The 115,343-nt window shown below is 63.0% G+C and carries 66 protein-coding genes and 1 pseudogene (2 of these 67 only partly in view); 33 read left to right on the plus strand and 34 right to left on the minus strand.

Annotated features, from left to right (window positions below):
- The 3 genes from AC6H4Z_RS01250 to AC6H4Z_RS01260 all read left to right on the plus strand — a co-directional run.
- Positions 1–455, plus strand: partial view of a SusC/RagA family TonB-linked outer membrane protein gene (locus AC6H4Z_RS01250; protein ID WP_497544915.1) — the 3' portion only. Its footprint begins 2,659 nt before the window's first position; 455 of the gene's 3,114 nt are visible here — the last part of the coding sequence; the start codon falls outside the window, past its left edge; the stop codon is at positions 453–455.
- A 34-nt stretch (positions 456–489) separates the two neighbouring features.
- A complete protein-coding gene (locus AC6H4Z_RS01255; protein ID WP_497544916.1) occupies positions 490–1,893 on the plus strand; it encodes a RagB/SusD family nutrient uptake outer membrane protein in 1,404 nt (467 codons plus the stop codon).
- A gap of 202 nt (positions 1,894–2,095) precedes the next feature.
- Entirely contained in the window at positions 2,096–2,347 is a 252-nt protein-coding gene (locus AC6H4Z_RS01260) for a DUF4242 domain-containing protein (protein ID WP_497544917.1), read from the plus strand.
- On the opposite strand, the gene AC6H4Z_RS01265 is transcribed toward AC6H4Z_RS01260, so the two are convergent.
- From AC6H4Z_RS01265 to AC6H4Z_RS01275, 3 genes are all read right to left on the minus strand, one after another.
- On the minus strand, positions 2,344–4,272 hold the full coding sequence (locus AC6H4Z_RS01265; protein WP_497544918.1) for a CocE/NonD family hydrolase: 1,929 nt from the start codon (positions 4,270–4,272) through the stop codon (positions 2,344–2,346). The two genes, AC6H4Z_RS01260 and AC6H4Z_RS01265, sit on opposite strands and share 4 nt — an antisense overlap.
- Before the next feature lie 109 nt (positions 4,273–4,381).
- Positions 4,382–6,877 carry an ADOP family duplicated permease gene (locus AC6H4Z_RS01270; protein WP_497544919.1) on the minus strand — a complete coding sequence of 832 codons (2,496 nt, stop codon included), beginning with the start codon at positions 6,875–6,877 and terminating at the stop codon, positions 4,382–4,384.
- 20 nt (positions 6,878–6,897) lie between these two features.
- Positions 6,898–8,202, minus strand: coding sequence for an alpha/beta fold hydrolase (locus AC6H4Z_RS01275; RefSeq protein WP_497544920.1), 1,305 nt, complete (start codon positions 8,200–8,202; stop codon positions 6,898–6,900).
- 119 nt (positions 8,203–8,321) lie between these two features.
- On the opposite strand from AC6H4Z_RS01275, the gene AC6H4Z_RS01280 reads away from it, so the two are divergent.
- Positions 8,322–11,348 carry a glycoside hydrolase domain-containing protein gene (locus AC6H4Z_RS01280; RefSeq protein WP_497544921.1) on the plus strand — a complete coding sequence of 1,009 codons (3,027 nt, stop codon included), beginning with the start codon at positions 8,322–8,324 and terminating at the stop codon, positions 11,346–11,348.
- On the opposite strand, the gene AC6H4Z_RS01285 is transcribed toward AC6H4Z_RS01280, so the two are convergent.
- The 6 genes and pseudogenes from AC6H4Z_RS01285 to AC6H4Z_RS01310 all read right to left on the minus strand — a co-directional run bounded on the left by AC6H4Z_RS01285 (position 11,275) and on the right by AC6H4Z_RS01310 (position 19,285).
- Entirely contained in the window at positions 11,275–12,027 is a 753-nt protein-coding gene (locus tag AC6H4Z_RS01285; protein ID WP_497544922.1) for a hypothetical protein, read from the minus strand. The genes AC6H4Z_RS01280 and AC6H4Z_RS01285 overlap by 74 nt on opposite strands.
- A 116-nt stretch (positions 12,028–12,143) precedes the next feature.
- Complete coding sequence (locus tag AC6H4Z_RS01290) at positions 12,144–14,195, minus strand: family 43 glycosylhydrolase (RefSeq protein WP_497544923.1); 2,052 nt, start codon at positions 14,193–14,195, stop codon at positions 12,144–12,146.
- Positions 14,192–14,875 carry a GDSL-type esterase/lipase family protein gene (locus AC6H4Z_RS01295; protein ID WP_497546998.1) on the minus strand — a complete coding sequence of 228 codons (684 nt, stop codon included), beginning with the start codon at positions 14,873–14,875 and terminating at the stop codon, positions 14,192–14,194. The genes AC6H4Z_RS01290 and AC6H4Z_RS01295 overlap by 4 nt, the downstream gene beginning before the upstream one ends.
- 123 nt (positions 14,876–14,998) lie before the next feature.
- Positions 14,999–16,450: pseudogene (locus AC6H4Z_RS01300) on the minus strand (glucuronyl esterase domain-containing protein); the annotation flags it as partial.
- Positions 16,451–16,480: 30 nt separating this feature from the next.
- Positions 16,481–18,460, minus strand: a complete 1,980-nt coding sequence (locus AC6H4Z_RS01305; protein ID WP_497544924.1) for a sialate O-acetylesterase — start codon at positions 18,458–18,460, stop codon at positions 16,481–16,483.
- A 63-nt stretch (positions 18,461–18,523) separates the two neighbouring features.
- Positions 18,524–19,285, minus strand: a complete 762-nt coding sequence (locus tag AC6H4Z_RS01310) for a hypothetical protein (RefSeq protein WP_497544925.1) — start codon at positions 19,283–19,285, stop codon at positions 18,524–18,526.
- 236 nt (positions 19,286–19,521) lie between these two features.
- Between AC6H4Z_RS01310 and AC6H4Z_RS01315 the strand changes: the two genes are divergently transcribed.
- The gene (locus AC6H4Z_RS01315) at positions 19,522–22,722 is read left to right on the plus strand and encodes a protein kinase domain-containing protein (protein ID WP_497544926.1); all 3,201 of its coding nucleotides are present in this window, start codon (positions 19,522–19,524) and stop codon (positions 22,720–22,722) included.
- 9 nt (positions 22,723–22,731) lie between these two features.
- On the opposite strand, the gene AC6H4Z_RS01320 is transcribed toward AC6H4Z_RS01315, so the two are convergent.
- The 6 genes from AC6H4Z_RS01320 to AC6H4Z_RS01345 form a co-directional block, all read right to left on the minus strand.
- Complete coding sequence (locus tag AC6H4Z_RS01320; RefSeq protein WP_497544927.1) at positions 22,732–24,582, minus strand: TIGR03545 family protein; 1,851 nt, start codon at positions 24,580–24,582, stop codon at positions 22,732–22,734.
- On the minus strand, positions 24,557–25,072 hold the full coding sequence (locus AC6H4Z_RS01325) for a TIGR03546 family protein (RefSeq protein ID WP_497544928.1): 516 nt from the start codon (positions 25,070–25,072) through the stop codon (positions 24,557–24,559). Before AC6H4Z_RS01325 ends, AC6H4Z_RS01320 begins: the two co-directional genes overlap by 26 nt.
- Positions 25,073–25,088: 16 nt before the next feature.
- Positions 25,089–26,504, minus strand: coding sequence for an amidohydrolase family protein (locus tag AC6H4Z_RS01330; protein WP_497544929.1), 1,416 nt, complete (start codon positions 26,502–26,504; stop codon positions 25,089–25,091).
- Positions 26,505–26,514: 10 nt separating this feature from the next.
- Complete coding sequence (locus tag AC6H4Z_RS01335) at positions 26,515–27,351, minus strand: class I SAM-dependent methyltransferase (RefSeq protein ID WP_497544930.1); 837 nt, start codon at positions 27,349–27,351, stop codon at positions 26,515–26,517.
- Positions 27,352–27,392: 41 nt separating this feature from the next.
- A complete protein-coding gene (locus AC6H4Z_RS01340; protein ID WP_497544931.1) occupies positions 27,393–29,225 on the minus strand; it encodes a CocE/NonD family hydrolase in 1,833 nt (610 codons plus the stop codon).
- Positions 29,226–29,435: 210 nt separating this feature from the next.
- Positions 29,436–31,100, minus strand: coding sequence for a M20/M25/M40 family metallo-hydrolase (locus AC6H4Z_RS01345; protein WP_497544932.1), 1,665 nt, complete (start codon positions 31,098–31,100; stop codon positions 29,436–29,438).
- A 147-nt stretch (positions 31,101–31,247) separates the two neighbouring features.
- Between AC6H4Z_RS01345 and AC6H4Z_RS01350 the strand changes: the two genes are divergently transcribed.
- Together AC6H4Z_RS01350 and AC6H4Z_RS01355 are read left to right on the plus strand one after the other, a co-directional pair.
- Positions 31,248–31,601: a PadR family transcriptional regulator gene (locus AC6H4Z_RS01350; protein ID WP_497544933.1), complete on the plus strand. Its 354-nt coding sequence runs from the start codon at positions 31,248–31,250 to the stop codon at positions 31,599–31,601.
- A 50-nt stretch (positions 31,602–31,651) separates the two neighbouring features.
- Positions 31,652–34,288 (plus strand): ABC transporter permease, encoded by a 2,637-nt coding sequence (locus AC6H4Z_RS01355; RefSeq protein ID WP_497544934.1) that lies wholly within the window; start codon positions 31,652–31,654, stop codon positions 34,286–34,288.
- Here the strand turns inward: AC6H4Z_RS01355 and tet are convergent.
- Positions 34,285–35,466 (minus strand): Tet(A)/Tet(B)/Tet(C) family tetracycline efflux MFS transporter, encoded by a 1,182-nt coding sequence (gene tet, locus AC6H4Z_RS01360; protein WP_497544935.1) that lies wholly within the window; start codon positions 35,464–35,466, stop codon positions 34,285–34,287. The two genes, AC6H4Z_RS01355 and tet, sit on opposite strands and share 4 nt — an antisense overlap.
- Positions 35,467–35,565: 99 nt before the next feature.
- Between tet and AC6H4Z_RS01365 the strand changes: the two genes are divergently transcribed.
- Positions 35,566–37,530 (plus strand): amidohydrolase family protein, encoded by a 1,965-nt coding sequence (locus AC6H4Z_RS01365; RefSeq protein ID WP_497544936.1) that lies wholly within the window; start codon positions 35,566–35,568, stop codon positions 37,528–37,530.
- Positions 37,531–37,537: 7 nt separating this feature from the next.
- Here the strand turns inward: AC6H4Z_RS01365 and AC6H4Z_RS01370 are convergent, their stop codons facing one another.
- Together AC6H4Z_RS01370 and AC6H4Z_RS01375 are read right to left on the minus strand one after the other, a co-directional pair.
- Positions 37,538–38,449: an alpha/beta fold hydrolase gene (locus AC6H4Z_RS01370; RefSeq protein ID WP_497544937.1), complete on the minus strand. Its 912-nt coding sequence runs from the start codon at positions 38,447–38,449 to the stop codon at positions 37,538–37,540.
- Positions 38,437–39,174, minus strand: coding sequence for an alpha/beta fold hydrolase (locus AC6H4Z_RS01375; protein WP_497544938.1), 738 nt, complete (start codon positions 39,172–39,174; stop codon positions 38,437–38,439). Before AC6H4Z_RS01375 ends, AC6H4Z_RS01370 begins: the two co-directional genes overlap by 13 nt.
- 210 nt (positions 39,175–39,384) lie before the next feature.
- Here AC6H4Z_RS01375 and AC6H4Z_RS01380 point away from each other — a divergent pair, with 210 nt between their 5' ends.
- The gene (locus AC6H4Z_RS01380) at positions 39,385–39,981 is read left to right on the plus strand and encodes a 4'-phosphopantetheinyl transferase family protein (RefSeq protein WP_497546999.1); all 597 of its coding nucleotides are present in this window, start codon (positions 39,385–39,387) and stop codon (positions 39,979–39,981) included.
- A gap of 90 nt (positions 39,982–40,071) precedes the next feature.
- On the opposite strand, the gene AC6H4Z_RS01385 is transcribed toward AC6H4Z_RS01380, so the two are convergent.
- The 12 genes from AC6H4Z_RS01385 to AC6H4Z_RS01440 all read right to left on the minus strand — a co-directional run bounded on the left by AC6H4Z_RS01385 (position 40,072) and on the right by AC6H4Z_RS01440 (position 87,285).
- Positions 40,072–46,596, minus strand: a complete 6,525-nt coding sequence (locus AC6H4Z_RS01385; RefSeq protein ID WP_497544939.1) for an amino acid adenylation domain-containing protein — start codon at positions 46,594–46,596, stop codon at positions 40,072–40,074.
- Positions 46,597–46,654: 58 nt separating this feature from the next.
- Complete coding sequence (locus AC6H4Z_RS01390) at positions 46,655–50,098, minus strand: non-ribosomal peptide synthetase (protein WP_497544940.1); 3,444 nt, start codon at positions 50,096–50,098, stop codon at positions 46,655–46,657.
- Positions 50,095–55,623: a type I polyketide synthase gene (locus AC6H4Z_RS01395; RefSeq protein WP_497544941.1), complete on the minus strand. Its 5,529-nt coding sequence runs from the start codon at positions 55,621–55,623 to the stop codon at positions 50,095–50,097. The genes AC6H4Z_RS01390 and AC6H4Z_RS01395 overlap by 4 nt, the downstream gene beginning before the upstream one ends.
- A 5-nt stretch (positions 55,624–55,628) precedes the next feature.
- Positions 55,629–62,285 (minus strand): type I polyketide synthase, encoded by a 6,657-nt coding sequence (locus AC6H4Z_RS01400; RefSeq protein ID WP_497544942.1) that lies wholly within the window; start codon positions 62,283–62,285, stop codon positions 55,629–55,631.
- Entirely contained in the window at positions 62,282–63,166 is an 885-nt protein-coding gene (locus AC6H4Z_RS01405) for a DMT family transporter (protein ID WP_497544943.1), read from the minus strand. The genes AC6H4Z_RS01400 and AC6H4Z_RS01405 overlap by 4 nt, the downstream gene beginning before the upstream one ends.
- Positions 63,167–70,891 carry an SDR family NAD(P)-dependent oxidoreductase gene (locus AC6H4Z_RS01410; RefSeq protein ID WP_497544944.1) on the minus strand — a complete coding sequence of 2,575 codons (7,725 nt, stop codon included), beginning with the start codon at positions 70,889–70,891 and terminating at the stop codon, positions 63,167–63,169.
- Entirely contained in the window at positions 70,888–73,785 is a 2,898-nt protein-coding gene (locus tag AC6H4Z_RS01415; protein ID WP_497544945.1) for a type I polyketide synthase, read from the minus strand. Before AC6H4Z_RS01415 ends, AC6H4Z_RS01410 begins: the two co-directional genes overlap by 4 nt.
- Positions 73,782–80,228: an SDR family NAD(P)-dependent oxidoreductase gene (locus AC6H4Z_RS01420; protein ID WP_497544946.1), complete on the minus strand. Its 6,447-nt coding sequence runs from the start codon at positions 80,226–80,228 to the stop codon at positions 73,782–73,784. Before AC6H4Z_RS01420 ends, AC6H4Z_RS01415 begins: the two co-directional genes overlap by 4 nt.
- The gene (locus tag AC6H4Z_RS01425) at positions 80,225–84,295 is read right to left on the minus strand and encodes an SDR family NAD(P)-dependent oxidoreductase (RefSeq protein ID WP_497544947.1); all 4,071 of its coding nucleotides are present in this window, start codon (positions 84,293–84,295) and stop codon (positions 80,225–80,227) included. The genes AC6H4Z_RS01420 and AC6H4Z_RS01425 overlap by 4 nt, the downstream gene beginning before the upstream one ends.
- Positions 84,296–85,042 (minus strand): thioesterase II family protein, encoded by a 747-nt coding sequence (locus AC6H4Z_RS01430; protein WP_497544948.1) that lies wholly within the window; start codon positions 85,040–85,042, stop codon positions 84,296–84,298. It abuts the gene before it with no gap.
- 147 nt (positions 85,043–85,189) lie between these two features.
- Positions 85,190–86,377 carry an ABC transporter ATP-binding protein gene (locus AC6H4Z_RS01435; RefSeq protein WP_497544949.1) on the minus strand — a complete coding sequence of 396 codons (1,188 nt, stop codon included), beginning with the start codon at positions 86,375–86,377 and terminating at the stop codon, positions 85,190–85,192.
- Entirely contained in the window at positions 86,374–87,285 is a 912-nt protein-coding gene (locus tag AC6H4Z_RS01440; RefSeq protein WP_497544950.1) for an ABC transporter permease, read from the minus strand. Before AC6H4Z_RS01440 ends, AC6H4Z_RS01435 begins: the two co-directional genes overlap by 4 nt.
- A 218-nt stretch (positions 87,286–87,503) precedes the next feature.
- Here AC6H4Z_RS01440 and AC6H4Z_RS01445 point away from each other — a divergent pair, with 218 nt between their 5' ends.
- The 5 genes from AC6H4Z_RS01445 to AC6H4Z_RS01465 all read left to right on the plus strand — a co-directional run bounded on the left by AC6H4Z_RS01445 (position 87,504) and on the right by AC6H4Z_RS01465 (position 91,654).
- A complete protein-coding gene (locus AC6H4Z_RS01445; protein WP_497544951.1) occupies positions 87,504–89,303 on the plus strand; it encodes a glycoside hydrolase family 15 protein in 1,800 nt (599 codons plus the stop codon).
- 122 nt (positions 89,304–89,425) lie between these two features.
- Positions 89,426–89,590, plus strand: coding sequence for a hypothetical protein (locus AC6H4Z_RS01450; protein ID WP_497544952.1), 165 nt, complete (start codon positions 89,426–89,428; stop codon positions 89,588–89,590).
- A gap of 42 nt (positions 89,591–89,632) precedes the next feature.
- On the plus strand, positions 89,633–90,250 hold the full coding sequence (locus tag AC6H4Z_RS01455; protein WP_497544953.1) for an HD domain-containing protein: 618 nt from the start codon (positions 89,633–89,635) through the stop codon (positions 90,248–90,250).
- A 40-nt stretch (positions 90,251–90,290) separates the two neighbouring features.
- The gene (locus AC6H4Z_RS01460; protein WP_497544954.1) at positions 90,291–90,686 is read left to right on the plus strand and encodes a DUF3224 domain-containing protein; all 396 of its coding nucleotides are present in this window, start codon (positions 90,291–90,293) and stop codon (positions 90,684–90,686) included.
- On the plus strand, positions 90,683–91,654 hold the full coding sequence (locus AC6H4Z_RS01465; protein WP_497544955.1) for a D-2-hydroxyacid dehydrogenase: 972 nt from the start codon (positions 90,683–90,685) through the stop codon (positions 91,652–91,654). Before AC6H4Z_RS01460 ends, AC6H4Z_RS01465 begins: the two co-directional genes overlap by 4 nt.
- 7 nt (positions 91,655–91,661) lie before the next feature.
- Here the strand turns inward: AC6H4Z_RS01465 and AC6H4Z_RS01470 are convergent, their stop codons facing one another.
- The gene (locus AC6H4Z_RS01470; RefSeq protein ID WP_497544956.1) at positions 91,662–91,901 is read right to left on the minus strand and encodes a hypothetical protein; all 240 of its coding nucleotides are present in this window, start codon (positions 91,899–91,901) and stop codon (positions 91,662–91,664) included.
- A 222-nt stretch (positions 91,902–92,123) separates the two neighbouring features.
- Here AC6H4Z_RS01470 and AC6H4Z_RS01475 point away from each other — a divergent pair, with 222 nt between their 5' ends.
- The 12 genes from AC6H4Z_RS01475 to AC6H4Z_RS01530 all read left to right on the plus strand — a co-directional run bounded on the left by AC6H4Z_RS01475 (position 92,124) and on the right by AC6H4Z_RS01530 (position 103,241).
- Positions 92,124–92,729, plus strand: coding sequence for a hypothetical protein (locus AC6H4Z_RS01475; protein WP_497544957.1), 606 nt, complete (start codon positions 92,124–92,126; stop codon positions 92,727–92,729).
- Positions 92,730–93,085: 356 nt separating this feature from the next.
- The gene (gene gspG / locus AC6H4Z_RS01480) at positions 93,086–93,568 is read left to right on the plus strand and encodes a type II secretion system major pseudopilin GspG (RefSeq protein WP_497544958.1); all 483 of its coding nucleotides are present in this window, start codon (positions 93,086–93,088) and stop codon (positions 93,566–93,568) included.
- Positions 93,569–93,586: 18 nt separating this feature from the next.
- Positions 93,587–94,789 carry a type II secretion system F family protein gene (locus AC6H4Z_RS01485; protein ID WP_497544959.1) on the plus strand — a complete coding sequence of 401 codons (1,203 nt, stop codon included), beginning with the start codon at positions 93,587–93,589 and terminating at the stop codon, positions 94,787–94,789.
- Complete coding sequence (locus AC6H4Z_RS01490; protein ID WP_497544960.1) at positions 94,786–95,244, plus strand: pilus assembly FimT family protein; 459 nt, start codon at positions 94,786–94,788, stop codon at positions 95,242–95,244. The genes AC6H4Z_RS01485 and AC6H4Z_RS01490 overlap by 4 nt, the downstream gene beginning before the upstream one ends.
- On the plus strand, positions 95,228–95,638 hold the full coding sequence (locus tag AC6H4Z_RS01495; RefSeq protein WP_497544961.1) for a type II secretion system protein: 411 nt from the start codon (positions 95,228–95,230) through the stop codon (positions 95,636–95,638). The genes AC6H4Z_RS01490 and AC6H4Z_RS01495 overlap by 17 nt, the downstream gene beginning before the upstream one ends.
- Complete coding sequence (locus AC6H4Z_RS01500) at positions 95,635–96,321, plus strand: pilus assembly FimT family protein (protein WP_497544962.1); 687 nt, start codon at positions 95,635–95,637, stop codon at positions 96,319–96,321. The genes AC6H4Z_RS01495 and AC6H4Z_RS01500 overlap by 4 nt, the downstream gene beginning before the upstream one ends.
- Positions 96,318–97,286, plus strand: a complete 969-nt coding sequence (locus AC6H4Z_RS01505; protein ID WP_497544963.1) for a type II secretion system minor pseudopilin — start codon at positions 96,318–96,320, stop codon at positions 97,284–97,286. The genes AC6H4Z_RS01500 and AC6H4Z_RS01505 overlap by 4 nt, the downstream gene beginning before the upstream one ends.
- The gene (locus AC6H4Z_RS01510; protein ID WP_497544964.1) at positions 97,280–98,698 is read left to right on the plus strand and encodes a hypothetical protein; all 1,419 of its coding nucleotides are present in this window, start codon (positions 97,280–97,282) and stop codon (positions 98,696–98,698) included. Before AC6H4Z_RS01505 ends, AC6H4Z_RS01510 begins: the two co-directional genes overlap by 7 nt.
- A complete protein-coding gene (locus AC6H4Z_RS01515) occupies positions 98,695–99,336 on the plus strand; it encodes a GspMb/PilO family protein (RefSeq protein WP_497544965.1) in 642 nt (213 codons plus the stop codon). Before AC6H4Z_RS01510 ends, AC6H4Z_RS01515 begins: the two co-directional genes overlap by 4 nt.
- A complete protein-coding gene (locus AC6H4Z_RS01520) occupies positions 99,333–99,839 on the plus strand; it encodes a hypothetical protein (RefSeq protein ID WP_497544966.1) in 507 nt (168 codons plus the stop codon). Before AC6H4Z_RS01515 ends, AC6H4Z_RS01520 begins: the two co-directional genes overlap by 4 nt.
- A gap of 1 nt (position 99,840) precedes the next feature.
- Positions 99,841–101,721, plus strand: a complete 1,881-nt coding sequence (locus AC6H4Z_RS01525; protein ID WP_497544967.1) for a type II secretion system protein GspD — start codon at positions 99,841–99,843, stop codon at positions 101,719–101,721.
- Complete coding sequence (locus tag AC6H4Z_RS01530) at positions 101,712–103,241, plus strand: GspE/PulE family protein (protein ID WP_497544968.1); 1,530 nt, start codon at positions 101,712–101,714, stop codon at positions 103,239–103,241. Before AC6H4Z_RS01525 ends, AC6H4Z_RS01530 begins: the two co-directional genes overlap by 10 nt.
- Here AC6H4Z_RS01530 and AC6H4Z_RS01535 read toward each other — a convergent pair.
- Positions 103,201–104,700: an amino acid permease gene (locus tag AC6H4Z_RS01535; protein WP_497544969.1), complete on the minus strand. Its 1,500-nt coding sequence runs from the start codon at positions 104,698–104,700 to the stop codon at positions 103,201–103,203. The two genes, AC6H4Z_RS01530 and AC6H4Z_RS01535, sit on opposite strands and share 41 nt — an antisense overlap.
- Before the next feature lie 131 nt (positions 104,701–104,831).
- Between AC6H4Z_RS01535 and AC6H4Z_RS01540 the strand changes: the two genes are divergently transcribed.
- The 6 genes from AC6H4Z_RS01540 to AC6H4Z_RS01565 are packed head-to-tail and all read left to right on the plus strand — an operon-like array spanning position 104,832 to position 111,706.
- Positions 104,832–106,565 (plus strand): sensor histidine kinase, encoded by a 1,734-nt coding sequence (locus AC6H4Z_RS01540; RefSeq protein ID WP_497544970.1) that lies wholly within the window; start codon positions 104,832–104,834, stop codon positions 106,563–106,565.
- A complete protein-coding gene (locus AC6H4Z_RS01545; RefSeq protein ID WP_497544971.1) occupies positions 106,562–107,251 on the plus strand; it encodes a response regulator transcription factor in 690 nt (229 codons plus the stop codon). The genes AC6H4Z_RS01540 and AC6H4Z_RS01545 overlap by 4 nt, the downstream gene beginning before the upstream one ends.
- A 59-nt stretch (positions 107,252–107,310) precedes the next feature.
- Entirely contained in the window at positions 107,311–108,900 is a 1,590-nt protein-coding gene (locus tag AC6H4Z_RS01550) for an N-acyl-D-amino-acid deacylase family protein (RefSeq protein WP_497544972.1), read from the plus strand.
- Positions 108,900–109,787: an ABC transporter ATP-binding protein gene (locus tag AC6H4Z_RS01555; RefSeq protein WP_497544973.1), complete on the plus strand. Its 888-nt coding sequence runs from the start codon at positions 108,900–108,902 to the stop codon at positions 109,785–109,787. The genes AC6H4Z_RS01550 and AC6H4Z_RS01555 overlap by 1 nt, the downstream gene beginning before the upstream one ends.
- Positions 109,784–110,554, plus strand: a complete 771-nt coding sequence (locus AC6H4Z_RS01560; protein WP_497544974.1) for an ABC transporter permease — start codon at positions 109,784–109,786, stop codon at positions 110,552–110,554. The genes AC6H4Z_RS01555 and AC6H4Z_RS01560 overlap by 4 nt, the downstream gene beginning before the upstream one ends.
- A 27-nt stretch (positions 110,555–110,581) precedes the next feature.
- Entirely contained in the window at positions 110,582–111,706 is a 1,125-nt protein-coding gene (locus tag AC6H4Z_RS01565) for a pyridoxal-phosphate-dependent aminotransferase family protein (protein WP_497544975.1), read from the plus strand.
- 4 nt (positions 111,707–111,710) lie between these two features.
- On the opposite strand, the gene AC6H4Z_RS01570 is transcribed toward AC6H4Z_RS01565, so the two are convergent.
- Positions 111,711–112,337 (minus strand): hypothetical protein, encoded by a 627-nt coding sequence (locus AC6H4Z_RS01570; RefSeq protein WP_497544976.1) that lies wholly within the window; start codon positions 112,335–112,337, stop codon positions 111,711–111,713.
- A 236-nt stretch (positions 112,338–112,573) separates the two neighbouring features.
- Here AC6H4Z_RS01570 and AC6H4Z_RS01575 point away from each other — a divergent pair, with 236 nt between their 5' ends.
- Positions 112,574–114,937, plus strand: a complete 2,364-nt coding sequence (locus AC6H4Z_RS01575; RefSeq protein WP_497544977.1) for an Ig-like domain-containing protein — start codon at positions 112,574–112,576, stop codon at positions 114,935–114,937.
- Here AC6H4Z_RS01575 and AC6H4Z_RS01580 read toward each other — a convergent pair.
- Positions 114,934–115,343, minus strand: partial view of a zinc ribbon domain-containing protein gene (locus tag AC6H4Z_RS01580; RefSeq protein WP_497544978.1) — the 3' portion only. It continues 304 nt past the right edge of the window; the window shows 410 of its 714 coding nt (coding positions 305–714); its start codon lies off the right edge, out of view; it ends in the stop codon at positions 114,934–114,936. The two genes, AC6H4Z_RS01575 and AC6H4Z_RS01580, sit on opposite strands and share 4 nt — an antisense overlap.

Raw genomic sequence — 115,343 nt, forward strand, 5'->3', positions numbered from 1 at the left:
CGAACGGCTTCGAGTTGCTCGATCGCAAAATCCGTATCAACGCGCTGTTCGACTATAAGGGCGGCTACTCGATTGCCAACGGAACGTACTCGTTCCAGTGCGGCAACAACCCGGCGTGCCCCGGCTTGTCGAACCCGAACGCGTCGCTGCAGCAGCAGGCGGCCGCGGTTGCGTTCACGGCGAAGAATCCCACGACGGCGTTCGGCTATCTCGAGAACGGCCAGTTCTGGCGCTTCCGTGAGCTGTCGGCGACGGTCAACATCCCGAGCTCGTTCCTACGTCGTGTCCGAGCGAACAGCGCTTCACTGACGCTCGGCGCGCGCAACATCAAGGTGTGGACGAACTATCACGGCGCGGATCCGGAAGAAAACTTCTCGACCGGCGACGTGCAGAGCACCTTCGCTTCGTCAGCGCCGCGTCGGTACTACACGATGCGCCTCAATCTCCATTACTAGAAAACTCACCGATCATATCATCGAGATGATACAGATGAATAGACGACATGCCAGGTGGGTCGCTACGGGACTCACAGCTGCTGGGTTGATGCTGCTCTCCGCGTGTAATGCGCGCGATGAGCTGCTGTCGCCACAGCAACCGGGAACGATTCTCCCCGGAGACATCTCAGGAGCAGGAGCCGCCGGCGCCGAGGCGCTTCGTGTTGGCGCGCTCGGCCGGTTCCAGCAGTTGTCGCCAGGTGGCGGGAACGGCAACCAGACTGAAGCGACGCTGCTCGGCGATCTTCTCGCCGACGTGTGGAAGTCTGGCGACACCTTCTCGCAGCATAACGAGACGGATCAACGCGTTATCCAGACGAACAACTCCGTGTTGTCGACGGCGTACAGCGATCTGACGCGCTCGCGAACGTTCTATCGTGACGCGATTGCGGGGCTTCGTACGTACGTAGCTGACAAGCCGGCCGAAGTCGCCGAACAGTATTTCATCATGGGCTATTCTGAAATGCTGCTGGGCGAGCTGTTCTGCAACGGCACACCACTGGGTGAGACGGTCGGCACGACGTTCACCTACGGAAAGCCGTTGACGAACCAGCAGGTCTTTGCCGTTGCGCTCACGCACTTTGATTCTGCGCTGGCAACGATCAACGGCACGGATGCGTTGAGCATCTCGATCCGGAACGCGGCGTCGATCGCCAAGGGACGCACACTGGTCAACATGGCACAGTTCGCGGCTGCGGCAACGGCGGTTGCCTCTGTGCCGACCAACTACACGTACAACGTGACGTTCTCGCAGGCGACGAACGACAACAACATCTGGGGCCTTGCTGGCCAGGTGTCGACGCGTGCGCGTTTCGTCGTGAGCGACAGCTTCGACACACAAGGCACGACGAAGAACGCTCTGCCGTTCGCGTCATCGAACGATCCGCGCGTTCCTGCGACGGGTTCGCCTACGAGCAATGGCACGAAGTCGATCGATGGCATCACACCGCTCGTCTACCAGAACATCTGGCTGCTTCGCAGCGATCCGATTCCGGTCGCCACGGGCATTGACGCGCGAATGATCGAAGCCGAGGCGAAGCTCAACGCGAACGACATTCCGGGGATGATGACGATCCTCAATGCCGCGCGCGCGACGTCGCAGGTCCTTGGCCCGTTGACGGTGCCGGCAATGCCGGCTCTTGCGACGCCAGCGACGAAGGATGCGGCGACGAGCCTCTTCTTCCGCGAGAAGGCGTTCTGGCAGTTCGGACGCGGCATGCGGTTGGGCGACCTGCGCCGCCTCATCCGTCAGTACGGCCGCGCCGACGATGCAGTCTTCCCGGTGGGCAAGTTCCACAAAGCTGGCGGTGCGTCGTACGGCACGGACGTGAACCTGCCGGTGACGGACAACGAGAAGCAGAACCCGAACTTCACGGGCTGCATCGATCGCAAGGCGTAAGAACGACGGATGTACGAAAAGGGTGAAGGGTGAAGAACATCTCATCCTTCGCCCTCTTTCTTTGCCTCGCTGTTTCGGACGATCGAGCAAGCGATCCGGCCGCTCAGTCATCCTCATCATTCCTCTTGTTGCCTAGCCTTCGTCTCCAAGGCGCGGGGCAATGTGCTCAGCGCCTGTACCACCGAGAGAGGAGTTCGAGAGAATGCCGTTGTTCATGGACGTACACGAACATGTGCCGGGTCTGACCAAAGAGGCTGTTGCGGGTGCGCATCAGAAGGACCTCGAGACGCAGGGCAAGCACGACGTGAAGTATCTCCAATACTGGTTCAGCGAAGACACCGGCAAGGTGTTCTGCCTAGTCGAAGCCCCGACCAAGGAGGCCGCGATCTGCGTCCACCGCGAGGGACATGGACTCGTCGCCGACAGCATCACCGAGGTCAAAGAAGGCCACTAGGGGACGATGGTCGTTGGCAGGATCGGCAATGTCAGATGCGTGGCCAGGTCCTTCGATCGGTACACGCGCATTGTCGCCGCTTTGAAATCGGACTCGTTCGCGGTGTTGATGTTCGGCACGAAGGTCTGCGGGTTCCGATCGATGAGCGGGAACCAGGTGCTCTGCACCTGAATCATCAGGCGGTGGCCCTTTTTGAACGTGTGAAAGACATCCTGCAGCTGATAGTCGATGGCTGCAGGCTGTCCGGGCACGAGCGGCTTTGGCGTAACGTATCCGTTGCGCCATCGCGCTCGGAACACATCGCCCTTCACGAGTTGCTCGAATCCAGATAGTTGCTCACCTGTCAGCGTCGCGACTGCGGCCGGAACGTCCGGGTTCGCTGGCATTCCGTTCGGGTAGACGTCGATCACCTTCACGATGAAGTCGGCATCCGTGCCGGTCGAAGCGATCTTGAGCGACACACCGATCTGGCCGGCGAGCGTGATGTCGTTGTCGAGCGGCGGTGTCTGATAGACCAAGACGTCGGGGCGCGCAGCGGCGAAGCGCTGATCTTCTGCCGGATAGTTGCGGAAGTATCCGAACGACAGTGCGTTGGTGTACGGCACCGGCTTGGCCGGATCGCTCACGTAGCTGTCCATTGCCTTCGCTTCAGTGGGCGGGTCGAACGACAGCGCGCCGCCGGTATGGAGGTACAGCGACTTCGGCGTGACTTCCTTTGGCGGCCACTGACCGAACGTGTGCCACTTGTTGGCACCCGTCTCGTACATGATCGCCTTGCCCACCTGACGGTCGCAGCGATCTTCGAGCGCGCAAAGGAAGAACGGAAATTCTACAGAATCTCTAAAGAACGGCCCAGTCGCCTGGCCGAAGGGAACGAAGCCGAAGCTCGTTAGATCACCGTTCGCCCAGGCGCCGTGAGCCCACGGTCCGACGATGAGCGTCTTCTGCGTCTTTGGGCTGAGCGTGTCCATGGCTTTCGAAGCGCGCAGCGGTCCGTACGGATCTTCCCCGTCGAACCATCCACCGACGAAGAGCACGGCCGGCGCGATGTTCTTGAGGTGCGGCGCGAGCGAACGCTTCTGCCAGAACGAGTCATAGTTCGGGTGCGCCATCATCGAATCCCAAAACGCCAGCTTGTCGCCGAAGTACTTGGCGTCGGCATTCTTGTTCGGGCCCATCTCGAGGAAGAAGCGGTAGCCGTCGGCATTGTCGCGATTCATCGTCATCGGCGTGCCGTAGTTCGTCACGGTCGGCTCGGGCCGAGCCCGCGCGAAGCCCATGAGGAAATTGAAACTCTGGGCGAGCGTCAACGTGCCGTTGTGATGACGATCGTCGCCGAAATACCAATCGATCAGTGGCGCTTGCGGACTCGCAGCCTTGTGCGCCGGATGTGCGTCGATCATTCCGGCAGCCGTGAAGAACCCTGGAGCAGAGATGCCCCACGTGCCTACTCGGCCGTTGTTGTGCGGGATGTTCTTGATCAGCCAGTCGATCGTGTCGTAAGTGTCCGTGCTCTCGTCGACATCCTTGGCGCCGTGTTTTACGTCGATGTGCGGCGTCATGTACTGGAAGTACCCTTCCGACATGAACCGTCCGCGCGTGTCCTGATAGACGAAGATGAATCCATCATCGCTGAACCGCTGGCTGGGTCCGAGTCGCGCCGGGTACTGGTCGCCGCCGTACGGCGCAACACCGTATGGTGTGCGCGACATCATGATCGGGTACCGTCGACTCGTATCGCGCGGCGTGTAGATCGACGTGAAGAGCTGCACGCCGTCTCGCGCCCGAATGCGCACCTCCGTCTTTTTGTACCGGTCGCGAATTCGATTGATCGCCGCGGAATCGACGCCGCCACGGCCTTGGGCGGCAAGCGATGGCGCGAGAGCGAGTGCGATGGCGGCAGACGTGCGGAGCAGGGCGCGCATGAGAGTCTCGAGTTGTGCGGTCGAGAGAATCTCGCCTCCGGTAGGGCGGGCGTCCACTGCAACCGGCCGTAGAGCTACGGAGGGGATACGAAGCGCGAACGGTCCCCCGTCAGTCGGTCCTTAGCGCGATGTTTGGCTCAACGCGCGATGCACGACGGGCTGGGATCCAGCTGGCCACGAGCGTCACACCAAGCAGTACGACGGTGACCACGCCGAACACGAGCGGATCACGAGGCGATTGCTGGAACAGGAGCGGCTGAACCCACTTCCCGGCAACTAGAGCGGCGATGGCGCCGAGTGCGACACCGGCGACGCCAAGCCGCATGCCTTCGGAAAGCACCAGGCGCACGACGTCGTGCCCCTGCGCTCCGAGCGCGACGCGAACGCCCATCTCGTGCGTGCGCTGGGCAACGTTGTACGCGATGACGCTGTACAGTCCAATCGCCGCGATCACTAGCGCGAGAAAGCCGAATGCAACGAACGTCGTCGTGCCGAGCTGCCATGACTTCGTTTCGCCGCCGAAGATCGTCGCGAACGGAGTGACGGTGACGTACGATGCGCCGGGCATCTCTCGCTGCAGCTCGCGACGAATCGCCTCGAGATAGCTGGCCGCGTTTCCGTGCGTGCGAACGACCAGGCCACCGCGATGAGGGTTGAATTGTGCTGCCGGCAAATAGTAGAACAATCCCGGATCGTCGCTCAGCGCCCGTTCCTTGATGTTCTCGGCCACACCAACGACGTACGTACACGGCGTCGTGTCGGCGCCCACGCGAATGCACTGACCGATCGCATCACGCCCTGGCCAGAGAGTCTTCGCCATCGACTCACTCACGACGACTACGCGCTGCGAGTTCTCTACGTCCGCTGCCGAGATGAATCGGCCGCGAACCATGCGCGTGCCCATCGTCGCGAAGTAGTCGGGCGACACCGCGTTCAGATCGAACTGGCCGAGTTTTCCAACCGTATCGATACCGGCGACGGTGAGACGGGCGCTCCACATACCCCAGAATGGAGTCGTCACCTGCAGGCTCGCGCGCTCTACACCGGGGATGTGCGTGGCGCGTTCGAGAAGTTGATTGCGCAGCGCAACCATCTTGGTGCTATCCAGTGATACGCCGCGCATGTTCAGTTCGACGGTCGCGATTGGATCGACGTCGAAGCCCAGGCGCATCGACTGGACGTTTCGTAAACTCTGAACGAAGAGACCAGCGCCAACGAGCAACACGACCGACAACGCGCCCTGAAGGAGCAACAGGCCAGCGCGGACTGGTGAACGATGGAACGTTCCTTCGCGCGCCCCTGACTTGAGGTCATCGACGAGATTTGCCCGCCGCGTCTGCAACACAGGCGCGAGTCCAGTCAGCACGCCGACAACGAGAGCCGCTGCGACCGTGAAGACGATCGTTCGTCCGTCGCGGAACACCATCGGCGGCGTACTATCGGGCATCAATCGCGCTCTGAGTGCCGCTCCACCCCACTGGGCCACCAGCAGCGCCGCGGCCCCACCGAAGAGCGCGAGCAGCAAACTCTCAGTGAGCAATTGGGCGACCAGGCGTCCGCGACTGACGCCGAGTGCAAGTCGTACGGCGATCTCGCGGCGTCGGCGGATTGCGCGGGCGAGCAGCAAGTTCGCGACGTTGGCGCACGCGACGATGAGAACGATGATCGCCACACCAGCGACCCACGTCGCCACTTTCGCGAACGAAGACGCATTGGGTCCGCGCTCGAGGAGGATCGATCCGAGCGTCACGTGAACGCGCGCCAGCTTCAATGGCGTGCCACGTCCATTCTCGAGGGTTTGATTTTCGTAGCTGTGTTCCGCGGCTACAGTAAGGTCAGCGTTCGCTGCATCGACACTCACGCCCGGCTTCCGACGCGCGATCATCGACAGCCAGCCCCACTGATACGTCTTCCACCAGACCGACTTCGTTTTGATGCCGACGGCCTGCGCCGCGCCGTAGCTCGTGATGGGAACGATGTACGCCGGGGGTTGGTCGGCCCACAGTCCCACGAATCCTTGCGGCGCGACACCAATGATCGTGTACACGACTGAGCCGATCTGCACTTTCGACCCGAGCGCATCGTGTCGTGCGCCAAACTGGGTCAGCCATGTCGGATAGCTGAGCACGGCAACCGATGCTCCCGTCGGCGGCTCATCTTCGGCTGGCGTGAAGTAGCGACCCAGCGCCGGCGGGGCGTCGAAAAAGCCGAAGAACGCCGCGCTCACACTCGCGACGCGCATTTCTTTGGCGGCATCGCCTACGCCGACCGCGAGGTCGTTCATTGCAAACGCTGCTGTGTTCGATAGCGACTTCGATTCCGTCGCCAAGTCGTGGAAGCGCGCGTACATGCTCACGTTCCCCGTTCGCTCTTTGCCCCGAGACATCTCGCGCACGTATACCCGATGCGCCGTGGCCGGGTCGATCATCATGGCCGGGGGGCGGAAGAGCATGCGGTCGACGATGCCGAACATCGCGCCGTTGGCGCCAATGCCGAGGGCGATCGTCAGGACGACGGCGGTCGTGAAGCCCGGCTTGGCCTGGAGTCCGCGAAGCGCGTAGCGGAGGTCTTGAAGGATGACGTCGAGCATGATCGTGAGACACACGAATCGCTCGAGGGGTTGGCCTAGGGGGTTCGTCCTAGGCCGCCGATGAACGCCTCGATCTCGCGGAGCACTTCTGCCTCGTTCGATCGGAAGACGAAGTGATTCGAGTGGGGAATTCGAACGATCCGTGATCCTGGAATACCCCGCTCGAAGGCGAGGATCTGTGGCATGACGCCGGCCAGATACGTCGAGTCGTTGCGCGCGATGGCTGCCGAGTCCTTCGCGATGGCCGCCGGGACTTCGCGTGGCGCGGCGAAGATCGCGAGTACCGGGCTGCTGATCTTCGTGAACTTCTGTTCACCGGCGAAAAGAGAGTCCGCGACAAAGTCGCGCGCGAGCTGCGGAGGGGTTACGAGTCGATCGGGTCGGGCCGCAAGACGCTTGGACCAGGAGCGCATGTCCCGCTCCATCAACGGAAGACTCACGTCGAGCAACTCGTCGAGAATGTCCTGAATAGCCTTTGGGCTGAGCGTCGGAGAAATGCGCGCGAGTTTTCGCTGCACGTCATAGATGTTCATCAGCACGTTATCCTGCGCCGAATCGTAGAACGCGTACGCATAGCCGGCATCGAGATAAACGAGGCCGGATACTTTCTCGGGGTGTCGCGACCCGATCGAGCTCAGCTCTTCGCCGGCGATGGAGTGACCGATCAACACCGGACGCGAAAGCCGTAACGAGTCGATGATGGCGAGGACATCGTCGGCTAGTCGATCGGCGGAGTATCCGGCCGGCGGGACGCTGGAGCGTCCGAAGCCGCGTCGCGTGATGCCGTAAACGTGATACTGCTTCGACAGCTTTGGCGCTATCTGATCGAAGACGTGCGCCGTATTTCCCGCGCCAGCCATTAGAACGACCGGTCGACCGTTACCGCCCCAATCGAGTACTTCGAGTGAGACGCCCGGTTGTACCGCGAGAAAACGCGAGGTATGCGCGGACGGATCTCGCCACGCGGTGGCCTCGGTCTGACGAGAAAAAACGAGCGCGGTCGGTGGACCACCTTGTGTCCATGTGCCCGTGATCGTCGATCCATCGGCGCTGAGAATTCCTTCATACGTTCCGCGGAGCCGGCCGAAGACTGCGCGAAGCGTGTGCGCAGAATACGTGACCGTATCCGCCACCGCCGGAGCATCGAACCCGCCCTGGTCGATGCTGAATTGGTTGACTCTCAGTCGAGCGCTATCGACGCGGCTGACTTCGAAGATCAGCCGAAGGGCGCGAGGCGTAATGGCGAGCGTGCCTTGCCACGTGCCGGTGACGTCTTGTGCGCGCGCGGTCGTCGCGGTGAGTGCTGCCCAAACGGCAATACAATAGAAAATGCGTTTCACGTCCCCTCCCGCAGGTAAACTCCAGCATCTACTATTGGCATAGTATATGTACGCCCGTGACGGAGTGTCAACGTCCCTGCTGCCTCGCGCCGGATAGCGGGAACGCGCAAGTTGTCAGGATGACGAGACGCATCCTTTCGGCAGCGAGTGCACGACTTGTCGCGGCGATACTGATCATCTTCGTGTCGGTGCCAGCCACGGCATCCGCGCAGCTGCGCTACGGTGTCGGCACCTGGGAGCCGGACTCACTCGGTAACCACCGCGCGGTGGTTCGCGTGTCTGCTGCGAGTCCTGCGGTGCTTGCCCATATAGAGTGGCGCCGACGCGATACGATCCCAGCGAATGTCGCGACGATCGTCATCGATGCGAGCACAGGCGAGCGTGTTGGCAACGCCGTGCGAAAGACCGTCACGCGCCAGTACGGCGATATCGTGTTCGAAGCGAAGCGCGCCGGCGACTACTATGTGTACTACATGCCCTACACGGGCACGTTCAAGTCGAACTATCCCAAGATCACATATCGCCCGCCGCAGGAAACGGCGGACGCCGCATGGATGGCCGCAAATCACCTCGACGGCGTATCCGTTTCAGCGCTGCCAACGGCAACGCTCGTAGGCTTCGACGCGAGTGACGAGTTCTCGCGCTTCACGCAGATGGAGTACATCGCGACGGCACGCGAGGTGGCTGCCGTCGAAGCGGCGCACGCCGATGCGCCCTTTCTCGCATTCCCGGAAGATCGGGCCAACTCGATTCGGATGACGCAGGACATTCCTGCGAGATGGGCGCAACGTGGCGCATTCACACCATTCGTCGGTAGCGCAAAGCGCGGCGAGTTCTACGCATTTCAGATTGGCGTGTTTGCGCACAAGTCGCCGGTCGATTCGCTGCGCTACCGGGCGACAGCGCTAACGATGCGTGATGGTAAGGCGACGATTCCAGCGTCGCGCATCACGGCAATCAACTTCGAAGGCACTGACTGGTCGGGCCGCCGCTTTGTGCGAGCGCTGCACGTCGACCGCGGACGAATTCAAGCCCTATGGTTCGGCGTGGATGTGCCAGCGACGGCGGCGCCCGGTGAATACTCCGGCAAGGTGATTCTTCGCAGCCGAGGAAATGCGGATCAGGAAATTCCGATCACGATATCGGTGGGGAAGGACGTAATCGTCAACCATGGCGACGACGATCCGTCGCAACTGACGCGACTGCGCTGGCTCAACTCGCAACTCGCAGCGGACGATGGGATCGTCGCACCGTACACGGCGATGCGCGTAGCGGGAACTACGATCTCGTTTCTCGGACGCTCGCTGACGTTCGGCGCTGACGGGTTTCCGTCGGCGATCAAATCGTTCTTCAGTGCGAACAACACGTCCATCACGAGCACGTCGCGCGACGTACTGAATGCCCCGGTACAACTTCTCGTTCGCGCCGGCGGCAACGACGTCAAATGGACCGGCCCCGCACCGACGATCACGAAACGCGCCGCAGGTGCCGTCGCGTGGAGCGTGACGCGCCGAGCCGGCGCGCTGACCATGCGCACGAATGCGCAGCTCGATTTCGACGGCACCGTGGAATACACCATCGCGCTTTCGGCGTCTGCGCGTACGTCGCTTTCTGATATACGACTGCAGATCCCGTATAAGATTGCCGCCGCGAAGTACATGATGGGACTCGGCCAGAAGGGCGGATTCCGCCCGGCGTCGTTCGATTGGAAGTGGGACGTCGCGAAGAAGAATCAGGACGGCGCGTGGATTGGCGACGTGAACGCCGGCATGCAGTTCACGCTCAAGGATGAGCACTACGTGCGACCGTTGAACACGAATTTCTATCTGTCAAAACCGCTGATCGAGCCAACGTCGTGGGCGAATCACGGGGCTGGCGGGTGCACAATCGGCAGTGATGCGTCGAAGCAGGAAGTGCTCGTGTCGTGTTTCAGCGGGGCGCGCGTCATAGAAGCTGGCGATTCGCTGCGCTTCGATTTCCGCCTGGCGATCACGCCGTTCAAACCGCTCGATACGAAGGGGCAGTGGACGACGCGGTATTTCCACGCGTTCGTTCCGGTGGACTCCATCATCAAGCGCGGCGCGAATACGGTGAACGTGCACCACGCCACGCGAATCAATCCGTGGATCAACTATCCGTTCATCGAAACGGCGGCCATGCGGTCGTACATCGACTCGGCGCATGCACGCGATCTCAAGGTCAAGATCTACTACACCGTTCGTGAACTCACCGACCACGCGCCCGAGCTGTTCGCGCTTCACTCACTCGGCGACGAGGTGCTCTCGCACGGACCGGGCGGCGGCTTCTCGTGGCTACAGGAGCACCTGGGATCGGACTATCTCGCCGCGTGGCATGTACCGCAGATCAAAGATGCTGCCGTCGTCAACAGTGGCGTCTCTCGCTGGCACAACTTCTATGTCGAAGGACTCAACTGGCTGGTCCAGCACGAGAAGATCGATGGGCTGTATCTCGACGACGTTGCGTTCGATCGAATCACGATGAAGCGAATGCGGAAGGTACTCGATCGCGGAAACCCAGGCGCGTTGATCGACCTGCATTCGGCGAACCAGTACAATCCGCGCGACGGGTTCGCGTCGAGCGCGAATCTGTATCTCGAACACTTTCCATTCATCAATCGGCTCTGGTTCGGCGAATACTTCGACTACGACTCACGCCCCGACTACTGGCTCGTCGAGATCTCAGGCATTCCGTTTGGCTTGATGGGTGAAATGCTCGAGAAGGGCGGCAATCCATGGCGTGGACTCACCATGGGGATGACGGCACGCCTTCCCTGGTCCGGCGATCCGACGCCGATCTGGAAAGCATGGGACGACTTCGGCATTCAGCAAAGTCGTATGTACGGCTGGTGGTCAGGCCGCGATCCCGTGACGACGAGCGACACAGCCGTGTTGGCGACAACGTGGATCAGAGATCGCAAAGCGATGGTGTCGCTCGGAAACTGGAACGACCACGATGTGCAGGTACGTCTCACCATCGACTGGAAAGCACTCGGCCTCGATCCGGCGCGGACGAGAATTCATGCGCCGGCAATCGCCGAGTTTCAGAACGCGGCTACGTGGAAGCCGGCCGAGGCGATTGTGGTGCCGGGGAAGAAGGGGTTGTTGCTGATTCTAGAGCAGCAGTAGCTGGCCGCGACGTGGTGAGCGCGACGCGAGCGGCGACTTCTTCCATCTGCTGCCGACGCGTCCGAGCCCACGACGGGAGCCGCAGCGCCGTCATGCCGAACATCGCTACGCCGACGGCCGCGAACGCGCCGAGCGTCGACGTCATGGCGATGTTGATCGTTGAGCCGCCGACAATCGCCGCACCGACTCCGATTGCCCAAGCGCCGAACATAGACATGCCCATCACCATCATCGCTCGCGCGTCGCCCTTCACTGTTTTGAGACGAATACGCTGTCCGCCAGGCGTCGGTTCGAGCAACGCCTGGAGGTTCCCGTTGGTCCATTGCCTCAGCGAGCCTTCGCTCTTCACCGTGCCGCGCGCATGAAAGGTCTCGCGCAAATCGACGACGAACTGGTCCCACTCGTCGTCCGAGAGTTTGCGATCGAGATCGATCGTTAGTCCAACGCCGAGCGGAAGGCCGAGGAATTTGCGCGGTGCGAGTCGTCCGCTGCCGTCGATTTCACGTGCGGCACGGACGATCGAGTCTGGCGAAAGTCCGACCTCCCGGCCGATGTCCTGAAGCTCGGCTAACGACATGCCGGCGCCTGACGGCAGCTGCTTGCTCCCGCTTTGCTGCGCCTCGGCGGCGCGCTCGAAGATGGCCGCGACTTCGGCCTCGTTGAATCGCCTTTCGCTCATGTCAATCGAAAGATTGCTACGTGCGTCTCCGAATGCAAAACAATCCGAGCAAGACCTGGGTGACCTGGCGGTAGCCCGCTAGCCGCTGACCTCGGCCGAAGGCGAGTCAGGATTCGTCACCGACCCGGCGCAAACTGCCATTGGAAAGCGGATCCATCCGCGCGGTCCGGTGATGGTCCCGGCCAATTTGCGGAAATCGACTTCGTGGCCGGGTCGACTCGGAGGTAGCGATGAGTACGTAGTGACATCAACGCGACGTCACCATAGATGGTTTCAATCCACTGAAACGTCTCGGCGTCGCCGGGCTTGTCCTCGCGATTAGCGAGTTGCGTCACACCTTCGCTTGTCTGAACCGAGATGAAACGACCGGACGAGCGTAGTGCCACACGCCCGAGCCCTCGATCTATGACCTCAAACCGAACTGCGCTGGAGCGATTCGAGTCGATGGGGAGCGTTGTGAGATGCTGGTCCTGGTTGGCGAGTCGAGTTGCTCCGCCAACGGGGGCGAACGTAATGGTTCGGCCGATTGGTATCGCGCGCGTGAGGCCGCGCGGGTGCGGCTCATCGACACGCATGGCGTCGAAGTCGGCAAAGCCTCCAGCAACGCCCAACGAATTGAAGTGGAACAGGGAATATCGAATTCCTTGAAACGTCTTCAATTGAAACACCATCGTGAACTCGCCGCCGAGCGAAGCGAATCGGCGTCCGTCGAGGCTGTAGCTGAACGTCGCCTTCTCGGTGAGAAAATCGCAGTTCGCGCGCAGCCAGACACGAGAGCCATGCATCGCGACACGTGCGGTGTCTCGCGTCGTTTCGTCGAAGCGTTCGATGAACGTCGCGTTGCCGGCGCGACGCACGCCAATCCACGCGTACGGATGATTGAGAAGCGCGAGTCCGGCGACGTCGCCGTCGCGCATACCACCGGTTTCGAGTTCAGTGGTCGGCGACGACTGCGGACCAATGGCTCTCTGTGTAAGCGTGTTTCGCGCGTGCCAGAGATCCGGCGCCGGCAGCGAGTGCAGACGCAGAACGCCGCGTCGCTCGGTCAGCGACCATTTGGTGTCATCGGGAACATGATTCCATTGCCACACATTCTGCAGAACCGAATCCGCAAAAGTGTCGCTTCGACGATATGGAGCCGAAGCCGGCGAAGTAGCGCCAGCGGGTTTGACCCAGATCCGCGGCGTGCGCCCGAGGTTTCCAGGTAGTCCGAAGTACGGCCAACCGTTTTCCCAGGTCACCGGAGAGAGCGCTGTGAGCCTCCCGACGGAATTGTAGTCGAGCATCGAGAAGCCCCACCACTCGCCCGTTGGAGTTTGGACAATTCCTCCTTGGTGCAGCGATCTGTGTCCGCGCGACTTGGGGTCGGGCGCGCCAATGACGAAGCGTCCACCGGAGTCCGACGCAAGTCCGTAGCCCTGACTGAGGCCGAAGTCTTCGTCTGCGCTGATTTCCTGATTGACCTCGTACGGACCTTCGGGCGAATTGGCGCGTGCGGCGGGCATGCGCATCCGGCCGGCGAACCAAGCGCTTGTTATGAAATACTTATTGTCGATCTTGTAGAAGTGGCTGCCCTCACCCATGCCAGCGGACTTCGGAATGATGATCCGCTCGGAGCCAGGCACGATGTCGGTCAGATCATCGCGAAGGCGCGCAAGGTGAATGTCCTGATATCCCCAAATGACATAGACCTTGCCGTCGTCATCAAAGAGCACCGAGAGGTCGTGGAACGACTGTGCCATGTCGGTCCGCGTCCACGGTCCGCGCGGATTGGTCGCGCGAAACAGCTGCGTGTGATGTTTGTTGACGTTGCTGAAGATGTAGAACGTGCCGTCGTGATAGCGGAACGACGGCGCCCAGATCCCCTGACCGTAGATATTCTGGCCATTCTCGAGCCTGAACTCCGGACCAAGGTTCAGGCGATCGAGCGCGTAGCTCATGAACTCCCAGTTCACGAGATCTTTCGAGTGCAACACGGGCAGGCCAGGCATGGCGTGCATCGTGGTGCCGGTCAGATAGTAGTCGTTGCCGACTCGAATCAGATCCGGATCCGAGAACTCGTCGTAGAAGAGCGGGTTGGAGAACGTCCCGTTCCCATTGTCCGCGCGCCATGTCTGCGTGGCCGGCGCCGCCAACTGTAACGCAAGGCCGATGGCAAGCGCGATCACACGTCGCCCGGCTTTTTCGCGCTCGGATCACCGGTTGGCGGCGGCGCCTGATCTGTCGTCGCGGGCGGGCCGAGGAGTTTCGTAAGCACGGGCTTCAGTGCATCTGCCCAGATCTGATAGCCTTTCACCGTCGGATGCAGCTTGTCCACGGTCATGCCTTCGTAGAGCACACCGTTCTTGTCAGCGAGTTTGTCGTTGACGTTGATGTACCGAATCTTCTTGCCGTCGGCAAAGTGGGCGATGTTCTCGTTGATCCTATTGATCTCCGGAACGACCGCGATGTTGTCATTGCGCGGGAAGATGCCGTTGAGAATGATCGTCGCATTCGGCGCCTTCTTCTGAACGATGTCGATCATCGCTTTGATGCCGCGAGTGATGTCTGCCACTTTCGCGTCGTCGCCGGGCTGAGTGCCGACGTTGTTCGTGCCAGCAAGGATGACGACGACCTTCGGATTCACGCCATCGAGCTCGCCGTTCTCGAGACGCCAGAGCATGTTCTCGATCTTGTCGGCGCCCCAACCAAAGTCGGCGGCGTTCCAGCCCCAGAAGTTGGACTTCCAGTTCGCTAAAAAGTCGGGGTAATCGGTGGCGCCCCAACGTCGGATGATCGAATTGCCCTCGAAGTAAACGTCGATCTTGCCTTTGGTCCTCTTCTCGAGGAGCTGCTGGTGGGCGAGCATCGAGTTGGCGTCGGTCCGCGGGGCTGGCTTGTCGGCGGGCCAAGCTGCTTGCGGAGCAGCGCCTGCCCGAGCTTGTGCCGGCGCGCCAGCCGACGCGGGAGCTGCAGGAACCGGAGGCGCAGGCGTGTATGACTTCTTGAAATACCGGTCCGTCCACGGAAGGAAATACTTCCAGTTGGGCGCATCGGTATGTCCACCGTCGTGCTGCCGCCACGCGAGTTGGCCATCGAGGAGTCCAACGTTCACGCCGGGCATCTTCTCCGTCGTGTAATCGTCCGAGCGACCGAGATCCTTGGCGCCGAGTAGGCGGAAGACCGGCTGCGAGGCGATCGCGGCCATAAAACTTCCCTGATGGTCGAGCCACTTCGCGTCGCCTTTTTCTGGAACGCCGTAGCTGACGAATGTCAGGCGTGGCGCACAGAGCGCGAGTAGTTCGTGCGCGTCGACTGGGATGTCGCCGGCGTTCTTGCTCCCGAACGTCGCATCCGATGCGCCGTACTTGAGGAAGTTGCCGGCCATCCAGTGATATTCACCGGAGCCCGTGAGGCTCTCGACCGCTTCGCCCCAGTTGCGACGGTGCAGCTTCGCGCCGCCCTCGCCGGACGATCCGATCAGTACGACGGCGAAGCGCTGGTCGAACGCCATCGCCACGAGTGCAGCCTTTCCATATCGCGACACACCTTCGACGCCGACTTGCTTGGCATTGACGGCCTTGTCGGTTTCGAGATAGTCGAGCGCGCGTCCAGCGCCCCAACCCCACGCGCGCAGCGCACCCCAATCATCCGGCTTTCTCGGCTGGCCTTTGTTGACGAGACCGATGATTCCCTTTGTCAGTCCAGCGCCGTTGTCGGCCTGAATGCTGCCGGGATTCACAAACGCGAAACCCCAGCCGTCGACGATGAGCTGCTCTGTGTTCGGAGCGTCGCTGCCAGGTGCCGGGGGAGGAAAGGCGAATGCGCCCGGGGGCGGCGGCGGAGCAGGACGTCCTACTGCTTGTGCGAGCGGGCGAAAGCCGAAGAGAATCATCACCGGCGCCGACTTCGCTTCCGCCGGGAGGACGAGCGTCATCGAAATATCGACATTGATCGCAGGATACGCCGAGTTGTCGACGTGTCCGGCAAGCTGACGTCCGACGACGCGCCGACCCCCGACCATGCCTGTATCCGTCGCGGTCACCGTCCACGTGACCTTCGGGACATCCTTCGGAATACGTCCCAAGACTTCGCGCTCGAAGTCTTCGACGATCTCCGCGCGGCGTTGATTCCAGAGCGCCGGCGTCGTGACCTTCTTGCCGTTCTTCAGCGTGAGAACATCTGGAAGGTTCGGGAATGGATTCGCCGTTGCTTCATCATAGTTCGCATGATTGGCGTCGGCTTCGTTGCCGCTCGGACCAGGGCGCAGCGCCTTGATGCCGAGCTGCTCCATCATGTTTCTGTGATCGTCCTGTGCCGTCCACGCTTTTGTATCGATCTGCGCTTGCTGCTGCGCGAACGCCGATGTGGCCGCAAAAGCGACCACCAGACTAGCGCGTGTCGCGATTCGAAGCGCGATGTGTACTCGAGCGTAGTTCGTCATTCCCCGTCTCATATCAGAGTGAGCTGATCGCTACCATCGATCTGTTCGGAACGGCGCGGCCGGCAGCTGTTGACCGTTGTAGAGATTCGCGTGATCAGGATTGTTCGCCCACGCATAGCGCACCGCGGTTGGATTCGTCACGCGATCGCTCCACACCTTCACCTGATTCCCGGTGATTCGCGCGCTGGCCCAGACGAAGTGGTGATCGGCGCCGGCGATCGAAAAGCCGCCGACGGTTCCGTCGGTCGATCGGGCATTCATTCCGCTGGCATTGTCGAACGTGACAACGATGGTATCTCCACGCACGACGTGCGACCGATACGTTGGGCCGGATGCAACGATGCTTTCTCCGTATGCCACGCGTTCAGCAACGCGCGCGAGGCGCGCGCCAACGTCCTGCTTGTTTCGCGGATGGAGCTCGCTTTCGCCGACGTCGATCGCGATTGCCTGGCCGGTCTTCGGAAGCGAAAGTGCAGCGGCCATCGACTCGCGCTGTGCGGCCCACGTCGCATTGATCGGCGGCACGGAGTCGGGCGTTCCAAAATTCGGGAGCTGCACCCAGAGGAACGGAAACACGTCGCGCCCCGATCCCCACGCGTGGCGCCAACTCTCGATCAGCGTCTGGAACTGCGCGCGATACGCCGAGGCCTGCTGCATGTTGTTCGCGTTCGACTCGCCCTGGTACCAGAGTACACCTTTGATCGCAAAGCGCAGCAGCGGGTTGAGCATTTTGTTATACAGCACGCTCGGCACCTTGTTGATCTGCTGGCCGTCGGGCTGAAACGAGACGACACCAACTTTGAATTTCCACGAACCGGCAAGCGACCGTTGCGAACCGTCGCCAAAAACAAGCGACGCCGCCCCGTTGATTCCACCGCCGCCGCCGCCGTCAGCCACGCGCACGGCAAGCACGTTTCGTCCAGCATGCAGCGCGCTCGCCGCGACTGGATATCGTCGTGCGACGTTGTAGCCGTTCGTCCGGCCCACTTCGACACCATTCACCCAGGTGATGTCGTCATCGTCGATCGCCGCGAGCGACACGGTGACGCCCGCGGCGATTTCCTTCTCGGTGAGCTGGAACGCCAGCCGATACCATGCGACGCCGTCCATGCCCGTGTAGCCGTTCTCCTCCCAGTAGGCAGGCACCGGCATTTCCGACCATGCGGCATCACTGAATGCGGGATCGGCCCACAACGCGTGCCCGTCAACGAGTCCTGAGTCGATCGTGGGAAGTCCGCCAAGCTTGATGCGAAGCGCGCTGCGCACACCGTTCACGCGGTCGTCTTCGGCGCGAAGGATTGCAGACCACGCGCTATCGCTGATATGCTGTGCGCGCCGATCGATCCACGTTTCGATGTTGCTGCCACCCCACGTGGTGTTGATGATGCCGATCGGAACGTTGACGGAGCGCCGAAGATCGCGCGCGAAGAAGTACGCGACACCGCTGAACGCGCCGACGTGCTGCGGGTCAGCCGACGACCACGAGCCGCCCGCGAGGTCGGCTTCGGGCGAATTGGCCCAAGACGTTGGTACCTTGAATTGACGGATCTTTAAATCGCTCGCGCTCGCGATTTCCTTGGCCGCGTTGTAGCTCTGGGCAACCGTGAACTCCATGTTCGACTGGCCAGAGGCCACCCACACGTCTCCCACCAGGACGTCGTGGAGGTCGATACGGCTCGTGCCCGATCGTACGCTCAGATCGAAGGGTCCCCCGGCCTGAGTTGCGGGGAGGCTGGTATTCCAGCGACCGTCGGCCGCCGCCACGGAGTAGCCGGTATGGCCACGAAAGACGACGGTGACCTGCTTTTTTGGTTCCGCCCAGCCCCAGATCGGTACTGGTTTGTCGCGCTGAAGGACCATTCCGTCGGCGAAGATGCGCGGGAGGCGCAGCGCCGCAACTTCTTTCGTGGAAGCCGTTTGCGCGACGGAAATCGGCGTTGAAGGCGCAAACTGCGCCGCGAGGATGAACCCCGAAACGAGCCAGAACGCACCACGACGTTGCGTTGCCATATTGTCATCTTATCACTATTCCGCCGATTGCGCGATACGGCGCTGCCCTCGACCAGGTCCTCGCTAGCGACGACCCTCCCGCGGCCGGCTTCCGAGGTCGATCACCGCTCGGCCGCCGGTGTCGCGGCTGTCAATCTCAAATCGGCTGAAGCGCAGCACGATCGTCTCGTCGAGAGGCCCCTGATCGTCGATCTGCCGCACGAGCAGCGCCTGCCGCTGCTTGAGCAGGTCGATACGCCGTTGCAGGTCCGACGCGTGGTCGCGAGCCCGGGCGAGGTCTACACGCGTCGTGCTACGGGTTTTGTTCAACTCCTCCACCGTTGCCAGCTGCCGCTGCGCTTCCTGGTAGTCGGTGGTGAGCGAAGAGAGTGCCTCCTGCTGTGAAATGCGCTGCTGCTCCAGGTTGGCCCGCGCCGCCGACAGCGACAGATGGTCCGAGGCGACCGCGACATCGCTCAGCCGAAAGGTCACCGCCGGAGCACCCAGTGAATCGAGCACGTCGATGACCGCGCCGGGAATGCGCGTGCCGTTCACGCTGAGGCTCAAAAGCACGCCAGTGTGCGCGCCCGCGCGTTTGACGAGACGGATTTCGGCCGCCGAGGCTACTGCCCCCGTTCCTGCCTGCGACGGGGCTGTCGAGGGGGATGCGCTCATGTCGAAGCCACGCGCGTCGAATTGTGCGGTCGTCAGCGAATCTATTCGCAGCACGACGTGTACGACCGGCGACATCGAGACCCTGGGGGCGTCCTGCGCTGACACCGCCGAAACGGAGAGCGCGAGGACGACGACCGGCCCCGCGATTCGTGAGAACATGGAAGCGAACATGACTATTAGTGTGCCTCGACGCACGTCGGTTTGACAAGGCATCTGCTTGACGCCGTCCTGTTTCAGGACGGCGCAAGATTGAGGGCCGCCATTGAGTATTCTCTAACCGTCGAGATCGCGCGTCGTCGCCGTCTGTCGAGGCGCACGCGCGGTTTTCTCCGTCTGGCCAGCAAATGATCCGAGCCGTACATTAGAGCGAGACACATCGTCCGCCCTCCCACATTGCCCCGCCGGACTTGACTCAGGAAATCCGCGACCAACTGCAGGCCACACTGAGTGGCACGTACACGCTCGAGCGCGAGCTTGGCGGCGGCGGCATGTCGATGGTGTTCCTCGCCGAGGAGCACCGTCTCAAGCGAAAGGTCGTCGTCAAGGTGCTGTCGCCCGAGCTGGCGCAGGGCATCAGCGTCGAGCGGTTCGAGCGCGAAATCCAGACGGCTGCCGCGTTGCAGCAGGCGAACATCGTCCCGGTGTTGAGTGCGGGCGAGAGTAACGGTCTGCCGTTCTACACCATGCCGTTCGTCGAGGGCGAATCACTGCGCGCTCGACTCGGACGTGGTCCGCTGACGGTGACCGAAGCGATCGGCGTGCTGCGCGACGTGTCGAAGGCGCTGGCGTACGCGCATCAACGCGGCGTCGTTCACCGCGATATCAAGCCTGACAACGTACTGCTGTCAGGCGGCACGGCGGTGGTGACTGATTTCGGAATCGCCAAGGCCCTCAGCGCCGCACGCAATCAGAGCAGCAGCGCGACGCTCACGCAGATCGGAACGTCCATCGGCACGCCGGCGTACATGGCGCCTGAACAGGCGGCCGGCGACCCCGACATCGATCACCGCGCCGACATCTACGCGCTCGGCACCATGGCGTACGAGCTGCTGAGCGGCCAGGCGGTTTTTGCGAACCGCACGCCGCAGCGAATGCTCGCCGCGCACATGGGCGAGGCACCAAAGCCCATCACCGAATTCAGGAGCGACCTGCCACCGGCGCTCGTCGAACTGGTGATGGCCTGTCTGGCAAAGGATCCGAAGGATCGGCCGCAGCAGGCGTCGGACATTGCGCGAGTCCTCGACACGATCACGAGCGGCAGCGGCATGCACGCGATGCCGTCGGTTTTGCTCGGTGGACCGGCCATGTTCCGAAAGGCGCTGCTGTTGTACGCGGGAGCGTTCGCAGCGGTGGCAGTGCTCGCCAAGGCGGCGATCGTCGGCATCGGACTACCCGATTGGGTGTTTCCGGGTTCGTTGATCGTTATGGCGCTGGGGCTGCCCGTGGTGCTGTGGACGGGGTACGTCCAACGCGTCGCACGTCGCGCCATGACGATGACACCGACGTACACACCGGGCGGTTCGCCGGCGCCAATCCAGGGAACGATGGCGACGATGGCGCTGAAGGCCGCGCCGAAGATGACCTGGTACAAGGCCGCGCGTGGTGGCGCGTATGCGCTCGGTGCGTTCGTTGCGATCGTCGCCGTGTTCATGACGATGCGTGCGTTCGGTGTTGGTCCGTTCGGATCGTTGATCGCATCGGGTGAATTCAAGGCGCGCGACCGCGTCATCATCACCGACTTCACGGTGAGCAACGCCGACACGGCGCTCGGCCGCGTGGTTGCCGATGCGATTCGAGCTGGGCTCGGCGACTCTCGCGTGTTCAACCTCGTGACGCCCGCTGAGATTGGCGGCGCACTTCAACGGCTGCAGCAACCGCCCACCGCGCGCGTGAACCTGTCGATGGCGCGTCAGATTGCGCTACGCGAGGGAGTGAAGGCCATCGTCGATGGCGACGTCACGCAAGTCGGATCGAGTTACATCGTCGCGACGCGCCTCGTGACCGCCGACTCTGGGCGAGAGCTGGCGTCATTCCGCGGGACTGCATCGAGCTCAAACGCGATCATCAACGTCGCTGACGAGCTATCGCGAAAGCTTCGCGCGAAAGCGGGCGAATCACTCAAACGCGTGCAGGCCACGCCGGCGTTGGCGTACGCGTCGACGAGCTCACTCGACGCACTCCGCAAATACAGCGAAGCGGTGCGAGCGAACGACGGAGATCGCGACTACATCCGCGCAATTCGCTTGCTCCGCGAGTCCGTCGCGCTCGATTCAAACTTTGCTGAAGGTTGGCGCAAGCTGGCGGTCGCGATCCGAAACAGCGGCGGATTTGCACCATCGGCATCCGACTCGGCGATCACTCGCGCGTTCCAACTCCGCGATCGCATGACGGAGCGGGATCGCGATGCGGTTCTCGCGTACTACTACTCAGGAAGTCCGGCGTACGATCGCGCGAAAGCGATTGCGACGTACGAGCGCATGCTCGCGCGCGGAGACAGTCTCGTTGCGCTCAACAACCTCGGTGGCGAGTACCGGAAACGCCGCGAATTCGCGAAGGCGGAAAGCCTCTTCCGGGCCGCGATCGCGATCCAGCCGTCGAATCAAAGTGCGGTGTCGAATCTGCTCCTGACGCTCGGCGATCAAGCCAAGGTGGCTGTCGCCGAGTCAGTGTTTGCCGATGCAGACAAGCGTTTCCCAGGTTCGACAAACTTTAGCCAGTTGAACATTGGCCTGCTGAATTTCGAGGGCCGATTCGATGATGTCGCGAAGGCGCTCGACTCCGCGAGAAAGAAGGGCGATCCGAGATCGCCCTCCTTTGCCATTACGGAACTGTCGAACCTCGCGGCGCTCCGTGGTCGTCTACGCGAATCCAGTGATCTCGCACGACAAGCCCACGCTATCGATTCAGCTGCGGGGCAGCCGGCTCCCGCGGTTTTTCGAATTGCCGATGTGCTCGATAAGGCGATCGAGGCTGGCGCGCCATTCGACGCTCAGCTCAAGGCGTTCGACGACGCCGTCGAGAAGGCGCGGATTGAAGAGTGGCCGCTGAGCGATCGACCGTACCTGTATTTCGCGGAAATCAACGCGAAGGCGGGGCGCGCCGATCGCGCACGGACCTGGATCGCGCGGTACGATGCCGTGGTGCGAGATACTGCGTTGAAGCGCTGGAACACGCCTGACTTGCAGCACGTTCAGTTTCACGTCGCAGTGAGCGAGCGACGGTGGAAGGATGCAGCTGATCTCATCCGCAAAGCTGACCGTCGTCCCGATGGACCTGCTAACTCGTGCGCAGAGTGTCTCTCGCAAGAGCTGATCAATCTGTACGCGACGGCGGGCATGGCGGATTCCGCCCTGGCCACATATGCCGAGTATCGACGCACACCTGCGGGATCGCGCGCCAGACAGGGTCCCGATGAACTGATGGGCGCTGCTCGGACCGAAGCGCTCGCGAAGATGTTCGACGCAAAGGGCGACACCACGAACGCTGTGGCGCAATACCGCGACTTCATCGAGCTCTGGAAGAATTCCGACGCGGAGTTACAACCTCGCGTCGCCGCGGCGCGTGCGCGGCTTGCGCAACTAACGCCGGTCGAGCGCCCGAAGCGATAGGTTCAAGACCTACGGCAGTCCGAGCACTCCAGTCCCGAGTGCTTTGACTTGAGCCGCTAGCCGAGTCTTCGCGTCGTCGAGCTGCGTCTGTGCGTCTTTGTTGCGCTGTTCGACTTCCGACCGTAACTCCGCGACACGAGTCTGCACGAGTGCGAGTGCAGGTGCCGTGACCGAGTCGACCTGCGAGCGAACTCGCGCTTCGGCTTTCGCGACTTCGGTCCCGACCACGCTCTTCACTCCGTCGGCCACCGCGCGATCCAGATTCGAGCGGACGGCCAGCTTGGGCGACTGAAGCGTTCCTGAAATGTCCGCGTTCACGTTCACATCGTGAATCGATTGAATCACGCGCGTGACGAGTTGCTCCATCGTATTCAGCGCGCGCTTTCCGGTGGTGTCGATCGCCCACGCGACGTTCGGGGCAGCCATCGACCAGGAGCCAGAAATCGCGTCACCCTTCAGTTCGAGGCGAATGGTCGTCCGTGCCCGCCCCAACTCGGCGCGCAGTGGTGTTGACGGAAGTGCAAAGCCTGGGAGGCTCACTCCATCCGCACGCAGCTCGATGAGTTCCGCCGGCTTCGCTTTCACATGATCGACGCTGGCGTTTACGGCGAATGATTCGATCGCACTGCCCGTTGCCGAGCGTTCGAACGCGAAGCGCGTGGGCTGTCCGACGAGCGCTGGCTCGGTCGTGACGTTCGATGCCGCGAGCTTGTAGTCGCCGCGCGCTGCGCCGGCCGCATCGTCGAGGGCGACGGAGAGCTTGGCGTTCTGCAGTAGGAAGCGCGGATAGACGGCTTGCTTCACGAAATGAATCGTCGAGCCGGCGCGGCGCACGCGCTTCGGCCCGGGCGCTTCGCGCGGAACAAGTCCGGGCGGCGCGTACTCGCGCGCGAGCGACACCCAATACATCGCCTGATCGAACGCGTCGATGCTCACATGCCCGAAGAGCGCCGGCCCGATATTCGGTGCGTCGACTGTTGGAAGCTTGAGCAACCCGCGCGCGAAGTCGTAGTCGGCTCGGCGTGCTTCGTCAAGCGCTTTCGCGCTCGCTGCCAACGAATCGACGCTGACGCGCGCCGTCGTATACACAGCGTCGGCCTGTCGCCGGATCGAATCGATCTGACCCGTGAATCGCCGAAGGTCCGTGACTGCGTTACGGGTGCCTACGAGTCCGAGCGTACGGGGTGTCTGTCCCTTCAATCGCGCAAGTAATGCTTGGGCTGAATCGACGGTCGATCGCAACGGAATCTTCTGAACGGCCGTCGTCAGGACGCCGCGGAGAGAATCCCCGCGGGCTTTGAGCTCGTTCGCCCGTTTGACGGTGGTGAGCTTCGTTGGGTCGAGGACCAACGCCTTGATCGTGTCCACCGGCGTGAGCGACAGAATAGGCACGTCGAACTGCTGTTTCCACTGCGCGAGTGCCTGCATGGCGCGCGGTGCAAATCCGCCCTTCATGGCGCGCGCCGGTTTGGCGCGGCGAGTGTTGGCTCGCACGCCGTCGAGCGTGAGCTCGCGAATGACGATCTTCTTTTCGAGCAGCGCATCGGGTAGCAGCACGACGCGAGCGACGCGTGCCTCGACGAGATTCCGTCCGAGATCGCGCGGATCCGCGATCGCGATTCCGCTCAGCTCGACCGATGTATTGGCGAGGCCGATGTTCAGGCCAGCGATATCGACTTCGGTTCCGAGGGACTGCGTCGCCGAGTCCTGCAGCGTGGTGCGAATCCACAGTTTACCGAACACCAGCCACGCGACGATGACGACCGCGAGTCCGAACGCGAGCGCGAAGATTCCGCGCCAGCGAAAAACCGCAACGCGTGGTTGGGCCGCGGCGCTAGGGCTGGAACCAGCGATAGACATTGTACGCCTGCGAGGCGACGATGGTGTGGTAGATGCGCGTTTTGCGCAGTCGTTCGCCGATGGTAGCTCGATAGTGAATGACGCCGTAGCGCGCCGCGATGAACAGCGGGAGCACGAGCAGCAGCCAGACCAACACGCTGCCGAGAACGACGGTGTTGTTCAGATTGGTCGCCGCGAGCACGGGCGTTTGATCGAGGCGTTCCCAGGTCGGTCGCAGCCACGCGACGTCGACGAGCAGCCAATGTCCGATACGATCGAACAACGGATCGAGGATGAAGCCAAGTGGCGCGAAGAGCGCCATCGCGACCATACCGGCGCCAAATGAAACGTTCAGCAGCGCCAGGGCGACGATGATGATCAGGTTGTGTGCATTCACCAGCGGCGTGAGACCGAGCGATGCGCCGAGCGCGAAGCCGACGGCTATCTGCCCTGGCGTGCCGTCGGAGTGCAGTGTCTTGACGAGCGACTGCAGAAATTTGAGTAGCAGCATCGGATCATGAAGCTAGTCAACGCGCAGCGGCAACGCGCTTCAACTGTTCGCGAAGATCATTGATCTCAGATTGCGACCAATACTTTCCATCGGCGACAACGCCGGCGATGGTCCGCGTGTTCGCGATGTTCTCGAGCGGATTTGCCTGCAGAATCACGAGATCGGCGACGCGTCCTGATTGCACGCTGCCGTAGTCCGATGTTTTCCCATAGAAACGAGCTGGGTTGATCGTCGCCGTCTGCAGCGCTTCGAGCGGTGTGAACCCCGCGGCGACGAAGCGTTGCAATTCGAGATGCAGGCTGATGCCCGGCGTCACGTCGACACCCGCGGGCGTATCGGTACCAGCGAGAAAGGGCACGCCTGCCGCGTGCAGTTTCCGAACGATGTCCAATTCGTGATCGACGAACCGGCGTCGTACAGCTAACGCGTCGGCGTCCATGCTCTCGAGCACTCCCTTCTGCATCGACGGATACTTCTTGTCGATCCAGGTGCGTGGCGTGTATGCGAGGTCTGGATCCTTCTTCCAGTCGATGACGTCGACGAGCCACTGGCCGCGTTCCCAAAAGAGCGTTGGGCACTGCCACACGTTCTTGCTCGCCAACAACCGGATGACATTCGCTTCTCGCGTTGAGTCGTAGCGGGTGAGAAAGGTGGCGAGGCTTTTGTTGGCCGCTGCCTCCTTTCCCGCGCCGTACCGGCGCTTGATCAGAGAATCCTCGTCTGGCGTACTCGCTTCGAAGATGCCGATGAGATGTTCGAAGGTGCGCTGCCCTGCCGCGACGGCTTCAGATGCGCGGATGGCGTCAGGAACATGCCCCTCGAATTCGATGCCCAGCTTCTTCGCCTCTGTGGCGATTGCGAAGTACGCGTCTCGCGGCACGCCGGACTGAATCTTGATGAAGTCGACACCCTTCGCCTTGAGCATCGCCACTGCCTTTCGTCCGTCGTCAGGTGTTGCGATCGCGATCGATGCCGCAAACGACACCTTGGGGCCGTCGAGCATCGGGCCTGAGACGACCATGCGCGGACCGACCAGTTTGTGCGCGGTGACTTCTGTCCGCGCGCGAAGCACCGCGTCGAGATCGCTGCCCATATCGCGAATGCCAGTCACACCGTTCGCGATGAAAAGCGGTAGCACGTATGTGTCGCCGAAATCGCGGCTCCAGCCGAAGTAGGCGTGCGTGTGCATGTCCCAGAGTCCGGGAATGACATACATGCCTTTCGCATCTACAACTCGGCCGCCCGACTTGGGCGGCGCCGACGCCGGTCCGACGCTCACGATTCGATTGCCGTTGACTACTACGGTCGAGCCGCGTCGCAGGCTGCCATCCGAGACGTCGACGACCGTGGCGTTGGTGATCGTCAGCGTTTGCGCCGAAAGGCACGGAGTCGCGAGTGCGATAACGAATAGAAGATGTCTAAATAGCTGCATCACGTGGCTCTCAGCGAGTTGCAATTCCGCCCCAACACCGCGACGGTAACGCGATTCGGCCGTCGCGCGTGAACCGCCCGAGCCGATCATCGATTGCCGTACGAACGGCATCGCGCTCTGCGTTCGAGAGGGACCGGATGAGTGGTCCGAGCGCCGTGACCTCCACGAGAAACGTCCAATAGGCATTCGTATCGTCAAAGATCCACGTCATGTCGACAGGCTCGATGTGCGTGGATGCGAACTTCGCGCTGTCGAGCAGCGCCTGGAGTCTTTCGCGATCGCCTAGCGCGAGAATGCCCGGCTGCCAATCGCCCGTCGGTTTGGCCAAATGACCGGTTTCAACGAGGACGCCAGCGGGAATGGACGCGAATGGGTTTTCGCTCGGTTCGGTGAACACTGCGAAGACGAGACGTCCACCCGGAACGAGAACACGCCGGCATTCGCGAAGCGCTGCCGCGGGATCGGGCATGAGCATGAATCCCCAGCGACAGAGCACGCCGTCGAACGATGCATCGTCGAGGTCCATGGCCTGCGCATCGAGGACGCGATACTCCACGTTCGTGACACCGAGTTCGGCGCCGCGCTTCCGCGCGGCATCGACCATGGCTGGGGCAATGTCGGTGGACACCAGCCGTCCACCGCCGAGTCGTCGCGCGGCCAGGAATCCGGTTTCTCCTGGACCTGCGGCAATCTCCAAGACGCGTTGGCCGTCGGTTGGCCGAAGGTGATCAACCATCCAATCGTGGATTGGGCGCGACGCCGTGAGCAGGGATTCGCGTTGCTCATACCACTTCCCGGCCTGACTTTCCCAGTCCTGTCGCACACGCTCGGTAGTCGTATCGGTCATCGGACTCCTCAATTGTCTAGCTAGTTCGCCGCCTTCGCAGTTTATCGTCCCGTGCCTGCTACCACCGGAAGAATGAGTCGGGACAGGTGCGTCGCCGAGTGATGTACGGAGTTCTTCGCGACACGCCACGTTGTCTCGTCGTAGTTGTGTCCGCCCGTGTTCAGGTTGCGATCGAAGCGGGGAAAGTTCGAGCTCGATATCTGCACGCGCAGCCGATGTCCCGGCGGCAGATACCACGATGTCGCGTGTAGATCGACGGGCACTTCGTACACCGTGTTCGGCGCCATCATCTTCGGCTTGTCGAAGCCGTCGCGATACCGCACGCGTGTAATACCTTCGATCATGTTCATCGAACGACCATCGGGAAAGACGTCCAGCAGCTTCACAGTGACGTCCGTGTCGAGCGCGTCGGAACTGAAGCTCACGATAGCGCGCATCGTTCCGGTGAGCTCGAGACCATCGCGAAGTACATCGCCGGTGTAGACGAGGACGTCGGGCCGCGCCTCGATGTCGGCGTGATCGAACGAACCAGGAACGTCTTTCGGATTGCCGGTGCAGCAGATCGAACCGCCGCGCGACGGAACCGGATTCTCTGGGTCGTATGTGAATGTGTCTGCCGGCGCGTTTGCCGGCGGTGGCGTGAGGGTCAAGCGACCATTTCCCTTTGCCGTATTCGCGCTGCCGCCGCTCGCGAGATAGAACGGCGTCTCACGCATGCCTGCGACGGGCCACGTGTTGGACGAACGCCATGCGTTACGACCGATCGTGTAGTACTGGATGCGCGGCAGCGAATCGATCGCGTGCTCGTTTCCTCTGAGCCAGCGGTCGAACCAGGCGAGGTAGATGTCCCAGTTGTGGAGGCGTGCATCGCCGACGTCGAGCGAGCCTGCCTTCGTCTGACTCGACGCGCGCTCTGATGCGCAGTGCGTGGTTGGCGAGATGATGGCGTACTGGTTTTCGCGCGCGCGTGCATTCGTTCCGTTCTTCTGGAAGATGGCGCGCTCCTCGAGCGCTTCGCTGGCCATGTCGAACCACGACGAGACATGCAGCGCGGCCACGCTCACGCTGTCGTCTGCGGTCAGATAACCCTGCTTGTCCCACCACGGATCGTCGGGCGACCGCTCGAGAAAATTCCGCCAATCCCACGATGGCGAGCCGGCGCGATCGGTCATGTCTATAAGCGGGAGGCTGCGCAGGAAGCTCGCGGCCTCGACCTTTGGTGGCGGACGCTGCCCCTTATCGAGCGACGCCCACGTCGGCATCCAGCCAAAGTTGATCGACACCGCGGTCGCTCCACCTTCGACCGATCCCCAGAACGTGCGATGGCGCCCAACGCGTCCGAGATTTCCGCCAGCCGCCTGTGCGATGGCGGCGATGTGCATTGGATGGCGCTGCTGTGCGGCCACGATCTGCTGTTCGCCGAGGTATGAGCAGCCGAAGGTGCCGATACGCTTGGTGCTCCACGGCTGCGCGCCTGCCCAGTCGAACGCGTCGGTCCAGTCAGTGATGTCGCCTTCGTAGACGTGGAATTGCCCTTCCGACGCAAACTTGCCGCGTACGTCCTGCACGGCCACCGCATAGCCGTGCGACGCGAAATAGTTCGCCGGCCCCGCGTTCCCATTCTTGTTGTAGGGAGTGCGCATGAGGATTGTCGGAAGCGGCCCAGTCATATCTGACGGGCGATAGAGATCGGTGGCTAGCCGAACGCCGTCGCGCATCGGCACCATTATGGATCGCTCAACCGTTACCTGATGCGTGCCAACAGGGCGGGGAAAGGGACCCTCGACTTGGGCGTGGGCCTGCGTCGAGACAACGAGCGCAGCGAGACTTCCGAGCGCAAAGCGAAGGCGAGTCAAACGAGGCCGCATCGTCATGGGCATTTCCTTCATTCTCAGGAAGGTGACTACAGCACTGGCGCCAGGAATTCGCGTCACCTAACACTGAGGGCGAACCCGGCAGAATGCGAGCGCCCGACGCACGAGGGGCCGATCTCTCGGTGAGGACTGCACCGGGAAATCGGCCCCATTCGTAGCGGCAATCTGGAAACGGCCGCGGTAGCGCATTGCGCGTTTAGCTCGACGCGTCTAGTTCCCCCCGCGACGCCCCGCCGGAATTGCCGGCATCTGATCCGGAGCGAACCTCGGCAACATCTGATCGCGGTTCGCCAGGTGAATCATGAGCGACGCCGTGATCACCGCGTTGTGCATCACGTCTTCCGGCACGATACGCTCGTACGTGTCGAGGTTCGTGTGCCACGTGGTGCTGTTGTACTCGATGTTGTCCTGCTGTGTGCCGATGCCGGGCAGGCCGGCCACCGCGAATGCACCGTTGTCGCTGCCGCCTTCGACGCGCGCCGTCGACGCCGATGCTCCGTAGATGCCCCACTCCTCGAACGGCTTGAAGTACTGTGCGACGATCGCCGCCGCTTCCGGCGGCCCAAACACCGACGCGCCGCGCACGCGCCCCGTGCCGTCGTCGATGTTCCAATACGCGTCGAGCTTGTTGAAGTCTTTTGTTGGCGATTCGGCGCTGCCGAAATGGTCTTTGACGTATGCGAAGGATCCAAGCAGGCCTTCTTCCTCGCCGCTCCAGAGTGCGACGCGAATCGTGCGGCGCGGCTTGGCGCCCGTCGCGAGAAGGATGCGTGCGGCTTCCATCATGATGGCGCAGCCGATGGCGTTGTCCGTAGCGCCAGTCGCGCTGGTCCACGAGTCGAGATGACCGCCGAGCATCACGACTTCGTCCGACTTGTCGGTGCCGGGAATTTCGGCGACCGTGACGTACGAGGTCTTGCCCTCGGGGAAGTACTGATTCTCGACGTTGAACTCGACCTTCACCGGCGTGCCGTCGGCGATGATGCGGAAGATTCGGCCGTAGTCATCGGTGCGAAGAATGACGGCCGGCGGCTGCGGCGTAGTGTCGTTGTAGATCTGCCCCGCGCCGTTCTGTGCGACGATGACGCCCGGAATTCGGCCGCCGCCCTGCGCATTCAGCTTGAGCGCAGGCATGTTCTCGCGAAGGAACGCTGTAATACGCTGATTGACCTGCTGCGCCGAGAGGTGTCCTTCGGGCGGCGGCGTTTGTGCGCCGCGACCACCGCGTCCACCACCAGCACCGCCGGGCCCACCACCGCGTCCGCCGCGACCACCCTCTGGCGCGTTGGGATCGGGCTGGTAGCGCGCCTTGGCCTGCTCGTCGGGCGTGCGCTTGGGACGCTCATTGAAATTCACCGGCACGTTCGGCGGCGCGCCAACCATGACGATGCCGCCCTTCACCTTCGATGCGAGTGGCTTCAGGAATGCCGTGAGCTCTTCGTCGGTCGGTGATTCAGGCGGTACGATACTCACGACTTCGCCGCTGACGGTGCCCTTGGTCGATGGCGACCACGGTACCGCTTCGAATTTGAGATTCGCTTTCACGGGCGACGTGATGAATCCCGTCGCCTTGCCCGGCAGCCAACCAACACCACGCCAGGTGAACGGCTCGAGGTGCGCGTTCTTCATGCCCCAACTCGTCATCGTCTTCACTGCCCAGTTGGCGGCGGCAACGTGGTTAGGCGAGCCGATCGGGCGTGGGCCGTAAACGTCCGTGAGAAAATGCTCGATCCACATGATCTTCGAGTGGTCGAGACCCTCAGTGCGAATCTTTGCGTTCAGATCGGCGTCGATGCGCTCCGCTTGTTGTGCAGACGCCGCAGTCGCGACCGAGAGAAGAAGAATTGCCGTGTGTCGGCAAGTCCTGGCGAACATAAGGAGCTCCTTGGGAGACGATTCGTCCCGGAGAAGCTACTGCGTCGCCTTTGAAAGCACGATCCGCGGGCGCGCCAAACCGGCTATTGACGATTGGCGTCTCCGAGTCCTATTCTAACCTAAGCTTCTTAGGTTAGGAGACACCCGATGACGCCGGCCGCCGCGAACGACCTCGAGCTCCTACGCGGAACGCTCGATCTGCTCGTGCTCAAGACACTGTCCTGGGGGCCGATGCACGGCCTGGCCGTGTTGCAATGGATCGAACGATCGACGCGACAGCGCCTGCAGATCGAAGAAGGCGCGTTGTATCCGGCGCTCCATCGCATGGAAGACAAAGGCTGGCTCGACGCCGAGTGGGGTCATACCGACGTTGGCCGTCGCGCGAAGTTCTATCGACTCACCACTGCCGGCCGGCGCCAACTCAACGCCGAGCTTTCCAAGTGGGCGCGCTACTCCGAGGCCGTTGCGTGGCTCATTGATGCGAAGGGGGCAGAGTCGTGAGCCCACGCAACTGGCCGGGCTTGCGTCGCGTCTTCCGTCTCCCGCTCGGCATGCGACGCGTTCACGCCGACGTCAATGCAGAACTCGGATTTCATATCGAAGGGCGAATCGACGAGCTGATGTCGCACGGACTATCGCGTGCCGACGCCGAGCTTGAAGCGCGACGACGCTTTGGCGACTACCAGCGCATCGAAACAGAAGTCGAACGCTTCGATCGAAGCGCACAACGGAGACGCACCATGACTGACCGATTCGACACGCTGCGAGACGACATTCGCTACACGATTCGTTCGTTGGTGCGACAGCCGGTGTTCGCGGGCGTGGTGATCGCCACATTGACGCTCGGCATCTCGGCGACGACCGCGATCTTCCACGCCGTCGACCGGGTGGTGTTGCACCCGCTGCCCTATCCGAATCCCGACCGCATCGTCTACCTCGGCTGGAAGTGGACGAAGGGCGACGGCGCTGGCGCACTGTCACCCAAGAAATTCACATTCTGGCAACAGAACAGTCGTGTGTTCGACGGGCTCGCCACGTCAAGCGGTTTCGAAGCAGTCGTCGGCGACGATCAGTCCGGGCCGGTCGTGCGTGGCATGCGCATCACCACCGACTATCTGCGCGTCATCGGAATGCAACCCAGCCTGGGTCGAGGATTTTCGAAAGAGGAGTTCGCCCAGGACGCACCACCCGTCGTGATTCTGAGCCGCGAGCTGTGGACCAGCCAGTTCGCTGGCGATCCGAACGCGATTGGTCGCACCATTCGCCTCGACGGACATCCGTACACCGTTGCCGGCGTCATGCCGGCGTCGTTCGAAGTGGCGGATCAGAGCGAGTGGGCGCAGGTGCTCGTCCCACTTGCGTTCACGAGCGAGCAACTGGCAGAGGGCGGCAACAACTTCACGGTGGTTGGACGACTGCGAAACGGCGTGACTCCAGCGCAGCTCGATGCCGACATGGATCGAGTCTTCGAGGTGTTCAAGAGCGCAGAGGTCGTTCAGAAGGACGACCGTGGCGTCAAACTCTACACCTATCAAAGTTTGTTCACCGGCGGTCTCTCGTCGGTGCTCTGGATCATGCTTGGCGCAACGCTGTTCGTGCTCGTACTGGCGTGCGCCAACGTGACGAATCTCGTGCTGGCGCGATCGCTGAGCCGTCAACGCGAATTCGCTGTCCGCACGGCGCTTGGTGCAGGCCGCGGCCGTCTGGCGCGTCAGGTCGTTCTCGAAATGGTGGTGCTCGGCGTGGTTTCGGCGGTACTTGCGACGGCCGCGAGTCTTGCCAGCGTGCGCGGCATTGTAGCTCTCGCCAACGGCGCGCTGCTGCGAGACAGTCAGCTCAAGCTCGACCCGCGTGTGCTCGTGTACACCACGCTCGTAACGGTGGCTGCAAGCCTCGTCATCGGTCTCACGGTTGCACTTGCGGCAACACGCGTCGACCTCACGAAGTCGCTTGCGGCGGGCACGCGCGGCTCTCCAGGTCGACGTCAAACGCGGCTTCGCGCGGTGCTGGTGTCCGCCGAGTCGGCGATCGCGATGATCCTGCTGGCTGGCGCTGGCTTGTTGATCGCGAGCTTTGCGCGACTCACCGCGGTCGATCCGGGATTTCAACGCGAGGGAATCTTCACTGCATCGATCACTCGCACGCCCGCGGGCTATGACTCGGCCGCGGCGATCTTGCAATTCGAGCAGCGCGTGATGGATCGGTTGCGCACGGCACCGGGCATTGCCTCCGCAGCGGCGACGTTCACGCTCCCGTTACAGCGCGGTTGGAATCTTCCGATGACAGTCGAGGGGCGGCCGGACGATACGGAAGGCGGCATGGAATGGCGCTCGATGAGTCCTTCGTACTTTCAAACGATGGGCATTCACGTGACTGCCGGTCGCGACATCCTCGAGTCTGATACCCGGGGCGCGCCCGCGGTCGCGATCATCAGCGAGTCGTTCGCTAAGCGCTATTGGCCCAATCAGAGTCCGATCGGCCAACGCCTCCTCCTCGGGCAGTTCAAAGGCAAGTTGATTGGACCAGCATTCGCTGATCCACCGCGCGAGATCGTCGGTGTGGTTCCGGATCTGCGCGATATGTCACTCGAGCAAAAGCGGCCCCGGCACACTGTTTGGGTGCCGCAGGCGCAGGTGCCGAAGGCATTTGCGAAGCTCCCCGCATTTGTCGTTCGAGCGAGCGATGCCAGCATTGCCGCCGGCGCGTTGCGTCGAGCGATTGCGGAGACGGACCCGCGAATGCGCGCGCCTGATATCGCTGCAATGACCGACATCGTGTCGCGCTCGCTGTCGTGGCGTCGCTTTGCCATGGTGCTCATGACGGTTTTCGCACTGATCGCGCTGACGCTCACCTGCGTTGGTATTTACGGGGTCGTCGCATACTCGGTTGCGCAGCGCGTGCACGAAATAGGTGTACGCATGGCACTCGGTGCGCGGCCACGGAGTGTGGTCTCCCTCATCGTTGCGCAGGGAATGCGCCCCGCAGTCGTCGGGTTGCTGGTGGGATTGATCGGTGCGCTCGCGCTATCGCGCATCCTCTCCACCATGCTGTACGGCGTGAGTCCGCGGGATCCACTCTCGCTGGCGAGCGTCGCGCTCGTGCTCGCGGCGGTGGCAGCATTGTCGAGCTACCTCCCGGCACGACGCGCATCGCGCGTCGACCCTTTGACCGCGCTACGAGCAGACTAACCGACTGCGGCGCGTTTGCGCTGTGTGAAGAGCAGGGGAAACGCGAACACGTAGAGAAGCGCACCGAGGATCCAGACTGCGCCGATCCACGTGTGCCGCGTGTAGGCGTAGAAGGCTGTACCCACGAGTGGACCAATGATCGCGGTGAGACTCGTGAGGCTCGCGAGTACGCCCTGAAGCTCGCCCTGCTTGTCGTCGCTGACCTGATTCGCCATCAACGATTGCAGCGCGGGGAGGCCAACGCCGCCCAGCGCAAAGAACGGCGAGAGCGCAAACGCCATCCATCCCTGTGTGGCCAGGCCCACGAGCACAAACGCCATCCCATCGAACACGATGCCAATGACGATCGTCTTGATCTCGCCAAAGCGCTTGGAGATTGGGCCAGTGAGAAACGCCTGCGCACCGGCGTGACACAATCCGAATGCCGCCAGTGATAGTCCGACCGTCACGCCGTTCCATCGGAACTTGTCCTGCGTGTATAACACCCAAACCGTACCAGGGATGTTGCCGACGAGTCCAAAGATGAAGCTGATCGCAAACAGCGGAACGAGCGCCTTGAGGCTGAACGCGCGACGCATCGGCGCGAGCGGATTGATCGCGAAGAGATCGAATTGCGATGGCTCGATTGTGCGTGACTCTGGCAGCACGGTGTACACGAGCACAAAATTCAGCGCGTTGAGCACTGCCGCGGCGAGAAACGGCGCGCGCAGCGACGCTGCACCGAGTAGGCCGCCGAACACCGGGCCAACGATGAAACCGATGCCGAAGCACGCGCTCATGTAGCCGAAGCGTTGTGCGCGTTCGTGTTCTTCGGTGATATCGGAGATATACGCCGTGGCCACCGCCATGTTCGCCGCGGTCATTCCGGAAATGCCTCGCCCGATCAGGAGCACCCAGAATGATTTCGACGTCGCCATGACGAGGAAGTCGATCGTCGCGCCGGCGATCGACACGAGCAGCACGGGGCGACGGCCAAAGCGGTCGCTGAGCGCGCCGAGCACGGGCGAAAAGATGAATTGCGCCGTGGAGTAGAGCGCGAGAATGACGCCGTACAGCACGGAGACTTCGCCCGATCCCGTGACCTCTTTGAGGAGGCTCGGAAGAATCGGAAAGATCAGTCCAATCCCGATCGCGTCGAGCGTGATGATCGAGAGAATGACGAAGAGACGCTTGTTCATTCGTGACGAATCCGGGCGGCGTGGCAATAACGTCCGTCAAAACTAGCGAGTCGGTGTGACGGTCTCGCGTTTTCCGTCGGCGTGAGCAATGCTTTACACATGGTCACTCGCTTGCTTATTCCGAACGCACTTCGCCGCGCCGCTCTCTGCGGCGTGACTGCAATCGCCGCCGCTGGCGCGCAAACGCCGCGCGATTCGTTGCGTATTTATTACGTTGGCCGGCCGGTTGGCTGGGAGCGCTACGATTTCACGACGGATGCTGATGGTTCGAAGTTGTGGTCCGACTTTGACTACATCGATCGCGGTCGACGCAATCATTTGCAGGCGACGTTGGAGATGGGCGCACGTTTCGCCCCGCGTCGCCTCGAGGTCGTGCGCCTTGCTGATACGACACGAACGCTCGTCACGCGCGTCGAGATCGATGGCAGGCACGCGTCTGTGCTGCGCAATGGCAAGACCAGCACGGTCGAACTCAGCGGCGCCGCGTTCGCGCTGTCGCCGTACTCACCGATGGCGCAGCACATTCCGCTGCTGCGCTATTGGAAAGCGAATGGCTCGCCGGCGCGACTCACGCTGGTTCCCGGTGATTCGGCGACGATTGCGATCAAACGACTCGGCGCCGACACAGTAGGGAAGGGCGCACAGCGGACGGTGCTCACGCGCTATGGCATCGATGGCGTTGTGTGGGGCACCGAGTACGCGTGGTTCGACGCGTCTGACAGGCTCGCGATGTTCGCGGCCGGCGGCGGTGGGTTGTCGACGAAAGGTGTGCGTGCCGACCTGATCCCGTCGTACGACGAGTTGATGACTGTGGCTGCGCACGCGGCCCTGAAAGATCTCGCAGCGATTTCAAAGAAAACAAAACCGTTGGCGAGCGGCGCGATTGCGCTTGTTGGCGCGACACTGATCGACGGCACCGGTCGCGATGCTGTGAGCGACGCGACTGTTGTCGTCGACAACGGCAAGATCATCGCGGCTGGATCACGCAGCGCAGTCAAGATTCCTGCTGGTGCGCGGCGCATCGACGTGCGCGGCAAGACGATCGTGCCGGGTCTTTGGGACATGCACGCACACCTGCATCAATCCGAGTGGGCGTCGGTGTATGTCGCCGCTGGCGTGACGACGGTGCGGGATATGGGCAATGAGCTCGCGTTCATCACCGCGCTCCGTTCGTCGATCGAGGCGAACACGGTGCGCGGCCCGCGCGTGCTACTGGCCGGTCTCGTCGACGGAGGCGGTCCGAATGCCTTCGGCGCATTCAGTGCAACGACACCGGAAGAAGGCCGAGCAATAGTGCGTCGCTATCACGATCTCGGATTCGAGCAGATGAAGCTGTATTCGCTGCTTTCTCCTGCCGTCGTGGCGGCGATCTGTCAGGAGGCGCATTCGCTCGGCATGACGGTGACCGGCCATATTCCGACGTCGCTCTCGCTGCTTGCCGCGGTCGATTCAGGAATGGATCAGGTGGCGCATCTGCCAATTCGCGCCGACGTGTCGCCCGATTCACTCGCGAAGATCATCGAGCATCTGCGCGCGCACGGAACTGTGATCGATCCCACGGCATCGTGGAACGAGATTGGCGGCCACTCGACCGCGGAGCCGCTGCAGAACTTTCAACCCGTCGTGCAGCATCTGCCGGGACCATTCGTTCAGGTTCGCGCAGCTAGCTGGGGAACGCCGAGCCCCGATACCGCGGCGGCGCATGCTCGTCTCGCGCGTTCGCTCCAGACCGTTCGCGCGCTACACGACGCGGGAATCCCAATCGTGGCTGGCACCGACGAAGGCGTTCCTGGTTTCAGCGTTTATCGTGAGATCGAGTTGTACGCGATGGCTGGCTTCACACCAATGGAAGCACTTCGCGCTGCAACAGCGGTTCCCGCCAAAGCGATGCGCCTGGACAACGAGATTGGTACGATCGAAGCGGGCAAACGCGCAGACCTGCTTGTGCTCGATGCGAATCCGCTCGACAACATCTCGAACATTCGCTCGGTGCGATGGGTGATGACGCGCGGATCGTTGTTCGACAGCGCGGCGCTTTGGCGCGCCGCGGGTTTTACGCCGTAGTCGCTAGCTAGACGAGCGCGACCGGCGTTTCCGCCGGCGCGTGCGCGGCACCGGGAACAATCATTTCCTCGAGAACCCACTGCCGCAGCCAATTCGCGACGTGAGTGCGTGCGTCGCGCGTGGACAACGTGTGGTCGCTCCACGAAACGAATTCCACGCGAACCGATGGGTGCGACGCGGCCCTCGGAAAACGAATGTTGAACTGCAGCCGATGGTTGTACTGCTCCTCGAGCCCACCAGTAAACAGGAACGCGAGCTTGACGCCTCGCGAGAGGAGCGATTTGAGTTGCTCGCTCATCTCAGCGCGCGTTCGAACGCCGCGCACGCCGGGAAGAAAGACTGCTCCTTCTGCTTTGCGTTTTGGACGCGCGATAGCGAGGAGCGAGTTCATCCGAGTAAGCGCGAGAACTCGGCGTCGCCAACTCACCGGATGCATGAGTCGCTCGCCGGCGAACACGGCGAAGTAGCTCCAGTTGCGGAACGGCCCGGGCATGTCGAGCATCGCCGCGCCAACGACTCGCGGGTCTCGGCGCGCATGGTCGAACGCGTCGAACGCGCCCGAGCATAGGCCGATCAGCGCGACGCGCGACACGCGATGTGTGCGGGCGAGAAAGTCGATCGCTGCCGTGATGTCTTCATGCACAGACTCCTGAAGCGATTCGCCCGAGCTACGTCGCTCCGAGTCGCCGATACCGGCGAGATCGAAGCGCAATGAGGGCACGCCTGCGGCAGCCAGCGCACGTGAGAACGCGACGTAGATGCGATTTGCCCCGACGCGATGGATGATGCCGGAGTTCAGGAAGATGACGACCGGCGCGTCGGGGTTGGGCTTCGACGGCATGGTCAAAATGCCGACGAGCGCGCCCTCCTCGCCGAAGGTCACGACCGATTCCCGGTACGATCCTGTCACGCCAGCCATGCGACGATTCTCCTCATGGCCGTCACGGGCATGGCGGCCGGCCCGATTCTCGAGCCTCCCCACGCAGGAACGTCAGGTACGTGCTCGAACTCCACGTCGACGCCCTGTTTCGACAGGAAGTCGGCGAGTGCGCGTCCGGAATCGGCGGCTGGTGCGCAGCTCATTACCAGAGTTTTCGGCAACGGCGGTCCAAAACTGTTCATCGTCACCGCGGCAATCGCATCCCGCATGCGTGGAGTCATGCCGACTCCACGGGCATCAATCGTCTGATCTGCCGTTGCTGCCGCAGCGCCAATCTCCTGCAGGTACGCAGGCCCGTCGCAAATCGCGTCCCACAAAACCAATCGGTCCACGTCTGGTCGGGTTCCAGCCGCCATCGCAGCAAGGGCAGCGCCGAAGCGCAGCCCGACCAGGGTGACCCGCGAAACTTGCGAAACATCCCTCAGTTCAGTGATGGCCGTTTCGATGTCCGATGTCCACCGGTCGGGGTCAACGTCCTCGAATTCGCCGGCCGAGTCGCCCGTGCCCGAGTAGTCGAACCGAAGCACGTCCAAGTTGGCGTCGCTGAGCTGGCGGGCCAGCAGCCGGAGGGACCCGTGGGCCTGCAGGTATTCCTCGCCAAAGGGCGGGCACAGTACGACTCCGGAGCTCCCAGTCTGCCTCGCAGCAGGTTCATAGGCTCCGAACAATTGATTCGCCGAACTCCCAAAGAAGAACGGATTCACCTGGGGGCCCTTCTATGTGGATGGGGTACCGGAACGCTTCCGTTCGCCGATATTCTCCCCTTCTGCACATCGCTGGCCGAGGCCGATCTCAACCGTTCGGTGAACCAAATCGAGTCGCACCCGCTGGCTCCCGACGCAGCCTTTCGGAGCCTATTTCCGGATACCGTCAGCGTCGTGACATCGGATGGCAGCGAAACGCCGCCGCCATTGATGGATGCCGAGACCGACGCCGTGGCCGATGCGGTGCCCTCGCGGCGGCGCGAGTTCGCACTCGGCCGTTGGTGCGCACGACGTGCAATGGCCCGACTCGGACAGGGCAACGCCGCTATCCCAGTCGGTCCGAGGCGCGCTCCGGTTTGGCCGGCAGGGGTGATCGGCAGCATCACGCACTGCACCGGATTTGTGGGCGCGGCGGTGACCTCGTCGGACAAGCTGCTGTCCATCGGGATCGACGCCGAAGTCGACGAGCCGTTGGCGAACGACCTGGTCTCGCTGGTGTGTACGCCACGCGAGATCGAGTGGCTGCGAGGCCAGTCCTCGACCAATGTCGACTGGGCGAAAGTGATCTTCTCAGCTAAAGAGTCGATCCACAAATGCATCTGGCCACTCTGCGGGGAAACACTGGATTTTCTCGACCTTTCCGTCGTAATCGATCCCGTGCGTCTAACGTTCGCGGTTGCCGAACCGACAGTTCCGCCGCCCAACGGCCTCGATCTTTTGAAGCTGAACGGGCGCGTCGCGATTGCGAAGCCGTTCGTATTCACGTTCGTATATGCGAATCTTAACGCGCAGACACGACCGTGTTGAGCTTCCCATCGAATTGGGGCGGGCGCAACCCCTCAGGGCGAGATTCGGCTCCCAAATCGAGACCGGGAGCCCGAATCCAAGCCCTCGGCGCTAGCTAGCGGAAACGTCTGGCTTGGCCGCGGCGATTTTCCCGAGATTTTCGAAGAAAAAGAGACGGGGGTCCGGCCGCCAGCCGGTCCGGGCGTGGATCTCGTGGACCACGCGCATCGACAGTAGTGAATGGCCGCCGAGCTCGAAGAAATTGTCGCTCGTGCTCACACGCTCCACGCCGAGGGTCTCCTTCCAGACGTCGGCGATGGCGATCTCCATTGGAGTGGTCGGCGGCTGAAACGCGACCTCTCGGCGGTTTGCCGAACGAAGAGGATCGGGCAGTGCCTTACGGTCGACCTTCCCGTTCGGCGTGAGCGGCAGTCGATCCATTGGAACGACCAGCGACGGCACCATGTAGTCGGGCAAGGTATCCCGCAGCGCCGCGCGAATTTCCGACGCCGTGAGGTTCTGCTCCGGCTCAAAGACTACGTACGCGACCAATCGATCCTGTTTGACGTCGACCACGCTCTGATTGGTTGCGGGCAGACGGTCGAGCGCCGCTTCGATCTCGCCGAGTTCAATGCGATACCCCCGAACCTTTACCTGATGATCGAGTCGGCCGAGGTGCTCGAGCGTGCCGTCGCGTCGGAACTTCGCGCGATCGCCGGTGCGGTACATCCGGCTTCCGTTAGCGGCGAAGGGATCCGCAACAAACCGTTCGGCGGTGAGCTCCGGCCGATTGAGGTAGCCGAGTGCCACGCCGTCGCCGGCGATGTAGAGCTCGCCATGAACGCCGATTGGCACCGGTTGGCGCTGTTGGTCGAGGACGTAGACGCGTGTGTTCGCCATCGGCACGCCGATTGGAACGGCGTCAGTTCCGTTGGTGACGCGATGGAGCGTCGACCAGATCGTCGTCTCGGTCGGACCGTAGACGTTCCACACCTCGGCAGCGCGCGATAGGAGTCCGTCGGCAAGTTCGCGCGGCATGGCTTCACCGCCGCACAGAATCTTCAGACCTGCAGGATTCCCTTGCCATCCGGCGTCGATGAGTGCGCGCCACGTTGCGGGCGTTGCTTGCATGACCGTGGGCGACCGTCGTTCGAGCAACTCACGGAGTCGGCGTCCATCGCCGGCGACGTCGGTGCTCGCGAGGATGATCGTCGCTCCACAGACGAGCGGTAGATAGAGCTCGAGACCCGCGATGTCGAACGAAATCGTCGTCACGGCCAGCAGCGAGTCCGTGTCGCGCATGCCAGGCGTCTCGCGCATGGACCACAGGAAATTCACGAGTGCGCCGTGCGGGATCTCGACGCCCTTGGGATTTCCGGTGGAGCCAGACGTGTAGATGATGTACGCGCGATCCGCGTGCGTTGGAGACGACTCGAGAGCGGACGCGGATTCGCCGGCGATTGCGCCCGCTTCGCGGTCCAGGCCGACAACCGTGGCCTTCGACTCCGGCAGGCGACGCAGTAATGCCGATTCTGTAATGAGCGTTCCAGCACCGCTGTCGTCGAGCATGAACTGGACGCGGTGTGCCGGATAGGTCGGATCGATCGGAACGTATGCCGCGCCGGCTTTGAGCACGCCCAGAAGCGCAACGACCATTTCCGCCGATCGGTTGACGCACACGCCAACCAGACCGCCGGTGGTGACACCCTTGCTTCTTAGATAATGGGCGAGGCGATTCGAGCGCTCGTCGAGTTCTGCGTAGCTGAGGGAAACGTTTCCGAATTCGACCGCGACGGCCGTTGGCGTTCGCGCGGCCTGCGCCGAGACAAGCGCGGTGACCGATTCACGCGGGTATTCCGCGGTGGTCGCATTCCGTTCGGTGATCAGCGCACGCAACTCGGCGTCCGGCATGACGGCGGCGCGGCTGATTGGCAGCTTCGGCGCTTTCGTGACGGCATCGAGGAGCGTGGCGTAGTTCTGTAGCAGACGTTCGGCTGTGCTGCGATCGAACAGATCGGTGTTGAACGTCGCCATGATCCATGACTGTTCGCCGATGCGTGCGTTCAGCGTGAGGTCGAACTGCGCCGCGCGGCGACTGACCTCGAACGGCTCGCTCACGAGCCCATCGAGGGTCGTTCCGCGTTGCGGGGCGTTCGCCATGTTGAAGAGGACTTGAAACACAGGCGTGCGACTGGCGTCGCGCTCAGGAGCCAGGTCGCGCACGAGGCGTTCGAACGGAAGATCCTGGTGCGCATACGCGTCGAGTGCGACGCCGCGCACGCGTTGCAGCAGATCGTGGAACGACGGATCGCCAGAGAGATCGTTCCGATGGACGAGCGTATTTACAAACGTACCGATCAGACCTTCGACGCCGACTTGCGTGCGGTTGGCAATTGGAACACCGATGGCGATGTCCTCCTGTCCGCTGTATCGATGGAGTAGGACGTTGAAGGCGGCAAAGAGTGTCATGAATGGCGTGACGCCCTCGCGAATGCTGAACGCGCGAACGCGTTCGGCGAGACCCTCTGGCAGTTCGAGTCCGATGCGATCGCCGCTCGCGGTCTGAATCGCTGGGCGCGGTCGGTCGGTCGGCAATTCGAGCGGCGACAGTCCAGCGAGTCTTGGCTTCCAGTACGCGAGCTGCGTTTCGAGTCGAGCGCCTTCGAGCCATTCGCGCTGCCAAATCGAAAAGTCGCTGTACTGAATGTCGAGCGGCACAACCGCGAGCGGCTTGGCGCCGACGCGAGCATTGTAGAAGCGCGACAGCTCGGTGCCGAAGACGCCGAACGACCACATGTCGCCGAGAATGTGATGAAAGCCAAATACGCAGGCGTAGTCGTCGTCGTCGATGCGCACCACCAGCATCCACCACGGAGGCGCTGCGTCGAGGGCGAAGGGGCGCAGTGCGAGTTCGGTCGCGATGCGCTCCGCTTCGGCGCGGCGGTCTGCGGCCGGAAGGTGAGTGACGTCTTTCTCGAAGAGCGGAAGGTTGGCGAGCGGAACGACCTGCTGACGTGGGTCAGCGCCCGACAGGCGAAACACCGAACGAAGGATCTCGTGGCGCTGAACAACGTCATTCACGCTCGCCAGCAAGGCGTCGCGATTCAACGCTCCTTTGAGCCCGACCGACGCAACCATGTTGTATGCGGCGCCGTCGGGAAGGAACTGTTGCAGGAACCACATGCGTTCCTGCGCGTACGACAACGGCGCATCCGTCTGGCCAACCCGCGCGAGTTTCGGACCTGTGTCCGCCTCCGTCTGCGTCGAGCTCTGGATGACGGCGGCCAGGCCTTCGATGGTCGGCGCGGTGAACAGGGCGCGCAGCGGGATGTCGATGCCACTGACGACGCGCAGGCGAGCAATTACCTGCGTGGCATTGAGGGAATTGCCGCCTAACGAAAAGAAGTTGTCGCGCACGCCGAGTGAGTCGACCTGCAGGACTTCCTGCCAGATTTCGACGAGAAGTTGTTCTGTTGGATTGCGTGCGCCGAGGTATTCCTCGCGATCCAGTCCGAGCTCGCGGCTCGACGGCAGCGCGCGACGATCGATCTTGCCGGTTCGTGTGAGTGGCAGTGCTTCGAGCGCGACGATTGCGCTCGGCATCATGTAGTCGGGAATGGACCGACGGAGATTCTCCTTCAGCTCCACGGTGGTGATCGAACCGGGTGGATCGATCACGACGAACGCGAGCAACACCGGGTCGCCCTTGCCAGATCGATCGACAGTGACGGCACACTGCGCGACGCGAGCGTGGTTCGCGAGCACAGTCTCGATCTCGCCCGGCTCAACACGCATTCCGCGAATCTTGATCTGCGCGTCCTTCCGTCCGAGAAACTCGAGCGCGCCATCCGGCCCGCGCCGAGCGAGATCTCCAGTACGGTAGGTGCGTCGTCCATCGCCGGACGGAACATCCGAAAATGCTCGGGCCGAAAGTTCCGGCGCGTTCCAGTAACCGAGTGCGAGATGGCGGCTGGTGACGGCAATTTCGCCGCGGACCGATGTCGGGCGCCCTTCCGCGTCGAGCAGAAGCATCTCGGTGTCATGAACCGGCGGACCGACTGGTACTGCGCCCATCGTGCTTTCACCGCTGCCGACGAGTAGTTCCATCGACGCGATCGTAACTTCACTCGCGCCGTACAGGTTCACGAAGACGGCGCGTTCGTCGAAGCGCTCGCGGAACGTGGCGACATCTTGCGCGTGGACCTTCTCACCGCCCAGGACAACGGCGCGAATGCTCGACGCAGTATCCTGATCCACATGCGGCGCGAGCGCCCGGTACAGGGTCGGCGTCGAGTGATAGATCGTGATTCTCTCGTCGCGTAGGAGCTGCGCGATTCCGAGAAGTCCTGCGACGCGAAGCTGGACCGGAAACAGCGTCGCACCACTCAAGAGCGCCGTGAAGATGTCGACGATGGATGCGTCGAACGTGTACGACGCGACGAGCGTCAGTCGGTCCGCCGACGTCACTTCGAGCGTATTCACGTACGCACGAACGTAGTGAAGGACATTGCGGTGGTTCTGCCAAATGCCCTTCGGTCGCCCGGACGAACCCGACGTATACAGGATGTACGCCGTGGCATCGGGCTGCGGCGCCACTGCGACCGGAATTCGCGGACCGTCTGCACCTATCGCAACGATTCGACGCGTTCCTTTCGACAAACGCTCGGCTAGCTCGACGTGTATGGGCGAAACGAGGAGCACCGTCACGCGTGCGTCGTCGAGCAGGAGCGCGAGGCGATCTTCCGGGAACGCGGGATCGAGCGGCACATACGCCGACCCCTGTTTGAGCACGCCGAGGATTGCGCCAACCATTGCTGCATCGTGGTCGCACAGAAGGCCGACGTGGGTCGTCGCTTGTTCGACCGCGGCGTTCAAACGTTCGGCGATCGTCGTCGACAGTGCGTCGAGCGCTCCGTAGGTGACCTGCTCCACCGGAGTCGAGATCGCGATTCGATCGGGCTGACGCCGTACAACGTCGGCAAAGCGCGCAGTGATCGATGCCTCCACGAACTCGGCGGGCACCTGTTCGAACGGAGCCGGGCGAAGCGCGTGAACTACCGGTTGGCGCGATAGGGGCTCGGCCGCGCCGAGTGGAACGTCGCCGATGCGCAGCTGCGGGTTGCGCGCGACCGCATCGATGAGTTGCTCGAAGCGTCGTACGAATCCTTCCATTCGCGAATCCGAAAACAGATCCGCGTTGTAGACCAATGACAGTCGGATTCCGTCGGCGTGATCGCGCGCGTAGACCGTGAGATCGAACTTGGATTGACTGTCATGCGCCGCAGCCAATCGGTCGAATGGCGGCGATGTGAACGTCAGGTCGCCAACACGCACTTCCTCGTCGACGCCGAGGGTGAACATGTTGAGCATGACCTGAAATAGCGGCGTGCGGCTGAGGTCCGGGGGAAGACGCAGGGCCTCGAGTAGTCGCGCAAAGGGAAGATCCTGATTCGCAAATCCCTTGAGACATACGTCGCGCACGCGAACGAGCAGATCGTCGAACGTCGGATTGCCCGAGAGATCCACGCGCAGCGCCAGCGTGTTGACGAACATTCCCAGGAGGCCGCCGATCTTTTCGTCGTCACGACCGGCCGTGGGCGCGCCAACGACGATATCCTCATCGCCTGTAAAACGAAACAGCACCGCGTTGAATGCCGCGAGCAGTGTCATGAATAGCGTACTGCCGTGGCGCTGGCTCAGCGCGCGCAGCAGGGACGACGTGTCATTGGAGAGCGTTACGCTCTGCGCGGCGCCACGAAAAGTCTGAACGGCGGGACGAAGCCGATCGGCGGGAAGCTCGAGGGTCGGCAGTTCACCGGAGAACCGATCGACCCAATACTTCAGCGCCTGGCGCCCGTCCGATGAGGCGAGCCAGCTTCGCTGCGACTTGGCGTACGCACCGTACTGGATCGGCAGGGCCGCGACATTCGGCGTTTTGCCAGCGCGGCGGGCGTCGTAGTGCGCAACTAGCTCGCGCATGAACACGACGAGCGAGGTGCCGTCTGCCGCGATATGGTGCATTGTCACGACGAGTTGGTGTTCGGTCTCGTCGAGACGGATGAGGGCGATGCGAATCGGCAGGTCAACCGCGAGATCGAACGCGGCTGCACCTTCGCGTTTCCAAACCTGTTCTGCCGCGGCGTCGCGCGATGTTCCGGCATGCACCGACAGGTCCTCGAGGCGCACCGGGACCTGCGTGTTCGCGTCAACCACCTGTCGCGGTTCGCCATCAACCTGTGGGAATCGCGTTCGCAGCACGTCGTGTCGCCGAACGATGTCGCCGAGGCTCTCTCGGAGAATCTGCTCATCGAGTGGCCCGTGCAGCGTGAGCACGACGCTCATGTTGTACGTCGAGCTATCCGGCTCCAGTTGCTGAAAGAACCACACGCGTTCCTGCGCGGGCGATAGCGGAATCACGTCGCTACCGTCGCTTGGCCGATTCGGTGTCTGCGAGCGGCCTGCTCCGCCTGTCTGCAACACCGCGCGCAACTCCTCCTTTCGAATGCGCAATTGCTCGCGCATTTCGACCGTTAGCACGCCCTTGGGCGCGGAGCAGCGGATCTGGCCATCGTCGAACCACACACGGACGTCGAGCGCCTGGAGTTCGTCGAGGAATTGTTCGATGGTGGTACTCACAGGTGCGGCAACCATCCCGGCAAACCGGGCAGAGGGTGGAGAGACAAGCGTGGGGTGCTCACAGCGTGAACTCCTCACGTTGGTCGTCATCGGGCGACGTCACGACGGTGTTCGCCGACGCCTTCGCGAGATCGATATGCTCGGCGAGTCCGGCAAGTGTTGGCGCTTCGAACAACGCGCGAACGCGGACGTCGACACCCATTCGCTGTTTCAACCTGGCCATCAGTCGCGCAGCGAGAATGGAATGTCCGCCAAGCTGGAAGAAGCTATCGTTGCGTCCGACCCGCGCGGTACCGAGAAGCTCGGTCCAGATTTCCGCGAGGAGCTGTTCCGTTCCGGCGAGCGGCGCTTCGTGCACCGTCGGCGCGGCCGCCGAATTATCGAGCAGCCGGAGCGCACGCCGATCGATCTTGCCATTGGGGGACAGCGGAAGCGATTCGAGAGCAACGATCGATGCCGGAACCATATACTCGGGCAACCGGTCGCGCAGGAAGCGCTGCATGTCTTGCTCCTGCGGGGCGGCGCCGTTCGATGCAGTGACGAACGCGACGAGGCGTGGCGTTGCGTCGGCGCTCTTCGTGATCACGGCAACGGCCTGACCGACGCCGCCGTGTGTAGCGAGCGCACGTTCGACCTCCCCCAGCTCGACGCGAAAGCCTCGAATCTTTACCTGGTTATCGATGCGTCCGACGAATTCCAATTCGCCGTCAGGTCGCATTCGCACCTTGTCGCCTGTGCGATACAGCTTCGCACCGGACGACGAATCAAATGGGTTGGCGACGAACGCCGCGGCCGTCCGTTCGAGATCGTTGATGTAGCCGAGGCCGACACTCGCGCCGCCGATACACAGCTCTCCCGGTACACCCTGTGGCACGAGCCGGAGATCCCGATCGACGATGTACACGCGGACGTTGTCCACGGGCCGACCGATCGGCACGGTCGCAACGTCCGCCGCCGGAGGTGCGGCGACGAGATGGCGCGTCGTGTCGTCTGCGCACTCGGTCGGTCCATACGTGTTGAGCATGGGCGTGCCCGGCCAACGGGCGAGCCAGCGGCGACACAACTCCGGTGAGAGCGTGTCGGCGCCGACGATCAACCAACGCAGACGACCAAACGCGCCGTGTCCCGCGCCCGGCGCAAGTTCATCGAGGAACGCGCGAAGCGTCGACGGAACCAACTCGAGTGCGGTGACTCCGTCAGACGTAACGAGCGAAAAGAGTCGAGCGGGTTCCTGCGTCACCTCATCGGGCGCCACGCGAACGCGACCCCCAACGAGCAGCACGGCGAGAAACTGCCATACCGAGATGTCAAAGCCTTGCGGCGCGCTCTGCATCACGACGTCCGACGGACCGAATGCGTAGCAGCGAATCTTCGACCAGAAATGATTGAGCATGGCGCGATGCGGCACCATCGCCCCTTTGGGCAGCCCAGTCGACCCCGATGTGAAAATGATGTACGCGAGATCCTCCGGCTGCGCGCGTTGCACCGGATTGTTTGTCTCGCCGGCGTTGCCATCGAATTCGCGTGCGGCAAGCACCTTGGGCCGTGCGTCGGCCGAAACCTGCTCGAGTACCGTGCCCAGGTGTTGGTCGAACGCGTCGGCAACGACCACGACTGCCGGGCGAGCCTGACGAATGATCTCGGCGTGTCGAAGTGACGGAATGCGCGGGTCGAGCGGAAGGTAGGCGGCGCCTGCCTTGAGTGTGGCGATGATCCACGAGAGCAGCCGCCCGCCTCGCTCCGCGAGCAGCGCGACCGGTTGGTTCGGGCCGGCGCCCGCAGCAATGAGCAAATGCGAGAGTCGATTCGCGCGCGCGTTCAGCTCTGCATACGTCAAACTGCCGCCGTCGTCCACGACGGCGATAGCGTCTGGCGTTCGGCGAACCTGTTCTTCGAAGTACTCAGAGTAGTTCCTGTCTGCCGGAAATGGCGTCAACGTCGCGCCGCGTTCATCCAGCAGCCGCAGTCGCTCCGCCGCCGGCAGCATAGTCAGGCCGCCGATCGGAGCATCCGAGTTGGCGAGTGCAGAATCGATCAGCTCGTGCAGGTGCGTTTCCATTCGGGCGATGGTGTCTCGCTCGAATAGATTGGCGTCGTACTTGAAGCTGCCGATGAATGCACCACGGCCTTCGATCAGCTCGAGCGTGAGGTCGAGCTGGCCCTCTTGCTGCGGCATCTCGTACAGTCGCATTCGCAAGCCACCGAAGTCGATTCTCTCCGTGGCTTCGTCGTCGCCGACGGCACTCGTGATGTCAGTGAACCGTTGAGGCTTCTGGAATGCAAAGTCGGCGCGAAAAAAGCCACCGTCGGTGGTGTTGCGGTGTGCCCTCAGCGTCTTGGAAATGAGATGAAATGGGTAGTCCTGGTGGGCCAAGGCGTCGACTACCGTGATGCGTGTCTGGTCCACGAGTCGCCGAAACGAGAGGCCCTCGTCGCACCGGACCCGCAACGCGACCGGATTCACGAAGCAGCCAAGGACTCCTTCGAATTCGGATTGTGTGCGACCGGACATCGGACTGCCGATGACGACGTCTTCCTCACCGGCGTATCGACTGAGGAGCAACGCGTAGGATGAAAGGACGACGGCGAATGCCGTCGCGCCTTGATCTCGGGCGAATGACTTGATGCGCTCCGTTCGTTCGCGGCCGAGATTGATGCGATGCGACGTGCCTCGTGCGGCTCTGTTGGGAACGCGTGGGTGATCGGTCGGCAATTCGAGCGGAGGCAACTCGCCACTCAGCTGTGACGACCAGTACGAAGCGTGTTCGACGCCATCTCGGCCGCGGATCATCTGATCCTGCCACTGCGCGAACGACGCGTAATCGGTCGCTATCAGCGCGAGATCACCATCGGTGGCGCCGGTGTTTTTTCCGTAGAGCACGCGCAATTCGTCGAGCATGAGCCAGACGGACCATCCATCTAGAGCGATGTGATGGCCGGTAATCAACAACACGTGTGCGTCGGCCGTTCGCGTGAATAGATCGAAACGCACCAACGGTCCGCTCTTCAGATCAAACGGCGCACGATAGCTCGCCATGATCTGTTGTCTCAACTCGTCGTCGTCCCACGTTGACGCGTCGATTTGGCGAAGCCTCGCGCGCGCGGATGGGAGCACGAATGCGATCGGTGCACCGTCGTCCTCGTCGTACGCAGTCCGCAGACTCGCGTGACGATCGACGGTCTGTTGCGCGGCCGAGCGGAGTGCTTCGACGTCAATGACGGAATCGACGTACGCGGCGAACGCGACGTTGTAGGCTGGACTTTCGGGCATGGTTCGATTGAGAAACCACATGCCCTGCTGCGCGTACGAGATTGGCACCGGCTCGCCAATCGGTTCCTCAGTTGGCACGATGGCCAACAGCGTTGGTCGATGCTGTTGAATTAACTCGCGGAGTTCGGGCGTGAGGGCACCCTGCGGCGCGCGGTAGCGCAACCGCCCGTCCTGAGTCCAGACCGCGATACGACTATCCCGAAGTTTCCGAATGAGCTGTTCAACGTTCACAGCTCGCCTTCCTCCCACACCGGCGCAGAACTCGGCGCGACGACGGCCGGTATCGCTCCGTCATTCGGCGCGCTGGCCTCCCGCGATTCGAGCTCGGCCGACACGAAGTTGCCGAGTTGACTCACGCTCGGACCATCCAGAAAGCGAACCAGCGGAATCACGAGCTGCAATTCACGCGAGATTCGATTCTTCAACTCGAGCGCCATCATCGAATCGAATCCCAATCCCGAGATCGGCGCCTGCTCGTCGATCTGATCGGCTGTGAATCCGAGTACAGACGCTACGCGCTCGGCGATGTACAGCGTGGCCGACCGCGATCGATTTTCTGGCTGAGCTTGGAGCAGCGCGAGCACCGATGCGTTCGACGCTGACGCGGCGGACACCGGTGTGTTTGACTCAGACATCAGGTCGCGCATGAAGGACGACGCCGCCAGCTGCGGGTATTGAGAGCGCCAGCGAGTCCAGTCGACGCCCAGAACCGTCGCCTGCGTGGAGTCGGAGTTCATCAGCCGCTCCATCGCCGCGATCCCCTCGGCTGGCGTGAATGAATGATCGGTGTCGCGCGCATCGTCGGGGTGGGCGGCTGCGAAACGCGCGCCCATTCCAACGCTGTTCCACGCGCCCCAGTTGATGCTGAGCGCCGACGTGCCGTGCTCGCGTCTCCACTGTGCGAGTCCGTCCAGAAATCCATTCGCGGCCGCATATGCGCCGACGAGCGGGGAGTCGAGGATTGCTGCCGCGGACGAAAAGAGTACGAAGAAGTCGAGGCGTTCGCCGAGCGCGCGATGAAGATTCCAGGCGCCGCCGACCTTCGCGCGAAAGATGTCCTGAACATCACGCTCGGTCTGCGCGGCGAACGGTCGATACTGCATCACGCCCGCCGCGTGCACGATGCCGGCGATTCGTGGCGCGTGCTGTGATTCGCGGCGCGCCACGAAGTCGAACACTCGGTCGGTGTCGCCGACGTCGAGCGGTACGTACTCGACCTGCGCGCCACGCGCCTCGAATCCCAAGATACGATCCGCCTGACTACGCGCCGCGGTTCCCGGCTCCAGCATGTTCCACTGCGATCGTGGCGGGAATGCGCTTCGTCCTACGAGAACGAGGTGCTTGGCACCGCGGTCCACCAACCAGGCCGCCACCTCGAGTCCGAGCCCGCCGAGCCCGCCCGTGACGAGGTAGGCAGCGTCCGCGCGACAGACGACTTGCCCTTGCTGGGTTGCATGTCGTCGCAACCTCGACGTGAACACGACTCCACTTCGAACCGCGAACTGATCGTTCGCTTCCGACTGACCGAGCGTCACGACGTCGAGGAGCTGGCTTGCTTGAGTCGTTGCGTCAGCCAGCGGATCGACGTCGATCAAACCGCCCCAGAGCTCGCGATGCTCCGACGCAATCGTGCGACCGAGGCCCCAGAGGGCGGATTGCGCGGGATCCACATGTGGCGTCGGTCCGATTGCCTGCGCGCCGGCCGTCACAGTCCAAACGCGGCTGCGTGGGCCCGTCGCACGCTGTGCGAGCATTTGAACCAGCTGTTGCAAGGCGATCGTACAGTTTGCGCTGCGCTCGGGGGTGTGCACCGAGCCTATGCCCTCGACGGTTCGATCCAGGGCGCGAAGAAAGAGAACTGTCACGGGCGTCGCTGACGCATCGAAGCCAGCGAGCAACTGTGACAATTCCTGCGCGTCGTCATCGCGACCAACGGTGTGGACCGACGTGCCCGCGTAGCGAAGTTGTTCGCTCACTGCGTCGGCGACACCGCGATCGTCCCCGATTACGACGACGCGGGCCAATGCCGTTGGACCCGCCGCGACCTCGGTGGCAATCCAGTCGACCTGGTAGATCCCCACCTGGCTCTCGTGCGATTGCTCGGTGTCGTGGTCGAGGTACCAGAAGCGACAGCCCTCGGTTACGCACAGCGTTTCGCCCGGCTCATTCATGAGCGTGACGTCGCCGACGAGCACGCTGCCGTCGGAACCCGGCTCTGTTGGCCGCAGTTTGGCGTGCGACCAAAAGCGTCGGCCTGTGGGTCGGCGAAGTAGGCGAACGGTCTCGATACCACCGCCTACGAATGCGCCGCCGCGCGGACCGTCGCTCGCCTCGAGCGAAATTGTTGCTGCGAGCACCTGACCCGACGCATCCGCGAGCGCGGGGTGCAAGTAATAGTCGTCGATCTCGGCGCTGATCGACGGAGCCAGCTCGATCAAGCTCAACGCTTCGTTGTCGCCCTGCCATACGGAGACGACGCCCTGAAACGCCGGCCCCCACTGATTGCCGCGGCGCGCCATGCGATCATAAAACTGCTTTCCCGTAACATGAGTGGTGCACCTCGCCTGAAGCGCGGCGAGCGGCTCGGCGATACCAAAACTCTGATCGAGTGCCGGACTGCGGACCGTGGCGGTCGCATTTAACGTCCACGCGTCGCTGCGACCCGATCGACTGTGAATGCGAACACCAAACGCGCCGCTCGGATCGGGCGAAAGTTTGACCTGAACGAATGCTGGCGAATCCGGCCGAAGCAGAATCGGCCGATGGAAATCGACGGCGCCAAGTTGGGCGGACGTGTTCGCGCGCCCCTCGGTTCCGGCGGCGAGTGCCAGTTCCATGTAGAGCGTCGCTGGAACGACCGGAACTCCCTGAACTTGGTGATCTTCGATGAATCCGTGTCGCGCGAGATCGAGTGCGCCCTCCCAGATCACCGTTCCTGGATCGTCGGCGAGCTGCAGCTTTCCGGTGAGCACGGGATGCGTGTGGCCGTGCGCCAACGCGGAACGCGGCGCGCTTCGCTGTTCGCGGCTGTCCGGCCAATAGCGCTCACGCTGGAACGGATACGTCGGAATTGCGACGTGCTTCTTGCCGGCGCCGGCGTCGATGGCTTCCCAGTCGATCGACGCACCGCGTACATACAACGTGCCGACACTTTCGAGGATCTGCTCCCAGTCGTCGCGCCCTTTGCGCAATGAGGGAATCGTCAGCGTTCCCGTAGCCGGGAGCGATGGACTGGCCATGCCGCACGCGGTGGTGTGCGGGCCAATCTCCACGAACGCGCGAATCCCGCGCGCGCTCAAGGCTCGGATTCCATCGGCGAACCGCACGGCCTCGCGAGCCTGTTGGCGCCAGTAGCGTGGATCGCGCTGCTGCCGTTCTGTCAGTTCTTCGCCCGTGAGGTTCGAGATGATCGGAATCGTCCCGCGGCCGAAGCTCGTGCCAGCAACGTTCCGTTCAAAGGCGTCGAGCATCGGATCGAGCAGCAGCGAATGATACGCTGCCTGCACGTTGAGCATTCGCGCATCGACGCCAGCTCGAGCGAGTGAATCGCTCACACGCTGCACAGCGTCGACGGCGCCGGAGATGACAACGTTCTCCGGCCCATTGATTGCCGCGATCGAAAGCCGTCCAGCCTCGGCCGCCATTGCACTTCGAACGCGTTCCTCGGAGGCGAAAATGGCGGCCATTCCGCCACCGGGAGGCAGTTCACTCACGAGACGTCCCCGCGCGGCAACGAGGCGGAGCGCATCCGGGAGCGCCATTACGCCAGAGATGCAAGCCGCCACGTACTCCCCGAGGCTGTGTCCAATCATCGCCGCTGGTCGAACGCCCCAGCTCAGCCAAGTCGTGGCGAGAGCGTACTCGAAGGCGAACAACACCGACTGCATGTATCGCGGATCATCGATCAGGGACGACGCACCCGAGCGCGGGTACAAAATGTCGAGCAGTGGCACGTCGAGATGCTCTCGCAGCAGCGCATCACACCGTTCGATCGCGTCGCGAAATACCGGCTGCGTGTCGAACAGTCCTTTCCCCATACCAACGAACTGCGTTCCGCCGCCGGGGAACAGGAACGCGACGCGCAGGCCCTCGCGATCCACACTCCCCGTGACGACACGTGCATCCTCGCGTTTCGCAGCGAGCGATCTCAGACCCTCTCCGAGCGCGGCGCGCGAATCGCCGACGACGACCGCTCGGTGCGCGAAGTGAGCGCGCCCGGTGTTCGCGGTGTAGCACAGGTCGCCGATGCTCGGCGCGTCGTGCGACGTCAGCACCGTTGCGAAGCGATCGGCAAGTGAGCTGAGCGCTGCAGGCGTGCGAGCCGTGACGCGAAGAATTTCGCGGGAGCGTGCGGCGCCAGTCGACGGTGCCAACGGCACCGGCGCTTCTCCGAGAACGATGTGCGCGTTGGTGCCGCTGAGACCGAAAGAGCTCACGCCGGCGTATCGCTCCCCTTCGGGAGCGCGCCACGGATACGGTTTGTCCGGGAGAACGACCGTCGTTCCCTGAAGATCGATCTCCGGATTCAAACGGCTGAAATGCAGTTGTGGCGGAATGACGCCCTTCTTGACGGTCAGCGCTGCTTTGATGAAACCAGCGATTCCCGCTGCCGCCTCGAGGTGCCCGATATTTCCCTTGACTGATCCGACGACCAAAGGCGCGGCCGTTGGGCGATCGTGCCCGAGCGTCTCGCACAGCGCGTTCATCTCGATCGGGTCGCCGAGCGACGTACCGGTGCCGTGCGCTTCGACGAATCCGACAGCGGCGGGTGGAACGCCGGCCTGCTGCAATGCCGCAAGGACCACAGCCGATTGTGCCGGTCCGTTGGGAACGGTGAGTCCGCTGCTGGCGCCGTCCTGATTGACCGCGGATCCGCGAATGACGGCAACGATGTCGTCGCCCGCAGCGACGGCGTCGGACAGTCGCTTGAGTACGACCATCCCGCACCCCTCACCGCGCACGAAGCCATCGGCCGCCGCGTCGAACGCTTTGCAACGCCCATCAGCGGCCAGCGCGTGCGTCCGAGAGAGATAGACGGACACCGCCGGCGATAGAATCACGTGCACCCCACCAGCGAGTGCGACGTCGCATTCGCGCTGACGGAGACTCTGAGCGGCAAGGTGCAGCGCGACGAGCGATCCCGAGCACGCGGTGTCCACAACCATGCTCGGTCCGCGAAGGCCCAACACATACGACAGGCGGCCGGCGGCAAAACACACGCCGCTTCCGGATCCCATGTACGCATCGACGTCGTCGAGACTACCGGTCGCCAGCTGCGAATCGGCGAAATCGCTTCCCCCAATTCCCACGAACACACCCGTGAGACTACCGCGCAGCGCCGTCGGCGACTGTCCCGCGTGCTCGAGTGCTTCCCAAGCGACTTCGAGAACGAGCCGTTGCTGCGGATCGAGCGTTCGCGCTTCGCGCGGCGAAATTCCGAAGAAAGTCGGATCGAATTGATCGACCTGCTTGAGAAATCCGGCATGGCGCGAATACATGGTGCCCGGTGCGTCCGCATCAGCCGAGTAGTACTTCTCGATGTCCCAACGATCGGCAGGGACTTCGCTGACGGCGTTCACTCCATCTTCGAGCAGTCGCCAGAACGTCTCCGGGTCGTCTGCTCCGCCGGGAAAACGACAGCCGATGCCAACGACCGCAATAGGCTCGGATCGAACACGCTCGGCGTCGGCGAGCTTTGATTCCAGCTCGTCGATTGCGCCCAGCGCCTGCTCGAGTAAAGGACGATAATCGGTCATCGTGCTCACCGAGCCCCGCGAAGTCTTGCCGAGAGCTTCGCCGCCAATTCGTCCGTCGACAGTGACGCGAAGGCGTTCGGCTGTTCGGTGGCCGGCACTTGCACAGGCGCGGAGACGGGAGCAGAGACTGATACGTCGAGGCGCTTCGCGACATACCGCGCCAGCGCGGCGACCGATGAGTGATCGAACACCACAGTAGCCGGCACGGTCTGGCCGAGCACACGTTGCAATCGGTTCTTTAGCTCCACCGCAGTAAGCGAATCAAGGCCAATGTCGAACAGGCCACGTTGTGGGTCGAGTGCATCGCCGTTCTGGAAGCCGAGCACGTGTCGCACTTCACGATCGACGACAGAGACCAGAAGGTCCCACCTGTCCTCGGGTGCGGTGTCTTTCAACATCCGCGGAAGATCGGGGCCGTGCACGGCCATCATCGTTTCGCGATCGCTCGATTTTGACTCGATGGCGAAATTGGCGTACAACGGAACTCGGCGACCGAGCGACGCGAGGTACCGATCCCACTCCACGTCGAACGCAGCAACCTGCGCCGGTGCACCGTTCATTACTCGACCGAGCAGCGCGAGCGCTTCGGCAGCCGACATCTGCGAAAAGCCACCGCTGCTCCACTGTTGCTCGCGCTGCTCACCGACCGCGTCGGCCATGCCGAGCTTCGCCCACGGACCCCAATCGATTGACACAGCTGGGCGACCGCCGCGCTTTCTACGATGGGCGAGCGCGTCGATGAATGCATTCGCCGCTGCGTAATTCGCCAAGCCCACCGGCGCCAGGAACGACGCGCCAGAGGCAAAGAGCACGAAGAAGTCCAGATCGATGTCCGAGGTCAGCCGGTCGAGCAGCCATCCGCCGCGAACCTTTGGCGAAAGAACGCGCTCGAACCGATCCCAATCCTGACGAATGAGCGTTCTGTCATCGAAGATTCCGGCGATGTGCATGACGCCGCGAAGCGGCGGCTGGACAGCGCGGAGTTCATCGACGAGCCGTTTGACCGACGGTTCATCACCTATGTCGAGATTGCGAATGGTCACCGCGGCGCCAGCGGCGCGCATCTGTGCGATCGCATCGGTCGCAACGTCGTCCACCTCACGACGCGCGACCAGAACGACGTGACCGGCTCCGTTCTCGACGAGCCATTGCGCGACCTGTAGACCCAGTCCGCGAAGTCCGCCGGTGACGAGGTATGTTCCGTCGCGAGACACTGCAGGCATCGACGAGCCTGCAGGAAGTTTGCATCGTCGCAACCGACTGGTGAGCACACGTCCGTCGCGCACGCAGAGCTCATCTTCGTCTCGCACGTCGAGCGCATTCGCAACCGCAATCGCCGCTGTTCTTGGATCGCGTGCGTCGATGTCGATGAGACCGCCCCAGTATTCAGGGTGTTCAGTCGCAATCGTGCGGCCAAGTCCCCAGAGTGGTGCACTGGTGAGGTCATCGTCAGCGCGACCATGGCAGCCGGGCTGCGCGCCTCTCGTCACAATCCAGAGCTTCGCAGACGCTCCCGACGACGTCTCGACCATCGCCTGGATCAGATCGAGCAGTGGCCGCGTGGCCCGCTCGACCGAAGCCGTGTAGTCGTCCGCCGTCTCTGCAACGGCCGATGGCGACGGCGCGAGGTACACGACGTGCGTGGGTCGGTCGCGCAGCACATGTTTGAGATCGTGGGTCTCGATGGGCGTTGCCATGCCGCCACGCGCGCGGAGTACTTCCACGAGCTCGTCGCGTCCGGCGACATCGTCGCCGATCACCGAGTATCGACGGGAGTCGGCGCCGGCGGCCGGTGTTGCCGCGACGGTACGAGCAACGATGACTGCCTGTCGTGCGAGTGCGCCGACGGCGTCCTCTGCCGCTGGCACGAGCGCGGAGTCCGCAAACCCCGAGTCGCGCAACAGCGAGGACCACTTGTCGCGCGACAACAGCGGGTGGTCACCGCGCTGATCGTCGTGAAACCTCCACCAACCCTCGGTGAGGCCAAACGTGAGGTCGACCCATCGTTGCTTCATCACGCCTTCGAGCAAGACCAGAAGGGCGCCCGGCGCCATCAATGTCTTGATGTTCTCGAGGCTGACGCGCAGATCGGCGGTCGCGTGAATGACGTTGGCACCGATGACGAGATCGAACTGCCGACCGCTGAGGCGTGACGTGCTCGGATTCTCGACGTCGAGTCGTTCGTATTCGATTTGCCGATCGCCGAATTTTTCGGCGGCGCGAGCGAGGAAAAGTGGCGAGACATCGGTGAAGCAGTAGTCCGCCGCGCGACCTTGCAGCGCGTCGAGAATCGATACCGTCGTACCGCCGGTGCCGGCGCCAAATTCGAGAACTCTCAATCGGTTCGTCGTCGGTACGTCCGCAACCGCGGCGCGAACGGCCCGGGCCGCCAGGCTATTGAATGCCTGGGCGGCCGGCGACGATTGCGTGAGTTTCTCGACGCGAGCCATGGAGCCGCCGGGAAACAGGATTTGGAGTGGATCGCTCTCGCCGCGCAGTACGGCGCCGAGCTGTCGACCACATGGATCGAGGAGATCGATCTCGCCCTGGAAGGCGGGGAACTGTTCCCGCGTACGACGAACGCGATCGTCCAAGTCATCGAGCGTCGGCGTCGCGATGACGACGTACGCGGCGTCTGGCCGATGAGCGAGAACCCCCGCTTCGACGAGCATCTCGAATAGTCGTGCCGTCAAGCGTGTGTACTTCGGGAGTACGCCACGCTGGAACAGGTCAGCGGGGGCCACGCGCCTGCCCGCTTCAAGCGAGAGCCCGAGATCGAGGAACGCGCGTACTACGTACTGAATACTCAACTGCTCCAATTCGCCAACGAGCGTCGTGTATTCGTCGAGACCGTGCTGTGTGGCGACCGCGTCGACGCCGGCTCCGGCATCACGCGCAACGTCGACCGCAGTGCGAAGGTTTGCCGATTTCTCATGCGACCCGTCGTTCGCGCACGGAACCCACTCGATCTCATACAGCGAACGTGACGCATCGGCGCGCGCGCCGAGCAGCGCGGTTCGCGGCGCGCGGCGAAGACGAAGTCCGTCGACGCGCACGAGTTCGACACCGGCGTCGTCGATCAGTCGAATGTCGCCGACGATTTCTCGTGCGCCCGGGGCCGCGCCGGCGCGAAGCGTCGCGTGGCACCAGCCGCGGCTCACGACGGACGCGGGAAGCGTGCACCGATCGAAACCGACCATGAGATACATCCCGGACTCATGGTCTCCGGCCTCGCCGGTCAGCGCGGCGCCGAGCGTCTGCAGCAAAGCGTCGAGCAACACTGGATGTAGCGGGCTGTTCCGAGCGACCGTGGCCAGGGCTTCTGGAAGCTGCACGACGGCAAGCGCCTCTGCGCTCCCACGCCATACCTGCTGAATACCGCGAAACCCCGCTCCGAAATCGACGCCGTGATCTCGAAGGCCGCGATAATACTCCAGGCCCTCGATTGCCGCGCCGAGTCGGGACCGCACGGCGTCGACGCTCTCACCACTACGGCCGAGCGATTCTGCGCGCGAGAGTGTACCGGTCGCATGTCGTGTTGCGTCACCTGCGCTGCCCATGCTCGCGATCTCAAACGTCGCGCTCGCCCCGTCGGGGAGCGGCGTGACCAAGGCCTGCAAGCGCGCGCTCGATCCTTCGGTGAGGACGAGAGGCTGCATGACGACAAAATCATGAACTGCTACGGCGCGCGCCTCTCCCAGCACCGCTGTCGCGGCGGCACGACCCATCTCGATCATCATCGGAGCCGGGACGACGAGCGCATCGTACACGCGATGATCCCGGAGGAACGGAAGGTCGGCCGTATTCAGGGACGTCTCGAAAACGACGTCGCGCGACGCGAGATCGAGTCGCGCACCTGGAAACACGTAGCCATCATCGCTGCGCCGTGCCTGCGTTGCCGAAACAGACCGTGCGTCTCCGCGGACCCAATGCCGTGAGCGCTTGAACGGATACGTGGGCGCCACCACTCGACGCGCGCCGCTCTTCGCATACCACGCGTCCCAATCCACCGACACCCCGCTGACGTAGAGCTTCGAAAGGGTCTCGAGTTGCACGGCGCGCTCATCGCGGTCGCGGTGCATGGTCGACAGCCACAGTCCCGTCCCGTCGGGCATGCAGTGCTGCCCGAGCACCGACAGCACGGGATGCGGACCCATCTCGATGAAGATCGTGCAGTCGAGTGTGCGCAGCGTCTCCATTCCTTTCGCGAACTGCACCGCCTGACGGAGGTGGCGCCGCCAATATCCTGGCGTGCCAAGTTCGCTCGAAACGACGTCACCGGTCACGTTAGAGATGACCTGATGCGTCGCTGGCGAATACGTCAGCCGCGATGCGAACTGTTCGAATTCGTCGAGGATGGGATCGACGTGCGTCGAGTGGAACGCGCGGGAGATTGGCAACTCGTGCGTTCGATGCCCGCGTTCGGAGAAATCGCGCGCAATCGCGCGGACCGTCTCGGCGTCGCCGGAGATGACCGTATTCTGCGGGCCGTTGATCGCCGCGATGCTCACACGGTCGGCGACGGTAGCAATGATCGGACGCACCGCGTCTGCATCAACACCGATCGCGATCATCGCGCCAGTCTCAGGCAGACGCGTCGAGAGCCGTCCTCGCTCGTGCACGAGCGCAAGGCTCTCCTCGAGCGAGAGTACGCCCGCGAGACATGCGGCGACGAATTCGCCGAGACTGTGCCCGACCATCACGTCGGGCTCGACACCCCACGAGCGCCAGAGGCACGCCAATGAGTACTCGAATGCAAACAACGCGGGCTGACCCCACGGTGGATGCTCAAGATCGCGTCCGTTCTTGTCCGAGAAGAGCAGATCGGTCAACGACCGTCCAATCATCGGAGTGACGATCGCGTCGCAGCGATCGATCTGCTCGCGGAACACCGGATACTCGTCGTACGCCTTGCGACCCATCGTCGCGTACTGCGCACCCTGTCCTGTGAATAGAAATGCGATCTTAGGACTCGACCCCGTGTCGATGCTTCCGCGCACGACGCGTGAATCGTCGCTGCGCGGCGGGCGCAGGAGCTGCGCAACAGCGGCGTTCGACTCTCCGATGACGGATAGCCGATGTGCTCGATGTGCGCGACCGACGGCAGCCGTGTACGCGACGTCGGTCAGCGATGCATCGCCACGCTCGAGCAGATCTGCGTAACGCGCGGCGAGGGTGTCGAGCGTTTCCGCATCATCCGACGAGAGACACAAAACCTGTGCTCGATGATCTGGCGGCGTCGCGCGCGTCGCGGCCGGAGGTTCAGCCATGACGATGTGCGCATTCGTTCCACTCAGGCCGAACGAGCTGACTCCGGCGATTCTCCGCGCGTAGCCGTGCGGCCATGCCGACAGCGCAGTGGGTATCGCAACCGGAAGGTTCTCCCAATCGATGAACGGATTGGGTGTCTCGAAGTGAATTTGCGGCGGAATCTGCCCGTCACGAACCATCATGGCCGTCTTGATCAGGCCAATGATTCCCGCCGCGGACTCGAGATGTCCGAGATTCGCCTTTGCTCCGCCGATGAGCAGGGGACGCTGAGGGTCGCGCCCAACACCCAGTTCTGCGCCGAGTGCCGCAACCTCAATCGGATCGCCGAGGGAGGTTCCGGTGCCGTGTGCTTCGACAATCCCTACGTCAGCAGGGGCAATCCGCGCACTATCCAGCGCGGCGCGAATCACTGCGCGCTGTGCTGGTCCGTTCGGTGCCGTGAGGCCGTTACTGCGACCGTCCTGGTTTGTCGCCGATCCGAGAATGACCGAGATCACGCGATCACCGTCGCGCAGTGCGTCGTCGAGTCGCTTGAGGACAACCATTCCACAGCCTTCCGACCGGACGAAGCCGTCGGCTCGCGCATCGAACGCCTTGCAGCGTCCATCTGCAGCCATCATTCCCGAACGCGACATGGCGATCGTCACTTCAGGAACGAGGATCACGTTCACGCCGCCGGCGATCGCCATGTCGCACTCGCCCGTGAGTAAACTCTGACAGGCCAGATGAACCGAGACGAGCGACGACGAACACGCCGTATCCACGGAAACGGCTGGACCGTTCAGGCCGAGGAGGTACGCCAACCGGCCCGACGCAACGCTGTGGGCAACGCCGGTCGCGATATAGACGTCGAGCTCGCGCGCGTCACCGCGCATGAGCAACTGTAGATAGTCGGATCCCGAGACGCCGACGAACACGCCTGCGCGCGTGCCATGCAACGAATCTGGAGCGCGTCCAGCTGCTTCGAGCGCTTCCCAGGTGACCTCGAGCAATAGCCGCTGCTGAGGATCGAGGCTCGCGGCCTCGCGCGGTGCGATGCCAAAGAACTGTGGATCGAATGCCGAGACGTCGCCGACGAATCCACCCCAACGGCTTGCCATCTTGCCTGGCGCGTTGGGATCGGGATCGTAAAGGCTATCGATGTCCCAGCGATCGCGCGGAACCTCCTCGATGGCGTCCGTCCCGTTCTTGAGCAGTTCCCAGAGCGCCTCGGGATTCGTGACTCCGCCGGGCGCGCGACAGCTCATGCCAATGATCGCAATCGGCGCTCGCTGCGGCGACTTTGCCATCTCGAGTTTTTCGCGCAGGTCGAGAGCGAGCAGCGCCAGCTTCGTTGGCGACAGCTGCGACAGGCGATCGAGGAAGGCACTCCGTTCGTCGGCGGTCGTCATCCCATCACCTGCTGCGAGACGATGACGGTCGAATCATTCGACGCGAGGGCAGATCGAACACACCACCCAGCACACCCGAGCACGATGAAAGCGCCCGCGGCTGCCGGCATTGTCCACGGTGCGCGGAAGAGCAGCCGAACCCAAAGGATTTCCGTCAGCAAGAATGGCGCGATCAAAACGAGAGGGGTTCGACGCAGTGCTTCGTCGATGCAGAAGAGAACGGCGAGCCACAGGGTGCCCATCATGACGAGTCCCGCGGCAATCCGCATCGTTACAGGCTGCCAAACGTGCGGCAAGAAGAAAGACGCCGGGATGCATACGCACGCGGCCGTCCAGAACAGGCCTGTCGTTGCATGGTCGTTCCGTAGCATGCGCGTCAGCGCAAGAAATGCCCCGAATGCGGCGGCTGCCACGATCACGGCGGCGAACCCCGTGATCGAGACTTTCAACGTCGGAGCGTGCAGGATCATTGCACCGACGGTCGCTGCGACCGAGACGCAGAGCGTCGCGAGCTCCGGAGCATCGCCAATGAGATACTGGCCTATGATCACGCCGAACACTGGTGCGATCCATAGCGCGGCCCACGCGTCAGACGACCCAAGGCGCGCCACCGCGACCGTGAACGCGATTGGCATCAGCAACATCATCAGGCCGCGCACGGCCTGGAGCCGGGGCTGCGACGTCGCAACCATCGCGCGGCCTCGAAACGGCAGCACGAAGACCAGCAGTAGCGCGAGCTGCACGCCATAGCGGCCCACGAGGATTTCCGTCGTCGGAAAAGTCGGCGGAAGTAGAAGACTCGTCGCGATCGTGATCGCCCACAGCAGTGCCGCTGCGGTGGCGAACGCCATGCCGATCAGGGCGCGATTGCGAACCGGCATCTATCGCCCTCTCATCTTGTTCAACAGAAGCTCTTCTGCTTCGGCCGACGAGAGGTTCTCGAGTTGGTCGAGGAGGTCAAAGCCACCGCTCGCGACCGCAGGACGGGCCGGCGCCTCGCGACTCTCCCACTCGAACAGCGTCCTGCCCACGTAGTCGGTGAGCGCCTGCACCGTCGGATGGTCGAAGACGATTGTCGCCGCCACCGCGCGCTCGAGTCCGAGCTCGGCCTTCATTCTGTTGCGCAGCTCAACCGCCATCAGCGAATCGAGACCGAGCTCCTGAAGTGGGCGGTTGACGTCGACGAGTGACTCCTTTTCCAATCCGAGCACCCGCGCGGCCAAACTCTTCATTCGTTGCAAGAGTATGTTCCAGCGAGTTGCCGGTGACGCATCACGAATCGGCGGTTCGGCGGCGCGCGTCGCTTTCTCGACGGGAGCCGATCGTGCGACAACCGGCCGCTCCACCGCCACGAGACTGCGAAGCAACGTCGATCGCAGCCGACCACCACCAAACTTCTGCGCAAACGTATTCCAATCCGCCGGTACAGACACGACTTGCACCGGGTCTTCGCGCAGGAGTTGCTCGAGCGTATCGATGCCCTCGGATGTCGCGATCGCGCCCATGCCCTGTGCGCCGATTCGCGCCGTCACATCGCGAACCATCGCCGATCCGGTCTCGGCCCACGCGCCCCAGTTGATGCTCGAGGCTTCTTCGCCGCGCGCACGCCGATAGTGTGCGAGGCCGTCCATGAACGCGTTTGCCGCGGCGTGATTTCCTTGACCGGGTGATCCGAACAGCGACGAGATCGACGAGAACAGAACGAAGAAATCGAGTGGCGTGCGGCGCGTGAGCCGATGGAGATTCCAGGTCCCGTCTACCTTGGCGCCGAACGTTCCCGAGAATTGTTGCCAGCTCTGTCCAACGAGAACCGCGTCGTGCAGAGAACCCGCGGAGTGGATGACGCCACGCAGGGGTTGCAGTGTCGTTCGAATCTGATCGAGTGCTCGCGCAACGTCCGGTGAACGTGAGACGTCGCCGAGTATCACCGTCACCCGCGCGCCATCCGCATTCCACGAATCGATCTTGGCGCGCGCTGCTTCATCCGCCGGCCGCCGGCTCATGAGGACGACGTGGCCAGCGCCCCGTTCGAGCAATCGAGCTGCTGTCGCCATACCAAGTCCACCGAGGCCACCGGTGACCAGATACGTCGCGTCGGCACGAATCACCGCTGTGCGCGGCGCGCGCTCGCGATGAATGACCAGTTTGCCGATGTGCTTCGCCTGCGCCATGTAGCGAAATGCAGAGACGACATCGCGCGATTCGAAGCGCGTTGCCGGGAGCGGCTCGATCTCTCTTGCATCGACCGCGGCGCCAACTTTGCGCAAGACCGTCGCGACGACTTCGGGATCGTCGACACCAACCGCGGCAAGGTCGACGACGAAGTATTTCACCGTCGGTCTAGCGGCGCGTACCTGCTCGGTGGTCCAGATTCCTCGTTTGCCGAGCTCCACGAACCGCCCGCCAGTGGCGAGAACGCCCAAGCTCATCCCGATGTGATCGTCAGCGAGCGAATTGAGGACGACGTCGACCCCCTTGCCCGCGGTGATCGTCCCGATCTCACGGGCGTACTTCGTCGAACGCGAATCCATGACGTGATCGACGCCGAGCGACGTGAGATACGCGCGCTTCTCGGGCGAGCCGGCAGTCGCGAGAACGACGGCCCCAACTCGCTTGGCCAACTGAATCGCGGCGAGACCAACACCGCCTGCGCCCGCGTGGATCAGCACACGCTCCCCGCGCTTGAGCCCCGCCAGATCGTACAACGAGTGCCACGCCGTCACGAACACGCTCGGCATCGTAACGGCCTCCTCGAGCGTAAGTCGTGCTGGTCGGCGCAATGCGAGGTCCGCGCGAACAACGACGCGCGAACTCAGCCCGCCTGGCGACATCGCGACGACGGCGTCGCCGACCTTCAGATCTCTAACGCCCGCACCGATCGCAACGACGTCCCCGGCACATTCACCGCCCAGCCGATCGATCTCGCTCGCTCCAGGGTAGAGATTCATCGCGACGAGCACGTCCCGGAAATTCAGCGCGGAGCTGTCGACGCGAATCGCGATCTCGCCAACGCCCGGCGCGCGCTCGTCGTCCGGCACGTACTGCAGTCCGTCGAGCATTCCGGGCGTCGTGTTGATCAGTCTGACCGGTGTAGTCGACGCAGGGGATGCGTCGCGGCGGTTCACGCGCGCGACATACCATACGCCATCACGCACGCCAAGCTGCTGCTCACCGCGCCCCAAGATTCGCGCGACGAGATCGCTAGCCGGCGTGGATGCGTGCGGATCGAGATCGACGCATGTGCAATCGAGATCGGGGTGCTCCAGCCGAACCGTCCCGGCAAGTCCCCAGATCGTAGCGTGCACCGGCGCCGACGTGTCGCCCTCGCGTACCGCCTGCGCTCCGCGCGTCACAACGACCACGCGACTGGCCGTCGTTCCCGTAGACGTCGCGGCAGCCTGTGTCAGATGAAGCACGCTACGACACCCACGATCCAACCCGGCGTGAATATCAGCGAGTGACGCGTCGTCGCTTGGCGTCACGTCGAGCGACCATGAATGAACGATGCCCGCAACGGCGGTCGCGCCGCCGCCAGTCACATCGTCGAACAATCGACGGTACGCATCTGCGTCGTCGACAGGCAGCGTGTACTCGCCGTTCTGCTGAGCGAAGCGTGAGCCAGCGCGCACGATCACAGCGTCGCGCCCCGTTTCGCCCAGTCCGCCCGCGATCGTTGCGCCAACCCCTGCTTCATCGGCAAACACGATCCACCTCTCACGCGCCGTTTCCGGCGCGCGTGTCGCAATCAGCAAATTCGATTCGAGCACCGGGCTTCCGCCTTCGACCGGCAGCGCTTGCGACGGTTCGAAACCGGCGTTTGCCAGTACGCTCGACCACGCGTGCCGTCCGATGAGCGGATAGTTTGGGCGAAGCGAGTGGTCGCTAAAGCGCCACCAGCCGTCCGTCAATCCGAACGTCAAGTCGATCCAGCGCGATGGACCCGTGCCCTCGAGGAGCAGCAACGATCCGCCTGGGCGGACGAGGCTGCGCACATGCGCGAGCGTCTGTCCGAGGTCGCGCGTTGCGTGCAGCACGTTGGCCGCGATCACGAGATCGAAGCCCTCACCACTCATTTCCTGCGTCGCGGGATCGCGCTCGATATCGAGCAGCCGGTATTCCACGAACGGGTACTTCGCGAAACCTTCTTCGGCGCGCGCGAGAAACAGCGGGGAGAGATCGGTGAAGACGTATTTGGTGCGATCAGCCGGGAGCGCCGGAAGAACGAACGACGTCGTACCGCCGGTACCAGCACCAATCTCCAACACCCGAATGGGTGCTCCCGCTGGTGCGGCGGCAACGAACTGCTCGACAGCGCGTCGCGCGAGCGCATTGAGCACCAACGCCGGCGGCGATCGGCGATAGAGTTCATTCGCCGCGTCGAACCGGCCACCAGGAAAGAGCAGCGCGAGTGGATCGGCGCGGCCAGCGAGGCAGGCTCCCAGTTCAGGACCGGTGTTCGCAAGCAGCCCCAATTCTCCCACGCCGTCCACGAAGCGCGAGCTCAGTTGTTCGAAGTGCTCAGACGTTGGCGAGAACGAAGGAACGGCACGCACGATCCACGCATCGCCGTCGCGCTCGAGAACCCCATCCTCGGACAGAATCTCGAGAAGCCGTCCGAACAACAAACGATAGCGCGCGTCCACGCGCAGCGAATCCGCGAGCGCGTGAGTCGTGAAGCGCTCGCCCGCTGACGGCGTCCATCCCAACGAACGCAACGCGTCGACGACAAACTCACGGCAAACCACGTCGAGCTCAGGAAGATGCGCCGCGTGCTCCAGCAGGCGATGCTGCTCAGACAGAGCATCGACCGAGTCAGACAGTGCGGCGGTCAATTCGACGGGTGCGGGACCGGTCCACATCGGCACGACGACAGGCTCGCTCGTCTGCTCGCCCAGCGGCTGCCATGCAAGTGTATAGAGGTTCGAGTCGTCACTAGCACGCGTCGTATCCGCCCATGTCGCCGTCTCAATCCGACGGAACTGCAGGCCGAGCACCTCGGCGACGGTGTTTCCATGCTCGTCATAAACGCGCACATCCGCGATCGGCGATTCGTTCGGTTTGCGCGGGCGCGCCGTGACGTGTGTCCACAGATCGCCGCTCGGCTGAGCGAGAAGGCGCACTGTTTCGATCGCGACGGGCATGTACGTTTCGCCCTGCTTCGCGAGGTCCGCTTCGCTGAACAATGCCGCCGTTACCGCGTGCAATGCGGAATCCAGAACGGCCGGATGCAACTGATACCGCGGTTGCTCGGCCGCCGTCTCCGCTGGCGGATGCACGCGACCTATCGCTTCGGACGGCCCCTGGTGCAACTCGACCAATCCTCGGAAGCGTGGCCCGACATCGACTCCGCGCTGCGCGACGGCCTCGTACAACCGCGACGGTGCAATGTCGGTGCGGCATCGCGCTCGAATCGACGCGATATCGGCACGCGGCGCCGCAGACACAGGGACCTTGAACGAAACGAGCCCCGACGTATTTGCGGTCCAGTCGCTGGCATTCGCGCCAGCGTTGTCAGCGCTCATCACGCGGAACCGCGCCGAGTCGCCTTCGCGCGGAGCGAGTGCGAGCTGCATGGAGCGATTTGCCCCCTCGGGAATCACGAGCGCGCCGTGGATGTCGACGTCTTCGAGCCCAGTGACGTCTGCTCCGTGCACGGTTGTCGCAGCAGTCCACGCAGCTTCGAGGTACGCCGTCGCTGGCAACACCGTCGCGCCGAGCACGCGGTGATCATCGAGCCAGGGCAGCGACGAACGAGAGAGCGTCGTCTCGAAAATCACGTCCTGAATGAACGGAGAGCTGATTCGCCGCTCGAGCAGCGGATGCGACTCCGACGACGCGCCCGAATTCGATACGCGCATTCGGCTTGGCGCGAGCCAGTACCGTTGACGCTCGAACGGATAGGTGGGCAGCACCAGTCTGCGTCGCGAGTACTCGCGATCGAACGCCGCCCAATCGATCGGTGCGCCACTCACGAACAGCTGAGCCAACGAGCCGAGGAGCACATCCCATTCGTCATGACCGCGACGCAGGGTCGGCAACCACAGTCCCTGACTGTCCGGAAAGCACTGGCGACCAAGGCCGACCAAAATCGTATGCGGGCCGACCTCGAGGAAACTCGAATACCCGTCGTTGATCGCCGACGCGAATCCGTCCGCAAATTCCACAGGCTCGCGCAGATGATCCGACCAGTACCGTCCGTTCGACATCTCGCCAGGCGCCGCGCGACGGCCGAACAGATTCGAATAGACGGGAAGCCGCTGCGTGCCGAACGACATCGATGCTGCGATCGCTTCGAACTCCGCCATCATCGGCTCGACAGCCGGCGAATGGAACGCATTCGAGATTGGTAGTCGCTTCACCTCGATGCCCTGCGCCGAGAACTCCGCCAGCGCGGCGTCCAGCGCAGCGTGCGGCCCAGAAATGACGTTGCTCTCCGGCGCGTTCACCGCGGCAATCGTCACGATGTTGCCCTGCGCAGCGAGCGTCGCACGAACACGGTCGACACTCGTGAGCACGGCGGCCATTGCACCGGTCGCGGGCAGCGCCTGCCCAAGTCGGCCACGCGCCGCGACCAATCGCAGTGCGTCGTCGAGCTTCAACACGCCGGCGATAGTGGCTGCGACAAATTCGCCGAGGCTGTGTCCCATCAACGCGGCCGGCTTGACGCCCCAGCTCATCCACATCGTGGCAAGCGCGTACTCGAGCGCAAACAGAATCGGTTGCGTATAACGCGTCTCGTCCAGCGGTGAGCTCGCGCCATCCGGAGGAAAGAGCACATCGAGCGCGCTCGGCTGCAGCTCGGCGCGCAACAGGGAGTCGCACTCGTCGAGCGCGCGTCGGAAAGTCGGCTCTGTGTCGTAGAGTCGGCGGCCCATGCCTGCGTACTGCGATCCCTGTCCGGAGAACAGGAACATCACGCGAGGTCCGTCACTCGACTGAATCGTGCCCTGAGCGACGTCGAGCTGCTCGTCACCATTGGCGAACGACTCCAACCGCGCAATCGCATCCTGCGGATCGGCACTCACGACGAACGCTGCGCGCTGGCGGAAGCGTGCGCGCCCCGTGTTCACAGTGTGTGCGACGTCGGCGATGGATTCATCCGGGTGCGACCGGATATGATCGGCGAGACGCTGTGCAACAGCGCGAAGTCCCGTTTCCGTCGGTGCCGAGAGCGCGATGATGTGTTTCGGTCGCTCCGTCGCTGCCGCTGCCTTCGGCTGTGGCGCAGGCGGTTCGGAAACGATGACGTGTGCGTTGGTGCCAGAGAATCCGAATCCGCTAATACCGGCCACGCGCGATCCCGACGCGGCGGTCCACGGCGTGAGCGCCGTCGGCACGCGCACCGGAAGCCGATCCCACGGGATCATGGGATTCGGATTCTTGAAATGCAGGCTGGCCGGGATTGCGCCATGGCGCATCGAGAGAATGATCTTGATCAATCCAGCGACGCCGGCCGAGGCTTCGAGATGCCCGATATTCGACTTTACCGAGCCGACATAGACGTCGTCGCCAGCACGTCGGTCCGCGCCCAGTGCGGCGCCGATTGCCTGCAACTCGATCGGATCGCCAAGCACCGTTCCGGTGCCGTGCGCCTCGACGTAGCTGACATCGGCTGGGCTCACGCCCGCGGTGCGAAGCGCCGTACGAATCACGGCCTCCTGCGCCGGACCACTCGGCGCGGTCATGCTGCTGCTTGCGCCATCCTGATTCAGTGCCGAACCGCGAATGAGCGCATGAATCGTGTCGCCGTCGGCAATCGCCTTGGACAGGCGCTTGAGGACGACGACGCCAGCGCCTTCGCCGCGCACGAATCCGTCGGCGGAGGCGTCGAATACCTTGCAGCGTCCGTCGGCGGCAGCCATCCCCGCGCGTCCGTAGGCGACCGCGACGTCGGGAAGCAGGATCACACTAACGCCACCAGCAAGCGCCATCTCGCATTCGCCGGACCGGATCGCCTGACACGCTAGGTGGATTGCGACCAGCGACGATGAGCACGCCGTGTCGACACTCACACTCGGCCCGGTGAGGCCGAGAAGATATGAGATGCGACCGGTGATGATGCTGTGCGCGACGCCTGATCCAAAATGAGCATTCAGTGCGGTTAGATCACCGCCGCGCAACTGCAGATGCGACCAGTCGTTCGTACACGCGCCAGCGAATACGCCGGTTGGATGGCCATTCAGCTTGTCGGCAGCGATGCCGGCGTTCTCCAGTGCCTCCCACGCGACTTCAAGGAACAGACGCTGTTGCGGGTCCATTCCCGTCGCTTCGCGCGGTGCGATGCTGAAGAACAGCGGATCGAAAGTGTCAGCCGACGGCAGGAAACCACCCCAGCGACTAGCCGCCTCACCCTGCGCATCTGACTCCTCGAGCATTTCCTTCGGCCAACGATTCGCCGGCCGCTCACCCACTGCGTCGACGCCGTTCGATAGGAGTTCCCAATACTTCTCTGGGTTTTCCGCGCCTGGAAAGCGGCAGCTCAAGCCGATGACGGCAATCGGTTCGTTCCGCGCGAGATTCGCCGAATCCAGTTCGCTCTGCAGCGACTGGATGGCGAGAAACGCTCGCTTGAGCGGCGACAGTTGCCCGGCGGTCGGTTCGCTCATCGGGGAAATCCCTTCAGCTTGTCTGCGAGAAGCGCTTCGACCTCTTCGTCAGTGAGGTCCGCGATCGCAGCGGCGGCCTCATCGTTTGCTGACGGCACGGCTGGAGCCGGCACGGGCGGCGCCGAAGTCGCATCCAAGCCCAGCAGATTCAACACGAGATCGGCGATCGCGCCGATGGTCGGGTGGTCGAAGATCAGCGTCGACGGAAGCCGAACCGAACTCTCGAGCTCTTTGTGCAGGTTTTTTTGAAGCTCGACTGCCATGAGCGAATCCATACCGATGCTCATGAGTCGGTCGGTCACGCCAGGTTGCGGCGCACCTGGACGGAGCCGCAACACGCGAACCACCTGACGCTGCACGAGTTGGCGCGTGATGTCTTTGCGCTCCCCATCCGTGAGCGGCAATAGCTGGTCGCGAAGCGTAGAGACTGGACCAGGCGAGGAGAAGGGGACTGCCGGCGCTGTTTTCTCCGGTGCCTGAGTCGCAGTCGCCAATGGGCGCGCGACGGTCGCAAGAGGCGGCGCGGCCGGCGCCGACTTTGGCGCGTCGTTGATTTCGGCAAACCAATACCGCTCGCGCTGCCACGACGCCGTCGGCACGGGAACGCGATTGCGTCCGTAGTCTCGATCGAAGCCGCGCCAATCCACCGACACACCCTGGCTGTAGAGTTCGCTAAGCGACGTGACGAGTGCTTCCCACGACGTGCCCCGGAGATCTACGACTGCGCTGAATCCTTCCTGCGCCGCCGAGCCGAGCACCTCCTCGAGTCGCGATGTCGACGGGTCGCGCACGCCTCGCGCGATCGACGCTACTTCGTCTGCCGTCGCGCGGCGGCCAGCGGACGTCGAATAGTACGGCACTTGAGCCGCGCCCAATCGTACGTCCGGCTCCGACGCACCCGCACCCGCCAGACGAAGCGCATCGCCGAGTTCGAGCACGCCAGCCGCGACCGCGGCGGCATAGCCGCCAACGCCATCAGCAAGCACCGCGTCGGCTGTCACGCCCCAACTCTTCCACAGCGTCGACAGCGCGTGCAGTACAGCAACGCTACGCGTGCGGGTGTCATTCGACTCCAACACCGGCGCGCTCAACGCACTGTCACCGAGCGCAGCCGAGCACCGATCGATGGCGGTGCGGAACGTTGGCGAGCTTTCGTACAGTATGCGCGCTCGATCGAGCGCCACGGAATCGAGTTCGCCGAACACGAAGATTACACGCGGCGCTTCACCCTCAGGCGCGATGCTCTCTCGCCCGAAGGCGTTCGTAACTCCGCTTGCTACGTTCTGCAGTCGCGAGCGCATTTCCTGACGAGTCGCACCCACGACGATGGCACGATGCGGAAGCGCGGCACGAGCGGTGTTCAGCGAATAAGAAATATCCGCGAGCGCATCGTCATCGGCCGAGTCGAGGCGTCGGACGATCGCAGTCGTCGCGACCTGCAATGCCGCCTTCGTCTTCGCCGAAACGGCGAGTACGTGGATTGGCCGATCGTTCGCCACTCGCGTCGCAACCGGTGCTGTTGCTTCTTCCAAGATGATGTGCGCGTTGGTGCCGCTGAATCCGAACGCACTGACGCCGGCGATGCGCGGTGTGCTTGACTCCCACGCGGCGAACACCGTCGGAACGCGCAAGTACGCGTGCGAGCTCCAGTCGATGATTGGATTCGGCGTTGCGAAGTGCAGGCTGGCCGGCACCGCGCGATTCTTCAGCGACAGCACAGCCTTGATGAATCCGGCAACTCCCGCTGCAGCTTCGAGGTGTCCGAGATTCGTCTTTACAGAGCCGAGCAGCAAACGCTGGTCGGCACTACGGCCGCTGCCAAGTACGGCCGTCAGCGAATCGACTTCGATCGGGTCGCCGAGGACCGTTCCCGTGCCGTGCGCCTCGACATAACCCACCGCCGACGGCGCAACGCGCGCATTGGCGAGTGCGGCGCGAATCACCGCCTGCTGCGATGGTCCATTCGGCGCCGTGATGCCATTGCTGCGGCCGTCCTGATTGCAGGCGCTGCCACGTATCACTGCGAGGACGCGGTCGCCGTCGGCCTCCGCATCCGAGAGCCTCTTCAGCATGACCATACCGCAGCCCTCGGATCGGACGAATCCGTCGGCTGTCGCATCGAACGTCTTGCAGCGCCCGTTCAACGCCATCATGCGTGCCTTCGACAGGCTGATGTAGTTCTCATCGCCGAGCAAAATGCCGACGCCCCCGGCGAGCGCCGCTCGACAGCTTCCGGCGCGAATGCTCTCGCACGCCAAATGAATCGCCACGAGCGACGACGAACATGCCGTATCGATCGAGATCGACGGTCCCTGAAGGCCAAGCAGATACGAAATGCGACCCGAGGCCACGCTGTGTGCGTTGCCGGTGGCCAGATACGCGTCGATGTCCGTTCTCGCGCCGCGCTGACCATAGCGCTGCATGTACTCGCTCGTACCAATACCGACGAACACACCGGTTGCGGATCCGGCCAGGCGATCAGCAGCCCAACCCGAATGCTCGAGCGTTTCCCAGGTCACCTCGAGTAGGAGCCGCTGTTGCGGATCCATCGTCTCGGCTTCGCGCGGTGAAATGCCGAACGCGTGTGGGTCGAACTGATCGATGTTGTCGAGATAGCCGCCAAAACGGGTGGCAATCTTACCCGGTGCCTCGGGGTCAGGGTCATACTGCGTCTGCACGTTCCACCGGTCGGCCGGCATGTCCGAAATCGCATCGACGCCGTTACGCAGCAACTCCCAGAACGCCTCGGGACCCGCGGCACCAGGAAAGCGACATCCAACCCCGATGACTGCGATCGGCGCAGATTGAGCGCGCTCCAATTCCTCGATGCGCGCTTTGAGCTTGCGCTGTTCGAGAAGGGCCCGCTTGATCGGAGACAGTTCGGTGTCGCTCAACCCAGTTCCTCCAGCAAAAGTGCTTCAGCTTCTTCGTCGGTCATGGCCGCGATCTCGGCCTCATTCACGACCGTCGTAATCTCCGCGCTTCGCGCCGGTGCAATGACAACCGGTGCCGCCGCGGGCGCGATCGTTTCCAGGAGATGCTCCGTCAACGCATTGATCGACGGAAAGTCGAACAGCAGCGTTGCCGGAAGTCGTCGCGGAAGACCGAGGCGCTTGTTCAGCGTGTTGCGCAATTCGACCGCGAGCAGCGAGTCGAGTCCGAGCGCCGACAGCGGACGATCTCCGTCTACCGCCACCGACGCATCGAGACCAAGGCCCTTCGCCACACAGTCACGAACGAATTGCCCAACGATCGTACGACGTTCGCCTGGTGCCGCTTGCAAAACACGATCTGCGATTCCCGTCGCCGCCACGGATTTATCCGGCACGTCAGCACTCGCGCGACGCACCGGCATGACCTCGGCGAGGAATGCCGGTTCCTGTCCCTGCGCGAACTGCTGGCGATACGCCTGCCAATCGGTCGGCGCGACGCCAACCTGCGCGCGCGGCCACTCGAACACATGCTCGAGAATCTCGAGACCAGCGGCCGGCGGAATCTCACTCCATCCGCGAGACGCAATCCGATCGCCAATGTTGCGACGCGCAGCTGCGCCAATGTTCGACCATGCGCCCCAGTTGATGCTCAGCGCCGTCAGGCCGCGTGCACGACGATGGTGCGCGAGCGCATCCATGAACGCATTCGCCGCCGCGTGATTGCCCTGGCCCTTGGAGCCGAGTAACGACGCAATCGACGAGAATTCGATGAAGAAGTCGAGCGGCGTGTCCGCTAGCGCCTCATGTAGATGCCAGCTACCAGCAACCTTTGGCGCTAGTACTCGGGCGAAGCGCTCCCACGACTGCTGCGCGAGTACGCCGTCGTCGAGCATTCCCGCCGACTGAATGATGCCGCGGATCGGCGGGCAGGTTGATGCGAGCTGCGCCAGCGCCCGGTCGATGTCAGCGCGGCGTGAGACGTCGCCAACGATGACTTCGACGTGCGCACCCTTTGCGACGAGTTGCGCCACGGCGGCGCGTCCGGCGTCATCGATCGCTCGACGCGCCATGAGCGCTACGTGACGCACACCTCGCTCGACCAACCAATCGGCAACGAGCAGACCAAGATCGCCCAGGCCGCCCGTGATCAGGTAGGTCGCGTCGGGCCGCACATTCATGCGCCCATTTAGAGAATTCTGACGGACGACGACTTTCCCGATGTGCCCCGCGCGCGCCATCAAGCGGAACGCCGACGCCACGTCGTTTGCCTCGAATGACTGAACTGGCAACGCAGACAACTCGCCGCGTTCGACCGCGCCAACCACGTCGCGAAGCATACCGCCAAAGCGCACCGGATCCGCCACGCACTCCTGCGTGACGATCGGATTCGTATAGCTCGCATCGCGCGCCAAGCGGTCGCGCGATTCGGACGACATCGTTCCCGAGAGTCCGAGCTCGACGAATCGCCCGCCCGCCGCGAGTGACGACACACTACGCTCCAGCATCTCGCCTGTGAGCGAGTTGAGCACGACCGTCACGCCTTCACCGTTCGTCAGCGACGAGATCTGCGCGGCGAAATCCGCGTTTCGCGAATTGAAGACATGCTGAACGCCGAGCGCTGTGAGGCGCGCGCGCTTGGCGTCGCTGCCCGCGGTAGCGAAAATTGTTGCGCCGGCGCGCTGTGCGAGTTGCACCGCGGCGAGACCAACGCCGCCCGTCGCGGCATGAATCAAAACGCGATCGGTCGGACCGATGTTGGCCAGATCGAGCAGCGCGTGCTGCGCGGTGAGGAAGGCGCCGGCGATGGTCGCACCTTGCTCGAACGAAACATTCGCCGGCTTGTGAGCGACGAGGTGCGCATTCGCGATCACGTGCGTCGCCAAGCTTCCCGGGGCAAACGCAACTACGTTGTCGCCAGCGACGAACTCCGTCACGTCGGGTCCAACGGCGACGACTTCGCCCGCGCATTCGTGTCCGAGCGTGCGATCGTTGCCCGGATATCGACCGAGCGCCGTGAGCACGTCCTTGAAGTTCAGCCCAGCCGCGCGAACAAGAATCTCGACTTCACCGCGGCCGGGTTGCCTGCGCGGCTCGTCGACGTATTGCAGTTCATCGAGTGCCCCGGACTCGGGCACCTCCAATCGACGCGACACCCCCGTGCGCGGCGCCCCTTGGTGCGGACGCTCGGCGCGCATCAGTCGCGCGACGTATCGTGCACCACCACGAAACGCGACGCGTGCTTCAGCGCCATCGGTCGACACTTCGCGCCAGAGCGAGTCAATAGACGTTGCGTCGTGTGCATCGAGATCGACGCACGAACACCGAAGTTCCGGATGCTCGAGGGAAACGACGTTTGCGAGCCCCCACGCCGGCGCGTCGAAAACGCCCGGGACATCATCGCTGGCGACCACGCCCTGCGCGCCGCGCGTCGCGACCCAGAGGCGTGCCGACGCGGTCGCCGGATGTGCAATCATCGCCTGCACGAGTGCGAGCATCGCGCGCGTGCTCGTTGCACTCTCGACCGCATCAGCCGAAGCGCCCGGCAGCGCAGAATCCCCGCACAGCACGACGGTATCCAACGGCGTCGAAGCAGCGGCTTGAGTCAGCGCGCGCGCTCCATCCTGCGTGGCCGCGGTGAGTGAGACGATCGATGCACTTCCGCCCGCGGCATGAATACGTTCGGCGAGCTCACCGCCAAGGCCCGCTTCATCGCCTACGATCAATACTCGCTGTGGCTTCGCTGTCTTCGTCGACATCGATGACGACTCACGCCAGCCAACCTCGTAAAGCCAGCGTTCCCACTCGCGCGTCGCAGCGCCGGTCCACCGCTGCGCGTCGGCTTCCTGCAACGCGATCGCGTCGATCGAGGCGACTACCTCGCCGCGTTCATTCGCGATCCGAACGTCGCACAAGAGCCCACGCGTTCCCGTCGACGGTCGCAGCGACGCGTGAACGAACAGATGCGGCTGCCAATCGCCCAGCTCCACACGACCGAGTCGCAACGGCAGCAGCGCGCGGCCGCGAGGCGCGAGCCCGAACACGACCTGCAAGCATGCGTCGAGCAGTGCCGGATGGAAGCGGAAACCGGAAGCGTCGTGGTTCAGCGCGGCGGGTACACGGATTTCGCCGAGAATTTCCCCGTTGCCTACGTGCACCGATTGAATGCCGCGGAAGAGCGGACCGTAGTCGAAGCCGAGTTGTGCGATGCCGCTGTAGAACGCTTCACCCGTACGCGTGTCAGTGCAACGCGCACGAATGACGTCGAGCGCGAGCCGTTCGCCCTGTCGCGGCACGTCGGCTAGGACGCGACCAGCACCATGACGCGTCCACGTGCGATCGCCAGATTCGCCGCCCTGCGAGAAAACCTCGAATCCAAAGCCATCGCCATCCGGCGTGAGGATCACCTGCGCCGTTGGCGCACCGGACTCGCGCTGTCTCAGCGGGTCCGGGATTTCGAGATCTTCGATGACGCTGGCCCGACGATGCGTCGCAGCTTCTACTGCCTCGAGCGCGGCCTCCACGTATCCCGTGGCCGGGAACACCACCGATCCAAAGACACGGTGATCTCCAAGGAAGGAATGCTGCGTCGGATCAGTGTGCAGCTCGAACGCGAGTTCGGTGAACAGCGGCGATTGAATCGATCGTCGCAGCATCGGTTGTTCCGACGGCGCGTCGTCGCTCGCACGCGGGGCGGCAAGCGCACTTGGCTCGATCCAGTGGCGCGTCTTGGCGAACGGATACAGCGGCAGCGCGACGCGCTTACGCGATTCCGTCTCATCCACGCCTCGCCAGTCGACCTCGACGCCGCGCACATACAGCTCGGATAGGCTCTCGAAAAGCTGATCCCAGTCTTCGCGGCCGCGCCGCAGCGACGGCAGGAAGAGCGCACTCTCATCCGACACGCAGCCGGCGGCCATCGCCGTCGCCGTCGTGTGCGGACCCATCTCGAGGAAGTGCCTGATGCCGCGATCGTACAGCGTGCGAACGCCGTCGGCGAAACGCACGACTTCGCGCGCATGCTTGCGCCAGTAGCGTGGATCGCGGGCGTCGGCGTCGGTGAGTACGCCACCGGTCACGTTCGAGATAATCGGAATCTCGATGCGTCCGAACTTCGTCTTCGCAACCGCGCGCTCGTACTCGTCGAGGATCGGATCAAGCCAGCCCGAATGGAACGCCTGCGTCACGTTGAGCGTGCGGACTTCAAGGCGACGCTCGGTGAGACGCGCGCCGACGCGAGCCAGCGCGTCCGACGGCCCGGACATCACGATGCTTTCGGGGCCGTTGATCGACGCGATCGATACGAGGTGGGCGTCGACGCCAATGGCTTCGCGCACCTGCTGCTCGCTTGCCATTGCCGCTGCCATGCCGCAACCCGGCGGCAGCGTATCGGCGAGACGCGCACGCGTCGCGACGAGGCGGAGCGCATCCTCGAGCGGCAACAGACCAGAGAGACATGCGCCAGCATATTCACCGAGACTGTGACCGAGCACGGCGGCGGGACGCACGCCCCACGAACGCCACAGCATCGAGAGCGCGTACTCAAATGCGAACATCACCGGCTGGCCGTACGTCGCTTGGTCGATCGGCGAACTCTCGCCATCCTGCGGATAAAGCACACGCAGCAGCGGACGCTCGAGATGTGCACGAAGAATCGCATCGCAACAATCGAGCGCTTCACGAAACACTGGCTGCGTGTCGTAGAGCGAGCGACCCATGCCGACCATCTGCGCACCAAGGCCGGTGAACAGAAATGCAACTGGCGGTGCATCGTTGACATCGAGCTGGCCACGCACGAGCCGCGAATCATCGACATCCGTCGCTGCAGCACCGAGCGCGTCGCGCAACTCCTCGGCTGACTTCCCGCGCACGACGACACGATGCGAATGATGAGCGCGCCCCGTGTTGGCCGTATAGCACGCATCAGCGATGGCTGGCGCTCCGGCGCCGCCGATGCTGTCCGCGATATTCGCCGCGAGTACGCTCAATGCTTCTGGCGTACGTGCTGTGACACGCATGACGTGCATCGGACGCTCGACACGCTTGGCCGGAGACGCCGGTCGCGTTTCTTCGAGAATCACGTGCGCATTTGTGCCACCGATACCAAACGCACTCACGCCAGCGCGTCGCGGCGTATTGCCGTCCGTGGTCCACGCGCGCAGCGCAGTGTTCACGTAGAACGGGCTCGACGCGAAGTCGATCGATGGATTCGGGCGCTGGAAGTTCAGACTCGGCGGCAGCTGACGATTCTCGAGCATCAAAACCGTCTTGATGAAGCCCGTCACGCCCGCTGCGACATCGAGGTGCCCGATGTTCGTCTTCACCGTGCCGATCGCGCAGTACCCAGATCGCCTGGTGTGCTTGCGATACGCTTCGGTAAGCCCCGCGATCTCGATTGGATCGCCGAGCGTCGTGCCGGTGCCGTGAGCCTCGACGTAGCTAATCGAATCGGCCCGCACGCCCGCGTCGGCCATTGCTTCCGAAATCGCGCGCGACTGGCCCGTGGCACTCGGAGCCGCAAAGCCAACCTTTCGCGAACCGTCGTTGTTCAGCGCGCTGCCTTTGATGACGGCCCGAATCCGGTCGCCATCCTCGAGCGCTTGCGCGAGCGGCTTGAGTACGACGATGCCACCGCCGCGTCCGAACAGAATTCCATCGGCGTCGGCGTCGAATGCGCGAACGTGGCCATCAGATGACAGGATCATCCCGTCCTGCCAGCGGTATCCACGATCCTGCGGCAGATAGATCGACACGCCGCCGGCGAGCGCCATGTCGCACTCCCCGTTGAGCAAACTCTGACGGGCGAGGTGAATGGCCGTCAACGAGCTCGAACACGCCGTCTGCACGGCGATACTCGGTCCACGAAGATTGAACTTGTACGACAGTCGTGTCGCAACGAAGTCTGGACCGTTGCCGAGTACGATCGGGATATTGCCCAACCCGAGCACAAAATCCTGCGCGTCGAGCTGACCGGCGAGATTCTGCAGCAGGTACGTGTTGAGCGATGCCGTCGCAAATACGCCGATCGACCCGCTGTAGTCGAATGAGCAGTAACCCGCGTCCTCGAGCGCATGCCAGGCAAGCTCCAAACACACGCGACTCTGCGGATCCATCAATGCGGCTTCGCGTGGACTGTAGCCAAAAAAGCCGGCGTCGAAACAGTCGGCATCATCGAGCCGCGATGACGCGGGTACGTACTCCGGCGCCTGACGCACCGACTCGGGAACGCCAGCAGCCGCGAGTTCGGCGTCGGTGAGTACCGAAATCGACTCTACGCCGGCAGCGACGTTCGCCCAGAACTCGGCGAGATTGCGAGAACCAGGAAAACGTCCAGCCATGCCGATGACCGCGATGTCGGCAACGTCATCGCGGTCATCGCCATCGGCGATCGGCCGATTGCTGGTCACGTTTCGCGCGGTCTCCGCCGCATGCGCTGTGCACGCCGCGCCCGGCCACGCTCCTCGCTGTCGTCGAGCCCGATCGCGTCGGCCTCGACGTTGCCGCCATAGTGAGCGGCGAGCAAGCGCAGCGTCGGGAAGCGGTAGATGTCCGTCATCGGTACATCGCGCCCAAGAGCTTCTTGCAGCTTTCTGCTGGTGGCGGCAACGAGCAGTGACGTGCCGCCGGCATCGAAGAAATTGTCGTTGGGACCAAGTCGTGATGTCGACAGCGTCTCGCGCCACACTTTGGCGATCATCCGCTCGAGATCATTGCCGAACAGCGCATCGGCTGCGTCGTCGCTCGTAGTCGCGGCATGTCCGCCTGAGCGAACTGCCATCAACTGCTGTTCCAGAACCTCGCGAAGTTCGCACGGAACTGCGATGCCGAATGCATCGCGCACCGCCGGTGGCGTCGCCGAACCGGAATCCGTGCCGCGCGTGCCGTACGCAATTACGCGATCCGAGATGGCGGCATTGTCTACCGAATGGCGGACCTGGAGATTCGATGCGTCGAGACCAATCAACACGTGCCCAGGCTCGCTACCCGTCGCAGCCGCAAGCGACACCATGCCCTGCTGCAGCGACACCGCGTGATACCCTCGCCGCGCCGCTGAATCTCGCAGCGCATACTCGCGACTCATGCCAATCGAATCCCAGAGACTCCAGCCGAGCGAATACGCAGAACGACCGAGTTCGCGGACGTGATGCTGCACGAGAGCATCGACGAATGCATTCGCCGCCGCATACGCTCCTGCCGAGTAGCCGCCGAACTGCCCGTTCACCGACGAAAATGCGAGCAGCACCGCTTCGGGACGGCGCAGCAGCAACTCGTGGATGCTCCATGCACCGTGCACCTTGGCGCGCAGTGCGCGATCCAGCGTCTCCGCCGTTTCATCGGCGAGTAGACGCGGCTCGAATACGCCGGCGAGGTGGATGACTCCCGCGAGCGGACGCCCCCATCGTTCAGTTGCCGCAACAACCGCCGCTTCGAGCGCCGTACCGTCCGCCACATCGAGCGCTTCGTACTCAACGGTTCCGAGCGACTGCAACGATGCGAGTGTCGCTCGACGCTCGGTCGCGTCATCGCTGATCGGACGCCGCCCGATGAGCAGGAGTGGAACGTCGCTCGACCGCAGGATCTGCCGACTGATCTCGACGCCCAGACCACCCAGACCACCGGTCACCACGTAGAAACCCGACGTGGCGCCGAACGAATGTCCGCGATCACTCGGACGCGGCGCCCGCTGCACGAGGCGCGTCACCCACCGCTCTCCGTTCCGATACGCGACTTCCGTCTCCTCGCTCCGATCAGCGATTTCGCGCAATACGAGATCGGCGAGCGCAGACGGGCTGCCCGTCGGAAGATCGATGTGCCGCGCAGAGATCTCGGGATGTTCGGCCGGGATCGTTCGCAGAATTCCGAGCGCGCTCGATCGCGCAACGTCGGTTCGATCGCCCGGAATGATGTTCTGTGCATTGTGCTCGAACACCACGAGTTCCGTTGGAGCAGACGCGCGCCGCGAGCGCACGATCGATCGCGCGATCGCAACGAGCGAGGCCGTCGCCGCAACCGCGCGCGCGGCGGCGCTTGGCTCTGCCGCGGCGTTCGCCGGCTGATCGCCGAGGACAACGATCAAACGAGCGTCGGCTGGTACGTCAGCAATTGCCGCATCGATGGCCGCGCGATTCGACACGATCGTCACGCGCGCTCCTACCGCGCGCGCGACGCTCTCGATTGCGCTACCAACGCCATTGCTGTCTGCGACGACGACCACTGTTGTCCCCGCACCAATCGGCGCATACGAAACCGCCGCACGCTTGCGCCAGATAGGACGGAAAAACCAGTTCGGAATCGTCTGCGCGCGTTGCGTGAGCTGTTCACTGCGACGGACGACTGCATCGAGTCCACCAGCGGCAAACTGCTTCGTCAACGCTGCGCGCTGAATCTTGCCGATTCCAGTTTTGGGAATGTCGGCCTGTTCTACTGGCAGCAAGAAACGCGGTGCGACACCAACACGCTCGAGTACCGTGAGACGAATTCGTCGCAGCAAGTCGACGAGCTCCTCGTCGCCGGTACGCGGCGAATTGAACGCGACCGCGAGCGAATCCGTATTGGCTCCAGGCTCGCGCACTGCGAATGCCGCCGTAAACGACGGCACCACGCCCTCGACGTCTTCGACGGCTGCTTCGATTTCGTGTGCGTTGTAGTTCACGCCGTTCGCGATGATCTCGCCTTTCGCGCGGCCGGTGATCGTCAAGCGGCCCGACGTCAGCCGCCCGAGGTCGCCCGTGCGAAACCATCCGTCGGCCGTAAAGGCTTCGGCGTTTACCGCAGCATTGTTCAGATAACCGCGCGTTACGCAACCGCCGCGCACTTCGAGGTTGCCCTCGCGGCCCTCTGGAACCACACGTTGATCGTCATCGACGATTCGCATGGAGAAACCAGGGTTCGGTCCGCCGACGTCGACGAACTCGTCGTCGTCACTCGTCTCGTCGAGACTGAACGGAGGCGCATGCGTCGCCGCGGCGCACGTCTCCGACATTCCCCACGCCGGACGCATCGCGGTTTCCGGAAGCCCGTGCCGTGTCAAACGCTTCATGAATCGACGAGCAGTCGCGGCGACGATGGCTTCGCCACCATTGAGTAGAAAACGCATCGACGACAGATCCCAGTGTCGCGTCGCCAGCTCGTCGGTCCGATCGTTTATCAGCGCAAAAACAAAATTCGGCGCCCACGTGATCGACGCCTTGAAGCGGTCGATCAGATCGAGCCACCGCAACGCGTCCTGAAGGACGTAATCGGTTCGCACCTGAACGGCGTTGCAGCCAAGGGCTACGTCGCGGAGGTGGTGCATCACGATCGCGCCAACGTGATCGAGCGGCAGCCAGTTCAGTGGAACGTCGTTCGACGTAAAGCCGTGTCGTTGGCGCGCACCGGCAATGTGGCAGAGAAGTGCGCGGTGCGTTTGTGTAACCGCTTTCGGCACACCCGTGCTACCCGATGTGAGCAGCAGGAGCGCGACGTCGTCCATGCCTGGCTCGGCGCACTGCTCGCCTGCCGCGGCCTGCTCGAGCTGGCCGACGGCGAGCACACGCAGTCCGTCGAGACCGAGCGACTCGCCCAAACGCACCAGCGTCGACTCGAGATCGGAGCTCGTCAGCACCACGGGACGTCCGAGCAAGCTCCAAGCATTCTTCAGCTTCAACGCCGCCGCGTTATTTGCGTCGCCAGCCGCGGGAACCGCGAGTGGTGCAGGTACGAAGCCGCCGAGCATGCAGCCCCAAAACGCCGCAATGAAATCTGGATTGCGCTCGAATTGAAAGAGCGCGATGTCACCCGCCTTCATCCCCTCCGCGCGCAGCCCAGCCATCACACGCTCGGCGCGGTCGAGAAGTTGGCGATAGTTCAGAACGTGCTCGCCATCGTGCTCGATACACGTGACCGTGTGCTCCGGAAAGCGCTCGGCGGTTCGGGTGAGCAAGGCGCCGAGCCTCGTGGTTCCGTCGACGTCCCAGGTCACGTCGGCCCCGATGCTCAACGAGGGGGCGCCGCTCTCGTCGTCCGCCTTTGCGCGCGCTGCGGTCGACGCGGCCGACGTGTTCGCACGACTTCGCGTTGCGATCAGGTCGTCGACGCGCAGCGGCTCTTCAGTGGGAAGGAGCCAGTCGACGAGTACCTCTGAATCGGCGAATGATCCGGACGAACGCATGACGTCCTGGATCTGCAGCAGCACAGGCTCGTCGATGGTCGGCATTGCGGCAAGCGTCGCCGTGTCGACGCGACCATCGGCGAGCAGAGGGACGCTGGAAATGCGAACCATCTTTTCGGGCACGAGCGAACTACCCGCGGACCGCGCATGATCCTGCAGCGAACCGAGCGTTTGCCGGCCTCCGGCAACGACGTACGCGACGATCGTTGAGTTGCCCGCGAGGTCGGTGCGGCGCAGAAGCACGCAGTCACGAACGCCCGAATGCGTGAGCAATCGGGCTTCGAGGTCGCGAAGCTCGCGGTCGGAGACGCTGGTATCAGCCACTTAACGAAGGCTCCCTTCGCGCTCTACTCGGCCAGCGACGGCCAGCGCCTGTGTGACCAGATCGATCACCGCGGCTCGCTCGCTCTGAACGAAGAAGTGATCGCCCTGAAAAATTCGCACTGCAACTGGGCCTGTCGTGTGCTGGCGCCAGGCTTCGAGTCCATCGCGCGGCGTGGTCGCATCGCCCGTTCCGCCGAGCACGTGGATCGGGCAGTCGAGTGGCGAAGCGTCGCGGAAACGATAGTTCGACACGGCGTTGACATCGGCGCGCAGCGGCGGGAGATAGAGCTCACGAAACTCTGCGTCTTCCTTCAGCAGCGCGGGAACTCCACCATATCGGGTGCCCATCGCGTCGATGAAATCCATGTCGCCGAGCAAATCGTATCGATCGCGCGTTTCGATGATGTGCGGCCCGACGCGCGCCGATACGATCAACGCCGCCGGCTCCGACGATTGGTCACGCATCCGTCGAGCGGTCTCGAACGCGATGAGCGCGCCCATACTGTGCCCGAACAGCACGACCGGAAGGTCGAGCAGCGGAACGATGTCTCGTGCAACGTTGTCGGCTACGGCGTGCAAGTCACTGACCAATGGCTCGCGTAGCCGTGTCTCATGGCCCGGGAGCTGAATTCCCCACAGCTCTACGTCCGTAGGAAGCATGGCGCCCCAGCGACCATACGCCGACGTCCCTGATCCTGCCGATGGAAAGCAGACCAGTCGCACGCGCGCACTATCCCGGGTTTTCATCGGGACAAACCAGGGAGAAGTCAATGAATCCTTCGTCATCGGGGACCGGGTGGGGTCAGCTTGTACTTCATTAAAGGTTAGTATCGGCGCGGCCAAAGCCGGCATCCCTCTCCGCCGACGTCGACCTTGTGTGCGGGTTGTTGGCGGTCAGCCGACGAGCGTAGCGACAGCCATCTTCCCGTTTAGCTGCACCGGGCCTCCAAATTGGATCCCATCAACAACGCTCATGGTAACGGACGGACCAGCGCTGACTGCGCGCTCGGTCCGGCGATTCCACACGAACGCCTGCACGATGTAAAAGCCGCGCGGGACGTTCATCTGCAACGTTGCTTCAAGCGAAAAATTGCCGTCGGGAAGCACCAGCTCCGAACCCGATGAGCCGATCGCGCTAACGAGCGCACCGCTGGCTGCATTTCTGACGATCAGCACCACGGGATCGATATGATCGGGCACTCCGCCAGACGCAATTCGGCCCTCGATGCGGACCAGAGCCGTGCCACCCGACGAGATCTCGCCGCTGGCCTCGACGGCAACCCGCTCGATGACGGCAGGAGCATCGGAATCGATGACTACGGCCTCGCGCTGCGGATTGAGATAGGCATCGATGCACTCAGACGGCGTGCCCTGGCGAACCACGGTTCCGTGGTCCAGCAGGACGGCATGCGTACAGAGCTGCGCGATTCGATCGAGCTGGTGGGACACCACGACCACCGGAATGCCCGAGGTCACGAGTTCCTGAACTCGCGCGAACGCCTTCTGCTGAAAGCCTAGATCCCCGACTGACAGAACTTCGTCGATAAACAGCACGTCCGGATCGAGGTGCGCGGCGATCGCGAAGCCGAGACGCGCGTTCATTCCGCTCGAGTATCGCTTCACGGGCGTATCGATGAATTCCGCAACGCCGGAGAATTCGACGATCTGGTCGAACTTCCGTTTGATCTCCGCCTGCGACATGCCCATGATGCTGCCCTGAAGCGCCACGTTCTCTCGCCCCGTCAGATCGGGGTGAAATCCGGCGGCGATCTCGATCAGCGCACCCTGGCGACCACGAACCTCGATCGTTCCCATCGTTGGACGCAGCACACGAGTCAACAGCTTCAATAGTGTCGACTTGCCGGCGCCATTGTGGCCGATAATTCCGAGCGCCTGGCCCGGTGTGACCTCAAACGAGATGTCGCGAATCGCCCAAAAGGCGCGCTCGTTCGCTTTGACCGGCGTGCCTCGACCGACGATCGAGCGCGCCGCGGCCGTCAAAAGGTCGCGGAGACTGTCGTGGTGTTCTCCACGCAGGAAGCGCTTCGAAACTGCCTGGCAGCGGATGCCCGAAGTCGTCATACGTACTCCGCGTACACGCCCGCAGCGTGATGGAAGATCAAGGCGCTAACCACCAGGCCACCGATGGCCAAAATCGCGCTATACACCAGGTACCACGGGCTCCAAACGAGGACGTCGCCGCGACTCGCCGTGATGGTCAGCGGCACGAGGAGATTGTGCCCCTCGACGGTGGCCAAGCGAAGTCCTTCCAGGATTGGAGCGACGGGGTTGATCATGAGGATCGTCTCGGCCTTGGGGCCGAGCGCGGCCGGCTCGTAGAAGACCGGGGTAAAGAAGATCCCGAACGTCAGCACCAGCTGCACCAGATACTTCACGTCGCGGAAAAAAACGTTCGCGCAACTGAAGAGCAGCCCTACTGCGAGCGTTAGGCAGAATAGAAGAACGACGAGCACGGGAACCCAGAGCGCCGCCGGCGTGACAATCACGCCGAGGAAGGGCGCGATGAACAAAAATGCCGTGGCGCCAATCGTCGAATCGGTGGCCTGCGACAGAATCGACGCCAGCGGTAGCACCTCTCGCGGAAAGTGCACCTTCGTCACCAGCATGTTGTTCGTCAGAACACTCGGCGTGGCGACGTTCAAAGCTCCCACGAAAAAGCCCCATGCCAGACTTTTCACGGCGAGACCGGCAGCCATGTGCTGGTCGAAGTCCGTGTTGGTCATCTGCGAAATGGCGTACCGAACGAGCATCCCCGACAGCACGATCATTACGGGCATCAGAATCGCCCACAAAAATCCGAACGCGGCTTGCTTGTAGCGAACGCGAAGATCTCGCCGAACGAGCGCGCGAATGAGTTCTCGGGCTCCTGAGACTTCGCGCACGATTTCGCCGAGTGCGGCGACGGCGGAATAGCGATGGATTACCGGCTGCGAGACGGGGACTGTCCCGCTCGGTTCGAGAGCTGTCACAGGCTGTTGTGCGTCGTGTGGGGAAGCGCGGTCGTGCGGTGGGCGGGGCGTACTAACAACGTATCCTCATGACGCGCGGGCGTCGATTGCGATTCCAAGTTTCGACATGTTAGACGTCGTTCTAAAGCAAATTTCTCTGGGAGTTACAACCCGCGAGGCAACTCGAAGAAGCTGAGTTCGGTTCCTCGTGGAATCGAGCTTGCGGCGCGGCGACGCCGATGAGCCTTCCGATCGGCGACTACGCGCTTCTATCTGACTGCAACGGGTCCGCTCTCGTTTCACGCGCAGGCTCGATCGATTGGGCATGCATGCCGCGCTTCGATTCGCCATCGATATTCGCGCGACTGTTGGATCCCGCCGGAGGTCATTGGAGCATCTCGCCCGTCGAGTCGGCAACCTCCACACGTCGCTACTGCGACGGATCGATGGTTCTCCGGACAGAGTTCACCACAGCGAGCGGGTCTGTCGTCCTCACCGATGCACTCACCCTTGGCGACGGACAAGGACACGCGATCGGCCGATCGGTTCCGAATATTCTCATTCGCACCGTCGAGGGACTGTCGGGAAGCGTAGACATCACGGTCGAGTTCGCTCCGCGCTGCGAATACGGACTCACCACGCCGCGCCTCGAGAAAACGCCGGGCGGTTTGCGATCGGTTGGCGGAGAGAACGTGCTCGCGCTCGACACGCCCGTGGACTTTTCCATCGACCACGGCACTGCAGTCGGCCGCTTCACGGTCGAGGCCGGTGATCGATGCTGCTTTGCGATGCGACTCTGCTCTCCCTGGCAGCCACATCCAAATCCACTCTACGAAGGAGACGTCACCTCCCTGATGACGACAACGCTTCACAGCTGGCAATCGTGGAGCGGATTGCATCAAGGCTACATCGGAGCCTACGCCGATCTCGTTCGCTTCAGTGGTCGAGTATTACAAGCTTTAACATTTGCGCCTTCCGGCGCGATCGTCGCCGCGCCGACGACGTCGCTCCCCGAAGCGATCCGCGGCGGCCGAAATTGGGACTACCGATTCTGCTGGGTGCGCGACGCGAGCCTCACACTCGAGGCACTCTGGGTCGCAGCCTGTCCCGACGAAGCTGCTGAATTCTTTCGATTCTTCGCAACAGCCGCCGGCGGTGCCGTCGACGCAGCACACCCGCTGCAGATCATGTATGCTGTGGGCGGAGAGCGTCTGCTCTTCGAACACGAACTCGAACACCTGCGTGGGTACGGCGACAGCCGGCCGGTGCGCGTCGGCAACGGTGCGTGGCAGCAAACACAGCTGGACGTCTACGGCGAACTGCTCTCCGCGGCCCAGCTTCTGTCGAGCAGAGTTGGTGAGTTCGAACCGAGCACAGCAGCTTTTCTCACCGACGTCGCCAACACTGCACAAGCGCAATGGACTCAGCCTGACAACGGCATCTGGGAAATCCGCGGCGAACCGCGACATACTCTGCACTCAAAGCTGATGTCGTGGGTGGCAATGGATCGTGCGATCAAACTCGGCACGTCGATCGGTGCACAGGCCATGGTCGCGAGTTGGACAAAGACGCGCGACGAAATTCGCCATGCTATCGAAACGGAAGGCTGGAATTCCACCGTCGGCGCCTTCACGCAAACGTTCGGGAGCGACGCGCTCGATGCCTCGTCGTTGATCATTCCGCTGTGCGGCTTTCTCGACTCCAACGACCCGCGTGTTCGCTCAACCGTCTCGGCGATCGCGAAACACCTCACCGACGATCGCGGGTTCGTCTATCGCTATCGTCGCGACGACGGTCTCGAATCGGCCGAGGGCACCTTCACGATCTGCACGTTTTGGCTGGCCGAGTGTCTCGCGAAAGGTGGTGACCCGGTTGCGGCTCGTCGCCTGTTCGATCGCGTGATCGCGCACCGCAATGACGTCGACCTGCTCAGCGAGGAGCTCGGTGCCGATGGATCGCTGCTGGGAAACTTCCCGCAGGCATTCACACACGTTGGGCTCGTCAACGCCGCGTGGGCAATCACGCAGGCCGAGGGCTGAACGGTTCGTCACTCCGGCTATCGGTAGTATTCATTTGGATCGGCGTGGGCTATTGAGGTCCGCACCGGTATTACGTCAGTTTCTACACTCGGCCACGGTTGCATCCGTACTCGGAGGTCTCGATGAAAAAGAAAGGGCGTCCCACGATTCCCGACTTCTCGCGCAAACGGCCCGCCGCGCCGACACCGCACGAGAACAAGCCGCAGGCTCCAACGCGCGCCGCGTCACAGGCGCCAATGGGCAAGCCTCAATCCACGTCGTCCAAGTCTGGTCGGCGAGGAACATGACGTCCGGTGCGAGCGCCTGGCGCTCGCACCACAATTTCTCGCATGCTCGAATCTGAACTCGCTGGGCTGCTCGACTTTCTGCGCGCAACCGAACGTCTCAAGACGGTGACGCGCAGTGGCTACACCTCTACGGGAACGCCGGAGAGCGTCGCGGAGCACACGTGGCGGTTGTCGCTCATGGCAATGTTGCTCGCGCCAGAGTTTCCCGACGTCGACTTTGCTCGCCTCATCAAAATCTGCGTCGTGCACGACCTGGGCGAAGCAATCGGTGGCGACATTCCCGCACCGGAGCAGGCCAGGCGTGCAGCGGCCGGTGCGGCTGCGGGCAAGTCGGCAGACGAACGGCGCGACCTCGTCACGTTGATCGAGCCACTGCCCGAACGACTCCGCGCCGAAATCCTGTCGCTCTGGGATGAATACGAAGCCGCGCAAAGCGCCGAGGCGAAGTTGGCGAAAGCGCTCGACAAACTCGAGACGATTCTGCAGCACACGCAGGGGCAGAATCCTCCCGACTTCGACTATCGCTTCAACCTCGGTTACGGCCGGCAGCACACAGCGAGTCCGCCGCTGATCGCCGAGATCCGCGCTGCGTTGGATCGCGCGACCGAGGATCGTGCGCGCGAGTCGGATGCACGAGTCGCCCGCGGATCGAACGAGTAGAATTCCTCGCCAACATCCCACTCACGAAAGGACGGACACGATGCCGCACGCTGCCGGAGCATTCGACGTCAAGCTCATTCCCAGAACGCCGGGATCGGACGACGAGCCAACCATTGGCCGACTGCTGCTCGACAAGCAGTATCACGGCGAGCTCGAAGGGCCGAGTAAAGGCGACATGTTGAGCAATCAGACGGCGAGCACGGGCGCCGCTGTTTACGTCGCAGTCGAACGGTTCGCAGGCACGCTGCAGGGGCGGCAGGGTTCCTTCGTCCTCGCGCACGTCGGTACGGCAACGCGTGAAGCACAGAAGCTAAACGTCATCATCGTTCCCGGGTCTGGCACCGATCAACTCGCGGGTATCGAAGGCACGATGACGATCAAGATCGTCGACAAGAAGCACCTGTACGAAATCGACTACAATCTTCCGTCGGCGTGACGGAGGTGACCGAAGCGTCGATCGGCGAGCGGCTGGTACCGCGTCGCGTCGTCATCGGTGCGAACGCGCACGCCGATCTTTCGAAAGCACTCATTGCCGCGCGCGGAACACTCGAGGTCCGCGGCAACAAGTACACCGAGCTTTCGCAAGACGATCTCGATTGGGGCGACACCTACATCGGCTTTCGCCGGCCGCCGCTGTCGTCGATGGGGAATATTCGATGGGTGCACTGCACGGGTGCCGGCGTGGACTCGTGGCTCTATCCCACTGAACTTCCTCGCGAGATTCTTCTCACACGAACGGCGGAGTCGTTCGGGCCGATGATCGCCGAGTGGGCGCTGGCGAGGGCGCTGGCGTTTTCGCAGGAGCTGCGGGATCTCGCCGCGCGTCAGCGTGAACACGCGTGGGTGCCGCGCGACGTGAAAATGATTCGCGGCACGACAGCGGTTATCGTCGGAACCGGCGACGTCGGCTCGCACACCGCAAAGCTCTTCTCGGCGCTTGGTTGCCGGGTGATTGGAGTGTCGCGGTCGGGTCGCGCCGATGCGACCGTGTTTTCGGAGGTGTATCCCGTTACCGCGCTGCGCGATGTCGTGCCGCAAGCCGATTGGTTGATTCTCGCGTTGCCGCACACGATCGAAACGCGTGGGCTGGTGAGTCGCGAGGTGCTGTCGTTGTGTCGCGGCGCGGTGTTGATCAACGCGGGGCGGGGAATCGTCGTCGATGAAGCAGCGATTCCCGATGCGCTGGATCGCGGTTGGTTGCACGGCGCGGCGCTCGACGTCTTCGAGGTCGAACCGCTTCCGGCGACGTCGCCATTGTGGGACGACCCGCGCGTCATCATCTCGCCGCATAGCTCGGGTCCAACGACGATCGATGGTGCGGTATCGGGATTTCTCGAATGTCTCGCCGAAGTCGAACGTGGCGAAACGCCACGCCGCGCCGTAGACCGCGAACGGCAGTACTAGTCTTGGTCTAGAGCGCGCGAATCGAGTCGGCGATCATTTCGTTGGACGTGCGCGCGACTTCGAGTGCAGCGCGTAGTGCGAGTTGTTCGGTCATCATCGCCACGATCGCCGGCGCAAGTTCAGTCGAGGTCGGCGCATCGCTCGACGATTCTGCGTTCGCGCTGTCGACAACGGCCGATGCGGCGCGGTCGAAACGCGCGAACGCTGTCTGAACTGCAGCCGACGTAGACGAAATTGCTGAAGTCATCGAGCTCTCCGAGTGACAAGTCCCCTCTACGAGTATCGACGATCTCCGCGGTGGGTTGAGATACGTGATCAGGGTGTCAAATAGCTTTCCTTGGGCGAAATCGCGATCGCTCGCGAAATGCCTCGGTGACACGACTGTGTTCCGCGCATTACAGTTCAATGAAGCGGTGCCAATCACGCCCTCCCGTCCCTCGTCAACCATTCGAAAAAACGATCTGTGTCGATGAACGAGTGGCTTCCCATCCTGGTTGGCTTTTGCATCATCGTGGTTGCGATCGGGATCGTGCGCTTTGCTCCGAACTCAGTCTGGGGCCAGGAGCTACGCCGGTCATATGGTGCCAAGCCCACCGGCGCGCGGGGCAATCGCACACGGAAGGATCATCTGCGGAGCGCCGGGATGGCTGCGGCGACGACGGCGGCGCTGTTCGTCACGAGCATCGTGGCAGCCTTGGTGGCGGAGCGAGCGCCCGACCACACGAGCACCGACCAGACAGCGATGGCGTATCTGTACACCGCGTTCATGCTCGCCACGATCGCCGCGCTCGCTCTGTTCCGCTCGCTTTGGAAGGCAGCGCTCTGGCGCGTTGAGCTGCCGGATACGCCGGACCACCGTCGTAAGCTGGCCGACGCGATCGACCACCTCGTCGACGGCAGCGTCTCGCCGGAGGAACGCGCCGACTTTCTCGACGTCCGGTACCTGCATCCCCAGATCGAACCGGTACGGCGCGCCACCCTCATGCTCGTCGCGAAATACGACGACGGGCTGCCCGATCATTTTCGCGCGCAGATCAAACAGTGGGCGGCGAGCATTCGCGGATCGGCCGAATAGCTTGGCTCGGGGTACAAGCAAAACGCTCACAAGCCGCCGACCTTAACAGCCAGGATTATTGCCGCTGTTCTGCCGCGATTGTTCGTATGATGGCGCGAAAATGTCTCTTTAGTGCGTGAACTTAACGGCTCGCCACTACTCGCGCGTCTATAGGGAAGGAATCGACCGTCACGGTGGTCCATACTGAGCGGGACAAAATAATCTGTCCCGTCGTGGCCGAGATTCGGTACGTGTCTTAACCTTGAGCCGATTGGCCTCGTCTCTCGGGAAGTCCGTGTAACTCTCGACGCGAAAACTGTTTCCGTGCGGCCGGTGTCAAACCGTCCGAGGTCCCTGCTCTCCCTTCCATTCGATAGATGACGCATCTCGCCCCAGCCTCCGCTCGCATGCGTGGCCCAGGTCGCCGGCATGCCCTCGGAAAACGTCGCGCCGGCTTCACACTCATTGAAATCCTGGTCGTCATCGTCGTCATCGCGATCCTCGCAACACTCGTCGCGCCAAACATCTTCCAGCACGTTGGTGCCGCGAAGGACGCGACTGCCAAGTCGCAGATCGAGATGCTCGGAGCCGCGCTCGACGCTTACCGACTCGACAACGGCAAATACCCGAGCACGGAACAGGGACTCAACTCGCTTTGGGAAAAGCCGACGATCGATCCGCCGGTCAACTGGCGGCAGCCGTATCTCCGCAAGCCGGTTCCGATGGATCCGTGGGGACGACCGTACATCTATCTCTTCCCCGGCCAAGCGAATCCCCAGGGATACGACCTGCAGTCGTATGGCGCAGACGGTAAGCCGGGTGGTGAAGGGGAAGACGCGGATATCACGAGCTGGAAGTAGGCGGGTCGAGTCTCCTCAATGCCGACTTACGCGTATCAGGCGGTCGACGGATCGGGCAAGCGGACGCGAGGACACGCGCAGGCCGTAAGCACCGGTGCGTTGACGCGCACGCTCGAGGAGCGTGGTCTCCTCGTGCTCGATGTCGCGGAGTCGGCAGACAACGAAGGACCAAAGCGGGGAGTTCGTTTTGGTCGTCGACGCGAAGTCCTCGAAGTCACACGCGCGATGGCGGCGCTGCTTCCGGTCGGCATGCCGCTGGCCCACGCGCTGAACGCCGCATCTGGTGTCGCGTCGGGCGACGTCCGCATCGCGCTCCAGGAAATCCGCGGGCGCGTCGAACGCGGCGAGACGCTGTCGTCTGCGCTCGCGCACCATCGCAATCTCTTTCCGCCCATCTACGTCGGGCTCGTTCGCGCCGGCGAAAAAAGCGGTGATCTCGATAGCGCCTTCGCGCGGCTCGCCGATCAGCTCGAGCGCGACGAACAGCTGCGCGGCAAGGTTCTGTCGGCGTCGATCTACCCATTGTTGCTCGCAAGCGCCGGATCGATTGCCGTCACCGTGCTGCTGTTCTTCGTGCTGCCGCGCTTCGTCACGCTCCTCGAGGGAAGCGGCGCGAAGCTGCCCAAGTCGACCGCCACGCTGCTCGCTCTATCGGCGGGGCTGCACCGCCTCTGGCCCGTCCTGATTCTCATTCCGTTCCTGATCGCGGCCTTTGCCGCGTGGGCGACGAACAGCGAAGAAGGGCGTCGCGCGTGGTCGGCTATTCTGCTCGGTGTTCCCGGTGTGCGCACGCTCCGCAAGTACGCGCTAGCCGGCCGCTTCGCGCGCCTCGTCGGCGTACTACTCGGCGGCGGCGCACCGCTGCTCGCCGCGCTCGACGACACGATCGAGTCGATCGGCGATCCGATTGCGCGCGACGACTGCGTGCGCATTCGCACTCGCGTGCGCGAGGGGAGTTCGCTTCGCGCGGCGGTCGGCGAGAGCTCGCTCTTTCCTCAGTTGCTCGCGCAACTCGTGGGCGTTGGTGAAGATGCCGGTCAGCTTCAGGTTTTTCTCATGAAGGCTGCCGACATCTTCGAGGAGCGCACTGAGCGCGCGACGCAGCGAATGGCGACGTTGGCCGAACCGGCGATGATCGTGGTGTTCGGCGTCATCGTGGCGTTCGTTGCCCTCTCGCTGCTCCAGGCGATCTACGGCATTAACGCGAACTCGTTCAAATGACGAGCCGCAACCGAACCGCCCGGCCAGGATTCACACTCTGGGAGCTCACGATGGTGCTCCTGGTTCTGGCTATTGCCGGTTCGCTCGCCGTGCCCGCGTTCGTGCGCTTTGGGACGGAGCAGCCTACGCGCGGCGCAGACGGAGTGCTCGCCCTGTTGCGCGACGCTCGCAAAGCGTCGCTCGACTACAACGCGACAGTGAAGCTCCGCCTCGATCCAAAAACGCTCAAGTATCAGGCGGACACCACGACGGCTGCTGGCGCTGGTCTTCTCGCGGTTGGCGTACTCGACATGGGTCTCACCGAGACGCTGGTCAGCGATCAGGATCGCCTTCTATACATTTTTCGCCCAACCGGAGCTGCGTTCGCCGATACGGTCGTCGTTCACGGTGGCGAAGTTCCGTTGATCGTTCGTGTGGATCCCTGGACCGGAGTGGCGCGTGCCGACTCTCGATAGTCGCCGCCGGTCGCGCGCGGGCTTCTCGCTTCTCGAGGCGGTGGCGGCGATTGCCATCGTCGGCATCACTGCGGTGAGCGCGCTCGAAGCCGTGGGCGGCGATATGCGCACCGCCGAGAAGGCGCGTCGAGCGCAGGAAGCGGAGGCGCTGGCGACGTCGCGGATGGACTTCATGGATCTGCTGACGGATCGGGAGCTTCAAGCGCTTCCGGACTCGGTCGGATCTGGGAAGTTCGACAAACCGCTCGACGAATACACGTGGACCACGACGTCGACCCCGCTGTCCGAGCAAGCGGGGGTGTATGCCATTCGCATCAATGTCGAATGGCCGACGGGGTCGTACGTGATTCGAACGTACCAGTATCGACGCCCAGCGTTGGTGACGCGTCAATGACAGCGCGCAATCGCCGCGGAATGACGCTCATTGAGCTGGTGATCGGTCTAGCGATCACCGGGATCATGGCTGCTGCCGGTGTTGCGGCGTTCGGATCGATCATCGACCATCGCCGGATAATTCGTCAGGCGTCGGCGTCGACAGAGCGCGCGGCTGCTCTCCGCGAAACGATTCGATTGTGGGTTGTGAATGGGACACCGCGTATTCAACTGAGTTCGGGTCCGCGAGGCCTCACACGCGGTGCTGCGCGTGGCGGAGGGGCCGCGAACACACTCGGCGGGATGAACTCTGCGTCGGTCACTCCGGCGCTGGCAACAGGCGACGACTTCACGGTACAGACGTCGGCCGTGACTCCAGTAATGACGCCGAACCTCACCATCCGTCTGTACATAGACGGCGATGGCAACACGCCAGAGAAGGGGCTGACTATGGAGTACCAGCCCACACCGCAGTCCCCGCTGCTCCGGAAGATGCTCGACTCGACGATCGACACGCTCAGGGTGGAGTATCTCGACGGCCGAACGCACCGCTGGTTTGCGGCGTCGCAGGCGGCGACGCTCGGCAGTCTGCTGGCCATTCGGTTGACGCTCATTCCAAATCCGGCGTCGAACCCGTCGCCGTTGGTCACGCTGCCGCTCGTATTCGGAGTGGCGAGTGGTTTGGCCGCGCAGGTGGGTCGATGAAACAGCGCCGCGGAGTTGCGCTGTTGGCGGCGCTCTGGCTCGTCGTCGCGATTGCCGCGGTGGCGTTGCAGTTCAGCCTCGAAGCGCACGAGCGTCGCACAGTTGGTCTGCTCACGTCCGAGCGCGGAATGCAACGCGGGTTGGCGTTGGGCGCCTTGGCGCTCGAGCGCGCGCGGCTCGATCAGGCGCTTCGCGTCGCTCCAACCGGTAACAATGTGGCGCGACTTCGATCCAGCGACCCGTGGCTCGACGTCGACTCGACCTACAGTGGGACGGTCATGGTCGACAGCGTTCCGGTGGACGTCGTCGCCCGAGATCTTGGCGAAAAACTCAATATCAATTCTCTAAGCGAGAACGATCTCCGGACGTTCTTCAGCTATCTGCTCGGCGATTTCTCCAAGGCGACGCAATTGTCGCAGGCAATTCTCGATTGGCGTGACGCCGATTCGATCCCGCGCCCGAGCGGCGCGGAGCGCGACGCGTACATCAAGGCCGAGATGCTTGTGTTGCCGACGAATGCGCCCTTCCGAGAGGTCGAGGACCTGCAGGACGTGATGGGAATGACTCCAGAGATCTATGCGCAGGCAAGTCCGTATTTCACGACGCGGGGCAACGGTCAGGTGAACATCAACACCGCGCCGGCTGCAGTGTTGCGTGCGCTTCCCGGCATGACCGATCAGACGCTCAACATGATTTTGCAGCTTCGGTCGCAGGGTCGCCGCATAGAGAGCATCCAGCAGGTTTTCAACGCAATCGGCGGAGCGGCTACTGGAGGCGGTGGAGGCGGTCGCGGTGGGGCGAATGCGCTTCAGACGCAACTTGCTGCTCGCGTCGGTGTTTCGACGCAAACGATCGAACTCGTCATCACCGCGCGTGTCGGTCAGCAGGCGCAGCCGACCAAGCTGACCGCCATCATCAACAAAGGCAACGCGACGACGACGACGGTGTCGAGCCTTCTATGGTAAAGCGTTCCAACGCAGGCTCGAAGAAGAACGTTCGGACGGGGATCACACTCTCTCCGACCGAGTTGTTTGCCGCTGATGTTCGTCTGCGCAACGCGGCCGACCGGGCATGGCGCGCGCCACTCGATCCGCCCGCAGCGGACAGTGCGCAATGGCCCTCGCTCACGTCTGCGTTTGCCGATCTCGCGCGCGCGCTCGGCGTCACCGAAGGGACGCTCGCCATCTCGCTCGTTCCGCCGCTGACCGAAGTGCGCCGCATCGAGTTTCCGCCCGTGCGCGACGACGATCTGCAGCGACTTCTCACGCGAGGTGCCTCGCGCTACTTCGTCAACGCGCGTGGACCGCAGATCGTGGGCGCATCGTTGGCGGGCCGACGCGTGCGCGGTGCGCCGACGTCGGTGATTGCAGCCGCGGCGCCGACGCGTCTCGTTGCCGCCATTCGTAACGCTGCGCAGCAGACTGGTTGGACGGTCGAAACGCTTGCGCCGGCTGAAGGTGCATGGGCAGCGGCCGCACTCGAGCTATGGCCGACGTTTGCGCGGCAGCGATCATACGCGCTCGTCGCTCACGACGATCGCACTGATCTCCTCGAGATCGACGACCGAATGCTCGTCGCCGTTCGTCGTTTCCGCGCGGCCGCCAACGATGCGGCAATGATTGCCGATGCCGTCGGTGTTGGCGCACGCGTCGGCGTGTTCGGCTCGGTTGCTCCGCGACGGCAGCTGAACGGCGCGCTTTCATCGCATGGTGTAAACGTCGTTGTTCCAAACGGCGAGCTGTCGAGTCTCGCAGAAAGCGCCGAAGTATTGGCGGCGCATTTCGCTGGCGCCGACCTCGGACCGGCACTGCGCAGTGAAGACACAATCGTTGCCGACCGCACCAAAGCGCGGAAGGTAGTCTGGCGGCTCGCCGGCGCCGCCGCGGTGCTATTCGGTGTCGCCGCGGGCCTCGAGTTGTGGGGTGTCCATCATCAACTCAAGCTCGTGCAAGCGGAACGTGCGCGCATCAGACCGGAGATTGCGTCGACGATGGTTGGCCGCACCACCGTGGATGCGGCGTACCGGCATCTCACGACCCTCGCCGGAATCGAGCGAACATCACCGCGCTGGTCGGCGGTCATTTCGTCGGTGAGCGACGCGCTGCCTGACGATGCATATCTCATGGCTGTACGCACGCGTGATGATTCGCTGATCGTCGACGGGCTGGCCGATCACGCAGCAAGAGTCTTCGACGCGCTCGAGAAAGCGAACTCGCTCGTCGGGGTAAGAGCAACGGCACCAGTGCGTCGTGAGCTACAGGACGGCGGCACGGTGGCGCTCGAGCACTTCACGATCGCTGCCCGCGTTCTTGCGCCGACGACTGCCGCGACAACAACTCCGGCGTCAAACCCCGTCAGTCGGAGGCCCGGACAATGAAGTGGGCCACGATGTCGGTGCGCGATCGCCGAGCGGTGGTGTTGGGAATTGGTGTTCTGTTGCCTGGGTTGCTGTTCATTTGGGGTGTTCGGCCGTATCAGGCTGCGCTCTCCGATGCGCGCGATCAACTGGCCACGGAGCGTGCGACGCTCGCACGTGAGCGCGCAGCGATCACGACGGCGCGACGGAATCCGCAGTTGCAGCACATTGCCGATTCCGCGATGCGGTCCATGCGTCCTCGCCTGTTCGAAGGCAAAGACGATGTGATGGCGAGCGCGGAGCTCGCGTCGTATCTCGGCGACGTCGCCCGCAAATCGCGAGTGTGGCTGCAGGCAGCGAGCACGCGCCCTGCGGCGCCATCGGCGGAGGGTGTTCGCACGTTGCGCGTAGAGATTCGCGCGGAATCCGATCTGCTCGGAACTTTGAAGTTTCTGCAGGCGCTCGAGCGAGGTGACAAGCTCATTCGCGTCGATCGCCTCGACATCTCGCATACGCCGCGCAGCGACGAGAAAGATGGCGAGACGTTGTCGATCGCCGCGACCATCGCCGGCTTTGCCGTGAATGATTCCGTCACGACGGCGTCGGTCAAGCAGCCTGCTGTGGCGACGGCGCAGACGAGCAGCGGGAGTCTGCCATGAGCATGCGTGATTGGTCGCGCAGCCCGGCCATGCGTTTCGCGCTCGGCGCTCTTGGACTTGCGGTCATCGCAAATGCATGGGTGCTCGTGCGTGCGTTCCGTGTTCCGCCAATTGCCGAAACGCCAGTTACTACCGTCGCGAGTCTCGAGACGATGGGCCACGGTGTGAAGCAAGCGCCCGCGAACATTGCGACGACAGTAGAGAACGATCTATTCGCATCGGATCGGAGCGCGCCCTCGGCGCCGTATCGGATGCCCGGCGAGACCGATGTAAATGAGAAACCTGCGGTGGAGCCCATGAAGCCCATCGTGCTCGGAACGGCAGTCGCGACCGATGGACGCAGCTTCGCGACAGTACAACTCGGTGATGGACGTCCGACACTCGTGCATGTCGGCAACAAGATCGGTGAGTGGGTCGTGAAGGCGATCGAGCGCGGCAAAATCGCGCTCGTCAGCTCGAGCGGTTCGCGCGTCGACATCACCGTGCCCAAGCCAGGAACCTGACATGTCGATTGGTTTTCGTATTACTGTCGCCGGCGCTGTTGCCGCGATCACTGCCTTCCCACTCGGCGCGCAACGCGGCGCGACGGGTCGTGGCGGTGGCACGGGGCAACCGCCCAACGCGTCGCGCGCGCAGGCACAACAGGCAGACACGACGAAGAAGGCGAGCAGCGTGTCGCTCGACTTTCAGGATCAGGACCTCAAGGTGGTGCTCGATGCGCTCGCTGCCGCCGGTGAACTGAACGTTTCGTTGACGAACATCCCGTCGCAGCGCGTGACCCTGCATATGGGCAAGCCCGTAACGCGCGAGGCGATGATCGATCTGGTCAAGAACGTTGCCGAATCGAATGGGCTCAAGGTCACGCAAACGGCGACGCTGATTCAGATCTCTGGCCCGGCGCCTGAGCCGGCGCAGCGCCCCGCACCACAGCAGACGCTCGCACAGCAACTGGCGCAGCAGAATCAGCAGCAGCAGATGCGCCTGTTCACCTTCCGCCTCAAGCACGCGAGCGCGATTCAGCTTGCGCCCGTTCTCACGAATCTCTTTTCAGGATTCTCCGGCAACAACGGCCGCGGTGGTCAGGGCACGACGATCATTCCGAACGGCAATGGTGGATTCAACGTCGTCGGCGGTCAGATCAATTCGCCGGCGCAGCCTCCCGGCAACATCACGACGGTCACTCCAGGAGCTCAGGCCCCCTTCGGCGGGCGGGGCGGTGCGGGCCGTGGAGGAGCCGGCGGCGGAAACAATCCTGGCGTCCAGGTACTCAACCAGCTCGCGAATGCGTTTCAACAGGCGAGCGGTTCGCTCTCGAACCAGTCGGGCGATATCCGCATCATCGCTGAAGAGTCGACCAACTCGCTGCTCATTCGCGCGACCGAAGCGGACTTCGCGCTCGTTCAGCAGATCATTCAGGGCGTCGACCTTCGGCCGTTGCAGGTGTTGATCGAAGTAACGATCGCCGAGGTGCAGCGCACACACGATCTCGATGTTGGTGTGTCGGGCACGGCGAGCCGCGTTCCCAAGAACAAGGCCGTGGCCGATGCAACGGCGACGGCGCCGGAGTCATCGAACGCTCGAGATTTCATCTTGGCGCTCGTGGGTGGCTCTGGCACGATCAAATACAACGTTGCACTCGCGGCATTGCAGGAGCGGGGCGACGTCAAAGTGCTTTCGCTGCCGGTGATCATCGCGCAGAACAACCGACAGGCCGTGTTGAACGTCGGCTCGTCGCGGCCGTTCGTGTCGGTATCGCAGACAGTGCCAAACGATCCGACGGGGCGGGTGCAGACCGTACAGTACATCGACGTGGGCACAGTGCTCACGATTACGCCGACGATCAACCCCGACGGCTACGTCAACCTGCAGGTGAACCAGCAGGACAACAGCGCGACGAACCAGCTACAGTTCGACGCGCCGATCATCAACAAGCGCGAAGCGACGACCCAAGTGTTCATTCGCGACGGGCAAACGACGGTCATCGGTGGACTAGCCGATCACACGAAGTCCAACGATGTCGCTGGCATTCCGTTCCTGAGTCGGATTCCCGTCATCGGAACGCTGCTGTTCGGCCGAACCGTCAAGAGCGAAGCAACGAGCGAACTGTACCTGTTCCTCACGCCGCACATCATCTCGAGCGACGAGGATATCGACAAGCTGCGCGAAGCGGTCAAGGAAGGCAGCGTTCTACTCAAGGACACGAACATCGACTCGCGCATCGTTCCGCGCGCGGACACGATTTCGCGGCCGCCGGCGATCAAGACGGACACGACGAAGAAGACCGATTCATTGACGACGCTTCGCCGCCGCACGCCGCCCCCGCGCGACACGGTCCCGCCGGTTCAACCGATCGACACCCTCCTTCCGTCGCGACAGTGGCGATAGCAGACCGTCCCGACACGCAGCACTCGGCGACGGAACTCCTCGACGTCGAGCGACTCACCACCGCGCTCTCGGCCGACTGGCTCGAGCAGTACGGGGTGTTGCCGCTCCGCGTCGAAAACGACGTGCTGTCGGTGGGCACATGGTTCGACCGCGTCGAACCGCTAGCGCTGGACGATCTACGCCTATTGTTCGGCGCCGCGATTTCAGTGCAGCGCTTCGCCGAGCACGACCTGCGCACGGCGATTCGGCGGGTCTACGCGCCCGAGGCCGCGACGGCCGAGGGTATGATCGCAGGCATGAGTGGCGAAGTCCGCAACGTCGACGTGGACGAAATTCCACTCGACGATCTGCTGCATCTCGCCAACGAAGCACCGGTCGTTCGACTGGTCAACCTGTTGCTCATCGAAGCGCTCGACGCGCGCGCGTCAGACGTGCACCTCGAGGGCTATCAGGATGGCCTTCGCGTGCGGTATCGCGTCGATGGCGTTTTGCAAAACGCGCCGTCGCCGCCGCCGCACCTCACCGCTGCGATCATCAGTCGTCTCAAGATCATGGCGGAGCTCGACATTGCCGAGCGTCGACTGCCTCAGGACGGTCGTATTCGTCTGCGCCTGCAGAATCGTCAGGTCGACGTCCGCGTATCGACGGTTCCGACGCTGCGCGGCGAGAGCGTTGTACTTCGTTTGCTCGACAAGGAGCGCGGTCGCGTTTCGCTGCTCGAGCTGGGAATGGCGGCCGACACGCTGGAGTCGTTCACCGAAGTCGTGTCGCGGCCGCACGGCATCGTGCTCGTGACCGGCCCAACCGGTTCGGGAAAGACGACTACGCTCTATGCCGCCGTCGAAATGATCCGGACCGGTCGTGAGAAAATCCTCACGGTCGAAGATCCGGTGGAATACGAGCTTGCCGGCGTGCCGCAGGTTCCAGTCAACGAGAAAGTCGGAATGACGTTCGCCGGGGCGCTGCGCGCTCTGCTGCGTCAGGACCCCGACATCATTCTCGTCGGCGAAATCCGCGATGCGGAAACGGCGCAGATCGCCACGCAAGCGTCGCTCACGGGTCACCTCGTGTTGTCGACGCTGCATACGAACGACGCGCCAACGGCGCTCACGCGTCTGCTCGACCTCGACGTTGCCGCTTACCTCGTAGCGAGCACCGTCGACGCCGTGCTCGCGCAGCGACTCGTTCGTGTCATCTGCCCGCACTGCAAGGTCGAAACAAAGCCTGACAAGTCGGTCGCTCGGCGCATCGACGTCGAGGGACTTGGCCTCATGCGCACCTGGAAGGGCGCGGGCTGCGAAGAGTGTCGTGGTACTGGCTATCGTGGTCGAACCGGCGTGTATGAGCTGCTCGTGATGGACAACGACCTCCGACTCGAAGTGCAGCGCCGGCGCGGATCCGAGGAGTTGCGCAGCATGGCCATCGCCAAAGGCATGCGCACACTTCTCGATGACGGAGTCCGCGCGGCGCGTGATGGGGTCACGACTGTGGACGAGGTGCTCCGCGTAGCTCGCGCGTAGACCGCGCGGCTCTCAGTCTTGCCGCTCCGGCGCGGCCGTATACGAAGTAGATGACGAGCCCGATTGCCAGCCACACCACGAGACGAATCCATGTGGTGAGCGGCAGTCCGAGCATTTGCGCGGAGCAGATCAACGCTCCGAGTAATGGCACCCACGGCATCCACGGCGTCTTGAACGGCCGATGCAACGTGGGATCGGTTCTGCGAAGCATCCACACGCCGAGCGATACCATGACGAACGCGAGTAGCGTTCCCATCGACGTGAGCTGCGTGAGGGTCGCGATCGGAAATAGCCCCGCGACGAGTGAGACGACGATGCCAGTGATGATCGTCGTGACGTATGGCGTCTTGAAACGCGGATGCACTTTGCCAAAGATCGGCGGGAGCAGTCCGTCGCGGCTCATCGAGAAGAAGATGCGCGGCTGTCCGAGCAGCATCACGAGCATGGTGCTCGAAAGTCCGGCGATCGCTCCCAGCTTGATGATCGGTCGAAGCCAAGTCAGTCCCGTCGAATCGACGCCGAGTGCGATTGGGGCAGGGACGTTCAGTTTGGTGTAGCGCACGATGCCCGTGAGCACGAGCGCGACGGCGATGTACAAAATCGTGCAGACGACGAGAGAAATGAGGATACCGCGAGGCATGTCGCGCTGCGGGTCCTTCGCCTCCTGCGCTGCCGTCGACACCGCGTCGAATCCAATGAACGCAAAGAAGATGACGCCAGCCCCACGCAACACGCCGCTCCAGCCGAACTCACCGAACTTCCCTGCATTGGGTGGGATGAACGGGTGCCAGTTGGCCGTGTCGATGTACGAAATACCGAATGCAATGAAGAGCAACAGCACCACGACCTTTACGATCACGATCGTCGTATTGAATCGTGCCGATTCTCGAATGCCAATCACGAGAATTGCCGATACCAACAGCACGATGACCGCAGCCGGAAGGTTGAATACGCCCGTCACGGTACTGCCGTCGCGCAGCGCGACGAGCGAGCCTGGCGGGCCGGTGAGCGCCGGCGGAAAGTTGATTCCCATGTCCTGCAGGATGCTTACGAAGTTGCCGGCCCATCCCACGGCAATCGTCGACGCGCCTAGTGCGTACTCCAGCACCAGATCCCAACCAATGATCCACGCGAATAGCTCGCCGAGCGTGGCGTACGCGTACGTGTACGCGCTGCCTGCAACCGGGATCATGCTTGCGAACTCGGCGTAGCAAAGGCCGGCAAACGCGCATCCGATTCCAGCGATGATCATCGATAGCACCAGCGCCGGTCCGGCGAACTGCGCGGCCGCGGTTCCAGTGATGACGAAGATGCCGGCTCCGATGATCGCTCCGATGCCGAGTGTCGTGAGGCTGAACGGGCCGAGCGTTCGATGGAGCGTGTCGGTGTGCGATTCGGCGATGAGCTCGTCGATGGGCTTTCGAGTGAAGAGCGCCATATCGTCCTGAGTCGGGTTCATCCCACTATGGCGATGCGGCTCGATCGGCGAGTTCGGTGGAGGTCTGCGCACTGTCAGAGGGTTGTCAGAGCGGCTGCGTGGGGCGCCAATGCGCCATTGTTCCACCGCGCGCGCGCCAGCAGATTCTTTGAATGGCGCCCCCGCACACTCAACGCCCGATCGGCCGGCCACGCTCGAACGCGATGTTGCTCGCGGGTCTGCTCGTGTGCACGCTCGTGCTCGCGACGCTTCTCGCGTACGAAGCGCACGACGCGGCTCGGTCGCACCGTGCCACCGCGGAGCGCGCGCTGCACGACTATGCAGCAGTCGCGGCTTGGGAGTTGGTCGCCGGGGTGAACGACGAGCTTCAGTCGTCACTTGCGGGAGCGCTCGCACCGGTCACGCGTGCGCGCGCGTCGTCGCCCTACGAGCTACTCCCGGCGCCCGCTGTCCTCTCGGCGAGCGCCGAGAACGCGTTGCGCTGCTCGTCAGCGGCCGGTGACGCATCGCGCTTCTATTTTCGAATCGACTTTCGCGATGGAACGCTCGCAACGTCGGGCGCAACGCCGTCCGCGGCGATGCGCGCCTGGCTAACCGATACGATTACCGCTCACGGGCGAAGCGTCTACAAGCCGAACTGGAACTACGCCGTCGTCCTTGGTGGCCCGAGTACCGAAGCGCGTGGCGCGATTGCTTATGCGGTGAAGTACGCGGAGCATAGCGCGCCGATCGCCGCATACGGATTCAAGACCTGTGGCGACGTTGTTGGTCCGTCGATGATTCAAAACGTCGTCGCGCGCCGGCCGCTGCTTCCGGCGTCGGTGAGCAATGGCGCGAGCAACGATTCAATCGTCTCGATCACCGTGCGTGATCCGGAACGCCGCGTGGTCTATCAATCGCCGCAGAGCCAGCCGTCACCTTACGCAGCGGACGCGCCGCTCGAGCAGGTTGGTCCGCTGATGATTCACGCTGCCATCCGGCCACATGCCGTGGAGTTGCTTGCGCTCGGTTCGATTCCCGAGTCGCGCGTACCCTGGCTCGTTGGTCTGCTTACCCTCACGGCGGCAATGGTTGCGCTGACGGTGATGCAGCTGCGTCGCGAGCATGAGCTGGCGCGACTGCGCGCCGATTTCATTTCCAGCGTGTCACACGAGCTGAGAACGCCGTTATCGCAGATTCTGCTCTTTGCGGAAACGCTCAACCTCGGCCGCGTGCGTACGGAGCAGGAGCGGCGCGCGGCAACCGACGTCATCGTGCAGGAAGGTCGGCGGTTGATGCATCTGGTGGAGAATATTCTCCACTTCTCGCGCGCCGAGCGGCGAATGTCGCGCTTGGGCCTGGAACCGCTCGACCTGAGCCGCGCTGTCGCGACGATCGTCGAGGACTGGCTTCCGATCGCGAGCGCAGCGGACGTGCGAGTGCGAACCCAGTTTGCGGGTGACGTCCATGCAGTCGCCGATCGCAGCGCACTGCGTCAGATGGTGCTCAATCTCCTCGACAACGCCGTGAAATACGGACCGGCGATGCAAACGGTCACGGTGGGAACGTCGGTCGTGACGGGCCAGGCCGGCGCGCGCGCTCGTGTGTGGGTCGACGACGAAGGCGACGGGATTCCTGTACGCGAACGCGAACGCGTCTGGGAGTCCTTCTATCGACTCGATCATCACGCCAGCTCGTCGGTGGCGGGAAGCGGCATTGGATTGTACGTGGTGCGCGAGCTCGCACGCCTTCACGACGGCGACGCGTGGGTCGAGGATGCCCCGAATCGCGGTGCGCGCATTGTCATAGAACTTCCCGTGGCGCCGCGTGCTCCTGGGTTCACCGATGAGCATCCGTCATCGCTGAACGTCCCGACTCCCGAGAATACGCTGGAGCCGCGGTCATGACGCGCATTCTCATTGTCGAAGACAACAAGAATCTCGCGACTGGGCTGCGCAACAATCTCGAGATCGAAGGCTACGAAGTAGAAGTCGCGGCAGATGGAACGAGCGGACTCGCACTCGCTCGCTCGAGTGCGCCCGACCTCATCGTACTCGATCTCATGCTGCCGGGTATGGACGGCTATCGCGTTCTTCGCACGCTCCGCGAAGACGGTATCGATACGCCGGTGCTCATCCTCAGCGCTCGCGGAGAAGAGACGGACAAAGTACTCGGCTTCCATCTCGGCGCAGACGACTACGTCGCCAAGCCATTTGGTTTGCTCGAACTTCTGGCCCGTGTCGATGCGCTGCTTCGCCGCGCCGCCGCGAGTCGCGTCAAGAACAAGCTCACCGATCGAGTGAGTTTTGGCGACGTCGAAGTCGACCCTGGCACACACGATGTTCGTCGGCGTGGTGAGCAGGTGGTGCTGCGGCCGAAGGAGTACGATCTCCTCATCGCGCTTCTGCAGCGCCGCGGCCAGGTCGTGTCGCGCGGCGAGCTACTGGAGGAAGTGTGGGGGTATTCCGGCGAGGTCTATAGTCGTACGGTGGACACACACGTCGCAGAGTTGCGCCGAAAGCTCGAGGAGAATGCCGCGGAGCCGCGCCACATTCTCACGGTACGCAAGACGGGCTATCGCATTCAGGGCTAGCGGATTCATAGCGCGATTCCGCCTCTCGCGCCGTGAGCAGGGTTTTGCCATGCTATAGCATGCGAAAAATCCTTCTGCAGGGCGCGCGAAGCGCGGGATTGGCGGCCACCGTCGCCATGGTTCTGTCCTCCACCAGCGCGGCTCAACAGCAGGTGGACGTCTTGATACGCGGTGGAACGGTCGTCGACGGCACGGGCGCCGCGGGCCGCGTGACCGACGTCGGCATCACTGGCGACCGGATCACGTTCATTGGCGACGCGACTGCCGGTCGCGTGACCGGCCGACGGTCGATCGATGCGAAGGGCCTGATCGTCTCGCCTGGTTTCATCGATCCGCACACACATACGGCGGGCGACCTGTCGAGCGCCCAGAGCAAGGCTGGCGTTCCCAATCGCGCCAACCTGCCGTATCTCATGCAGGGCGTCACCACCGTCGTCACGAACAACGATGGCGGGAGTCCGATCGATATTGGCAAACAGCTCGAAGGTTGGACGAAGAGTGGCATCGGAACGAACGCCGCGGCGTACATCGGACAAGGCTCGGTGCGCGGTACTGTCGTTGGACCAACGGCTGCAGTCGCGACACCTGCGCAGATGGACTCGATGCGCGCGATCGTACGACGTGCGATGGACGCGGGCGCGATCGGCATGTCGACCGGTCTGTTTTACGCACCGGGCAGCTACGCCACGACTGAAGAGGTCATCGAGCTTGCCAAAGTCGCAGCAGCAAAGGGTGGCGTGTACGACTCGCATCTGCGCGACGAAGCGTCGTATTCGATCGGATTGATTGGCGCCGTGAACGAAGCGATCCGAATCGGTCGCGAAGCGAAGATTCCGATTCATATCTCGCACATCAAGGCGCTCGGCACCGACGTCTGGGGTCAGAGCGACACGATCATTGCACTGATGAAGAAGGCTCGCGCCGCGGGAATCAATGCCACGGCGAGCCAGTATCCGTACACGGCGTCAGGCACGAGCGTGAGCGCATCGCTGCTGCCGCGCTGGGCCGAGTCGGGCGGTAACGACTCGATCCGCATTCGCCTCACCGATCCCGCTACTCGCGCGAAGATCGTTCCGGAAATGGAAGACAATTTGCGCCGTCGTGGTGGCGCGAACTCGCTGCTCATGACGTCGACGCGCGACACGAGCATCCTCGGCAAGCGCCTCGACGCGATTGCCATTGCGCGAAAGACAAATCCGATCGAAGCGGCGATTCAGATCATTCTGAATGGCGGATCCTCGGTCGCATCGTTCAACATGAATGAAAAGGACATCGAGAAGTTCATGGTGCAGGATTTCATCTTCACCGATTCCGACGGCAGCGACGGACATCCCCGCAAGTACGGCACCTTCCCAAAGTTGCTGCGCGAATATGTCTATACGAAGCACATCTTGACGCTCCCGCAGGCGGTGAAGCGCAGCAGCTCGCAAACAGCGCAGTTCCTTGGCCTCAAGGATCGCGGAACCCTGGCGACCGGCAAGTTCGCCGACGTCATTGCGTTCGATCCGGAAACCATTGCCGACAAGTCCACGTACGAACAGCCAACCCTGTTGGCCGTCGGAATGAAGTACGTCCTTGTCAACGGCGTTCTCTCGATCGACAACGGCAAATACGCCGGTGCCACCGCGGGGCGCGTACTAAAACACTGATGCCAGAATCGCCGGTCATGCCTGTCGCCGCACTGGAGAACGTCACGAAGCGGTACGGCGACATCGTGGCACTGTCCGGCGTAACACTCGAGCTGCGCGAAGGCGTGACCGCACTGCTCGGCCCAAATGGCGCGGGAAAGACGACGGCAGTGAAGCTGTTGCTCGGGCTCGCCAAGGTGAGCGCCGGCCGAGTCTCGGTGCGCGGCGGCGATCCGCGTCGAGCGGTGACTCGCGAGCAGATTGGATCGATGATGCAGGTCGGCAAGGTTCCCGAGACGCTACGCGTCCGCGAACATGTCGACCTGTTTCGCTCGTACTATCCAAAGCCGATGACCATCGACAACGTGCTGTCGATAGCCGGACTCTCGGCATTGGCGAATCGAAAATTCGGCGAACTGTCGGGCGGCGAGCGACAGCGCGTGCTCTTCGCGTTGGCCATCTGCGGCAATCCAGATCTGCTCTTGCTCGACGAACCGACCGTCGGCTTCGACGTCGAAACGCGGCGCTCATTCTGGGAGCGCATTTCCGAATTCGCTCGCTCAGGAAAGAGCGTGTTGCTCACGACGCACTATCTCGAAGAGGCGGATGCGCTCGCCGATCGGATCGTCGTGATCGATCGCGGCAAGATCGTGGCTGACGACACGCCGAGTGTGATTAAATCGCAATCTGCTACTAAATCAATTCGGTGCACAACGACGCTGTCACACGCTGAGTTAGCGTCGATTGCCGGCGTACGGAGCGTGCGCGCCGCGGGCGGACGCTTCGAGCTGTTGACTGCCTCCGCCGAACCCGTCGTTCGCGAACTGCTGCAGCGCGATCAGGCGCTCGCCGATCTCGAAGTGACCGGTGCGGGACTCGAAGAAGCGTTCCTCGCTCTTACTCGGTGACAATTCACGTGCGCTTCCTTCGCATTCTCGCTACGGAAACGAAGTATGAGTTCCTCAAGCTCATACGTCTGCCGGGCTACATCATCCCGACCATCTTCTTTCCGCTGATGTTCTACACGATCTTCGGACTCGCCTTTGGCGGCCGAAGCAGAGAAACGATCACCGTCGCGACGTATCTCATTGCGACCATGGGCGCGTTCGGCGTGATCGGGGCCGCGATGTTCGGACTCGGGATTGGTGTCGCGGGCGAACGTGGTCAGGGCTGGATGACGGTGAAACGCGCGAGCCCAATGCCGATCGCTGCGTATTTCGGCGCGAAGGTGTTGATGGCCGCGATCTTCGGAACGATCATCGTCCTTCTCCTCTTCACGCTCGGCTTTGCGTTCGGCCACGTTCGGCTTCCGGCGACGAGCTGGATCGCGCTGGGTGCGTCGCTCGTCCTGGGCGCGGCTCCATTTTGTGCGCTCGGCTTGGCGATCGGCTATCTGGCCGGCCCGAATTCCGCTCAGCCAATCGTGAACATGATCTACCTGCCCATGGCTTTCGCCTCGGGGCTGTGGATGCCGCTGGAGATGCTACCGAAGTTCGTTCAGAACCTCGCACCGGCGCTTCCGCCCTACCATCTCGCGCGCCTTGCCCTCGCCAACGTGGGGCTGGACCCGAGCTCTGCGGCCGCGCATGCCGCCGCGCTGTCGGGATTCACCGTGCTGTTTTTGTCGCTCGCGGTCCTCGGATATCGCCGCGATGAAGGCAGGACGTACGGGTAGCCGTGACGCCTCGTTAAATTCTGTTCTATGACTGACACGCCGTTCGGCACGTTCTACATTCCCGGCCCGACCGAGGTCCGCCCAGAGATCCTCGCCCAGATGACGCGGCCCATGATGGGCCACCGCGGCAAGGCCTTCGAAGGAATGTTCGCACGTATCGAAGCCGGGCTGCGCGACGTACTGCTCACCGCGCGTCCAGTCTACGTCGGTGCTACGTCGGCGACGGGCTTCATGGAGATGGCGATTCGCAATGCGCCGGAGGGCGACATTCTGTCGCTCGTCAACGGCGGATTCTCCGAACGCTTCGCCAAGGTTGCCGAGTCGTGCGAGCGTCGTGTCGAGCGAGTCGTTGCTCAATGGGGCACGATGTGTGACCTCAACGAGGTCGAGGCCGCGCTCGCGTCGCGGAGCTTTGCCGCCGTAACGGTCGCTCACTCCGAGACGTCGACGGGTGTGATCAGCGACGTCCGCGCGGTAGCCGATCTTGCGCATCGATACGGAGCCGTCGTGCTCGTGGACAGCGTTTCTGGAATCGGCGGCGCAGAACTCACCGTTGATGGTTGGGGCCTCGACTTCGTTCTCACGGGATCGCAGAAAGCGCTCGCGCTTCCAGCCGGATTGGCGTTTGCCGTCGCGTCGGCCGAGTATGTCGAACGCGCGAAGAGTGTGCGCAATCGCGGTTTCTATTTCGACGTCGTGCAGTACGACACGTTTGCTGAGAAGAATCAGACGCCGAGCACACCGGCGACGTCGCTGCTCTACGCGCTTGAAGCGCAGATGGGCGATATCGGTCGCGAAGGAATCGAACGTCGATGGGATCGCCATCTCGCGATGCGCGACGCGACGGTCGAATGGGTCAGCGCCGCGTCTGAGCGACGCAACATCGATCTCGGCGTGCTCGCACCTGCGGAGTTGCGATCGCCCACCGTGTCAGTGATCACCCTTCCGAAGGGGATCACGACGAAAGAAGCGCGCGAAGCAATCCTCGCACGCGGCTTCACCGTCGGTGGCGGCTACGGAAAGCTCAGCGACACGACGATTCGCATCGGGCACATGGGCGACCACAGCGTGGAAGGACTGAAACGCTGCCTGCAGGCGTGCGAACAGGCGATCGCCGAGCTGGCCGAACGCCGCCGCTTGGTGCGAGTCTAGGCGACTACTTGGTCGGACCGCCGAAAGGCAGTCCGACCGCCAGTCCGACTCGAATCACGAAGTTCCAACCACCGCCGGTCGATCCGATCTTTTCGATCGTGACGCCGCCGTTGTTTGTTGTGAAGTCACCGAACTGCGTGTATCCGCCGCTGGCGCCAATCTCGAGCAGAGTCGGAAAATCTCCGGCGGTTCCGCCAATCGGCATCATGATGCCTGTGCCGATATTGAGCGTCACGCCCTTTGCGCTGCTCGTGATCGTGCCGCTGCTGAGTTGCTGACGAAGCACAGCAGCGCGCGCCGAGAGATATGGAAACACACTCTCGCTATTGATGTCGACGAGACGCCGCGGCTCGCAGAACAATCCCTGTAACGTTTCGGTGCCCGAGAACGCCTTCAGGGAGTGATATGTGCCCTGGACGCCGCACCCGAGAGACCAGAGAGGATCGAGTTTGTAGCGGCCCTGCAACTCGAAGCCCGCACCCGGGTCGATGCCGTTGTACGCACTGCCGCCCAGTCCCGCGTAGAGCGCGGATCCTTGCACGGACCAGGTATTTCGCGTTTGGGCACCCGCTGAAAGTTGCGCGACGCACAGGAAAACCGTCGCAATCAGCGGGCGAAAATATGAATTCATGCAGGCTCCGGCGGCGGGAATATGGGCGAGACGCATCTCCCGAATTCTCGAACCGCGGGTGCGTCTGACCAATGTGATACGAAACACAGACGCCTTCGCTCGGCGGCGGGTAACGACGGTCGAATTTCTTTACACCGTGTCGTGCCGCCGTCGTGTGACCGGGGTCATCCTAGTACTCTAAAGAGAGGCACGGTATGCGGTCGTGGAGTTTCCGAGCACAGCGCGAGCTTCTCCGAATGGCGGTTGTTGCCCTCGTGTGGCAGTCGGCATGCGGTGGGAGCAGCAAGTGTCCCATCAGCAATCCGACGTGCAACGACGTGGCGCCGAGCAACGGCGGCAATGGCGGTACCAACAACGGACCGATCGTGGGGTCAGTTACGATCGCTGGAGCGCCCGGGCCCATGACGGCGAGTCAGACCGCCGTGCTCACTGCGACCGTTGGTGTTGCGAATGGCGCGGCGACGACTGTGACGTGGAGTTCATCCAACAGCGCAGTGGTGAGTGTCGCAGTGAACGGCAATAGTGCGACGATCACCGCCGTCGGACCAGGTAACGCCGTCGTGTCCGCGACGTCGACCGCAGATGCGTCGAAGCACGGCGACATTTCCGTGCTCGTCGTTGGCGTGGGGTCACTCACGATCTCGGCGTCGAGCGGGCAGATCTCCGTGGGATCAACAGCATCGCTGACCGCGGCTATAACGGCGTTTGGTGGAACGTCTGCCGATGTCGTGTGGTCGTCGTCGAACGCCGGCGTTGCCAGCGTCACGCCAAGTGGACTCGGCGTCGTCGTGCGCGGAATTGCGGCGGGCACCGCCAACATCACGGTGACGGCCGTTGGAGATGCGAAGAAGACTGCGACGGCGGCGTTTACCGTATCGGGAGGACAAGCGATTACGCGTTGGACGTCGGCCCGCACGCCGTACATCAGTGGTCCTACGGGTGCCGTGAGCGCGATGTGGGGCACGAGCGCCACGAACATGTATGCGGCGACGCTCGAGGGCGACATAGCACGATACGATGGCAGCGCGTGGACGATCGTTCAGTCGCAAGCGGGCGCGGTCCGGGCGATGCATGGTACGTCGGGATCCGACATTTGGGCCGTGACCGGCGAAGGAAAGATCTGGCACTTCAACGGCACTGCGTGGTCATCGACCACCGCGCCGCGTCCGGTGCGCTTGAACGGCGTTTTCGCGGTCGATGCGTCGAATGTCTTCGTCGCAGCCGACTCAGGATATGTGTTTCGTTATAGTGGTGGCGTCTGGTCGCAGATGTCGGGTATTCCGTCGAACACGCCACGTTTGAACGCCGTGTGGGCCGCCAATGCGGGCGACGTCTACGTCGGCGGAGCAAACGGCGTTGCGCTTCACTGGAACGGCGCCTCATGGACGGCGATGCTGACCGCCATCCCCAGCGACACGATTACCTCGTTCTCGGCGTCATCCGCGACCAACCTGATCGCCGTCGCGACTCGCGGACGAATCTTTCAGTGGAGCGGCTCGGGATGGAGCCCGATGTTGCAATCACTGACGCTATCGACACTCACCGCTGTTCACACTCTGAACGCGAATGAGATCTATGCGCTCAGCGATGACGGAACGCTCATCAAGTTCGACGGGACGTCGTGGACGTTACAGGCGCAGCTGAACAAGGCGGGATGCGTTGCGATGTTTTCGTTGGGGGCGAACGGCACGTATGCCGGCTGTCCGGCCGGTCTCACGTTCGCGGTGAAGGCGGGAACAGTGTCGACTCTCAGCCTTACCGGTACGTATTTCGGCGCGAGCATGCCGACGGCGACTACAGGCTTTCTCGTCGGAGATTTCGCATCGCTGCTGCGACTCAACGCGGGCTCGTGGACGACGGTGACGCGGCGTACCTCGGGCGTATATCAGGGCGTGTGGGCCGAATCGGCAACCAACGCCTTCATTGTTGGTAGCGCCGGCATTGATCGCTTCAATGGAACGTCGGTTACTCCCGCGATAACGAGCACGCAACTTGGCAATCGCGGAATGAATGGCGTGTGGGGGACGAGCGGATCCAACGTGCTCGCCGTCGGCGACTCCGGAACGATCTATCGCTTCAACGGCACGACGTGGACGACCATGAATAGTGGCGTGACTGCGTCGCTCTCCAGCGTCTACGGCATCAGCCCAACGAACGTGTTGGCGGTAGGCGCGAATGGAACGATTCTACGCTTCGACGGCACCACGTGGACACCGTCGAATAGCGCCACGGACGCACTGCTCACCGGCGTGTGGGCGGCAGACGCAACCAACGCATTCGCAGTCGGTTCGTCGGGGACGATTCTACGTGCGAACGGTTCCACCTGGGCGCCGATGTCGTCTGGCACCACGGAAACACTCCGCGCGGTATGGGGAACGAGTGCGACCGACGTCTACGTAGTTGGTGATCACGGCGTCGTGCTGCACTACAACGGCACGTCCTGGTCGCCGATGGCGTCTGGCACGACGCGGTCGCTCTACGCGTTGGCTGGTATCGGTTCAGCGGCCGTCGCAGCCGGCGAAGCAAGTACGATCGCAACGGGTGCAGGCAGCGCAACGTCCGCGCTCGCGCCGGCGCGCGCCGCGCGTCGAAAGCCCTAACGTCGCAAGAACCGCCGGACGACGATAAGTCCGGCGAGGATCGCCGCAACCACGACCAACCCAACCCGCACCGCGCGCTTCTGCGCGGGTACGGGCTTTGGCGGCGGCGGTGGCTGGTGTTCGATTCCACGCGGAATCGAGAGACGACGCCCGGTATCTGTCGCCGAGGTTTTGCGCGGCTGTTCGATCTTCAACGTGTCGCCGAAGGACTCGAACTGGGTCTCGGTCATCGTTACAGTCGCCTCTGGCCCGGGTTCGATTTGCAACCCGACGATTTTTCCCGTTGCCAGCTCGCGCGCGAAGTACACCAATCCGCCGCCTTCCGCGCGAGTCATCTCGCCGAGGACGTCGTACTTGTCTGCGGCCGCGGTGCGAGCGAGCGCGCGAAGTGTTTCGCGCGTCTGAC

This window comes from Leucogemmata humicola, assembly GCF_055379415.1.

Excerpts from the sequence above, each read along its gene's own strand:
- AC6H4Z_RS01255 (WP_497544916.1), top strand. The coding sequence starts at position 490 with ATGAATAGACGACATGCCAGGTGGGTCGCTACGGGACTCACAGCTGCT.
- AC6H4Z_RS01260 (WP_497544917.1), top strand. The coding sequence starts at position 2,096 with ATGCCGTTGTTCATGGACGTACACGAACATGTGCCGGGTCTGACCAAA.
- AC6H4Z_RS01265 (WP_497544918.1), bottom strand. The coding sequence starts at position 4,272 with ATGCGCGCCCTGCTCCGCACGTCTGCCGCCATCGCACTCGCTCTCGCG.
- AC6H4Z_RS01280 (WP_497544921.1), top strand. The coding sequence starts at position 8,322 with ATGACGAGACGCATCCTTTCGGCAGCGAGTGCACGACTTGTCGCGGCG.
- AC6H4Z_RS01285 (WP_497544922.1), bottom strand. The coding sequence starts at position 12,027 with ATGAGCGAAAGGCGATTCAACGAGGCCGAAGTCGCGGCCATCTTCGAG.
- AC6H4Z_RS01295 (WP_497546998.1), bottom strand. The coding sequence starts at position 14,875 with ATGCTCGCCCACCAGCAGCTCCTCGAGAAGAGGACCAAAGGCAAGATC.
- AC6H4Z_RS01305 (WP_497544924.1), bottom strand. The coding sequence starts at position 18,460 with ATGGCAACGCAACGTCGTGGTGCGTTCTGGCTCGTTTCGGGGTTCATC.
- AC6H4Z_RS01310 (WP_497544925.1), bottom strand. The coding sequence starts at position 19,285 with ATGTTCGCTTCCATGTTCTCACGAATCGCGGGGCCGGTCGTCGTCCTC.
- AC6H4Z_RS01320 (WP_497544927.1), bottom strand. The coding sequence starts at position 24,582 with ATGTCTATCGCTGGTTCCAGCCCTAGCGCCGCGGCCCAACCACGCGTT.
- AC6H4Z_RS01325 (WP_497544928.1), bottom strand. The coding sequence starts at position 25,072 with ATGCTGCTACTCAAATTTCTGCAGTCGCTCGTCAAGACACTGCACTCC.
- AC6H4Z_RS01330 (WP_497544929.1), bottom strand. The coding sequence starts at position 26,504 with ATGCAGCTATTTAGACATCTTCTATTCGTTATCGCACTCGCGACTCCG.
- AC6H4Z_RS01335 (WP_497544930.1), bottom strand. The coding sequence starts at position 27,351 with ATGACCGATACGACTACCGAGCGTGTGCGACAGGACTGGGAAAGTCAG.
- AC6H4Z_RS01340 (WP_497544931.1), bottom strand. The coding sequence starts at position 29,225 with ATGACGATGCGGCCTCGTTTGACTCGCCTTCGCTTTGCGCTCGGAAGT.
- AC6H4Z_RS01345 (WP_497544932.1), bottom strand. The coding sequence starts at position 31,100 with ATGTTCGCCAGGACTTGCCGACACACGGCAATTCTTCTTCTCTCGGTC.
- AC6H4Z_RS01350 (WP_497544933.1), top strand. The coding sequence starts at position 31,248 with ATGACGCCGGCCGCCGCGAACGACCTCGAGCTCCTACGCGGAACGCTC.
- AC6H4Z_RS01355 (WP_497544934.1), top strand. The coding sequence starts at position 31,652 with ATGCGACGCGTTCACGCCGACGTCAATGCAGAACTCGGATTTCATATC.
- tet (WP_497544935.1), bottom strand. The coding sequence starts at position 35,466 with ATGAACAAGCGTCTCTTCGTCATTCTCTCGATCATCACGCTCGACGCG.
- AC6H4Z_RS01365 (WP_497544936.1), top strand. The coding sequence starts at position 35,566 with ATGGTCACTCGCTTGCTTATTCCGAACGCACTTCGCCGCGCCGCTCTC.
- AC6H4Z_RS01370 (WP_497544937.1), bottom strand. The coding sequence starts at position 38,449 with ATGGCTGGCGTGACAGGATCGTACCGGGAATCGGTCGTGACCTTCGGC.
- AC6H4Z_RS01380 (WP_497546999.1), top strand. The coding sequence starts at position 39,385 with ATGGATGCCGAGACCGACGCCGTGGCCGATGCGGTGCCCTCGCGGCGG.
- AC6H4Z_RS01395 (WP_497544941.1), bottom strand. The coding sequence starts at position 55,623 with ATGACCGATTATCGTCCTTTACTCGAGCAGGCGCTGGGCGCAATCGAC.
- AC6H4Z_RS01400 (WP_497544942.1), bottom strand. The coding sequence starts at position 62,285 with ATGACGACCGCCGACGAACGGAGTGCCTTCCTCGATCGCCTGTCGCAG.
- AC6H4Z_RS01405 (WP_497544943.1), bottom strand. The coding sequence starts at position 63,166 with ATGCCGGTTCGCAATCGCGCCCTGATCGGCATGGCGTTCGCCACCGCA.
- AC6H4Z_RS01410 (WP_497544944.1), bottom strand. The coding sequence starts at position 70,891 with ATGAGCGAACCGACCGCCGGGCAACTGTCGCCGCTCAAGCGAGCGTTT.
- AC6H4Z_RS01430 (WP_497544948.1), bottom strand. The coding sequence starts at position 85,042 with ATGAAAACCCGGGATAGTGCGCGCGTGCGACTGGTCTGCTTTCCATCG.
- AC6H4Z_RS01435 (WP_497544949.1), bottom strand. The coding sequence starts at position 86,377 with ATGACGACTTCGGGCATCCGCTGCCAGGCAGTTTCGAAGCGCTTCCTG.
- AC6H4Z_RS01445 (WP_497544951.1), top strand. The coding sequence starts at position 87,504 with ATGAGCCTTCCGATCGGCGACTACGCGCTTCTATCTGACTGCAACGGG.
- AC6H4Z_RS01450 (WP_497544952.1), top strand. The coding sequence starts at position 89,426 with ATGAAAAAGAAAGGGCGTCCCACGATTCCCGACTTCTCGCGCAAACGG.
- AC6H4Z_RS01455 (WP_497544953.1), top strand. The coding sequence starts at position 89,633 with ATGCTCGAATCTGAACTCGCTGGGCTGCTCGACTTTCTGCGCGCAACC.
- AC6H4Z_RS01460 (WP_497544954.1), top strand. The coding sequence starts at position 90,291 with ATGCCGCACGCTGCCGGAGCATTCGACGTCAAGCTCATTCCCAGAACG.
- AC6H4Z_RS01470 (WP_497544956.1), bottom strand. The coding sequence starts at position 91,901 with ATGACTTCAGCAATTTCGTCTACGTCGGCTGCAGTTCAGACAGCGTTC.
- AC6H4Z_RS01475 (WP_497544957.1), top strand. The coding sequence starts at position 92,124 with ATGAACGAGTGGCTTCCCATCCTGGTTGGCTTTTGCATCATCGTGGTT.
- gspG (WP_497544958.1), top strand. The coding sequence starts at position 93,086 with ATGACGCATCTCGCCCCAGCCTCCGCTCGCATGCGTGGCCCAGGTCGC.
- AC6H4Z_RS01485 (WP_497544959.1), top strand. The coding sequence starts at position 93,587 with ATGCCGACTTACGCGTATCAGGCGGTCGACGGATCGGGCAAGCGGACG.
- AC6H4Z_RS01490 (WP_497544960.1), top strand. The coding sequence starts at position 94,786 with ATGACGAGCCGCAACCGAACCGCCCGGCCAGGATTCACACTCTGGGAG.
- AC6H4Z_RS01500 (WP_497544962.1), top strand. The coding sequence starts at position 95,635 with ATGACAGCGCGCAATCGCCGCGGAATGACGCTCATTGAGCTGGTGATC.
- AC6H4Z_RS01505 (WP_497544963.1), top strand. The coding sequence starts at position 96,318 with ATGAAACAGCGCCGCGGAGTTGCGCTGTTGGCGGCGCTCTGGCTCGTC.
- AC6H4Z_RS01510 (WP_497544964.1), top strand. The coding sequence starts at position 97,280 with ATGGTAAAGCGTTCCAACGCAGGCTCGAAGAAGAACGTTCGGACGGGG.
- AC6H4Z_RS01515 (WP_497544965.1), top strand. The coding sequence starts at position 98,695 with ATGAAGTGGGCCACGATGTCGGTGCGCGATCGCCGAGCGGTGGTGTTG.
- AC6H4Z_RS01520 (WP_497544966.1), top strand. The coding sequence starts at position 99,333 with ATGAGCATGCGTGATTGGTCGCGCAGCCCGGCCATGCGTTTCGCGCTC.
- AC6H4Z_RS01525 (WP_497544967.1), top strand. The coding sequence starts at position 99,841 with ATGTCGATTGGTTTTCGTATTACTGTCGCCGGCGCTGTTGCCGCGATC.
- AC6H4Z_RS01535 (WP_497544969.1), bottom strand. The coding sequence starts at position 104,700 with ATGAACCCGACTCAGGACGATATGGCGCTCTTCACTCGAAAGCCCATC.
- AC6H4Z_RS01540 (WP_497544970.1), top strand. The coding sequence starts at position 104,832 with ATGGCGCCCCCGCACACTCAACGCCCGATCGGCCGGCCACGCTCGAAC.
- AC6H4Z_RS01545 (WP_497544971.1), top strand. The coding sequence starts at position 106,562 with ATGACGCGCATTCTCATTGTCGAAGACAACAAGAATCTCGCGACTGGG.
- AC6H4Z_RS01550 (WP_497544972.1), top strand. The coding sequence starts at position 107,311 with ATGCGAAAAATCCTTCTGCAGGGCGCGCGAAGCGCGGGATTGGCGGCC.
- AC6H4Z_RS01555 (WP_497544973.1), top strand. The coding sequence starts at position 108,900 with ATGCCAGAATCGCCGGTCATGCCTGTCGCCGCACTGGAGAACGTCACG.
- AC6H4Z_RS01565 (WP_497544975.1), top strand. The coding sequence starts at position 110,582 with ATGACTGACACGCCGTTCGGCACGTTCTACATTCCCGGCCCGACCGAG.
- AC6H4Z_RS01570 (WP_497544976.1), bottom strand. The coding sequence starts at position 112,337 with ATGAATTCATATTTTCGCCCGCTGATTGCGACGGTTTTCCTGTGCGTC.
- AC6H4Z_RS01575 (WP_497544977.1), top strand. The coding sequence starts at position 112,574 with ATGGCGGTTGTTGCCCTCGTGTGGCAGTCGGCATGCGGTGGGAGCAGC.